Below are 115,343 nucleotides of genomic sequence, written 5' to 3'. Positions count from 1 at the left end.
ATCGACGGAATCAAAATAGATATGGATTTCCTTAAATCCTTGAAGAAAGAGTACCCCGATCTGATCATCATCGCCGATGGCACCCAATTCTGCGGTACGACGGATTTTAATTTCGGAGATTCCGGCATAGATGTACTTGGTGCCAGTAGCTACAAATGGTTGCTTGGCGGCTTTGGGAACGGATTTTTTCTATTTCAGGATGAGGTAAAGAAAAGGTTTTCGTTGAAGACCGCGGGATTTAATTCCGCTGGTGGTAACTTGAACAGGCCGGACGATATCCCCTTTGCCAGACATTTGGAACCGGGGCATTTGGATACGCTGAACTTCGGAAGCCTAAAATTTGCTTTGGAATACCTCCAGGCTTTGGGAAAGTCGAAAATAGAAGTCCATCTAGAACGGCTATCGAAAAAGGCAAAAAAGGAGTTTGGAGGACTAGGATTGTTGGACGGGACTACGATTGCCCGCAAATCGCACAGCACTATTTTTAATGTTGCGGGAAAAGATAAGCTATATCAAAGGTTGAGCGATAATGGAGTGATCTGCTCAAAGCGCGGAGGGGGAATTCGACTCAGTTTTCATTTGTACAATACGGAAAAAGATATCGATACGATTGTAAAAATCTTAAAGACAGGGGGATAGATTTTCGTTAAAACTAAATTTGTTTGCTAGTTTCCTGAGAGAAAACCAATTGCAGCAAAATAAAATACGAAATTGATAAAAATATCTTAATGGTTGGCAATGAGCACTTTAATATATTACTTTTGCGCCAAAATAGAATGTGTCACTAACTAATAATTCAAATATAATTTAAAAATGGCAATTTCAAAACAGTATCTCAAAACTAAACCGGTTTGTAAGGTTACTTTTACCGTACCAGCCGAAGACGCTAAAAAAGTAGCCGTCGTAGGCGACTTCAACAATTGGAAAGCTACCGAGGCCAGTGCCTTGAAAAAATTGAAAAACGGAAGTTTCAAGGGTACCCTTGCACTTCCAAAGGAGAACTCTTACGAGTTTAAGTACATCATCGATGGTGATTATGTCAATGAGCCAGAGGCCGATCGTTACCAGTGGAACGATTATGCCGGTGCCGAAAACGCGGTATTGGAGGTCTAATCGACCATGATAAAAAGATGAAAGCCGGAGCGTTCTGAACGTTTCGGCTTTTTTTTATTTGCCGGACCCTACTATAAAATCCCTCTATTTTCTTCTGAACACATAATCCTTGTAGTCGTCGTTCGCATCGCCGAAAGCGGTCACCACCTCTAGTCCCGATTTATCGGCCAGCCATGTAATCGTATCCGCATCGTATTTTTGGGATATTTCGGTATGGATAGTTTCCCATGCCCTGAAATGGACCGTTAATGATATTTTTTTTATGTCCACTGTCTGTGGCTGCGTCGCGACCAAAAAACTGCTTGCAGTACCGGTCTCGGGATTGTAGGTTTCCCAATGACGGAACTTCTTGAGATTAAAGTTGCCTTCCAGTTCACGGTTAATTCGGACCAATATGTTCTTATTGAAAGCGGCCGTTATTCCATTCGGGTCATTGTAGGCATCTAGAATGACTGCAGGATTTTTTTTCATATCGAAACCAACGAAGAGCAGGTCGTCTTTATTCATAAGATGCTGGACACTTTTGAGAAACTCCACCGCTTGCGGATGCAACAGATTGCCGATGTTCGAACCCAAAAAGAGAATGACTTTTTTGGTTCCGTTTTCCGTGTTGATTTCTTCCAAGGTTTCGAAATAGGTCCCTTGTCGGATCTCTACATCCAGGTTCGGCAATTCTGTCCGGAGGGATTTTTCGAGTCCGTTAAGTGCATTTTGGCTGATATCGATGGGCTGATACTTGAACCTGAAGTTATGCTCGGATAAATATTTTAGCAGGATTTTGGTTTTTTTACCGTCCCCCGCTCCCAGCTCGATCAATTTGAAGGCTTGGTCGCCCCGAGCGAATACTTCCGCAATCTCAGCGGTATGTTCCGACAGTATTTCAAACTCTTTGCCGGTGAGATAGTACTCGGGCATGTTCATGATCTGTTGGAACAGCTTATCCCCTTTTTCGTCGTAGAAATATTTCGACGACAAGTGCTTCGGATAATCCGCCAAGCCTTCATAGACCTCTTTTTCGAACTGGGTTTTAAGTGCTCGCGCTATGGTTTCTTGCATATTTTGGAAGTGGATTGAGATTTGTGAAACTGCCATCCGTTTCGCTTGCCTCTAGTTTTTCGGTAGTGCCGGATTAAATCGGGACCTAAAGCAAAGTTTTAGAGGATTATTTGGTCAATCGTAGGCTGGTGAACTGCCATCGCAGGCCGGTCTGGAAGAAATTGCGATAGGTCGGTCGGGTATGATTTTCCGCGGTGGCCACCGAACCGCCACGAAGTACTTTCTGGTTGACCATAAACTTGCCGTTGTATTCGCCCAGGGCACCATCTGCCTTGGTATAGTTGGGGTAGGGGAGGTAGGCGCTTTCGGTCCATTCCCACCGTTTTCCCCAAGAAAAGAATTCCTGCGACGCTTCCCATTCGAATTCGGTGGGCAATCGGCATCCTTTCCATTGGGCGAAGGCAAAAGCTTCATAATAGGATATATGGGTAACCGGAGCGTTCCCGTTGATTTTTTGGAGGCCGTTTAGCGTATAATGGTGCCATTCCCCATCGATTTGGTGCCAATAAAGCGGGGCGGAGATGTCGTTTTGGTTCACCCAGTCCCATCCCTCCGCATGCCAGAGATCGAATTTTTGGTATCCCCCTGCATCCATAAAGGCCAGATAATCCGAATTCGTGACCAATTTGTTCGCTATTTCATAGGGTTGTAGGTACACTTTATGTCTACCCAGCTCATTATCATAGCAAAAATCGTCGGAGGCATGTCCGATTTCATAAATGCCTTCCTCCATGGCAATCCAGTCCTGCTGATGGGTTTCGGTACGATGTTCCTGAAAATCATCCGAATATACCGGAAGCAGGGGATTGTTTCCCAAAATATACTTGATGTCCGTCAACAGAAGCTCCTGATGCTGTTTTTCATGGTGGATACCGATTTCGAGGATGTCATAAAGCCCTGGATCTGGATTTTGGGAAAACAGGTTTTCGATACCGTGGGTCACATGGTCGCGATACGCATATACTTTCTCTACGGACGGGCGGGATAAGTTGCCCCGATCGGAGCGGACCACCCGTTTGCCCACCGTTTCGTAATAGCTATTGAAAACGAAGGAAAAATCGGCGTCGAAAATTTTATAGTCCCTCCCGTGCGGTTTAAGTATGAACTCCTCAAAAAACCAAGAGGAGTGTCCCAAGTGCCATTTCGGGGGCGAGACATCGACGATGGGCTGCACGACGTAGTCCTCGATTTCGAGAGGTTCACAAATTTGTTCAGTACGTTTTCGTGTTGTCAGGAAGAAATCCAACAGGGAATCGGTAAGAATCATAGCATGCTGTTTACCCATAAAGATAAGTAATCTTGCAAACGTCACATGCGCTGTATTCGGTTTTAGAATGATGCAATTGCCATTTTACGGATTAAACCGCTACAACTCCTTTAATACGAGGGTGCGGGTTGTAGGCCGACAGGGTAAAATCTTCAAGGGTAAAATTGAAAATATCCTTTACTTCGGGGTTGATGTGCATCTTCGGGAGAGGCCTTGGTTCCCGACTTAATTGTAGCTTAACCTGCTCCATATGGTTGTTGTAGATATGGGCATCACCGAAAGTATGGATAAATTCTCCCGCCTCGTAGCCGCAGATTTGCGCCATCATCATAGTAAACAGGGCATAGGATGCGATGTTGAAGGGTACGCCCAAAAAGATATCCGCGCTTCGCTGATAGAGCTGGCAGGAAAGCTTGCCATCGGCGACATAGAACTGAAAAAAAGCATGGCAGGGGGGCAGGGCGGCCTTTCCGTTGGCTACGTTTTCGGAAAAGGACTTCGAGGTGTCCGGCAGCACGCTGGGGTTCCAGGCGGAGACCAACATCCGCCGGCTGTTCGGATTATTTTTTAAGGATTCGACCGTTTCCTTGATCTGGTCGATCTCATCGCCGTTCCAATTGCGCCATTGGTGTCCGTACACGGGACCTAAATCCCCGTTTTCATCGGCCCACTCGTTCCAGATACGAACGCCGTTTTCCCGCAGGTAGCCAATGTTGGTATCCCCTTTCAAAAACCACAGCAGCTCATGTACGATGGACTTCAAATGCAATTTCTTCGTCGTCACCATTGGAAAACCTTCGCTCAGGTCGAACCGCATCTGATAACCAAATACGCTAAGCGTTCCCGTACCGGTACGATCGCCTTTTTGGTTCCCGTTTTCTAGAACGTGTTGTAATAGGGTGTGGTATTGTTTCATCGTAAGATCCTTCGTTTTATTCCTTTTTCTTTTGCCAAACTAATCCCCGCGTTTTTGGAGACGGTACCAGAAAACAAATATAAACCAATTCTATTCGATACTTAACGTCTTATGGTCAAAGCCGCGTTGAACTGGTGCTATTCGTTTACAGTCGGTTCAAACATGTAAATGGTGGTATGCATTCTTGCGGTCTTCCATTGTCCCTACTAGGTATAATCTTTGATTTGGCCAATGGACTTATTATGTCCATTCTCTCGTGCAATATTCTTAGTATCTCAATGGGTTCGTTTGCCGATTTTCTGTAGAAAACTATATGACGATTTGTTTTTAACCCGAATAGATGAGATGCTACTCCTTCGTAATTTTTTCCCAATTCCGGGTTATCGTCAATGTCTTGGCAACAGTCGATAAGCATATTATAATATTTGTCCGCCTATTTTTCAGACCAATCTTCAAGCGTATAGCTCCAAATGCGGGTCAGGTCTTCAACGGCTTCATCCATCAGTTGGTATTCAGCCATTTCTTTTTCTGTTGGCTTTCAGTTCCTGGAGATGCTTTTCCGGGTCCAAGTCGTGGGCGATTCCGCTATCGATCCCTTTTTGGGTTTCATGTCTCAGTGCCATCACTTTGCTTTCTTCGTTTTCTAAAAGTCGAAGTCCGGCTCTAATAACTTCACTTACGTTTTTATATCTGCCGGCGGAAACCTGGGACTTTACAAACTAGTCGAAATAAGTTCCAAGGGATATGGAGGTATTTTTCATAATCTAAATTTTCTGAAATGTACCAATTTTTGGTATATTTTTTAAGGTACATCTATTTGTTTGCTATGGCAATTAGGCAGGTGATAAGCAATTAGCTTTCCCTTTGAGCTCTTAACCAAAGCTTTTGCATTCTGAATTTATTTTCTCTGAATGCCAAAAAAATATTGGTGGACTACGAAAACAACTCCAAGCCAATGAATTCGGTACTTACAACCCTATCTGCTATAGCCTGTGTTGAATTGGTTTTTATGTTTTGGTCTATGCGTAGAATTGTCTACGATTTTATATTTGTAGCCTACATAAATGTCGTTTAAAACTTTATCAACGAAGCGGTGAAAGCTACCCCAATATCATCCCCGCAATTGTAGCGGAAAGCAATGACGCAATGGAACCGCCGAGGACGGCTTTGAGTCCGAATTCGGAGAGGGTTTTGCGCTGGCCGGGGGCGAGGGAGCCGATGCCGCCGATCTGGATTCCGATGGAGGCGAAGTTGGCGAAGCCGCAGAGCATATAGGTGGCCATGATGACGGATTTGTTGTAGGCTAAATTGGCCCCCGTGGCGATATCCTTGAGCTCGGCCAGTTGTATGTAGCCCACGAATTCGCTGGCGACCAGCTTGATTCCCAATAGCTGACCCATGAGCATGATGTCTTCATTGGCCACTCCGATCAACCACATCAGCGGGGCGAACACCGTCCCGAGAATGGCCTCCAAGGAGAATTTTTCGTAGGAGGTGTTGGCGGCGATCCATTCGTTAAGGGCGGTGAGGTCTCCGGCATAGCCCAAGATGCCATTGGCCATGGCGATCAGGGCTACAAAGACCAATAGCATGGCCCCCACGTTTACCGCCAGCTTCAGGCCTTCGGTGGTGCCGTTGGCGATGGCATCCAACGCGTTCGACCCGATTTTTGCATGGGAAACCTCGACATCGGTGTTCACGGGTTCGGTCTGGGGATAGAGCATCTTGGAAATTACAATGGCTCCCGGGGCCGCCATCACCGAGGCCGCTAAAAGGTGTTTGGCAAAGACGAGCTGCAGTACCTTGTCCTCACCACCTAAAAATCCGATATAGGCGGCCAGTACGGCCCCGGCAACCGTAGCCATCCCCCCGATCATGACCAGCATGATTTCGGAGCGGGTCATTTTTTCAAGGTAGGCCTTGATCAACAGGGGGGCTTCGGTTTGGCCCAGAAAGATGTTTCCGGCTACCGAAAGGCTCTCCGGGCCGGAAATTCCCAAGGTTTTAGACAGTAACCAGGCCATGGCCCTAACCACCTTCTGAATGATTCCCAAATAAAACAACAATGAGGTCAGCGCGGAAAAGAAGATGATGGTCGGCAGTACCTGAAAGGCGAAAATATAACCGAAGGTATTGGTATCGACCACAAGGCCTTCGAATAGAAACTTGCTCCCCGCACGGGTATACCCTAAAATACTGATGAACACTTCGCCCACCGCTTCAAATCCTTTTTGGATAAAGGTAACTTTCAAAACACCTACCGCGATGACCAATTGAAGCGCTAGACCGATGCCCACGGTTTTCCAGTTGATGGCCTTACGGTTTGAGCTGAATAAAAAGGAAATTATCAAGAGGACCAACATCCCCAATAATCCTCTAAAAACACTACTTATGGAAATACCTTGGTTGGGTACAATCTGCGGGTTGTCGGCCGGGAGCATGTCGTTGATACTGACATTGTCAACGGCATCCAGGCCTAATGAATCTTGCGCTACGGCCGGGAAAACAAAAAGGAGGGCCAGCAACAGGATCCATCGGGTCGGTTTCATGCAAGGTTGGCTAAATGGGTTTGGTCTGGCTAGTTCGTTTAGTTGCGTTTGGAAATCTCATCCCGAAGTTTGGCGGCCTTTTCGTAGTCTTCGTTGGCGACGGCCTTGTCCAGTGCCTTATTGAGTTCGTCTATGGAAAGCTCGGTATATCCGTCGGAGGCACCGGATTCGATTTCGACGGTCTCGCCTTCCTGTAGAATTTCATCGACGACGATGCTCTCGTCGCTACTTTCCTTTTTGCTGTCCTTCGACGAAAACTTAAGGAAGATACCGGCCTTGTCCAAAATGGTCTTGTAGGTGAAAATGGGCGCGTTGAAGCGCAGGGCAAGGGCAATGGCATCGCTGGTACGGGCGTCTATAATCTCTTCGATCTTATCGCGCTCGCAAATGATACTGGAATAGAACACCCCATCGACCAATTTGTGGATGATCACCTGCTTGATCACAATCTCGAACCGGTCAGCAAAATTTTTGAAAAGGTCATGGGTCAAGGGCCGTGGGGGCTTGATTTCCTTTTCGAGGGCAATGGCAATAGATTGCGCCTCGAAAGCCCCGATAACAATAGGAAGCTTGCGGTCACCCCGCTCCTCATTGAGAATGAGGGCATAGGCGCCATTTTGCGTTTGACTATAGGAGATTCCCTTTATTTTTAACCTTACTAAACTCATAGACTATATAAAAGTACAAAAAGACTACCTAACAATCGGACTTTCCTGATTTTTAAGTAGCCTTGTAGGGCGCGCAAATTAGCAAATATTACTCGTTTTCCGCTTTAAACTCCTTTAATTTTTCGGTGAGTTTCGGCACTACCTCGAAGGCATCGCCGACGATTCCGTAATCCGCCGCTTTGAAAAATGGAGCCTCGGGATCGTTGTTGATGACCACTTTGGTCTTTGAAGCGCTTACTCCCGCCAGATGCTGAATGGCCCCTGAAATACCAATGGCCAGATAGAGGTTCGCGGCAACAGGTTTTCCGGTCTGCCCTACGTGCTCGGCGTGCGGTCGCCACCCCATATCGGATACAGGTTTGGAACAAGCCGTGGCGGCCCCTAGTACATCGGCCAGTTCTTCGATCATTTCCCAGTTTTCGGGTCCCTTTAATCCACGGCCACCGGAAACCACGATTTCGGCATCCGCAATACTGACTTTTCCGGCCACCTTATCGACCTCGACGGACTCCACCGAAAAGTCGTCCTCTTTCAATTCGGGACTAAAATCCGCTACGCTGGCATCGGTCTGGTCTTCCTTTAGTCCGAAGGCATTGGTCGAAACGCCGACGATTTTGATATCGGTTTTTATTGCGGTGTGGGCGAACCCCTTGTTACTGAACGCGGTGCGTTTGACCTTGAAGGGCTCTGTGCTGTCCGGCGCCTCCACGACGTTCGGCACATATCCGGCCTTGAGTTTGGCCGCCAAGATGGGGGCCAAAAACTTACTGTTGGCACTGGAGCTGACCACCACCACCTTGGCGCCTTCTTTTTCCGCAGCTTCTGCAATCGCCTTAGCGTAGGCTTCAGCGTTAAAGGTTTTCAGGGTGTCATTGGACACGTTCAACACCTTCGATACCCCGTACGTGCCCAAACTTTCGTTTTCGGAGGCATTAAAGGAAATCGCGGTCACCGAGGCTGCCATTTGATCGGCCACTGCTTTGGCGTAGGAAGCCACCTCAAGGGCGTTCTTTTTGAATTTTCCGTTTTCGGATTCTGTGTAAACTAATATGGACATGCTTTGTTTTTTATTTTAAGTATTTTACCTGATTTCGCGTGATATCTTTTCGATCAGCCCGAATAAATTCCAAGTACCAAATTCCAAATATTACGTTTCATTAGGGAGGTTTGTTTTAAAAGGTTTGCCGAACTCGACCGATTGATCTATCTCGTGTATTTACGTTCTCAATTGCGGACGATTTTGGAATTTGGAATCTGTTATTTTAGAATTTGCGATTGCAAATCGCTAAATTACTTTTGCCTCATTGTGCAGCAAATCGACCAGCTCATCGACCGATTCGACCATTTTGACTTGCCCTTTCGGCGCCGGTTTGTCGAAACTGACATCTTCGGTCGCTTGGGTCGCATCTACCGGATCGACCACGTTAAGAGCCTTTTTTCGAGCCATCATAATGCCCCTCATATTGGGAATCTTTAGGTCACTCTCCTCGACGAGTCCCTTTTGTCCCCCGATAACCAAGGGTAGGTCGGCCTTAACGGTTTCTTTTCCCCCATCGATCTCGCGGATGGCGGTGGCCTTATCTCCTTCGATTTCAAGGCCGATGCAGGTATTCACAAAATTCATTCCGAGCATGGAGGCCAGAATACCGGGCACCATGCCGCCGTTGTAGTCGATGGATTCCCGCCCTCCGATGACCAGATCATATTCACCTTTTTTCACGATTTCAGCCAATTGTCCGGCCACAAAATATCCGTCTGTGGGCACTGCGTTTACGCGAATGCCCTCATCGGCGCCAATGGCCAACGCCTTGCGCATGGTCGGTTCGACGCCGGCCTCGCCAACGGTGGCGATATGTACGGCCGCCCCCTGTTTTTCCTTGAACCACATGGCTCGGGTGAGTCCGAATTCATCATTGGGGTTGATTACAAATTGTACCCCGCTGGTGTCGAATTTCGTATCGCCATCGGTAAAATTGATCTTTGAGGTCGTATCGGGTACGCTACTTATGCAAACTAATATCTTCATCTTTGGATATTCTTTTAATATTGTCTCGACGAAGATAGCTATAAATTCCCAAAAGAGCTATGCGTGCATAACAAATTTTATCCCTTATTTTGATAGGATGCTTCAAGGTGTTGCCATATAATTTCCTATTTTTGCTAGCTTTAAAAGGTTCAGGAAAAGATTAAGTATATGAAAACGTTACAATTTAGGGAAGCCATAGTTGAAGCGATGTCCGAGGAGATGCGCAGCGATGAATCCGTCTATCTGATGGGCGAGGAGGTAGCCGAATACAACGGCGCTTACAAGGCATCAAAGGGGATGTTGGACGAGTTTGGACCCAAACGGGTCGTCGATACGCCGATTTCCGAGCTCGGATTTGCAGGCGTGGGCGTCGGTTCGACCATGACCGGCTGCCGGCCGATCATTGAGTTCATGACCTTCAACTTTGCCCTGGTCGGTATCGATCAGATTATCAACAACGCGGCCAAGATCCGCCAGATGTCCGGAGGCCAGTTTCCCTGTCCCATAGTCTTCCGGGGCCCTACCGGATCGGCGGGACAATTGGGAGCGACGCATTCCCAGGCCTTCGAGAGCTGGTACGCCAACTGTCCCGGGCTCAAGGTGGTAGTGCCCTCCAATCCTGCGGATGCTAAAGGACTCTTGAAATCCGCCATTCGCGACGACGACCCGGTCATTTTTATGGAGTCAGAGCAGATGTACGGCGACAAGGGCGAGGTGCCGGAAGAGGAATACACTATCCCGATCGGGGAGGCCGATATAAAAAGGGAAGGTTCCGACGTTACTATTGTATCCTTCGGAAAAATTATCAAGGAGGCCTATAAAGCCGCCGATGAACTTCAAAAGGAGGACATTAGCTGTGAGATCATTGATTTGCGAACGGTCTATCCCTTAGATTATGAGGCAGTCATCAAATCCGTTAAGAAAACCAACCGGTTGGTCATCCTGGAGGAGGCTTGGCCGTTCGGAAACGTGGCTACGGAGATTACTTTCCATATTCAGGCACATGCCTTTGATTATCTGGATGCGCCCATCCAAAAAATTAATACCGCCGATGCACCCGCACCGTATTCCCCGGTATTGTTGGCAGCCTGGTTGCCCAATCATGAGGATGTCGTCAAAGCCGTTAAGAAAACGTTATACAAACTTTAGGTCTGCTGCGGTAAAAGTATATTTGCTCCGTCGTTATTTTTTGCGGCGGAGCATTTTTTATGATGTCCTATTGATCTTAGTGAAGATGGAATGCAAGGGGAGCTACCCGAACGCAAAGCTGACAATCTAACGGACTGCCCAGACTTTACACTTTCTCATTCGGTTTGCAGAAAGAACCTTTTTAGACATCCAGGGGTTAATGGTACGTTATTTGCTTTATCCCAGCGCATATCCCAAAAATACTGAATGAAAAAAACAGCTGTATTGCTTTTGTTTTTCTTGACGGGGCTCGTCCATGCCCAGACCAAGGTAGGCGGTCTTGTCATCGACGAATCCGGGGAAACGGTACCCTTCGCGAACGTACTCTTCAAAGATTCGCAGGAAGGTACGATTACGAATGATGACGGGCGATTTTATATGGAATCCGACAATACCTATTCCACCCTGGTCGTATCCTTTATTGGGTACGAAACCCAAGAAATTCCCTTGGAACAAAAGGTGAACTACGATATGGAAATCACCTTGGCCGAAGCGAGCGAGCAGTTAAATGAGGTCGTCTTGATTGCGGGCGAGCAACCGAAGAAAAACAACCCGGCCATCGACATCCTAAGAAAAATTTGGAAGAATAAGCGTGAGAACGGACTCCGTATGTTCGATCAGTATAAATACGATAAGTACGAAAAAGTGGAATTCGACCTGAATACCATCGACAGTTCGGTCATTAATAGCCGGGTTTTCAAGGGTTTGGAATTTATGTTCGAAGACCTTGATACCTCCCGCATTACCGGAAAGACCTATCTGCCGATTTTCCTGAACGAGAAATTCTCGAAGGTGTTCGGCGATAACGTGATGGGGGTCGAAAAAGAAGACGTACTGGGCAGTAAGAATTCCGGTTTCGAGAACAATCAGGCGATTACTGCCTTTATTCAAGATATGTATGCCGAATACGATGTCTACAACAACTACATCAAGTTTTTTGACAAAAGTTTTACGAGTCCCCTTTCCCGGACCGGCATCGACGTGTACAATTATGCCTTGCGCGATACGGCCTTTATCGACAACAAGTGGTGCTACAATATCGTGTACTACCCCAGACGTAAGAACGAGCTTACTTTTAAGGGCGATTTCTGGGTGAACGATACCACTTATGCCATTAAGAAAATCAACCTGCAGGTGACCAAAAGTGCCAACCTGAACTGGGTGAAAGACGTCTATATCGAACAGGATTTCGATGTGCTCAACGACAGCGTTTTTCTGTTGACAAGGGATTATATGCTGACGGATTTCAGCTATAGTAAAAAGGAAAAGTCCCGTGGGATATATGGAAAACGGACTACCGTTTACGACCGTCATGAGTTCGATCGGGAGCGGGGCAGGGATTTCTATAGAACGAAGAGCAATCCGTTCGACCCGATCGTTTTGAACCGTGACAGTACCTTTTGGGACAACAACCGCCTAGAATCGCTGAACAAGGACGAAAAAGGGGTGTATTCCCTCTTGGATACCTTGAAGACCGTGCCCAAATTCAAATCGTACTACAACCTGGTCAGTATTTTGGGTTCGGGCTATGTGGAAGTCGATAAATGGAATATTGATATCGGTGACGTTTACAGTGTCTTCGGCTATAACGATGCCGAGGGAATCCGCCTGCGGGGCGGGGCGCGTACTTATTTCGGACAGAACGATCTTTGGCGGCTTGAGGGCTATATGGCCTATGGCTTTAAGGATAAAAAGGGAAAATACGGTATCTCGGGAAAATGGCTGGTGGATAAAAAGACCCGGTTGATCATTTCTGGCGGCAATCGCCGTGATATCGAGCAATTAGGACTCAACCTGACCGCTACCAACGATGTGCTGGGGCGGAGTATCGCCTCTTCCTCCGTGTTCACTGTGGGGTCGAACGATCGTTTGACGAACATCAACCTGAGTACGTTCAACGTGGAGATGGAACCGCTGACCAATTTCCGGATACGGATCGGCAATTCGTTCCGTACACTTAGTTCGGCCCTGCCCGAGGCCTTCAGTCTTGAATACATCGATCCCGATGCCCCGGGCGGCATATCTTCCGAAATACATCAGTTCGATGTCCATACCACCCTGATCTATACGCCCGGCAAGCGCACCATCGGCTTCGGGGTCGAACGCAGCGATATTAACGACGACTACAGCACGCTGTTATTAAATTATACCCGTGGACTAGAGGGTTTTCTGGAAAGTGATTTCAATTATAGCAAACTGCAGTTTTCCTACAGCCAGCCTTGGCAGCTGGGCGGGTTCGGACGCTTGCTGAGTACGGTGGAAGTGGGCAAGACCTTCGGGGAGGTGCCGCTGGGCCTGCTCAACGTCATCCCGGGGAACCAGACCCTTTTTTCAATCTATAATACCTTCCCGAACCTCGATTTCTACGAGTTTGTGACCGATACCTACGCCTCCGTACATTTGGAGCATAATTTCAACGGGCGGCTATTTTCACGGATTCCCCTGCTACGGAAACTCGACTTACGGGAAATTATCGGCCTTAGAGGGGTCTGGGGCGAATTGTCCGATGAAAATATCGCTATGAGTGCCCCCACGAATATCCCGTTACAGGCTCCCAATGATAAGGTCTATTACGAGTATTCCGTCGGAATCGGCAATATTTTCAAGATATTCCGGATCGATTTTAACTTCAGGGGCAATTATTTGGAGGCTCCCGAAGCGCGGCCTTTTAGCGTGACCGGGTCATTCGGACTCCATTTCTAAAATAAGGATCGGGGAACCGGTGTGCACATCGGATTAGCCGTCCACCGCAATTGAAAATCGCCATTTCCCATGATGACACCGTGACTTTTATGCGATTGATAATGCTCAAAATGGCCTATCACTAGGCTGAAGTTCGAAGTATCATTATTCCTTCGGCGACTTTTCTTACCACCCACACAGATTTTACCACCATTTGTACAAGCAGAATTGATTAAGTCTTTTGCCGATAGTACATTAGACCCGTTGATTTAGATTTCTTTTTTCCTTACCCCCCCCAAGTTTGTTCCCCTAAAAGTCAATCCCGTTCCCCCTTCGAGCCTGAATATTTATTCACATCTAAAATTATATGAAATGACTGCAAAAAAGAAGAAGGTGGAATCACCTAAAGTACCCAAGGAGATATTTGCCCAGGTATCCCCAAAATCCATTGGAGGCCGATCCCTTTTTGAAGTGGGCAATTTCGCGACATCGGATAACATCCAAAATTATTTGTCGGAAAAAGAAGTAATCTTAAAAGCCGTGGAAGCTCTTAAAAGTGCCGGTTTTAACGTATTGCAGATTACCAATACCACGATCAACATATCGGGATCTGAATCGGACTACAAAAAGGCCTTCGGCCAAGAGATAATCGCGGCGGAACGGGAGTCTATCAAATCAGGTTCCGAAAAGGAAATGGTTACCTATTTGGATACGAGCCAAACCGATACGACCGGATTGATCATTCCCAAATCGGGTAAAATGGCCGATTACATCGAGGGGGTTGCCATTGAGACCCCGTATTATCCCTTCGCCCCCAATTACTTGCCACCGACCAAGGAGTATTGGCATCTGAACGTTCCCGGTGACGTTTCGGTCGGATGCAATGCGGATAAGGCCCACCGGGCGGCCGTTACGGGCAAGGGGGTTCATGTTGCCATGGTGGACACCGGATTTTACAAACACCCATTTTTTGCCCAACGGGGGTATCGCGTGAAACCGGTCACCCTGGCCCCAGGCACGCTGAATCCCCTGACCGATGACAGTGGACACGGAACGGGCGAATCGGCCAATATTTTTGCAACGGCGCCAGATTGTACATTGACGCCCGTAAAATGGAATTTCGTAAACTCGACCGCGGCCTTCAACCACGCCGTAAGCCTTGACCCCGATATTATTACATGTAGTTGGGGGTCGCACAGGCCCAATTCCATAAGTGCCGCGGAACAGACCTTGGCTGCGGCCATCGCGCTCGCCGTTTCAAGAGGCATTATTGTCGTGTTCGCAGCAGGTAACGGTCACTGGGGCTTTCCCGGGCAGCATCCCGACGTTATTTCGGCCGGCGGGGTGTACCTGGACCCGAACATGAACTTGAGGGCATCGAACTATTCCAGCGGTTTCGATTCCAACGTTTATCCGGGACGAAGGGTCCCCGACGTATGCGGTCTAGTAGGTCAGACCCCGGGGGCGAAATATATTATGCTGCCCGTACAGGAAGGATGCGATATCGATACGGACGGAGCGGGCGGATCCCACCCGAGCAAGGACGAAACCGGGGCCAACGACGGATGGGCCGCATTTAGCGGCACCTCGGCAGCCGCCCCTCAATTGGCCGGGGTGGCCGCCCTGATCAAACAGGCCTGTAGCCGACTGAGTCCCTCGCAAGTGCGTGATATGATGAAAACCACGGCAATCGATGTTACCACCGGAACCAGTAGTACCGGGACCTCATCGACCACCGGCCCCGATAACTCTACGGGACATGGACTGGTCGACGCCTATCGGGCGGTTTTGAAGGCGAAATTGCGCTGCAGATTCACCGTGCCGCCGATTGTTCCTCCTGTCGTAGTGGTTCCACCAGTGGTTCCGCCGGTCGTTCCACCCGTTGTCCCGCCCGTTTTGCCACCGGTAGCACCTCCTGTCGTGCCGGTTATACCACCTATAGGTCCGGTAATCACTTCGGAGGATGTCAGCGAAGGAATGCGGGAGAATAGTGGTACCTTTAGTACCGAGAACACCAAAATTCTGATGACCGAGGAAGAAATGGACGAAGCCATGAGAATGGTCGATGACGATCAGATAGATTTGGATGAATTAATGTAACCCAGCAAAAATCAAGCAAATGAACCGATCATTAGGTATCAAGATAACCATGATCTCGTTCATTTGCTTTATTTTTTTCAGATGCAATACGATGAAAAGTACCGAAGAAAAGAAACCAGACGTAACGGCAGAAGTCACGTTTCTGTCCGCAACGGGTCGAGATCCCTTGAACAAATTAATCACAAGTGAAAACGTCAAGGTGTATTTGCCCGATGAACGCAGTGTCGACCAGGTAGGGTCTTTCTTTAAAGCACGGGACTTTTCGTTCCGGTATGATCGAGGTATCTCCGCTACGATTTCGGGGGAGCGGGAAACCTTCCAAAAACTCTTTGGGGTAGAACTAGAATTCAATAAGGGTTCCTATAAGGTCAAAGGTCAGGACAACGGGCTGAACCTGCCCCTTGAAAAATTGCCCGATGAAATCAAGGAGCGCTTAAGTAATATTTCACTTCCCGAACGGATGGAATTATTCTGATCAATGAATACGTCAGCTGACATAACACCCTATTTCCTTTTCGATCGGTTGTTCGAAAATGCTTTGTTCGACAGTTTTGCCCAAGAGGCTTTGCAACTGTACAGGAAGTCAAAAAAGCATATTGTTGCCGATGGAGAAATAACGGAACGTGGCGGTACGCCCAAAAGAAAATTCAGGGCGGTCGGTGGCGGACCGGTACAGAACGCCATTTATGCCTCGCAAAAACTTCTTTCACATCTTTGCGACCGTACCGAAATGCACATCGTGCCTAGCGGTGAGCGGGGCACATACACTTTTTATGCCGAAGAAAACGACTACCTCGATATCCATAGGGATGTAGATTACTGCGACCTCACCCTGATCACCTGTTTGCATTCGACCCTTCCGAAAAACCATGCCCATGGGCTTTTAAACCTGTATTGTGAAAGATCCAACGAAAGCCTTGCTTCTATATATAAGGATAGGTTCTGGGGATACCAGTCCGTATTCCTAAGACCGGGTCAATCCATATTGCTACAGGGCGGCATCGTACCCCATGGCGTAAATCCGATGCAAGCGAACCACCATAGGATTATATCTGCCCTCTGCTTCAAAAGAATTTCTTAGATCGGTTACATATGCCGAATCTCGTTTTCCCAATTCATTTTCGTACCTTCGCACTCTTAAAAAGTTCTAAAATGGCTGTTAAAGCGAACATTACCTTCGACGTATTGATTGAAATCCCAAAGGGAAGCAGAAATAAATACGAATACGATTTTACCCTAAATAAAATCCGTTTTGATCGGATGTTATTCTCCTCGATGATGTATCCCGGGGACTACGGTTTTATTCCCGAAACCCTGGCCTTGGACTCAGATCCCCTCGATGTGCTGGTATTAGGGGCCGAACCTACCTATCCGATGGTGGTGATGGAGGTCAGGCCGATAGGGGTCTTTCACATGACCGATGAAAAAGGCCCAGATGAAAAAATAATATGTGTACCCGTCTCCGATCCAATTTGGAACAGCAACAGCGATATAAGCGACCTGAATCCGCACCGTCTCAAGGAAATCGAACATTTTTTCAAGGTCTATAAAGACCTCGAAAAGAAAAAGGTCGATACCGGCGGCTGGAGTGATGTCAACAAAGCTGTCGAAATCTATCACCAATGTGTAAAAAGATATCAAGAAAGCGATCACAGACACCGGCGTACCTTTATGATTTAGGGACCGCGGACATCAATTATATTGCCCTGTAACAAATGCCATCCTTATTAATCGGGATGGCTTTTTTTATTCTGTCCAATTTCATTACTTTAGCCGCCGTTAAAAAATACCTAACTGAATCATGGAAATACTAGTCAATTATCTCTGGGTCTTCGGAATCGTGGCCCTTTTGTTCGTTTTTATCAAAAATGCATGGGTCTCGAAGCAAGAGGTCGGCGATGCTAAAATGGCGCGAATCGCGAAGAACATTGCCGATGGGGCGATGTCGTTCCTAAAAGCGGAATATAAGATCCTTTCGATTTTTGTGCTGGCCGTTGCCGTACTTCTATATTTTAAGGGTACGGGAGAAACGGGCTCCCACGGCACTGTTGCCGTATCGTTTATCGTCGGTGCCATTTGCTCGGCCTTGGCCGGATTTATCGGAATGCGGGTCGCTACCAAGGCCAATGTTAGAACCACCCAGGCCGCCCGAACCTCTTTGGGCCGGGCTCTCGAAGTTGCCTTTGCCGGCGGTTCCGTCATGGGCCTTGGTGTGGTGGGACTTGGGGTTTTGGGGCTCAGCGGACTCTTTATGGTCTATCAGAATATCTGGCCCGGGGCCGAGAATTTGCAGTTGGTACTCAATGTGCTTTCCGGATTTTCCCTAGGGGCATCTTCCATCGCCCTTTTCGCCCGTGTGGGCGGCGGTATCTATACCAAGGCGGCCGATGTGGGCGCTGATTTGGTGGGAAAGGTCGAAGCGGGCATTCCCGAAGACCACCCGCTGAACCCTGCGACAATTGCCGATAACGTCGGCGACAACGTAGGAGATGTCGCCGGGATGGGTGCCGACCTCTTTGAATCGTATGTAGGCTCTATTATTGGAACCATGGTTTTGGGCGCCTTTATCATCACTCCCGATTTCGGGGGATTGGGTGCCGTCTATTTGCCTTTGGTGCTGGCCGCGGTGGGGATCATCATGTCCATCATCGGAACCTTCTTTGTAAGGGTCAAGGAAGGAGGCAACCCGCAAGCCGCCCTGAATACGGGGGAGTTCCTATCTGCGGGACTGATGGTGGTAGCTTCCTATTTCATCATTAACGCTATGATACCCGAATCCGTCGAGGGACTTCCGAGCGGGGCCATGGGTATCTTTTGGGCCACCATTGCCGGTCTGGTAGCCGGTCTGGGCGTTGGTAAGATCACTGAATATTATACAGGTACCGGTACCAAGCCGGTTATGGGAATCGTAAGGCAATCGGAAACCGGTGCCGCCACTAATATTATTTCTGGACTTGGCGTAGGGATGATGTCCACCGCCGTACCGATCATCCTGATTGCGGCCGCTATTTTGATCTCGCATTATTTTGCAGGATTGTATGGTATTGCCATAGCCGCCGTAGGGATGCTGGCGAATACCGGCATTCAGTTGGCCGTCGATGCCTACGGTCCGGTTTCCGATAATGCCGGGGGTATTGCCGAAATGGCCGAATTGCCCAGTGAGGTCCGTGAACGTACCGATACCTTGGATGCCGTGGGGAATACCACTGCCGCTATCGGAAAGGGATTTGCCATCGCTTCCGCGGCCTTGACCGCCTTGGCCTTGTTCTCTGCCTTTATGAAAGTCGCCAACGTGACCTCTATCGATGTATCCCGGCCCGATATTATGGCGGGACTGCTGGTAGGGGGCATGCTGCCTTTCGTGTTCTCGGCCCTGTCGATGAACGCCGTAGGTCGGGCCGCCCTGGCCATGATCGAAGAAGTGCGTCGTCAGTTTCGTGATATTCCCGAATTAAAGGCCGCCTTGGGTGTGATGCGGAAATACGATTCCGATATGACAAAGGCCACGCCGGCGGACCGTGCGATTTTTGACGCCGCCGATGGGGTTGCCGAATACGATAAATGTGTGGCCATCTCTACGCAGGCATCCCTCAAGGAAATGGTACTGCCTGGTTTGCTTGCCATTGCCGTGCCCGTTGCGGTCGGCTATATAGGCGGCGCCGAAATGTTGGGCGGTCTTCTGGCGGGCGTGACCACCGCTGGAGTCTTGATGGCCATTTTTCAGTCCAATGCCGGGGGTGCGTGGGACAATGCAAAAAAAATGATCGAAGCAGACGGCCGCAAAGGTACCGATGCCCATAAAGCGGCAGTTGTAGGCGATACGGTCGGAGACCCTTTTAAGGATACTTCCGGTCCTTCGTTGAACATTCTGTTGAAATTGATGTCCGTCGTAGCACTGGTCATCGCCCCGAGTATCGCCATGGGTGAAACGGGACTGGCAGTGACTGATGACGCAAAGGAAATACAAGTGGAAATGGCTACTGATGTGGACGATTACACCGAAGCGACCATCGCCTACACCTCAGTGGTCAACGGGGAAAGAATCACGAAGGAAAAGACTTTTACGGGTTCCCAGGCCGAAGTTCAAAGCCAGTTGCAAGCTTTTGAGAACAACACAATGGATTCAAAAGCTTCCGAGGCGGAGATAACCATCGAGAGTATCGATATCCGAAAGTGAGCATAATTGTTCTTGATTGAACATTTAAGAAGAGGAGGTCTTTCCGGGTGAAAGGCCTCCTTTTTTTTATGGTACAGGACTTCGTTCTGCAAGATATAGTTCTACCGCTATCCTGACAAAAAGCTGGTATGACTCAATTTGACAAAAAGACAAAATTAGAATGCAAAATGTAAAATTTGCAGGTTAGAGAGAAAGTCTAAACGAGTTCAAAGTAAATTCATCTTTCTTCCTTGCTCTTTCCGTCATTTATCCACCAACCTTTTCCCTATATTTGACCTGATGGCCTGGTTCGGAAAAAAAGACAAACTTCAGATTATCACGTTTCAAAGTTATGGCACCAATACGCATTTTTATGCCAGGGGCAGGGCTTTGGAGGATGAGGAAATCGACCTTTCGAAAAAGGGATTTTTCAATCTGTTGTGGAATTCCTTTAAGCGATTCGAGACCGATGAAATCCGGAATACCGGGATAAGCATACGGTTTCGGGATGGCACCTCCCTTTCCGGAACTACCGATAATCGAGGCTATTACCGTATAGATACTACGGTGCAGAATTTAAGGAAGCAGGCCAACGAAGAAAGTTGGGTGGGTTATGAAATTTCATATACAGATACAGCTTTAAAAAGGGAAATACTGCATCAGAACCGTTTCCCGGGAGAGATTTTGATTCCCTCGGCCCAGGCGGACTTCGGCGTCATCAGCGATATCGACGATACCATACTCCATACGGGAGTGGTCTCGTCGTTAAAGTGGAAAGTGGTATTCAATACCTTGTTCAAAAAGCCGGGACAGCGCCTACCCCTAAAAGGTGCCGCTGAGTTCTACGGACAACTGCATCGCGGAAAATCCGGCGCGGCCGCCAATCCCATTTTTTACGTCAGCCACAGCCCTTGGAACCTGTATCGCTATTTGGAACTCTTCCTGGCCAAGAACAATTTTCCGAAAGGACCCATTTTATTGCGGAACTTCCCGCGGTGGGGCGGCTTCGGAAAGGAGGAGGAAAAGCCGCAAAAGCAGAAGGAGATTTTCAACATCCTAAAAACCTATCCCGATCTCAAATTTATTCTGATAGGCGATAGCGGCGAGCACGATGCCGATATCTACAAGGAAATTGCGGAACGATATCCCGTAAACATTTTGGCCATCTATCTGAGAAGTGTGGCCCATAAACGAAAAATGGAGCGGGTTCGGGGGCTGTTCGATGAATATAAGCTTACTCCTGTGCTGTTTGTGGAAAGCAGTGCGCAGGCCGTGGAGCATGCCAGGGAAAACGGTTTTATTTGAGTTGCTAAGGCCCCAAAGGTTTTCTATCGGGGGATTCTTTCTTTTTTTATATTTTTCTGAAAAGAAGCACTTTCGAACCAACGGGAAAAACCTTTAGGGTCTTAATCCCCCCCGCCCCGTTCAGAAAAGTCCATGAATCTCCGCATCGATCTTATTGATCACCGTCCCTAAATCCTCCGGGTCGTCTACGAAATTGACATTATCGACGTTGATGACCAATAAATTTCCCTTTTCGTACCCATGAACCCAAGCCTCGTAGCGTTCGTTGAGACGGCTGAGGTAATCGATGGATATACTGTTTTCATATTCCCTACCGCGTTTATGGATCTGGTCCACCAGATTGGGAATCGAACTGCGCAGATAGATTAAAAGATCTGGCGGCTGTACCAAGCTTTCCATCAATTCGAAAAGGCTTTCGTAGTTCGTAAAATCCCGATTGGTCATCAGCCCCATGGCGTGCAGGTTGGGGGCGAAGATATAGGCATCCTCATAAATAGTGCGGTCCTGTATCGTGTCCTTGCCGCTCTTCCTGATCTTTAGAATCTGTCGAAACCGCTGGTTGAGAAAGTAAATTTGCAGGTTGAAGCTCCAGCGCTCCATTTGGTTGTAGAAATCGTCGAGGTAGGGGTTGTCCACAACATCCTCGAAATTGGCCTCCCATTGGTAATGTTTGGCCAACAATCGGGTCAAGGTAGTTTTACCGGCACCAATATTTCCTGCAACCGCAATATGCATAAGGGATCGGATTAAAGGTTCGTTATTAAAGGAGCTTACAATATACGAAGTATCTCGGGGAAGAGGAAAATTATAACGGAAAAGCAACGCGGTAAAAATTTTTATTTCTTTCCCGTTTGTGTACTTTTGTCGATAGAAACTGAGGAAGGATTTGACTGATTGCAACCTCTAGAAAAAATGCTAAAGCAGTTGATCGGAACAAGCTTCCCGTCATCTTCTTTGGTTCCGACATTCAAATCCGCTTCCTCTTTGTAAAATAGCATACTATGTCGTACCTATTTACCTCCGAATCCGTGAGTGAGGGTCATCCCGATAAAATCGCCGACCAGATCAGTGATGCGTTGTTGGACCATTTTTTGGCCTTCGACCCAGAAAGTAAGGTGGCCTGCGAGACCTTGGTTACTACAGGGCAGGTCGTGCTTGCCGGCGAAGTCAAGAGCGACACCTATCTGGATGTGCAGAACATTGCACGCGAAACCATCAACAACATCGGATACACCAAGGGGGAGTACCAGTTCAGCGGCGATTCGTGCGGGGTCATATCACTGATCCACGAACAGTCCCAAGATATCAGCCAAGGCGTAGATCGTGGCGACAAGGAAAAGCAGGGCGCCGGTGATCAGGGTATGATGTTCGGTTATGCCACCAAGGAAACGGAGAATTACATGCCGTTGGCCCTTGACATATCCCATAGATTATTGCAGGTTTTGGCCGATCTGCGTCGCGAAAATGATGAAATCAACTACTTACGGCCCGATGCCAAGGCGCAGGTAACCTTGGAATATTCCGATGAAAATGTGCCACAACGGATAGACACTATTGTGGTCTCTACCCAGCACGACGAATTCGACACGGATGATGGTAAGATGTTGGCCAAGATAAAGGAAGATATCGTGGGGATATTGATTCCCCGGGTGAAGGCGCAGCTGCCCAAAAACATTCAGGGCCTGTTCGATGATCGGATTACCTATCATATCAACCCGACCGGAAAATTTGTCATTGGGGGCCCCCATGGCGATGCGGGACTCACGGGCCGAAAAGTTGTCGTCGATACCTACGGGGGCAAAGGCGCCCACGGAGGTGGGGCCTTCAGCGGAAAGGATCCGAGTAAGGTCGACCGCAGTGCCGCCTATGCCGCCAGGCACGCCGCCAAAAATCTGGTCGCCGCAGGAGTGGCCGAAGAGCTGCTCGTACAGGTCAGTTACGCTATCGGGGTGGTGGAGCCTACCTCAGTTTCCGTGGAGACTTACGGCACCTCGAAAGTCGAACTAAGCGACGGGGAAATCGCCAAAAAGGTCGCGGAATTGTTCGATATGCGTCCCTTTGCCATCGAAGAACGCCTCAAACTACGAAATCCGATCTACCTAGAAACCGCGGCCTACGGCCACATGGGGAAAGAACCTAAAACGGTCAAAAAGATTTACGAATCTCCCTACAGCGGCCGTGTCGAAAAAGAGGTGGAATTGTTCACTTGGGAAAAGTTGGATAGGGTAGCGGAGGTTAAAAAATCATTTAAGTTATGATTTAATCCAACAATTTTATTGGATTTTGATATGGAAAGCGATTTTAATGGCTTTGCATTAGGAAAATCCCATCGTCCGTTGTTATCTACTCCTGCCAACTGAAGACCCGGATTTTTGTATCTTTCTTTTTTCCTTTGCCGTCGTTAAAATTATCCACCGTAGCTTAGGCTATGCTTTGCCAACGCTTCGGCTCGCCCACAGCTTTCGCTGTGTCGTGCCTAGGCAAAGAAAAAAATAAAATTCCCAAAACTTTCGGTTTTTCAAGTAGCATGAGTATATTTGTTTTTAGAGTTTTCGAACGTTCAAACACGTATTGATCAGTTATCAAGAAAGGTGGAGGGATTGGACCCTATGAAACCTTAGCAACCCTCTTGCCTACCGATTGCTTTCGGAAGGGTATAGAGAAGGTGCTACGTTCTACTTAGTGATGTTTGAAGATTTTCGGATTCGGCAACTAGGCAGATAACACAAACGAATTACCTTCCGTAATTTACTTTCTTCATAACTTATTGATATTATCGAGTCAGCTTGGGACAAACCCTCGGGAGCCCGCTTTAGACCCGATTGAAATGGCAGTCCGCTAACCACCCGGTGGATATTGGAAACGGCTATTGCCTTTGAGCGGTCTAAAACAAACACTATCAATAAGTACGCTAACAATAAAAACCAAAAATCATGAGCGATTCTAAATTTGCTACCAACGCCCTACATGCCGGACATGACGTAAAGGCCCATGGGGGAACCCGTGCCGTGCCGCTGTACCAAAACACCTCGTACGTGTTTGAGGATTCGGACCATGCAGCCAACCTTTTCAATCTTTCGCAACCGGGCTTTATCTATACCCGGTTGAACAACCCGACCAACGATGTGCTCGAACAGCGTATGGCAGCCCTTGAAGGGGGTATAGCTTCGGTGGCTACGGCTTCGGGCATGGCCGCGCTATCGACAACCTTCTTGACCCTGTTAAAGTCCGGCGACCATATCGTTACCAGTAACAGCCTGTACGGGGGTACCTACAACCTGTTCGGGGTAACCCTGCCGAGACTGGGTATTACAACCACTTTTGTCGACCCTTCCGATCCGGCGAATTTTGAAAAAGCGCTGCAGGACAATACCCGGGCGGTCTTTGTGGAATCCCTCGGCAATCCGAAATTGGATGTGTTGGACCTCAAGGCGATTTCAGAGGTGGCTAAAAAGGCCAAGGTGCCGTTTATCGTGGATAACACCGTCGCAACGCCCGCCCTGATCAATCCCATCGAACACGGGGCGAACATCGTCATTCACGCTTTGACAAAGTACATCAACGGTAACGGAACCGCCCTGGGTGGAGCCATCGTCGATGCCGGTACCTTCGATTATAGCAACGGCAATTTTCCCGAATTCACGGAGCCCTCCCCGGGCTATCACGGGTTAGTCTATCACGAGGCCTTGGGTCCGGCAGCATTCATCGCAAAGGCCCGGATCGAAGGATTACGGGATTTAGGGGCTGCCCCGAGCCCTTTCAATATCTGGCAAATTATTCAAGGTCTGGAAACGCTCGAGGTGCGGATGAAACATATCAGCGAAAACGCCCTGGCCTTGGCCGAATGGCTACAAGGTCGCGACGTGGTGACCTGGGTGAACTATCCAGGGTTGAAGTCCAGTAGATACTATGATCTGGGGCAAAAGTATTTGCCTAAGGGACAGAGTGGCCTCATTACCTTTGGGGTCAAGGGCGGCTTTGAATCCGCGAAAAAAATAGCGGACCATACGAAGCTCTTTTCGCTGCTGGCCAATATTGGGGATACCAAGTCATTGATAATCCATCCCGCAAGCACCACCCATCAGCAATTGGACGACGAAGCCCAGGAATCTACCGGGGTGACCAAAGATTTGATCCGTCTCTCGGTCGGGCTTGAAGATATCGACGACCTAAAAGCCGACCTTGAAAATGCGTTTGCAACAATTGACGCGTAGCGCCATCTTCCAGGGCATCGCCCATTGAAAAGAGGAGTTGAACTTAAGATGTAAAATTAGATGCTCCATCATTTAAAACTTAAGAACTATACCACCCTGAGCGGTGTCAACCAAGATATCGAACTTTCGTACGAGCTGTTCGGGCGCGAGCTGCATTCCGCGCCCATCGTACTCGTGAACCATGCCCTCACCGGAAACTCCAATGTTACCGGCGACGGCGGTTGGTGGTCCGCACTGATCGGGGAGGGCAAACGTATCGATACCAATAGATATACGATACTTTCGTTCAATGTGCCGGGCAACGGCCACAATGGGTTCGTTATCGAAAATTATAAGGATTTTGTGGCCGGTGATATCGCCCGCATCTTTTTATGGGGCTTACAGCAGCTAAAGATAGACAGGCTATTTGCCATTATCGGCGGGTCCCTAGGTGGGGGCATCGCTTGGGAAATGGCCGCTATCAATCCTAAAATCACGAAACACTTGGTCCCCGTGGCATCCGATTGGAAATCTACCGACTGGTTGATTGCCAATTGCCAGATACAGGAGCAGTTCTTGATCAATTCAAAGCAGCCGGTCCATGACGCACGCATGCACGCCATGTTATGCTACCGAACACCCGAGTCGTTTAAAGACCGCTTCAAACGGAGTACCAACGAAGAGCTGCAGGTCTTTAACGTCGAGAGCTGGTTGATGCACCACGGCGATAAACTGCAGGATCGCTTTCAGTTGTCGGCCTACAAGTTGATGAACCAATTGCTGAAGACCATCGACGTAACCCGTGACGGACAGGAGAATTTCAGAAACTTACAACGAAGCGACACCAACATTCATATCATCGGGGTCGATTCCGATCTTTTTTTTACGGCCCAGGAGAATAAGGACACCTATAAGCGGCTTGCCCAGGCGAACAGTAACGTGACCTACGGGGAAGTCAACTCCCTGCACGGCCATGATGCCTTTTTGATCGAATTCGAGCAGATGGAACAGTTGCTAAAACCCATTTTCGATAGCAACGGAAAGGTAGGCCGGGTCAAGATCCTGAAGTTCGGCGGAAGGTCGCTGTCCAACGGCGAAGGTATTGAACGGGTTTTGGAAATTTTAACGACCAGGGGAAAGGCCGGGGAGCCTATTGCGGTGGTCCTGTCCGCCAGAGGGAAAGCGACCGACCAACTGGAAGCGATGTTGGATACGGCCGCAAAACGAGAGCAGTATAAGCTTGAGCTGGAAGCTTTTGCGGAGTATCAGAAATTCAACTTTAAAAATATCGATTTATCCTCCGAGTTCGAAGCGCTGACCAAACTCTTGGAGGGAGTGGCCCTTCTGGGCGACTACAGTGCCAAGATTAAAGATCAGGCACTTTCTTTCGGGGAGCTGATTTCCGCTAAAGTGGTTGCCCATGCGTTGCGGGACAGGGGACTCAATGCGCAAGTTATGGATGCCCGGGAGTTGGTAAAGACCGACTCCAATTTCGGGGATGCCTCGGTGATGGAGATAGCCTCCAAAGAAAGCATACTCAAAAGATTCGAGCAGCTTGAGCCCGATGCGATACCCATAATCACTGGGTTTATTGCTTCGGACGAAAATGGCGACACGACCACTTTGGGCAGAAACGGCAGCAATTATTCCGCGGCTTTGTTCGCTAACTTTCTCAATGCCGAAGAGCTACAGAACTTTACCCACGTCGATGGCATCTTTACCGCCAATCCCGATCTTGTGGCCGATGCAAGACGTATCGACAACCTATCCTATGGGGAAGCCAACGAGCTGGCCAATTTCGGGGCGACGATCTTACACGCGAAGACCATCATTCCGCTTATCGAGAAGAATATCCCGCTGCGTATTTTAAACACCTTCAACAATGATAACGAAGGCACTTTGATCAGTGCGAAGACTGAAAAAGAAGGCATTAAATCGCTCTCCGTTATCGAAAACGTATCCTTGATCAATCTTGAGGGGCGGGGACTACTGGGAAAAGTAGGTATCGATGCACGGATTTTTAAAACGCTCGAACGGAACAACATAAGTGTCAGTATCATCTCACAAGGGTCTTCGGAGCGGGGAATCGGCCTGGTGGTGGATTCCGATAAGGCCTTAAGGGCCAAAAAAGCTTTGGACGCCGAATTCGAGGGCGATTATGTCAATAGGGACATCAACACGATTACCGTACTTGAGGAAGTATCGGTCATTTCGGTAGTCGGGCAGGACCTTAGTACCTTCCATCTTCCGTATAATGCCCTGATCAAGAATCAGATCGTGCCGCTGTTGTTCAACAATACGGTCTCCGGAAAGAACGTCAGTTTGGTGGTGAAAAAAGCGGACCTCCACAAAGCGATGAACGTGATGCACGGCCAAATCTTTGGGATAAGCAACAAGTTGAACCTGGCCTTGTTCGGACACGGCAACGTAGGCGGCACGCTGATCGACCAAATTTTAAAATCCGCTAAGTCCATCGAAGAACGTAAGGGCATCGATGTCAAAATTTTCGCCATCGCCAATTCCCGCAAGGTACTTTTGGATAAAAATGGGATATCCAACGACTGGAAGAACTCCCTCGACGAAAAAGGGATACCTTACGCGCTCGAGGACGTCATTTTGTACGCCAAGGAAAACCACCTCGAAAATCTGATTGCGGTTGATAATACCGCCAGCGAGGATTTTGTGGCACATTATGTGGACTTCGTCAGAAACGGGTTCGACTTGGTATCTTCCAATAAAATCGCGAATACCCTTGATTTCGATTACTACCGATCTCTACGTGATGAACTGGACAAAAACCAAAAACAATACCTATACGAAACGAACGTAGGTGCCGGCTTGCCATTAATAGATACCATCAAGTTACTACACCTTTCTGGCGAGAACATCACCCAGATCAAAGGGGTTTTTTCAGGTTCGTTAAGCTATATTTTCAATACCTTTTCGGAATCCGACCAAGTCTTTTCGGATATTCTAAAGGATGCGATGAACAGCGGCTATACCGAACCCGACCCTAGGGAAGATCTGTCCGGCAACGACGTAGGCCGCAAGCTGTTGATTCTGGCGCGGGAACTGGGGTTGCGCAATGAATTCTCCGATATCGATATCCAGAACCTGATTCCCGAGAAATTAAGAAAAGGGAAGGTCGAAGACTTTTTAGATCAGCTCGATATTTTGGACGAAAAATTCGATACCCTTAAAAAAGAGCAGCAGCCCGATCACGTATTACGCTACGTAGGCGACCTGCACGGCGACCTACAAAAGGAAAAGGGAATTTTGGACGTAGAGCTGATTTCCGTGCCCAAACAGAGTGCTCTTGGCCAGGTAAAAGGTTCCGATTCCATTATCGAAATCTATACGGAATCCTACGGGGAGCATCCGCTGGTCATCCAAGGTGCCGGGGCCGGGGCGGCGGTAACGGCAAGAGGGGTTTTTGGTGATATTTTGCGGATTGCGGAGAAAGGGTGAGGAGGAGAAAAGAGACGGGGTTCGGATGACGGATGTCTGGTGACGGATAATGGTTGACGGGCGGCGGGTGACTGGTGAACGATGACGATTGATGGTTGGTCTGTGACTGATAGAAATGTAAACCTTAGATAATTAGACAGCATATTTTGGGCAACGAGAAAAATAAATTTGAGACCAACGCGATCCGTACCCAACTGAACCGTACGGAAAACCTGGAACATTCCGTCCCGCTCTACCTGACATCGAGCTTTGTATTCGAGGATGCAGAGGATATGCGGGCCTCTTTTGCGGAAGAAAAGCAAAGGAACGTGTATTCGCGTTATTCCAATCCCAATTCCTCAGAATTCATTGAAAAAGTCTGCCAAATGGAGGGAGCAGAGGCGGGCTACGCTTTTGCATCGGGCATGTCGGCGGTGTTTTCCACCTTTGCGGCACTGTTGGATAGCGGGGACCATATCGTTTCGGCCCGTAGCGTTTTCGGATCTACCCATTCGCTATTCACGAACTTTTTGCCAAAATGGAATATCGAACATTCCTATTTCAAGGTAGACGAGGTTGAAAAGATATCGCAGCTCATCCGACCGAACACCAAAATTCTCTATGCCGAAACACCTACCAACCCCGGAGTCGATGTACTGGATATGGAAGCTTTGGCCGACATCGCCAAAAAACATAATTTGACATTTATTGTTGACAATTGCTTTGCGTCCCCCTACTTACAACAACCGATAAAATCCGGAGCAGATCTGGTCATCCATTCCGGTACCAAATTGATGGACGGCCAGGGTAGGGTGCTGGCCGGTATTACGGTAGGCAGCAGTGAACTGATAGATAAGATATATCGGTTCTCAAGAATTACCGGCCCGTCGCTTTCCCCTTTTAACGCTTGGGTACTTTCCAAAAGCCTGGAAACCTTGTCGGTTCGTGTGGACAGACATTGCGAAAACGCATTAAAATTGGCGGAATATCTTGAAGGACACGCTAAGGTAAATTGGGTAAAGTACCCTTTCCTAAAATCCCATCCCCAATACGAAATCGCCAAAAAACAAATGAAAGCCGGTGGCTGTGTTGTCGCTTTCGAGGTCAAAGGCGGACTGGCAGCCGGACAAAAGTTCTTCGATTCCATTCAGATGTTGTCCCTTTCTGCCAACCTAGGCGATACCCGTAGTATCGTCACCCACCCCGCATCGACCACCCACAGCAAGCTAACGACCGAAGAACGATCGGAAACCGGAATCACCGACGGTATGGTCCGCGTTTCGGTCGGGCTCGAACATGTGGATGACATTATCCGAGATATCGAACAGGCATTGGGGTAGTCTCTTTTTCCCTATCTTCGCGTAATGCTCTCCAAAAAGACGAAATACGGCCTTAAAGCTTTGACTTATTTGGCTACCCAAAAGGATAAAAATCCAGTTCAAATTGCCGAAATCGCAGAGAATGAGAATATCTCACAAAAATTTCTGGAAAGTATTCTGCTGACTCTCCGGAAAACCGGATTTCTGGGATCAAAGAAAGGAAAGGGTGGAGGATACTATCTTATAAAGGACCCAGAGGAGATATTGATGACCGACGTCATGCGCATCCTTGAAGGTCCGATTGCCATGGTGCCGTGCGTAAGCCTGAATTTTTACGAAAAGTGCGATGACTGTCCCGATGAAGCTTCCTGTTCCGTCAACAAATTGATGCTCAAAGTGAGGGACGCCAATCTGGAAGTTTATCGGAACAATACCTTGGCGGATTTGATTATTTAAAAGCTTTATTCAACCCGTCACTCATCTTCCCGCGTCAAGGTTGCGCCCGAAGTCAAAGTCCCCCGTCTCAATTGAACATTCCTTAATTAATCCCCCATTATTTTATCAATCTACTAAATCTATAGGTTAATTGTAATTTTTGGGAATAAAGCTTTGCCCATACCAATAATTTACTCCTATTTTTGTTTACTCTATTAAGTTGATGGGGTAATTAGATTTAATCGACCAATGATTTTAGACCATTTGATTTTAAATAAAGAGGCTTCCCAAAAGAAATATTCCGCAGCACGGAAATCCGAACGGCCTTTGCGCAGTATTGCCAAGGCGACGAGCTGGAGGGTAATTGGCACGATGGACACCTTGTTGATATCGTACATCCTTACGGGAGAGGTGGCCATAGCGGCGTCGATTGCTTCGATTGACTTTGCCACGAAAATGGTTTTATATTTTTTTCATGAGCGTATTTGGAATAAAATAAGTTGGGGGAAACAAGCAGGATAAACTAATAGTTTCGACATGGGATTTTCACAAGAATCGATCAAACGATTGAACGCACAGTTCAAGGGCATTCCGCCAGAGGAGATTATATCATGGGCGGTGGAATACGCCGATAGGCCAGTGGTGACCACTAATTTCCGGCCCTATGAGGTAACCATACTAAATGCTGTTTCCGAAGTGCGGGAGGATATACCCGTAATTTGGTGCGATACGGGGTACAATACACCCAACACCTATAAACATGCCGAAGACTTGATCCAGCGCTTGAACCTGAACATCGATTTGTACGTGCCTAAACAGACGACGGCGCATCGGGACAGCGTGATGGGGATTCCCCAGATCGACGATCCCAGGCATGCCGAATTTACCGAACAGGTAAAGCTGGAGCCTTTTCGAAGGGCGATGGCGGCACACAGGCCGGATGTTTGGTTCACCAATCTGAGAAAGGGCCAGACCGCACTGCGCGATTCCCTCGATATTTTGAGCCTTGGCAAAAATGGCGTGTTAAAGGTGAGTCCCTTTTATCATTGGAGCGATACCCAGCTGGACGCCTATTTGAAACAACATAATTTGCCTAACGAGCACCATTATTTCGATCCGACCAAAGTGTTGGAGAACCGGGAATGCGGACTCCATTCTTGACTCTAACGAAAGGAACAAGGAAAAAAGAACAAGGAAAAAAGAACAAGGACGAAAGGGGCAAGGACGGAAGGAGCAAGGACGAAAGGAGCAAGGACGGAAGGAGACAGGACTGAGCGAACGAAGTCTAAAAGACAGTGAATGACAAAGATTATGAATAGGCTAACAAACCGAGGTAAAAGTCTTTATTCCTTATCCCTTTTGTCTTTCCTCAAACTGTTGGTTTTCAAAATTTAAAAATAAATAACCCTCAAATAATAACCGCATCCCTATGAAACAGGATACATCTCACATCAACGCCTTGGAAAACGAGGCCATTTACATCTTCCGCGAGGTGGCGGCGCAATTCGAAAGGCCGGTGCTATTGTTTTCCGGCGGAAAAGATTCCATAACCTTGGTGCGGTTGGCGCAGAAGGCTTTTTGGCCGGCAAAGATTCCCTTTCCCTTGATGCATATCGATACAGGTCATAATTTTCCCGAGACTATTGAGTTTCGCGATAGGCTGGTAGAGGAATTGGGATTGGAACTTATCGTGAGGAACGTTCAGGATTCCATCGATCAGGGTAAGGTCAAGGAAGAATCCGGACGGTATTCGAGCAGGAATTCCCTGCAGACCACCACCTTGCTCGATGCCATCGAAGAATTCAAATTTGACGCCTGTATCGGCGGGGCCAGACGTGACGAGGAAAAGGCGCGCGCCAAGGAGCGGATATTTTCCGTCCGTGACGATTTTGGCCAGTGGGACGAGCGCAACCAGCGTCCCGAACTCTTCGATATGCTGAACGGACAGATTGAATTGGGGCAGAACGTTCGGGTTTTCCCAATTTCAAACTGGACTGAGCTTGACGTATGGTCCTACATCCAAAACGAGGAAATCGAAATTCCCTCCATCTATTTTGCCCATAAGCGAAAGGTTTTTATGCGGGACGGCCTGATATGGTCGCATTCGGATTATGTATTTCAAGAGGAAGATGAGGAAGTCTTGGAGCGAATGGTGCGCTTCCGTACCGTGGGCGATATGAGCTGTACCGCCGCCGTGTTTTCGGAAGCCTCGGATATCGAATCCGTTGTCGCCGAAATTAGGGACTCCACCATTTCCGAACGCGGTGCCCGAATCGACGACAAACGCTCTGAAGCCGCCATGGAAAAAAGGAAGCAGCAGGGGTATTTTTGAGTTGGAAAATACTAAATACTCAATACTAAGTACTCAATACTAATAACCAAATGGAAGTATTAAAAATAGCAACCGCAGGTAGTGTGGACGACGGCAAGAGTACCTTGATCGGAAGGCTGCTCTACGATACCAAATCCCTTACCGACGACAAATTGGAGGCCATTGAACAAAGAAGCAGGAAAAACGGATACGATTATCTGGATTTCTCCCTGGCTACGGACGGACTGGTAGCCGAGCGCGAACAGGGCATTACCATAGACGTAGCACATATCTATTTTTCCACCAAGAAAAAGAGCTATATCATCGCCGATACGCCCGGTCATGTGGAATATACCCGAAACATGGTCACCGGAGCCTCGACTTCACAGGCCGCCATTATTCTGATCGATGCCCGAAAAGGTGTCATAGAGCAGACCAACCGTCATTTCTTTATCAATAACCTGCTCCGCGTAAAAGAAGTTATCGTGGCCATCAATAAAATGGACCTGATCGATTTTTCGGAGGAAAAATATACGCAGATCAAAGCAGATTTCGAGAAACTGATGGCCAAACGGGATTATGAGGACCAAAAGATCACTTTTATTCCCGTTAGTGCATTAAAGGGCGACAACGTGGTCCACCGTTCCACCAATATGTCTTGGTACAAGGGAACAACCTTGCTTGAACATTTAGAGGCATTGGACCTTGCAGCGGTATCCAATGTAGGTACGCCGAGGTTTCCGGTGCAGTATGTGATCCGCCCGAAAACGGACGAACATCATGATTTCAGGGGGTTTGCCGGAAAAGTGTACGGTGGCGAGCTGAGCGTAGGGGATGAGGTCGTAGCCCTTCCCTCGCAAACCCGATCGAGAATCAAGGCTATCTATTTCCACGATAAACAGTACGAAACCGCTTCCCGGCGCTCATCGGTAACGATTACCTTAGAAGACGAGATCAACCTGAGCCGAGGCGATATGTTGGTCAAGACCGGTAATCTGCCCAGCATCGACAAACAATTTACCGCGACGGTATCGTGGATGGATTCCCAAAACCTTGTACCTGGAAAAAAATATGTGGTACAGCACGGGGTAAACAAAGTATTGGCCAAGGTCAGTACAATCAATCATAAGATACATCCCGATTATTCGGGTATCGATAAAAAAACCGATAGCCTCGGTATGAACGATATCGCGGAGGTCACCTTTAAACTGAACAAACCGATTTTTTATGACCCTTTCAAGAAACACCGAACCAACGGCTCGTTCATTTTGATCGATACCCAGTCGAACGGCACGGTGGGGGCCGGGTTTATATCGGAGGATTAGTTCTTAGTACTGAGTATTAAGTATTGAGTACGTTGATGGGGTGCTGTATACGGAGTACGGGATTATAGATTCTTTGTTTCCTTTCCTTTTAGGTGTATGAGGCGGGCCGCCTGATGATGAAAAGTTTTTCGGCTAGGTTTATTGGATATTGTTTGGTGGCTTTCGGGTACTAAGTTCCAGAGGTAGGATGTGGCTTTTTAGTTGCTAAGCGTTTGATTAATGGATGATACATAAACAATTGGGAGTAGCATCCAAATTATCCTATTAACTCTATAGATTAAATAACAAATACTATTTACGAGATGATGCGAATTAGTCAAATTTTTTAAACCGGATGTGTTGTGCTGCTCTGTTCGAAAACCATGTACAGGGTCATACTGCTACCAGCGCATCCCTATAATCCATATCGATACATGAACAATTATGACATCCGAAAATAGCAGTAAATATACAGTGGTACAGTGATAAGGAGGGAGTTAATGTTCAAAGAGTACCGAGTACTAGCTACTCAATACTAACTACTAAATACTTAAAGAATGCAAAGCTTTAGAACAGAACTTGAAAACCCCGTAGTCGAAAAGGATATCTTGGATCTCGGAAATAAAATCCACCTTTTTAAAGAGGGGAAGATCACCGACGATAGCTTTAGGAGCGTCCGATTGGCTCGTGGCATCTACGGCCAGCGCCAACCAGGGGTGCAGATGATCCGCATTAAACGGCCGTACGGGAAAGTGAGTTCGGCCCAATTGCGCCGGATCTGCGACGTTTCCGATGAGTACTCTACGGGCAGGCTGCATATTACCACCCGACAGGATATCCAGATCCATTATGTGGATGTCGAGCGCACCCCAGAACTATGGTCCGAGCTGGAAAAGGATGAGGTAACCATACGGGAAGCCTGCGGCAACACCGTTCGTAACGTTACCGCTAGCGAAACTGCGGGCATTGATGTTGACGAGCCCTTTGATGTATCGCCCTACGCCCAAGGGCTGTTCGAGTACTTTCTTCGTAATGCCCCCAATCAGGAAATGGGCCGAAAGTTTAAGGTATCCTTTTCCGCAAGTGATGCCGATACGGGACTGTCCTACTTGCACGATCTCGGTTTTATCGCTAAGGAGCGCAACGGGATACGCGGATTCAAAGTGCTGCTAGGTGGTGGATTGGGCGCCCAGCCCCGGCACGCCGATCTGTTGTTCGAATTTTTACCTTCCGATAAGATCATCCCCCTGATGGAAGGGGTCGTTCGCGTTTTCGACCGCTACGGCGAACGTAACAACAGGAACAAGGCCCGTATGAAATTCTTACTTAAGGATATCGGTCTTGACGGATTTAAGGAATTGTTGGAGGAGGAGCAAAATGCTGTCCCCCACCAATCCTATCCCATAAATGCGGAAGCTTATCCCAAAATACAAGTGGCGGACACCGATATCCCAAAAACGGAAATCAAGGACAGGGAAGTCTTTGAAAAATGGAAGTCCACCAATCTCGTACCCCAAAAACAGGAGGGTTATGTGGCCATCGGTATTAAGGTGCTGCTAGGGGATTTTTACACGCCGGAGGCACGCCAGCTGGCCGATCTGGTTGAGCATTATGCCGCCGGGGAACTACGGTTTACGCTACGACAGGATATTCTGATTCCCTATGTGAAAAATGAACTGCTTCCCTTTTTCTATACCGAACTGGAAAAATTGGGCTTTGTCGAAATCGGATACAATACGGCCGTGGACATCACCGCCTGCCCCGGTACCGATACCTGCAACCTTGGTATCGCGAGCAGCACGGGCATTGCGGAGGAATTGGAGCGAGTGATCAAGGCGGAGTATCCGCATTATATCGACAATCCCGATGTGACCATCAAGATCAGTGGCTGTATGAACGCCTGTGGCCAGCACAACATGGCCAATATCGGTTTTCAGGGAATGAGCATTCGAACCAAGGATAAACTGGTCGCACCCGCACTACAGGTATTGCTCGGGGGCGGCAATTTCGGAAACGGCAACGGCCGTTATGCCGATAAAGTCATCAAGGTGCCGAGCAAACGCGGACCGCAGGCCTTGCGGGCCATCCTCGACGATTTTGATGCGAACGGGAGCGGACAATCGTTCGTGGCGTATTACGAGGATAGGGGACAGCGGTACTTTTACGATTTTCTAAAGCCGTTGGCGGCGACCGACAACTTGGAAGCTTCCGATTTTATTGATTGGGGGAACACGGAGAAATATAAAAAGGCCATAGGCGTGGGCGAATGCGCCGGGGTTATTATCGATTTGGTGGCCACCCTGCTTTTCGACAGCGAGGAGAAAATCCAGAACGCCGAATTGGCTCTGGAGGACAAAAAGTGGGCTGCAGCGATTTATCATGCCTATTCCTCCATGGTCAATACCGCCAAGGCCCTGTTGACGATGGAGAAAACGAAAACCAACACCCATATCAGTATCATAAAGGATTTTGACGAAAAGTTCGTCTCCTCAGGGAGGATTTCCGTTGCCGGCGGATTTGAAAACCTGGCCCTGCAGATCAAGAAAAAGGAACCCACCGAAGCCTTTGCACAGAGTTATTTGAGGGATGCCAAGGGGTTCTTAAAATCCATTGAAGCATTCAGGAACCAAGAATTGGCCGAGGCCTAAACAACGAAACACGATGGAAATTCTCAAAAAATCCAATACCCATACTCCGCGCCGACGTGCCCCCGGACTTTTGACCCTTATCGGAGCGGGTCCCGGTGACCTGGAGCTGATTACCCTAAAGGCCGTAAAGGCGTTGCAGGATGCGGACGTGGTATTATACGACGCTTTAGTAGATCCCGACCTCTTGCAATATGCCCCCAACGCGGAGCATATTTTCGTCGGAAAGCGCAGAGGTTGTTATTCGTACCAACAAGAGCAGATCAACGAACTGATCGTAGCCCGGGCGAAATCCCATGGTCACGTAGTACGGCTCAAGGGGGGAGACCCTTTTGTTTTCGGACGAGGGGCCGAAGAGATGGAATACGCTGCCGAACATGGACTCGATACGGTGATGGTGCCGGGAATATCATCCTGCCTATCCGTACCGGCTATGCAGCAAGTTCCAGTGACCAAGAGGGGAGCCGCCGAAAGTTTCTGGGTCATCACCGGCACCACCAAAGAACACAAATTATCGAACGATGTGAAATTGGCCGCCAAAAGCTCCGCTACGGTGGTCATTTTAATGGGGATGTCCAAATTATCCCAAATCGTGGCCCTGTTCAAAAAAGAGGGTAAATCGGAAACGCCCGTCGCCATCATCCAAAACGGCACCCGAGAGAATGAAAAAGTCGGAACGGGCACCATAGCATCCATAGAAAGGGAAGTCGAGATGCAGCAACTGGCCAATCCCGCGATTATTATTATCGGGGAGGTAGTACGGCATCGGGAACGCATCCAAAGCATTAAAAGGGAGTACAAAGTAGTAAGTACGGAGTATTAGGACATACTCCTGAAGCATTATTCATTGCGATAACTTAAATACTCAAAATGCTTGTCCGCCTTTTTACCAATATCGTTAAATATGAAATAAAATGAGTTATCCTAAGACGTAAGCCCTTTGACCTTTTTGTAGAACGGGCCGCTTTTCAAAGAATTTTAGTCCTTCATCCTAAGTCTTACACTCAGGTTAGGGTCTTTTAAAGAATTAGAATTATACTTAATACTCAATACTATACAAAAAATGGTAAAGACAGATTTGATTATCATCGGCGCAGGTCCCACGGGACTTTTTACCGTATTCGAAGCGGGATTGTTGAAACTGAAGTGCCATCTAATAGATGCCCTGCCCCAACCGGGCGGACAATGTTCGGAAATCTATCCCAAAAAACCCATTTACGATATTCCGGCCTTTCCGGAGATATTGGCGGGCGACTTGGTCGATAACCTGATGGAGCAGATCAAACCCTTTGAACCCGGTTTTACCTTAGGGGAACGCGCCGAGACCCTAGCTCAACAGGATGATGGCTCGTACATCGTAACTACCAACAAAGGTACAGAACACCACGCCCCGATAGTGGTTATTGCAGGGGGCCTAGGTAGCTTTGAACCGCGAAAACCACCTATCGAAAATATCAGGGAGTTTGAGGACAGGGGCGTGGCCTATATGATCAAAGACCCGGAAGTCTATCGCGATAAGAAGGTGGTTATCGCCGGGGGTGGGGACTCCGCTTTGGACTGGGCCATCTACTTGGCCGATGTAGCGTCGGAAGTGTCCCTCGTGCACCGTCGAAAAGAGTTCCGTGGCGCCTTGGATTCCGTCGAGAAGGCATCCGAGCTGGCCAAGTTGGGCAAAATCAAGCTTTTCACCGAAGCGGAGGTCAAAAAACTCTACGGCGACGAACATTTGGAAGCCGTGGTCGTCAAGCACAACGCTTCCGACAAAGGGGAAGTATATGTCGAGACCGATAATTTCATTCCCCTGTTCGGCCTATCCCCTAAATTGGGACCGATCGGCGATTGGGGGCTCGAAATCGAACGCAACGCCATCAAGGTCAACAACGCGAAAGACTATCAGACCAATCTGCCCGGGGTGTTTGCCATCGGGGATGTCAATACCTATGAAGGCAAGCTGAAATTGATTCTATCCGGTTTCCACGAGGCCGCGATCATGTGCCAGTTCGCCTATAAAATCATAAATCCCGATAAACGTTATGTCATGAAATATACCACGGTGGGCGGGGTCACCGGATTCGACGGCTCCAAAAAAGAGGCCAAGAAAGAGGTCGTGCAGCGGATAGCGTGATTTTGAGGAAGGATCAGTCCAAACGTATTCACAAAGTGGCGTGATGCGGTTTATAGTGGATGCGTTTTACTCGGTAGCCGATTGATCGTTCAACCCAAAAATCACGCGCTTTCCTTGCTTTTCACCCACCTGTACCTTTACTTTGCGATTAGTTCATTCATAAACTGTGATGTTATCAAGAAAGGCGGAGGGACTAGACCCTGTGAAGCCTTAGCAACCCTTTGGATTATCCCGCATCTTTCGGGACCTGAGAAGGTGCTACGTTCTACCTTGTACTGTTCCGAAATTTCGGGTATTTCAGTATTTTGGCAGATAACGCAAAAAGACAATCCGTCTAAACTTCTTTCTTACTTGATAACGATCACTTGAAACAAACCGGTGCAAACGAACGGGTTTAATAATACTATTGCCCTATGATCAAAGACCTGCTTAAAGAAAGGATTTTAATCCTCGACGGTGCCATGGGCACTATGCTACAACGCTACAAATTCACAGAAAAGGATTTCCGGGGCGAGCGGTTCAAAGATTGGGAATATCCGTTACAGGGCAATAACGACCTGTTATCGTTGACCCAACCCGAAGCTATCGCAGAGATACATGGTAAATATTTCGCCGCCGGGGCCGATATCGTGGAGACCAATACCTTTTCCAGTACCACGATCGCCATGGCCGATTATCATATGCAAGATTTGGTGTACGAGCTCAATTATGAGTCCGCCCGCATTGCCAAAAAAGTGGCCGATGAATTCACGGCCAAGGAGCCGGAAAAGCCACGGTTCGTAGCAGGCAGTATCGGCCCGACCAACAAAACGGCCAGCATGTCCCCCGATGTAAACGACCCAGGATTTCGTGCGATTTCCTTCGACGAACTGCGTTTGGCCTACAAGCAACAGGTCGAGGCTTTGCTCGACGGTGGGGCCGATCTGCTCTTAGTGGAGACCATCTTCGATACCTTGAACGCCAAGGCGGCACTTTTCGCCATAGAGGAAGTTAAGGAAGAGCGCAATATCGACCCCCCGATCATGGTCAGCGGTACGATTACCGATGCCTCGGGGAGAACCTTGTCCGGCCAGACGGCGGAGGCTTTTTTGATTAGCATCTCCCATATTCCTCTTCTATCTGTCGGCTTCAATTGCGCCTTGGGGGCAGACCAACTGGTACCGTATTTGGAGGTGCTGGCCCATAGATCGGACCATTTTGTTTCGGCCTATCCCAATGCCGGTTTGCCCAATGCGTTCGGGGAATACGATCAGACACCCAAGCAAATGACGGAGCAGATCGAAGAATATCTAGAAAAGGATCTGATAAATATCATCGGGGGATGCTGCGGCACGACCCCTGAACATATTACGGCTATTGCCGACCTGGCTAAAAAATATAATCCAAGACCTTCGCTGGTCGTAAGTCAATAAATGAAGGAAACTAGATCAAAATATTTGAAATTAAGCGGACTAGAACCCCTGATCGTCACCCCCGAAAGCAATTTTGTAAACGTTGGGGAGCGTACCAACGTGGCGGGTTCGAAAAAATTCCTACGGCTGATCAAACAAGAAAAGTTCGAAGAGGCCCTTGAAGTGGCCCGCGAACAGGTAGAGGGCGGGGCGCAGATTATCGATATCAACATGGACGATGGCCTGATCGATGGTAGGGAAGCTATGGTCAAGTTTCTCAACTTGGTCATCGCCGAACCCGATATTGCCCGGGTGCCGATCATGATCGATAGCTCTAGATGGGAAATTATCGAAGCGGGACTACAGGTGGTCCAGGGCAAGTGCGTGGTGAATTCCATCAGTTTAAAAGAAGGGGAGGAGGAGTTCATCCACCACGCCAAACTTATTAAAAGATACGGCGCCGCCGTTATCGTCATGGCCTTCGATGAGGTAGGCCAGGCGGATAACTACGAACGCCGGATAGAAATTTCAAAACGGTCTTATGACATATTGGTGGACCAAGTCGGATTTCCACCGGAGGACATCATTTTCGACCTAAACGTATTTCCCGTCGCGACGGGAATGGACGAACATAGGCGTAATGCGCTCGATTTTATCGAAGCGACCGAATGGGTGCGGGAAAATCTGCCCCATTGCCATGTCAGCGGAGGCGTAAGTAATGTTTCCTTTAGTTTTCGGGGTAACAATCCCGTGCGCGAGGCCATGCATTCTGTGTTTTTGTACCACGCGATCAAGGCGGGCATGAACATGGGAATCGTGAATCCGACGATGTTGGAAATCTACGATGATATCCCCAAGGATTTGTTGGCGCATGTAGAGGATGTCATTTTAAACCAAAGGGACGACGCTACCGAAAGGTTGTTGGACTTTGCCGAATCCGTTGTAGGAAAGGCCAAGGAAAGCAAAGTGGACCTCTCGTGGCGTGAAGACCAATTGCAAGATCGGATTACCCGGGCCCTGGTCAAGGGGATCGACCAATATATCATCGAAGATGTCGAGGAAGCCCGGCAAGTGGCCGACAAGCCCATAGAGGTCATCGAAGGGAACCTGATGACCGGGATGAACGTCGTGGGCGACCTTTTCGGTAGCGGAAAGATGTTCTTGCCCCAAGTGGTAAAATCCGCACGGGTCATGAAAAAAGCGGTCGCCTATTTACTTCCCTATATCGAAGAAGAGAAGCTGCTCAATCCCGTGGAAGGCGATGAGGGCGGAAACGGTAAGATTTTAATGGCTACGGTCAAGGGGGATGTCCACGATATCGGGAAAAATATCGTCGGGGTCGTACTTGCCTGTAACAATTACGAGATTATCGACCTGGGCGTTATGGTGCCCCCGGAAAAAATATTGGAAGAAGCCATCAAGCACCAGGTAGATGCTATCGGGCTAAGCGGACTTATAACTCCATCGTTGGATGAAATGGTGCACCTGGCCAAGGAAATGCAGCGTAAAAATTTCACGGTACCGTTGTTGATCGGGGGCGCGACCACCAGTAAGGCCCATACCGCGGTGAAGATCGATACGCAGTATAGCCAGTCCGTCGTACACGTCAACGATGCCTCGCGGGCGGTAACCGTGGTGGGCGACCTGTTGCAAAAGGAGACCTCAAAGGCCTACAAAAAATCCATCAAGGAAGATTACGAGGTATTTCGGGAAAAATTTAAGAACCGCTCCAAGCACAAGGAGTACAAAACCCTGGAGGCGGCCCGTAAAAACCGCTTTAAAATCGATTGGGAAACATCGGAAATCGTAAAGCCCAAACAGCTCGGCATTCAGGTTATCGAGGACATCGATATGAAAAAGTTGCTGGAGTATATCGACTGGACGCCTTTTTTTCGGAGTTGGCAACTGCACGGCAAATATCCCGATATTTTAGAGGATAAGGTGGTAGGGGAACAGGCCACCGAACTCTTTGCCGATGCACAGGCCATGCTAAAGGATGTGGTGGAAAACAAAAAGCTAAAAGGGAAGGGCATCTTCGGATTGTTTCCGGCCAATACCCTGGAAAACCACGACGATATCGAAGTAATAACCGCCGGTTCGATACTACCTGGTGATGTAACAGGCAGCCGCCAAAAGGATGCGCAAGCAGCTGGGAACGGTTCGGGAGAATCAGATCAGCCAGAAAATGTCAGTTCGAGCCTTTCGGCTATGCTTAAGACAGGCGCAGTAGAGAAGAGTTCGAGCCTTTCGACTACGCTCAAGACAGGCGCAGTCGAGAACGATTCCGCTCACGGTGAAGGTGGCGGCAGGTTCGTCTTCCGGACCCTCCGCCAGCAGCTACAACGCCGCGAAGGCGTGCCCGACTATGCCCTGGCGGATTTTATAGCCCCCAAGGAAACGGGTAAGCAAGATTATATCGGTTGTTTTTGTGTGACCACCGGTTTTGGCACGGACGAGCTATCCGAAAAGTACCGGGAAGACCTCGACGACTACAATTCCATCTTGATAAAAGCCTTGTCGGACCGGTTGGCCGAAGCTTTCGCCGAGTATTTACATCGGGAAGTCCGACTAAAGCACTGGGGCTACGCGGCCGACGAGAAATTGGACAATGAGGCGCTGATCGTTGAGAAATATAAAGGCATCCGTCCCGCACCGGGGTATCCTGCTTGTCCCGATCACTTGGAAAAGCGGACGATATGGAAGATGATGCAGGTCGAGGAACGTGTCGGGGTCAAGCTGACCGACAGTCTCGCCATGTGGCCCGGTTCCTCGGTAAGCGGCTATTATTTCGCCAACCCCGAATCCAAATACTTCGGGGTCGGAAAAATAAAGGAAGACCAAGTAGCGGATTTCGCCGAACGCAAAGGGATGCCGTTGGAAGAGGCTACGAAATGGCTGGCACCCAATATTGCAGATGACTAGTACAGATGGTAGCATTGTTCCCGAAGCAAAAATTAGAAAACATTGAGTACGCCGCGTCAGGGATTGCAGCGGCATCTTTTTTAGTGTCACCTTGAGCGGTTCTACCGAGCGCAGTCGAGGTACAGTCCAAAGACGACCCTAAAAAAATACAGCGGAAAGCCCGCCCGGACGCCCAAATAAAAACAATAGTAACGAATTTTGAAAACCCTTTGAGGGCAGACAAACATGAAAGTAAGCGACCATATAAAAGAAGCCAAGGGAGAAACCTTGTTCTCCTTCGAAATCATCCCGCCCCTAAAAGGCCACAGGATTCAGGAGCTCTACGACAACATCGATCCGTTGATGGAGTTCAAGCCGCCGTTTATCGACGTGACGACCTCCCGGGAGGAATATGTTTACATTGATCGTGATGGACTTCTCGACAAAAAATTGACCCGGATGCGGCCCGGAACCGTGGGCATCTGCGCCTCCATCAAGCACAAGTACGATGTCGATACCGTGCCCCACCTGCTCTGCGGCGGCTTTTCAAAGGAGGAAACCGAATACGTACTGGTAGACTGTCATTATTTGGGCATCGACAATGTAATGGCCTTGCGGGGCGATGCGATGAAGGACGAAAAATATTTCAAACCGACCAAAGGCGGTCATGATTATGCCGTGGGCCTGGTAGAGCAGCTCGACGCCCTGAACCGCGGGAACTACTTGCACGACACGGTCGAGACCGATCACTGTGCGGATTTCTGTATCGGGGTGGCGGGCTATCCCGAAAAGCATCTGGAAGCCCCATCCTTGAAATCGGATTTAAAACGTTTGAAGCAAAAAGTCGATGCCGGGGCGCATTACGTGGTGACCCAGATGTTCTTCGATAACCAAAAATATTTCGATTTCGTCGATGCCGCCCGGGAAATAGGGATCGAGGTTCCGATCATCCCCGGTATTAAGCCCATCGCCGTAAAACGCCATCTGCAATTGCTGCCCCAGGTATTCCGTATCGACCTGCCTCAGGATTTGATCGATGCCGTCGACGATTGTAAAGACAACAAGGCCGTCCGCCAAGTAGGGGTGGAGTGGTGTATCGAGCAATCCAGGGAACTAAAGGCCGCGGGAGTTCCCGTGCTGCATTACTACTCCATGGGAAAATCGGACAATATCAAGGCCATTGCGGGCAAGGTGTTTTGAATCTCGCACTTCATACCTATATTTGCCTCCCATGAACCCAAGGGTATTTCTCCTTTTTTTATTCGCCGTGGGATGTTGCTTCTCCCAATCGGACGAACCGAAACACAACTACGCCTTTGATGTAAGTGCCTTTTACGGATCCATTATCCTGCACAATCCGGATATCTCGCATTTGATCACCGAGCATCCGGCGGGCCTTGTTTTGGGGTATAACAGAAAGACCTATGGCCGTGAAAATTGGCAACAGGGATACAACTATCCCGATCTGGGGGCATCTTTCGTGTATCAGGATATGGTCAATCCCACCTTGGGCAAGAATTACGGACTTTACGCCCATTTTAATTTCTATTTTTTTCAACGGAACCTTCAAGTCCGTATCGGGCAGGGGGCAGCCTATACGACCAATCCCTATGATCGGAACCGCAATTTCAGAAACAATGCCTACGGATCTCATATTTTAAGCTCCACGATGCTCATGTTCAATTACCACAAGGAAAACATCTATAAAAATTTGGGACTTAAAGCGGGGCTGTCAATTATTCACTATTCCAACGCCAATTTTAAGGCACCGAATACATCGACAAACACCCTGGCCTTTAATCTGGGGCTGGTCTATACCTTGCAACAGGCCGAAAACCAATACATTAGAAGAGAAAAAATCAAGGTGACCGAACCCATAAAATATAACCTGATATTCCGGGGAGGGGTCAATGCCAGCGACAATATAGGCCACGGGGAATATCCCTTCTACATTATATCGGGATATGCCGACAAGCGGTTAAGCCAGAAAAGTGCCGTTCATATGGGGGCGGATGTATTTTTCAGTAATTTTCTTAAGGAACTTATAGAATTTCAGTCCGTTTCCTTTCCCGAGAACGACATTGCCGCGGATACCGATTATAAACGCGTGGGCATTTTCGTAGGCCATGAAATGTTTATTAATAAACTGTCGGTTATTGCGCAGCTGGGCTATTACGTGTATTATCCCTACGATTTTGAGGGGCGGGTGTACAATCGGGTCGGTTTAAAGCGCTATTTTGGGAAAAAGGTTTTTGGGGCCGTTACCTTAAAATCCCACGGCGCCAAAGCAGAGGCGGTCGAATTCGGGATCGGGATACGGTTATAAAATGTCAGGTGGAAGCTTTATGATAGAAAAATTAATGCACCCTAAACAGGAAATCAAAACGTAAACGATTTGGGATTTGCAATTTGGAATTTGGGATGTGGTACCGGAGATCTGGGATCTATCCGCAACACAAGGAATGCCCTGACACGTGTAATGCTGTTATGGACTGCCTTGTTCTTACTAGGATGCAATACGGAAAGCGCCCCCGACTGCCTTCAAAATGCCGGGAACATGGTCCGTGAAGAGGTCGTGGTTCCCGATTTTACAAAAATTACGGTCTTTGAAAATGTGAGTTTGGTAATAAAACAGGGCGACGTGCAAAAAGTCGAGATAGCCACCGGGGAATACCTGAGAGACGAGGTCTCGGTAAAGGTGGAAGGCGACCGTTTGCTGCTCAGGGATACGAACGATTGTAATTATTTTCGCGAATACGGACTGACCACGGTGTATATCACCTCGCCCAATATTTCTGAAATCCGAAGCAGTACGGGCTGGCGGATCAAGAGCGATGGGGTCCTGGCCTACGATAGCCTGAGCCTCTTGTCCGAAAGTTTCAATGTTCCCGAGGCTGCGACCACCGACGGGGAGTTCGATCTGGAGGTGGACAACCAAAACCTCAGTGTAGTCGTCAACGGCATTGCCTATTTTCGATTGAAAGGTACTACCGATACGCTGCGATTGACAATTGCCGCAGGCGATTCCCGAATCGAAGCCGCTGATGTAACGGCGCAAAACGTGATATTGAACCATCGCGGCTCGAACGATATGTTGGTAAATCCCCAAGCCTCAATACAAGGAGCGATTCGTGCTACCGGAGACGTCATCAGTTCGAACCGGCCCGATAGCATCTCGGTAGAGGAACTTTATAGAGGGCGATTGCTATTTCGATAGTCGTATGCGCGGTATTGATCTAAGGTCGAACCGGCCGCATCCTAATGATAGCCCGAGATTCGATGTTTCACAAGTCCGGAGAATTTATCATATAATCCTCTATTTCGTAGTAACACTAAGGGATTGCCGACCAAGAATTTATAATCGGTGGCGGTCTAGCACACATTTTCCCTTGCAATGAAGCCCGTACAAAAATACTTGAAAGATCTTTTTGCCAAGCAACGAATCCTTGGCCATGACCAGGTATTGAATGGATTGACCAAAGTGGATGCCTTGTTGGCCGAATTGATATACGAGGGAAAAGTGCCCGGACTTTCGGTCAGCGTTCTGAAGGATGGAATAACCATATTTCAGAAGGGATATGGCTATTCCGACTTGGAAGTGCGACTTCCCGTTGACCCCAATAAGACGCTATTCCGGATTGCCAGTGTATCCAAGCCCATCGCCGCCACCGCCTTGGCCCATATGGTTGCCGAAGGACTGATTGATCTCGATGCTTCCTTTTACGAGTATGTCCCCTATTATCCCAAGAAAAAATGGGATTTTACCATACGTCAGCTTGCAAGCCATACGGCCGGTATCCGGGGATACCGAGGGGTCGAATACGGATTGAACCAGCCCTACACCATCAAGGAGGGGATCGATATTTTTAAGAATGATCCGCTGATCTTCGAACCCGGTAAGGGCTATCTCTATAACAGTTACGATTGGGTCTTGGTTTCGTTGGCCATGCAGGAGGCCAGTGGAATACCATTCGAGGAATACGTACGGCAAAGAGTCTTGGAACACCTGGCCATGGAAAACACATTTCCCGAATCCCCGTCGGGGAACCATTTTGACAAAAATGGGGAAGACGGTCGAGAAACCGATGGTACGGGGGATGTCAATTACCGTGAGGATACAACACATACGGGAAATTCAAATAAGACCGAGGATTTAAAAGCTTCCGATGCGCTTAGGACAAGCAAGGATGGGCCGAAGAAGGCCTGGCCTTCGAATAAAATATTCCCTCACGTCTCAAAATTTTATACCAAAAACCGCCGTGGAGGTTTCCGGGAGGCCATTCCCGTAAATAACTTTTACAAACTGGCCGGTGGAGGCTATCTCTCCACCTCCGCGGATATCGCAAAATTTGGACAGGCCCATCTAGAGGAGGCCATCCTGAACGAATCGGTTCGCGCCCAATTTTTGAACTCCCAAGTAGTAAACGGGAAGCCGACCTATTACGGCCTTGGCTGGCAGATAAGCGAAGATGCCAAGGGAAGGCCATACTACGGGCACGTAGGAAACGGGGTGGGGGGCTACTCCAATTTCTTCGTATATCCCGAAGCGGGGATGGTATTCGCAATATTGCTTAATTGCACGGACCCCAAGGTGCAAGAAGAATTGAATGTAGCAATCGCTACTTTGGTGAATTTGCATAAGGTCATTGATGTATAGAATGTAGGAGCAAAACTGATTTATTCGCAATTATAAAGCACTTCCGATATGTACGGCGAGAAACTAAAATCCGTTTGGAGTAAAATACGCTCCGAAAGCGTCCATAGTGTCCAACCTTTTTCGTAATTTGTTGAACGAAACTAAAATTTTATACTATGAAATTGTTCAAGCAAATTTTTGCTCTCGTGACTATCGTACTGATTTCTTCAAACCTTTCCGCCCAGGAAATAACCGCCTTCCCCGGTACATGGGGGGAGAGTTTCTATCAGGATAAAGAAAAACTGACCTGGAAGGAAGTCGATAAAATAATGATGGATAGCCAGGTGGCGCAGAACGAATGGCGGAAGTCCAAAAAACTCGCTTTAGGGGGACTTATATCCGGCGTGGCAAATTTAGGATCTGTGGTCTGGTTGGTAAGCAATCTCGACCAAAGCAAGCCCTTGACCGGGCCCATTATCGCAACGGTCGGTACGGGAGCCATAGGAATGATATTCTTTAAAGCGGCTTCAGAAAATAAACGTAAGGCCATTTTAAACTACAACGATAGTTTGTCAGGAGGTACTTCATTCCGATTGGTGCCTGTCAACAATCAAAATGGCACGGGACTGGCGTTGAAGTTTTAAGTCATTGCCAATTAATCAGTTGAAAGTAAAAAAATGACGTATCCCGATTTTGGGATGTGTCATTATTTCTTTTAGTGATAAAAAATTTCAAATAGAATGGTAATAATTAGTGCTTTTTTTCGTTCTCAAAACAAGTCAAATTATAGCTGAATTTTTATCTCGAAAATTCCAAATCAATCTTGTTATGAACATCTTGAAAGCAATTGTTTTTGTTGTTATATTCACTACTTTCACCAAATTATCAAATGCTCAGGAAATTACAATGTTTCCAAGTTTTTGGGGCCAAAAGTATTATCAGGACGATAAGGAGATAACCAAAAAGGAGTTGGAAACCTTAATGAAGAGTGATGCTCAACTAGAAAAATTTTGGAAGAGATCAAAATTACAAAACACCTTGGCAACGGTAGCCTTGGTTTCCGAATTTGGATTTGCATTTTGGACCGGTGCCGAGATGGGGCAGGACAATGACGCTACTATCCCGTTAATCGGTACCTTGGGCTCAGCCACAATTGCTGCGATTTTCTTCGTTTCGGCCAATAATTCAAAAAGAAAAGCCATTTTAGGGTACAATCAAAAACTTAATAGTCGAACTTCTTTATCTCTAGAGCCTATTGGCAATCATAACGGCTTAGGATTAGCCTTGAAATTTTAGATGTGTCTTTAGCATCACGAAGTCAACTCCCCGAACAACCCCTCTAAATTCTTATTCTTCCGGCTGAGCTGTAAGGTTTTGAGCTTGTTGTCGTGGGCAAAGTCGAAAACGGCCGGCCGCATGTCTGTTGAGGTATCGAAAGTGATTTCATAACGGAATCCCCCTGTATTTCGTACCAGTGCCACATGGGGCAATTGGTTCAAAAACGCTTCCTCGACCCGGTAATCGAATTCCACCTCGATAATTTGTTCCTCTTCATCCCGCAGGTCTGACAGTTTTTTATCCGCTACTAGTGTACCTTTGCTGATGATCAGCACCCGATCGCAAACGGCCTCTACCTCTTTCATGATGTGGGTAGAAAGTAGAATGGTCTTTTCCTTTCCGATCTGTCGGATGAGTTTTCTGATTTCAAGCAGTTGCTTGGGATCCAGGCCGGTTGTAGGTTCGTCGAGGATCAAGACCTGGGGGTCGTGCAAAAGCGCCGCGGCCAGGCCCACTCGCTGACGATAGCCTTTGGATAGCTGGCCTATTTTTTTGTGGACTTCCGGGGTGAGTCCCGTTTGTTCGACGACCTTGGCAATCCGATTTTTGTCCGTTTTATAGACCTCCGCATTGAAAGCTAGATACTCTTTAACGTACATATCCAAATACAAGGGGTTGTGTTCGGGCAGGTAACCGATACTTTTTTGTACGCTTTTTTTCTCGGTGACCACATTGAACCCATTGACCTTCGCCTCCCCCTCGTCCGCCCGATGATAGGTCGTCAGAATTTTCATCATGGTGGACTTCCCGGCGCCATTGGGACCTAAAAATCCCGTAATCTCCCCTTTTTGGAGCTCAAAAGAGACGTTTTGAAGCACCTTCTGGTGTCCGAAAGATTTGGAGATGTTCTTGACGGTTATCGACATTTGGAGTTTAAATACTTTACTTAATATTCTTGCAAAGAGTGCTCAGTCATCAATTAAAAACTCCCTCAAAAGTAAACGAAGTTTTTTAATCTGGTCTCCGTTCAGCAAATCAATCTTTTCGAATAATCTCGATTTATCGATGCAGCGCATTTGGTCGAGCGCGATCTGACCTCTTTTATTTTTTAATACGATATCCATTCGCATGGGAAACTTCCGTATCGCCGAGGTAATCGGCGCGTTTAAAATCGTATTCAGGTTATTATTGGCTTCGTTGGGGGATATGACCAAGCAAGGCCTTGTTTTTTTTATTTATGAATAATTAAAGTTGGAACAATGTTATAACATTTCAGAATTTATTTTACATCCACTTATAAAAAAAATCCCTTCAAATCCCATTTTTAAAATATAATTATTACTTTAGCGCAAGTTTAAGTGTACCATGTCGAAGCAATATTTCTATAGCGGTTCCTTTTTTTACTTCTTTTTTAAAAGAGAAGCGGGACTGTTGTGATATATTTGAACATATAGACAAACAAGGTCCCGCATAATGCGGGACTTTTTTTTGAAAGACATTCTAAGAATTTATGTGGTAGAGAGGTCTGGGACCTGGAAGTCGCAACGATTGAAAAGCAAGGCCAGGATTTAAATCATGGAAGCAAAAAGCTTCTGTGATTGTTTCTGTGAAACAAACGGAAACATGTAGTTTGACTAAAGGACGTAAAGAAAAAGGAAAAAGGATGGCGGAAGGCAAAAGAGTGACGAAAGGTACGAGTAGAGCGCAGTTCGAAAGAATAATATCATGCAACGCCTGCTTTCAGGGTTAGAGCACCAAAAAAATATACAGCCATTATGCAAAAATGGAGGACTATCTCCCGACAGGGGCGGGAAAAACAACTATGAAACAAAAAATTGCGATACAGGGTATTAAAGGCTCCAACCACCACCAAGTGGTGCGGGAGTATTTCGGCGACGATACCGACTTGGTAGAGAGTAGGTCTTTCGACGATCTAGTCGATCGACTATTGGACAAAACCGCAGCTATGGGCGTAATGGCTATCGAGAATTCCATTGCAGGCTCCATCATTCCCAACTATGCCCTGGTCTATCACAACGATCTTCACATTATCGGGGAACATTATTTGAACATCAACCACAACCTGATGGTACTGAAGGGCCAAAATATCGGAGATATCGAAGAGGTTCGTTCGCATCCTATGGCCTTGTTGCAATGCAAGGAGTTTTTCCGTGATTACCCCCATATAAAAATGGTCGAGGACGTCGATACCGCCGAAACTGCAAAATGCATACAAGAGGAGACGTGGTTCCATATTGCGGCCATTGCACCGGAAGTCGCTGCCAGTCTCTACGATTTGGACATCGTAGCACCGCAAATTCAGACCATTAAAAATAATGAGACACGTTTTATCATTGTAAGTACAAAAAACAAGCTGATTCCCAAAGATGAGATAAATAAAGCTTCTGTACGTTTTGTCACCGACCATAAGCGCGGCAGTCTGGCCACAGTGCTCAATGTAATGAGCGACTGCAACATGAACATGACCAAGATACAATCGCTGCCGATTATAGAGACCCCTTGGAAATATGCTTTTTTCGTCGATGTGACCTTTGATACTTATAAAGATTTTGACAAGGCAAAATCACTTTTGGGCATCATGGCAGAAGATTTCAAGGTTTTGGGGGAATATAAAAATGTAAGGATATGACAATTTCAGAAATAACAACTGCAGATCGCCTGCAAACGGTCGAGGAATATTATTTCTCAAAGAAATTGCGCGAGGTGCGCGGGCTGGCCGCAGAAGGTCGTCCGATCATCAATATGGGCATCGGCAGTCCCGATCTGGCCCCTTCAAAACCGATCATAGAGAGCATGCAGAACGCTGTACTGGAAGCAGGGGCGCACCAGTATCAAAGTTATCAAGGTCTTCCCCAGCTGCGGGAAGCTATTTCTACCTTCTACGCGACGAGGTTCGGGGTCGAGGTGGATCCGGCGAAAGAAATCCTACCGCTGATGGGTTCCAAGGAGGGTATCATGCATATCAGCCTGGCCTTTTTAAATCCGGGGGACGAGGTGCTGATTCCCAATCCGGGCTATCCAACCTATACCTCTGTCACCAAATTGGTGGATGCGGTACCCAAATATTATGACCTGTCCGAAGAAAATGGATGGTTTCCCGATCTGGATGTTCTACAACAAGAAGACCTATCCAAGGTAAAAATCATGTGGGTCGGTTATCCGCATATGCCGACCGGGGCTACGGCCGACACCCAACAGCTCGCACGTTTGGTCGCCTTTGCGCGAAAAAACGCTATTCTGCTGGTCAACGATAATCCCTATAGTTTTGTGCTGAACGAGGCGCCGACCAGCCTTTTGTCCGTTGAGGGCGCAAAGGAGGTCGCCTTGGAACTGAATTCCCTCAGTAAGACCTTTAATATGGCCGGATGGCGCGTCGGGATGGTATTGGGCAGCGCGGAACATCTAGAGGCCGTGCTAAAGGTAAAGAGCAATATGGATTCGGGAATGTTCTATGGCATCCAAAAAGGGGCGATTACCGCCCTGCAAAGCCTGCAAGAATGGTTCGACGGGTTGAATACTATATATAGGGAAAGAAGAAACCTGATTTTTGAACTGGTCGACAAGTTGCAGTGTACGTATGATCGAGAAGCCGTCGGGATGTTCGTTTGGGCCAAATTGCCCGAAGGAAGTAAACCTGCGGAGACGTTTATAGATGAAATTTTATACGAGAAGGATATTTTTATTGCCCCGGGAACAATTTTCGGGAGCAACGGCGAGGGGTACATTCGGCTTTCCCTTTGTGTAACGGAGGAAAATATCCGGGAAGCGATCGGGAGGTTTTAGATCTCGGGTGAAATTAGGAAGGGCTAAAGGAGGAAGGACGGAATGAGCAATGACGGTTGAACAAAAAAGGCCCCTAAAAATAATTGACAAAATTTAAAACGTTCCTAAAATCAAAATAAACAGGAATTAAATAGAGTGAGGAGTTTTCCGAACTAAGTGTCGTAAAATGGGATACGTACAAAGTGAAAAGAAACAAAAGTTTTTAATCTGAATTCCTTTTATCATTAAACAAGAAAAATGAACATTTTTATCATCGGTATCGGTTTGATCGGGGGCTCCTTCGCCAAGGACCTCAAACGCCTTCGGCCGGAGTCTAAGATCTATGGCATAGATATCGATCCATCCCACGAAGAGGAGGCCTTGTCCCTCGGCCTGATCGATGCAAGATCGAGCTATGACGAATTGGACATTGCCGATATGGTCATCGTTACCGTGCCCGTGGATGCTATGGTACAGGAGCTTCCTAAAGTCCTCGATGCCGTGAACGACGATTGTGTCGTGCTTGATGGCGGCTCGACCAAAAGCTTGGTCTGTAAAACGCTTGCCGACCATCCGAAGCGAAGAAACTATCTATCGGCGCATCCGATTGCGGGAACGGAATTTTCAGGACCGTCCGCGGCCATAGAAAATTTGTATGCGGGCAAGACCAATATCATCTGTGAGATCGAGCGAACGGCCTTCAAATTACAGGGAAAGGCGTTGGAAATCTTTCAGGAAATGGGCATGCGCATCCGCTATATGAATCCCGAAGCGCACGACAAGCACATCGCCTATGTGTCGCATCTGTCACATATCAGCTCGTTTATGTTGGGGAAGACCGTTATCGACAAAGAAAAGAACGAACGCGATATCTTTGACATGGCGGGCAGTGGTTTCGAAAGTACCGTACGCCTGGCCAAAAGCTCCCCCGCCATGTGGACCCCCATTTTCAAGCACAATAGGGATAATGTTTTGGATACGCTGAACGAGTACATCCAAAACCTGCAGGAGTTCAAACAACTGCTTGAAGATGAAGATTACGAAGGCATTTTTCATGAAATGAACGACACTAACCGGATCAAGGAAATTTTAAAAGGGATACCTTTGAACAGTATGGGGAAATGACGAAGGGAGGAATGACAGAATGAAGAAGGACGAAAGGAATAAGGACTAAAAGAATAAGGACTAAAAGAATAAGCAAGCACTAGAATAACAGGGACTAAAAGAGGAAGGAGCAAAGACTAGATGTTAACATCATTCTTCTTTATGCTTTCCGTCTTCTTGTCCAAAGATTAAATTAATCAAACTATGGAGAACAACAAACAAATGAGGTCGTGGTTAGACGACATGAACCTAGACCACCCGCTGGTAATCGCGGGACCGTGCAGTGCGGAGACCGAAGAACAAGTTATGGGCATAGCCCAAAGTCTAAAAGACACCGATGTCAACTACTACCGTGCAGGCATTTGGAAGCCGCGTACCCGTCCCGGGAATTTTGAAGGGGTTGGTTCGCTCGGCCTGAAGTGGTTGCAAAGGGTCAAAGAGGAAACGGGGATGAAGACCGCGACCGAGGTGGCCAACCGTGCCCATGTCGAGCTGGCATTGGAGCACGACATCGACCTCTTATGGATCGGGGCAAGGTCAACGGTGAGTCCCTTTATCGTTCAGGAAATCGCCGACGCCCTGGAAGGAACGGACAAGGTGGTGCTGATCAAAAATCCCGTAAACCCTGATCTTTCCTTATGGTTAGGGGCCGTTGAGCGCCTACATACGGCAAACATTGCAAAACTGGGCGTCATCCATAGGGGTTTTTCCACCTATGAAAAGACCAAATACCGGAACATTCCCGAATGGCAACTGGCCATCGACCTACAGACCCGCTTCCCCGATCTGCCGATCATCAACGATCCGTCGCACATCACCGGAAAGCGCGATATGGTTTTCGACGTGTCGCAGACCGCTTTGGATCTGAATTTCGACGGGCTGATGATCGAAACCCATCACGATCCCGATAACGCCTGGAGCGATGCCGCCCAGCAGGTGACCCCCAGTCGTTTGGTGCAGATTATGGAAGATTTGCGTATCCGTAAGGAAACCTCGCCCGCAGCGGAATACAATACCAAATTAAGCAATCTGCGGGCCCAGATCGATGTGCTCGACCATCAGATTATCGAAACCATGGGGAAACGAATGAAGATTTCCGACGGTATCGGAGCCTTGAAAAAAGAACGGAACGTCGCTGTTTTACAAACGACCCGGTGGAACGAGATCTTGGGGGCCATGATTTTGGAAGGGGAGTCCAAAGGACTTAGTGAAGAATTTATTCTGAAACTCTTTAAGGCCATCCACCAGGAATCGATCAATCATCAGGAAAAAATAATACATGCATAGTCCCAAAAAATACGGGCGAGCTGTCTCCGTTGGTACCAACAAGTTGACGGTATGAAGGGAACCGTTTACAGGTCAACGGGGAGTTGGTACAGCGTTAAGACGGAGAACGGTGACTTTGTCGATTGCCGGATCAAGGGAAAGTTTCGAATTCAGGGTATACAAAGTACCAACCCCATTGCCGTAGGCGATGTCGTCGAATTCGAAATCGAAGAATTGGGGGACGAGCGCTTTGGTACGATTTCGGCCATAGCGGACCGGAAAAACTACATTGTTCGAAAATCGGTCAAGCTCTCAAAACGGACCCACATCATTGCCGCCAATCTCGATCAGGTTTTTTTACTGGTAACGCTAAACAATCCTACGACCTATCCCTTGTTTATCGATCGTTTTCTGGCCACGGCGGAGGCGTATGACGTGGCTGCAGTACTGTTGTTCAATAAAACGGATACCTATGATAGCGAAGAACTGGCCGAAATCAAATTTTTGGCCGCCCTTTATCGCCAAATCGGATATACGTGTATCGGTATCTCCGCCTTAACCGGTAAGAATGTCGAAAAGGTACGGCAGATGATGCGGGACAAGACCAGCATGTTCGCGGGACATTCCGGGGCGGGGAAATCTACTTTGGTCAACACCCTCGAGCCCAGTTTGGACCTTAAGACCGCCGAAATTTCCGAGCAGCACCTGCAAGGGCAGCATACCACCACCTTCCCTGAAATGTTCGACCTGAGTTTCGGGGGGCGGATTATCGATACCCCGGGTATCAAAGGCTTTGGGGTAGTGGATATGGACAAGGATGAGATCGGTGATTATTTTCGCGAGTTCTTCGCGTTGAAAGAGAATTGCAAATTCAACAATTGCCTGCATCTGAACGAACCTGAATGTGCCGTTAAAGAGGCGCTTGAGGAAGGAGAGGTGGCGTGGAGCCGATACCGAAGCTACGTGCAAATGATTACGGGAGAGGAAGACAATTATAGGATAGACATTCACGGAAAAAATAGTTGATAAATCTTTCTGTCGTAGGTTTTGGCAATAGGGCCACAGTTAATCGGTAGGCGGTTTCATATAGTGATCGATTTTAATGAAAGCAGTAATCCAAAGGGTATCCGAGGCAAGTGTAACCGTGGAGGGAAAAATCATTTCCGAAATTGGGAGCGGGCTATTGGTGTTATTGGGAATTGAAGATGCGGATACCCAGGAGGATATCGAATGGCTGTCCCGAAAAATTGTCCACCTCAGGATTTTTAACGATTCCGAGGGCGTGATGAACGATTCGGTAATCGACATTGGGGGCGATGCCATCGTTGTAAGTCAGTTCACCCTGCACGCCTCTGTCAAAAAGGGGAATCGGCCCTCCTACATCAAGGCGGCAAAGCCCGAGGTGGCGGTTCCGCTCTACAAGGATTTTATTGCCCGGATAGAAAATGATCTACGAAAGCAAGTAGGTACGGGAGTATTCGGGGCCGATATGAAAGTGCAGCTGCTTAACGATGGTCCAGTGACCATACTTATCGATACCAAGAACAGGGAGTAATGAGCGTCAGGAAGACGGAAAAATGGAAACTGAAAGCAACGAGCACTATCAAGACAAGCTAATCAGCGCCCCATAAACACGGGAGAGCATCATAAAGCACGGTAAATGAGTATTACAAAGGCACAGCAAGACGTAGATGATTGGATCAAGGCGCACGGGGTGCGCTACTTCAACGAGTTGACCAATATGGCACAACTGACCGAGGAGGTCGGGGAAGTGGCACGTATTATTGCCCGTAGATACGGCGAACAGAGCGAAAAGGACTCCGATAGGGACAAGGACTTGGGCGAGGAACTGGCCGACGTGCTCTTTGTTGTCCTATGTCTCGCCAACCAAACGGACATCGATCTGCAAGAAGCCTTTGACAAAAAACTGGCCCTTAAAGCCAAACGGGACCATGACCGGCATCAGGGCAATGAAAAGTTGAAGTAGTTACGATGCCCGCAGTTGTCTTGTATTTTCACGGCCTCTATTGCTTTGTATTTCCATCGACACATATCCCTGCACACCCTAAAACCTTTTTTTTGTCTTTATTCCTTGCTCTTTTTGTCCTTTTTCCGTGGCACACTTGCTGTGAGACCATCGGCTTTTAAGATTATAAAAACCATCTACGGTAAAACCTTTAAAACCATAGCATCTTGAAACTACACCTTTCGACACCGCCTAATCGTTTGATCAAAGCCGATATTGAAATCACGGGCTCCAAAAGCGAATCCAATCGGTCGCTGTTGCTCCGCGCACTATATCCAAATATTAGCATTAAAAACCTATCCAATTCCGATGACGCCAAGGTTATGGAAATGGGATTGCAAACCAGGAAGGGTACAGTCGATATTCACCATGCCGGTACCGCCATGCGTTTTTTGACCGGTTATTTCGCATCCCAAGCCGGCACCGACGTTACCCTGACAGGTTCCCAGCGGATGACCGAGCGGCCCGTGAAGGTTTTGGTCGAGGCTCTACGGAGGCTGGGTTCGGATATTGAGTACGAGAAAAACGAAGGTTATCCCCCGATACGGATCAAGGGAAAAAAATTGAACGAAAGACGAGTCAGCCTTCCCGCGGATATCAGCAGCCAGTACATTTCCTCGCTGCTCTTGATAGCCCCCAGTCTTGAAAACGGGTTGGAGCTGGAACTGGTGGGAAAAATCACCTCGGTACCCTACATCAAAATGACATTGGGCCTTTTATCCGAGATAGGGGCGGTCAATTCCTTTAAAGGCAATGTCATAAAGGTGGAACCTAAAACAATGGTGCGACCTACCGTTCTGACGGTGGAATCCGATTGGAGCTCCGCATCCTATTTCTATAGTATTTTGGCCCTTTGTGAAATAGGCAGTGAAATCAAACTATCCGCGTACAAGAAGAACAGTTTGCAGGGCGATAGCGTACTTGCCGATATTTATGAGGATTTTGGAGTTCAAACTTCCTTTTCCGACACCCACATCCTCCTTAAAAAAATAGGGAACCACCAACAGAAGGAACTGCAGTATGACCTGGCCAATGCCCCCGATATTGCCCAGACCATTGCCGCAACCTGCTTCGGGCTGGGGGTCGGGTGCCATTTAACCGGACTCCATACCCTCAAGATCAAGGAAACCGATAGGCTCGAGGCCCTACATACGGAACTCGGCAAAATGGGAGCCAATATTTCGGTAACGGATAAAACACTGACCCTCATGCCGTCGTCCACATTAAAAAAAGATGTGGCTATTGACACCTATAACGACCATAGAATGGCGATGGCCTTTGCACCTTTGGCCTTAAAGACATCCCTGTACATCAATGATGCCGAAGTAGTGTCAAAATCCTATCCCGATTTTTGGAAAGACCTTCAATTTCTGCAATTGGCCGTAAGAGAAGCAGAATGATATTTTTAAGATATCATCCATCCTTTCGTCCTTCCATCCTTCAATCTTTTAAATCTTCCATTTACCGCCTTTTTTCCTTCCGTACGATCTACCCGTCATGCGTCTTCGGTCTTCCGTCAAGTAAGTCCCTCATAAAAATCAAATTCGGCCCATCAAAGTATCCCACATCTCCCTTTTCTACCTAGTTGTAATATAATCTCCCTTTTACTTGACAACCCCTATCCGCAGGTCGTATATTTGCAGCCGCAAAAACAGTACGGGCTATCCGTATCTAAGTACAACAAATTTTAACTATGGCTCTTAAACCGAATAAATACCAGAAAATGAAATTATCGCACTTCAATTTTGAATTGCCCGATAATTTACTGGCCGAATATCCTGCGGAAAACCGGGACGAATCGAAATTGATGGTAGTGCACCGAGACACGGGAAAGATCGAGCACAAAATGTTCAAGGACATGATCGATTATTTCGATGAGGGCGATGTGATGGTTTTGAACAACACCAAGGTTTTTCCGGCGCGTCTGTACGGGAACAAGGAAAAGACCGGAGCGAGAATCGAGGTTTTTTTACTACGGGAACTCAATGAGGAGCAACGACTGTGGGACGTTCTGGTCGATCCCGCCCGTAAGATTCGTATCGGGAACAAGCTCTATTTCGGTGATGACGAGGATTTAGTGGCAGAGGTCATCGATAATACCACTTCAAGGGGCAGAACTTTGCGTTTTCTCTACGATGGATCGTACATTGACTTTAGAAGGAAGCTCCGTGAGCTGGGCCAGACCCCGCTTCCCAAGTACATAAAAAGGGATGTCGAGCCCGAAGACGAAGGCCGGTACCAGACCATCTATGCAAAACATGAAGGAGCGGTGGCCGCACCTACCGCCGGACTGCACTTTTCAAAGCATCTATTGAAACGTTTGGAAATCAAGGGTGTTGATTTTGCCGAAGTCACCCTGCACGTGGGGCTGGGTACGTTCAATCCTGTTGAGGTCGAGGACCTTTCCAAGCATAAAATGGATAGCGAAGAGCTGATAATCGATGAAAAGGCGACCGAGATCGTCAATAGGGCCAAGGCCAAAAAGAAGAAAATATGTGCGGTGGGCACTACCGCTATGCGAGGATTGGAGAGTGCCGTTTCATCCGATCAGACCCTGAATACCTTTGATGGGTGGACCAACAAATTTATTTTTCCTCCCTACGACTTCAGTATCGCCGATGCGATGGTGACCAACTTTCACCTGCCCAAATCGACGCTACTGATGATGGTATCGGCCTTTATGGGCCACGACTTTATGAAGAAGGCCTATAAGGAAGCCATTTTGGAGCAGTACAAGTTCTACTCCTACGGAGATGCCATGCTGATTATTTAAGATTTGGCATCGTGCATCCTTAAGGGGATAAGCTTCAGCTTCCATCATCCTAATTGTTACCAAAATCCCGTTTTAACCCCTTGAAAGGTAGGCGGGATTTTTTGATTCGTTATCTTTGAAAATATGGTTCAGCATACCAAAAAAAAAGACATTCGGGCCCTGACCAAAGAACAGCTCCGTGATTTCTTCGTATCGCAAGGGGATAAGGCTTTTCGTGGGAACCAGGTCTATGAATGGCTCTGGCAAAAATCGGCGCATTCGTTCGGGGGCATGACCAATATCTCCAAGAAGACCCGTGACATGCTCGAGGCCAACTTCGTAATCAACCACATCAAGGTCGATCAGATGCAGCGCAGTAGCGATGGAACTATAAAGAACGCCGTACGCCTGCACGATGATCTTGTGGTGGAGTCCGTTCTCATCCCTACCAAAACAAGAACGACCGCCTGTGTGTCGAGTCAGGTCGGCTGTAGCCTGGACTGTCGTTTCTGTGCCACCGCCCGGTTAAAACGGATGCGGAATCTGAATCCCGATGAAATTTACGACCAAGTGGTCGCCATTGACAATGAGAGCCGGTTGTATTTTGACCGTCCCCTGAGCAATATCGTTTTTATGGGGATGGGCGAACCGTTGATGAACTACAATAACGTGTTGAAGGCCATCGATATGATTACCTCCCCGGAAGGGCTGGGCATGTCGCCGCGGCGTATCACGGTTTCCACAAGTGGGGTGCCCAAATTTATTAAAAAAATGGCCGATGATGGGGTGCGGTTCAAGCTGGCGGTCTCCCTGCATTCCGCCATCGACGAAATCCGTACGTCTATCATGCCCTTTAACGCTACCTTTACGCTGGCCGATCTTCGGGAGGCCCTGCAATATTGGTACGCCAAGACCAAAAGTAGGATCACTTACGAATATGTAGTCTGGGAGGGCATCAACGATACCCAAAACGATGTCGATGCCTTGGTGGAATTCTGTAGGTTCGCGCCCTCGAAGGTGAACCTTATCGAATACAATCCTATTGACGATGGGGAATTCCAACAGGCGTCGGGTAGCGCCCTGGATATGTATGTCGATACCCTGGAGCGCAACGGTATCGTCGTAACCGTACGCCGTTCAAGGGGGAAGGATATCGATGCGGCTTGCGGACAATTGGCGAATAAGAAGTAGATAGATACTGCCTACTGCGACTGCCAACTATTTTTCCCTATTTTTAGAAATCCAAACCAGATACACCGAATCGCTTGAAGATCGTATCACAGATAAAACAGCCCGTTGAGCGGGAAATGGAGCTTTTCGAAACGAAGTTCCGGGAGTCCATGTCTTCGCAAGTGGCCCTGCTGAACCGGATTACCTATTACATCGTAAACCGCAAGGGCAAGCAGATGCGTCCCATGTTCGTGTTTTTGACCGCCAAGTTGTTGAACGACGGAGCCGTTAACGAGCGTACCTATCGGGGGGCATCGGTCATCGAACTGATACACACCGCCACCTTGGTGCACGATGATGTGGTCGATGAAAGCAATAAACGTCGCGGTTTCTTTTCCATCAACGCGCTTTGGAAGAATAAAATTGCGGTCTTGGTGGGGGATTATCTTTTGTCAAAAGGATTGTTATTATCCATCGACAATGAAGATTTCGATCTCTTGCGGATTATTTCCGTGGCCGTACGTGAAATGAGCGAGGGCGAACTACTGCAAATCGAAAAGACGCGACGGTTGGACATTACCGAGGAAGTGTATTACGATATCATCCGCCAAAAAACGGCCACTTTGATCGCTGCGTGTTGCAGCCTCGGTGCCTGTTCGGTAAAACCGGATGCTCCCGATGTCGAGACGTTTCGCAAGTTCGGAGAGCTCTGCGGGATGGCCTTTCAGATCAAGGACGACCTCTTCGATTACGGTGCAAAAAAAATCGGAAAGCCTACGGGCATCGATATCAAGGAACAGAAAATGACCCTTCCCTTGATCCATGTGCTGAACCATTGTTCCGCATCCGAGAAAAGGTGGCTGATCAATTCCGTCAAAAACCACAACAAAGATAAGAAGCGGGTAAAACAGGTCATTGCCTTTGTAAAGGATAATGGCGGTCTGGAGTACGCGGTCAATAGGATGTTGGAGTTCAAGGAAGAGGCGCTGGATTTACTGTCCACCTATCCGCCATCGGAATATAAAAGTGCCTTGGAACTGATGGTCAATTATGTGGTGGATCGTAAGAAATAGGATACGGGATTGCCACTCGTAGTGGTCCCATCATCGCTTTGAACTCTGCGATTTACAAAGTGGCATTCTTGACCTTCCAAGCTTCCCCTAGCATCACATAGCAGGTATCTAATCCCTTTATCCGGTGCGGGGAAGATTGGTCCAAACCACAATTTGCCTCTTGTCGATATCACGATTTTAAATTATTTCGCACTTCGGGCAACCTTATCGTCATTGCCTGCGTCTTAGTAAATAGAAGGCAACTCAACAACTTTGAAAATTATACCTTTTTACAAGAACGAAAAGCAGCTGATCAAAAGATCGGCCTCCGGTAACCGGGAAGCGCAGCGGCGGTTGTATGATATGTATGCTCCAAAAATGCTTGGGGTTTGCAGAGGGTATATCAAGGATTTACAGTTTGCCGAAGACGTCATGGTAACGGGATTTGTGAAGGTGTTCAAACATTTGGGAACGTTTCGGCACGAAGGTAGTTTCGAAGGATGGGTACGGCGGATCATGGTTCGGGAAAGCATCTCGTTTTTACGCAAGAACCAGTTTATAGTGTATGATGAGATTGTCTTAAAAGAGGCGTATCCACAGACGGCGGCGGACAGCTCCGGATGGGATTTGGATGCTCTTCAGTCCCTCATCGATGCCTTGCCCGATGGGTACCGCACCGTGTTCGTGCTTCACGCGATCGAGGGGTACAAACATCAGGAGATCGCCGAAATGTTGGATATCTCCGAAAACACCTCGAAATCGCAGCTGTCCAAGGCGAAAAGGCTATTGCGGGAGCAGCTAAAACAAAATAATATCATAGGATATGGAACCGAATAAGTTTGAACAACAGCTGAAAGAACGCTTGCGAAGTCGCGAAATAAAACCCTCCGAAGAAGCCTGGGGCAGGATATCCGACCAATTGGAAGTATCGCAAACCCGAACTTCACCTCGGTTTTGGAAGTATGGCATCGCGGCCGGACTTATTGGAATTCTGTTTCTATCCGTATTGTTCTTTACTAATGAAGAGCCATTATCCGTTCCGAACACTGAGATAACCGAAATAAAAAAGGATGCCGCACCCGCAAGGTCCGAAACGGAGTCGAACCAAGGAGAAGAAGCTGATTCGGACGGAGCTACGGAAGACAATGCCATCATAGCGACCGAGGTTCGGCAGGAAAAAATCATCACAAATAGTACGAAGCCCCATATGGATAGACCTGCAGAAAGGTCCATAGTAGATTTGAACGGACCAGAAGATCGACATGAGAAGGTGGTCCTGCCCTCAAATACATCCGAAGCACTTATTTCGAACAAGGTAAACGAAGTGGTCGACCAGATCGAATTGCTGGAAAACAAAAAGAACGGTGTGACCGAGGCTGAAATCGATTCCCTGTTAAGGGCAGCGCAAAGGCAGCTATTGAAAGAGCGCCTATTCAACAATGGAAATTCCGTCGATGCCAGGGCGCTCCTGGCCGATGTAGAAGACGAACTGGACCAGTCGTTCCGAGATCAGATTTTTGATGCCTTGAAAGAGGGGTACCTAAAGGTCAGAACCGGCGTTGCCGACCGCAATAAGTAAACCATATTTAAATCTCAGCGTGTTCCCTGCCCAATCGGCATCGGGCAGGGAGGGGTTTGTCCATCAATCAATCAATATCAATCGTTCATTAGGACCGCACCAAATACCTGCGGACCCATAAAAAGGAAAAGTCATGAGAACTGTTATCAAATGCCTATGTATAATATCCATTTTATTGCTGTCACAGTACCTAGCAGGACAAGACGATGAAACCCTAAAGTACAAGGTAGAACAATTGGAACGAAAAAAGGAGGCCGTGACCGAGGTCGAGCGTGAGGCCTTAAAGAACGAGGTAGAAATCATCAATAAGCGTCAGGATAAGGGAGAGATTTCCAAAGAAAAAGCAGCGCAACTGAAAACGGCCGCCGCTGAAAAACGGGCCAAAAATATTGATAATAAAGTAGCTATATTGGAGAATACGATCGCCCTGTTGAAACGCCAGGGGGCGGTGGACCTAAATACTGACACTAGTTTTATTGATATCGGATTTGGTGCCGATGATGGGGACGGGGATGTGCTTTTCGGAGTGAAATACAATTCGGGAAAGCAGAAAAAGGTGCAGTATGATCGACGTACCTACGGGGGGCCGATTGTAGCATTCGGACTCAACAATGCCGTTATCGACGGACAATCACTCGATGATTCGCCCTATAAGATCGGGGGCAGCCGCTTTTTTGAAATAGGATGGGCCTGGAATAGGAGAATACTCAAAAACTCCAATGCCTTGCGTTTACATTATGGCGCCTCGTTGCAGTTCAATGGGCTAAAACCCGAAAGCAACCGATACTTCGTGCTCAATGACGGGCAGCCCGAACTGGAGGAATTTGAATTTGAATTGAAGAAATCAAAGTTGCGGATGGATAATTTGGTCTTTCCGGTACACCTTGAATTCGGTCCTTCGGAATTCAAGCAAAACGATGATAGTATCCGCTACTCGATCCGTAATCAGTTCCGCTTCGGTATTGGAGGCTATGGCGGCTTTAATCTGGGCACTCGACAGAAACTGAAATATGAAATGGACGGGGACAAAGTGAAGGAAAAACTGAAACGGGATTACAATACGGGCAACCTGATTTACGGGCTTAGCGCCTACGCTGGTTTCGATAGTGTGCTATTGTATCTAAAATACGACCTGAATCCCATCTTCAATGACGCTAAGGTCGAACAGCACAATGTATCTTTAGGGTTGAGGTTCGACCTTCAATAATGCCTCTTGTTTTGTCGGCTTTGCATCATAAGGGCACATTATCCATCGCTACGACAGATTAACGAAAAATCTACAAGAGGTATCCTGTCGTAATAAACGACACTTTGTCCACGGGTTCCCAGAAAACCCCGCAAAGAGTTCCTTCTTTTGGGGTCAGGGCTGATGGGCCTCAAGGGCCTTCTGCATCGGCTCCGTAAACTCCTGTTCATAATAGACCCGTTTACAATGCGAACATTCCGCAACCGTGTTCGAGGATATCCGGAACAGCTTGATCCAGAAAAGATGGAACCAGTTGCTCGTTCTCGACACGGACAACGTACCCGTTTGTTCGCAATAGGGGCACGTGATGCCGTGAAGTTGACTGATTTCCGTTTTACCGGGACGGGTGCCGAAGAAAAGGATCATTACACTATAGTTTGAAAAAAGGTTTACAATCGTTGCTATTGGGCCCTGGGCTGAAATATCTGCATCTGGGTATTTATTCAGAAGTTGTTTTTCAAAATACTAACCTTGTAGAAAGGTACTATTTTGATGGAAATCTCGAAAACATTATTCAGAATACCAATCGCTTCCCTCTGTTAAACTAATCCCAAACCGAATCATTGGCTTTAAAAACTTTTGGGTTAGACTTTCTCAATACGCGTTTTCTTCCCCTTTAAATGCATTTCCGATGGTTTGATACACAATCCTCAAGTCCAGTGCCAAGCTCCATTTTTCGATATAAAAGATATCCAATCTAACCCTATTCAATATGTCGGCCTTTTTGGTGATTTCCCCTCGATACCCCCTTATTTGGGCAAGCCCTGTAATACCGGGCTTTACAAAATGTCGCACCAAATATTTGTCCACTGTAGTTTGATAATCCCATGTATGTAACTCCATATGGGGTCTGGGGCCAACCACGCTCATATCGCCCATAAAGACATTATAAAATTGTGGAAGTTCGTCTATACTGGTCCTTCTTAATAATTTACCAATGCGCGTGGTGCGGCTATCGTTTTTTGAAGCCATTCTTTTGTGAGAGTCTCCGTTGGCGTGCATCGATCGAAATTTGTAGCACCAAAAAACATTTCGCTTTAAGCCGTGACGTTTTTGCTTGAAGAAGAGGTTACCGGGAGACTCCAATTTAATCAATATGAATAATAGGGGGGTAAGCCAGGAAAGAATAAAGATTAGTACCAACGAAGAGAAAATGATATCAAAAGTTCGCTTAGCTATACGTGAGTACTCGGTATCCAGAGGTACTTTTCGAAGGCGTAGTACCGGAATACTGTCATATAGCTCAATGGACATGGTCCGGGAAATAATTTCCTTATTATCGGGAATAATATTTATCTTTATAAGATTGTTGTCTGCGAAGTTGACCAGATTCTTCAGCTCCTTATGGTTGAATTTTGAGGCGAAGCAGTAAATCTCATCCACTTTATGGTCAAGAGTAAATCGAAAACAATCTATGATTTTCCCTAGGTGGCTAGAGCTTTTTGATAGATTGTCGTCAAAGTAGCCCAGGTACCTATATCCCAGTTCAGGTTCGTCGAATACTCTTTGTATTTTTGTCAAATTTGGATCATCACCCATTACGATAACATTTACTGAATTGCCGCCAACCGTACGATAATTGCGTCTTGCCCAATAAAAAAGTATGCGGTATAAAATTAAAAAGGCACAAATCAATAAATAGACGAAAAGCTGGTATTCGAAGGATTTATAAATTTTACCGATTACCCCGAATAGCGCGAAATAGGCCAAGCCGTAGGTCAAATAAAGTCGAAGCGTTTGATTTAGATTGGTAGTAAATCGCTCTTTTCGGCTGGTTGGATAATAGCCCATGCCATAGGTAATAAGAAGCCAGGTAACATTGTAATATAAAATATGATAAACGCTATTGTAGGTGTCGGGGGTAAGCAAAGACAAAGTGACGTTAATAATACCTAAGTGTATTACTACGGAAATGGGAATTATTAGGTCGGAATTTTTAAATCTTGTCATCCTTACAATTACAACAATGTCGGTCTGTTGACCACTATTGTTTATTGGCTTGTTCCGATAGCAACAATTAGGTGATTTATAGCACACCAATCTGGTAAGTGGTTAGTTCTGCGAAAAACATCAACTAATAAAGTAAGACTTAACCTATAAAAATTATGGGTTTAGTTAAATGCTGTAGGATTTGAGGATTATCGTGGGCATATATAATTAACACTCGGGCCAAATATATGTATTCGAGTGCTAAGCATACAACATTTTTATTGAAATTTTATTTGGTAATCGCCAGTCTTACAACCGGATACGTACTATAAACCTACTTGCTCTGTCGGAAAACACCACAAGTGCGCTACGAATCAATTAAACCAGAAAAATATACCTATTTTGTACCTGATTTATTTTACTTTGCGTAACAAAAGGCAAAGACCTTATTAAAATAAAATCTGTGATATAAATTATTTGAGTTTATTTTTTGACTTGAGAATTTATCATTGTTATGATCTTTGGTATTCAAAACAGCCGCTTTTTATGATAACGAAGTACTCCAAACTATTCGACACATTCTACAGTTGGTTGTTTACTTTTTCTGGATTTAAACTCGTGGTAGTTCTCACTGCGCCGTTCTTTCTCACTTCGTGCGTCAACATAAAAAAAGCGACTTATTTTAACGAGGTAGGCGAAGCGGAGTTCGAGGGGCAAGTTGAGAGTCTGGAGCCAGTTTTACAGAAAAATGATATTTTGAGTATTTCGGTGAGCAGCTTAAACCCTGATGCTGCTGAAATTTTTAATGTTTCTAACCTTATCGCTACTCAAAGTTCGTCATCGGAAGGGAAGACCACCCAGGCCTCTGGCTATCTCATCGACCAAGAAGGGTTTATACGTTTCCCTATTTTAGGCAGGCTCAAGGCGGCTGGATTGACCAAAAAGGAGCTTCGGGAGAAGATTACCCAAGAATTGACCAGCCAAAAGCTTTTATTGGAGCCCATCGTCGATGTTCGTTATCTAAATTATAAGGTATCTGTATTGGGAGAGGTGCGAAACCCATCCGTTCTGACCATCCCTAATGAAAAGGTTACCCTTCTCGAAGCACTCGGTCTGGCAGGCGATCTTACTATTTACGCGAAACGCGATAATGTGCTGTTGATTCGTGAAAAAGAAGGGGTGAAACACACACACCGCATCGATCTCACCACTGACGAGCTTTTAACTTCGCCTTATTACTACTTGCAATCCAACGATATTGTTTACGTTCAGCCCAACAAATCAAAGGTGGCCAGCACTTCGAGAGCGGTGCAATGGCTACCGGTGATTATTAGTGCGCTTTCGTTCGGTATCATTGCGATTGATCGTTTATAAAATATTGTAGAAACCACCATGTCCTACACCAAAAAATCAACAAAAAATGAAGACCTATTCACTAGTTTGGTCGACTTGTTTTTCCCGTTCTGGCCGCTTCTAGCTATTTTGCTGTTAGCAAGCTTTGCCCTGGCCTGGGGATACAAAAAATATCGGACGCCCACATATGGGATTTCAGCCACATTGATTATCAAAGACGAAAACAAAGGAGTTGACGATTCTAAAATGGTAGAATCGATGAACCCCTTCGATTCTAAAAAGATTGTGGAAAATGAGATCAAAGTACTCCAATCTCCAGATTTGATGAAAAAGGTAGTGGATACATTGAATCTGTACGCCCCTGTATATGAGAAGACTACATTCTTTGGCCTAAGCATTAAGTCCGTATCGGCCTATTCTTCGTCACCCATTCTAGTACAGATTGAAAGACCGGAAAAAATAGTTGTTCCCGAAGACGGACCTGCCAAACATTATTTTAACTACGATAGCTCAAAAAAAACCCTTACCGTCGATGGAAAGGCCTACCCCATCGATCGATGGGTTCACAGTCCTTTTGGAGAAGTACGCTTTATTGAGAATAGCCACAAAGTACGGCCGGCCGATAGTGATCTGTATTTTGAGTTGGTCAATCCACGCAGCGTAACGGAAGCAATGCTACAATCGTTCGAAGTAATACCCCCGGAAAAACTTTCAACCGTAGTCAACCTTTTTTACGAAGATGCCGTGCCTAGCAGGGGGGAGGATGTTTTAAATGGGTTGATTAAAGCTTATAACCAAAAGGATATTCAAGAACGAAATAGGCTGGCGGCAAACACCATGAAATTTATTGAAGACCGTATTAAAAATGTGGAGGGTGAACTCAATGTCTTAGAGGGCGAGATAGAGAAGTACCGCTCCGACAGGGGCGCTGTTGACCTCAGCGAACAGGGTCGGCTGTACTTGCAGGATGCGGGAGAGACCGATCAGAAAATTGCCGATATCAACCTCCAGCTATCTATTCTCGAAAAAGTGGAGAATTACATACAATCCAAAGATACCGAGGGTAGCCTTGTACCTTCCACCTTGGGCATTGACGATTCCGTGTTAACGCAACTGCTGCAGAAACTCTATGATGCCGAAATCAGATATGAGAGGCTAAAGAGTACGACTGGGGCCAATAACCCTTTATTGTCATCGCTGCGGGACGAAATCAATAAAATACGCCCCAGTATTCTAGAAAACGTACAGAGCCAGAAGACCAACTTACAGGCAAGTCTTTCTAATCTAAGCTCAACTTCCGGTAGGTATAGCTCCGCTTTGAAAACCATCCCGGAACAAGAACGGAAACTGCTGGAGATTAGCCGACGCAAGGCCGTAAAAAACGACCTTTTCGCCTTTTTGCTACAAAAAAGGGAAGAGATGGCACTTTCTTATGTACCAGGCAACAGCGATAATAATGTGGTTACTAAGGCCCAAGCTTCCTTGAAGCCTATAAGTCCCAAAGGCTTTGAGATTTATGGTATCGCGTTTTTCCTCGCAGTAGGCGTTTGGGTGGGGTATGTGGTCATCAAGGAGATGATGAACAATAAAATCCTTTTCCGCTCGGAGATCGAAGAGAATACGGATCTGCCCGTAATCGGAGAACTTTCCTATGTGGAAAATGATAGACAGCTTTCTTTCAAAAAGCCCGAAGATCAAGTCTTGATTGAGCAGCTCCGCCAATTGGATGCCAATTTGGGACTGTACCACAGGACATTTAAGAAAAAGAAAATTCTGGTCACCTCAACCCTTACCGGTGAGGGTAAGAGTTTCGTGAGTCAAAACCTCGCTTACAGCCTTGCCCGCAGCGGTAAAAATGTGGTTTTGGTCGATATGGATTTTAGAAAACCGAATACATCCGAAACCTATGGCCTCTTAAAAAACGATGGTATTGTGCAGTTTTTAGGGGAAACGGCACAATTTGAAGACATTGTCACACCGACCGAATTGGACGAAAACCTGTTTGTGACCCCCGCTGGTACTCAGGGCGGTGACCATACCGAATTGCTGCTGAATGGAAGGTTAGAACTTCTTTTCGGGGAGCTGTCGGAGCGCTTTGATTATATCATAATGGACTCCGCCCCCATCAGCCTTGTTTCGGAGGGCAACCTGTTCGCTCAGTTTAGTGATATTACCCTATTTGTCGTACGCCACGCCATCACGCCCAAAAGGGTTGTGCAGCGCTTAGGTCAAAAGCAGACCGATAAATCATTAGAACACGCGGCCATTGTTTTCAATGGCTTAAAAAAGAGGGGGTTTGTCAAAGAGACCAGTGGGTATGGGTATGGATATGGATATAAATTTGATTCAAGTTATTATACGGCACATAAATAGTCTCTTGAATTACTTAGGTCACTTTGAATAAAGAAGTAGAGAAATAATCTGTTGGACAAAAAGAAATGTTAGGCGACAACTTGATCATTATTTTACCTGTTTTAACATTTGTTATTTTTATAGTAGCCTTTTTTAGACGATGTTCTGTGGAACAGTATCTGTTATTTATATTATACTTCTTACCATTAATGGCGTTGAAAGTTGTAAAAGAGGATTGGGGAGGATTTAAAATTTTTGATGTAATAACTTTTTTCAGTCTTGTATTTCTTTTCAGACGGTTTGTTACGATTAGTAATCTAAAGCGTTTCAATTTTTATTTTACCCTTTTTCTTGCTCTAATAAGCATAATTTTTGTGGGAATGTTGGTCTCTGACTATCCTGAAAATGCTTTACTAAAATTAATAAAAATCCTACCTATCTTTATATTCGGTCGTTTTCTAATTACTGAATGCTTAATTAATTCTACATTTCATTTAAAAGTGATCAATGCAATAAAATTTAGTTTTATTGTTTCGTTAATTTTCTTGTCCATACAAATAGTTGTCGGACTAAATTTTACATGGTACCCTAATCTTAACCCTAATATTGCTTTTTCAGCAGAAGATTTTATTCGATATCCCGGCATTTTTCATGATCCGCAATTACATGGCCAATATCTGGCAATGGGAAGCATTATATTTCTTACCTCTCTCAAAGAGATGAAAAGAAAAGCTATAATAATACAATATTTTGTTTTTGTGTCAGGGATATTTGCTCTTACTTTAACTGCTAGCCGCGCGGCATTGGCAGGATTGTTCGTTGGTTTATTTGTAATCTTTATTTTGGTTGGTAGAAGATACCTCGCATATATAATTGCTCTTTTTATCTTCGGATACTTTTCCTACAACATAATTTTGGAAAATTCACCTGTTTTACAGAGAACAGAAGATTTGGATTCAGACTTCGAATACCGTCAATCCATTTGGATAGATGCTTTCGAAATAGCAAAAGCCCACCCGTTTTTGGGCATTGGTTGGGGTAATTATCAAAATTATATTATGCGGCATAAGCCAGATCAATATCATATAATTGAAGATGAAATTCTTTATTTCGATCAACCCGAAAATGGTTATTTGAAAGTTTTGGTGGAGGTTGGTTTTGTGGGATTCGCTCTTTTTTTAACTTTCATAATCCTGCCACTGTCCAGGGGTTTTTACTTTTTTGTTAGAAATCCTTCTGAAAACAGGTTAGCCTTCTTAATTGGTTCTTTGGTGTGTTGGGTTGTTGCATTTACCTCGGTGTATTCCCTTTTTGACGACAGGATTCTAATTGTTGTTGTAACCATTATATGCTTGCTTATTTCATATTCTGAGAAACAAAATCGGAAGAATGAAGATATATAGGGTCTTGAAGACAAAAATATCCCAGTCGCAAATTATACAAAATAGTGCGTGGGGAATTGGCGCCAATATCCTTCAAACCATTTTTGTTGGCTTGTTTTTTGTTATTCTGGCGCGCCAATATAATAGTGCCGATTTTGCATTTTTTTTGATTGCTTCCACAGTCTATCAAATACTAGTTGCATTCTCATCCATGGGATTAGGACAATGGTTTATAAGAGAATTCGATGTGGAAATAGATAAGGCAGGCTTCACAGGGAAGTTCATAAAAATTCAAACTGGTTTAGGTTTGATTTTTTATCTGATAAATATTGTCCTAGCACTTATTCTATATCCTGATGCTCATATTAGATGGTTATGTATCATACTCGGCTCAAACATTATCTTTGATAATATCATTTACTGTATTAAGAACCTTAACATAGCCGAATTTAAGCAAAAAAAGACCTTTAGTGTTTTGGTTTTGGACGCATTTTTTCGCTTGATGTTGGGATGCCTGTTGTTAATCTACCCCTTTTCTATAACAACTCTTTGTATCCTTTTAATATCTGTCCGGTTTTTAACCCTTAATTTATTTATTAAAGTAGGTTCATCCAATACTCTAAATTTAAAATATGTATTTCATTCTACTATAGCTTGGGAGGATGTTAAGAGGCAAATTTTATTAAACTGGCAATTTGTAGTTATTGGCAGTGTAGCAATCATATATTGGCGCATTTCAAATATTATTATAGCCAAAACACTCACCCTGCAGGATGTAGCAGATTATGAAATTTCATTCAAAATACTTTCAATTGGAATGATTTTGCCTACAATTGTGGCAGCCACTGTCTACACTCAATTTGTTAAATATTACAACTCTGGCGATAAAGATGCACAAAAGCTGTTCTATAAAAAATTATTTTTCGTTTATAGCATTTATTCGGTGATGTCTTATTCATTTATTTATTCTTTTGCCGATATACTTCTTCCTTATGTTTTTGGAGAACAATATGTAGGTGCCATACTAAGCTTGAAAGAGATGTTCCTGACCATGCTTATTTTTCCTACTGTTTTACTTCAAGCCAACCTTATAGTAGCAATGAAACATGAAAAAGTCGATATGCTATTAAACATTTTTAGTTTTTTGATTTATTTGGCCGGCTGTTTCATAGGCTTATCATATTTTAAATCCCTTACAGTTATTAATTATTCCATATTTGTCTCTTTTATAATCTTCCATATATCCCAGAATATATTTCTTGCTAAAAGAGGGATAACCAATTTCAAAAATAGCCTCATTGTTTATATTCTGTTGTTGGTTTTTGCTTTAGGTTATAATTATATAGCAGACCACTATAATCCAATTTTCGTATTTATGCTTTTTACTTTGATGTTATCATTAAGTTTGGTTTTTACTTTTTTATATATCAAGAAAGGAAATGGCTTTGATAAGTCTAAATGGATTAATAAAAATTATAATTGAAGAGTAGAGCTGTTTATTATAGGCGCAGATATAGCAAACGGCTGCTAAAGTCGCAGAAATACATCAATGCAGATAAAGCCGTGGCTAAAAAAATATTTAGCTTGACCCAAGCATTATGCTATTTATTTATAATAAGCATTATGGCTGGGAGGAGCTGGCCAATTCATACCGGAGCGTATAAATATAAAAATTATAAATAGTTTGAAAAACATAATAGTTACGGGGGGTTGCGGGTTTTTAGGCTCAAATGTTGTCAAGAAATTAAATGCTAAAGGGCAAAATAATATCATAATAATTGATAATTATGATGAGCGTAAATTCAAAAACTTGACATCCCTCAACTTCGTAGATTATATTTCTTATAAGCAAGGTATTACCTCTCTTAAGACTGTATTGGAGCATTATGAAATCTCTGCTATTCTACATATTGGAGCTAACGCGGATGTCTTGGAAAAGGATGCCGACATTATGATGACGGCCAATTATGAACATAGTAAGATGTATCTGGATATAGCTCAGGATCGGGATATCCCCTTGATTTATGCTTCAAGTTCCGCGGTATATGGTAATGCCCCCAAAACAGAGAAAGATCAGAATTCCGAAAACCCCCATAATATTTATGCCTGGTCCAAGTGGCTTTTTGACAAACATGTAAGCGCCAATCTATCCTCTTTTGAAAATAAGGTGATAGGGTTGAGGCTTTTCAATATTTTTGGATTGGGAGAGTTCCATAAAGATGAAAATGCCAGTTTGCCTTTGCGGTTTTTCACCTTTGTTCGGCAAAATGGTTTTATTGACGTCTTTAACCGCGATATTGCACGGGATTATGTTTGGGTAGAAGATGTTGCCGAAGTGATTCTAACTATATTGGAAGATAAAAGTATCGTAAATGGTATTTATGACTTGGGGGGTGATAACCCTGTATCACACTTGGAAGTTGCAGATATTGTTGCCAGTGCTTTTGTGGCAAAAGGAATAAAGCCTAATAAGGAGACCCTGATAAAAAAAATACCGTTGCCCAAAGAACTGGAGCATAGTTTTCAATTTTTTACAAAGGCCGAAAAATTGTTACCGCTAATAGCAAAGCAAACCCATGGAAATAAGGAAAAAATTAATTTATATATTAACGAACTTTTAAAAATGCATTATGACCTTAATTAGATCTAAAGCCCCATTGCGTCTGGGTCTTGCGGGTGGGGGAACAGACGTGAGCCCCTATAGTGACACTTACGGAGGCTGTGTACTCAGCGCTACAATTGATTTATTTTCGTATTGTACCCTACAGCGAACCGAAACTGGAATGATTAAAATGGTGGCCCTGGACCTGAAAAAGGAAATAGAATTCGAAGTTTCAGCAGAACTTGAAATCAATGGGGAACTTGATCTCCATAAAGGGGTCTATAACCGGATTATAAAGGACTTTAATATTGCCCCATTTGCCTTTACCATAAAAACCTATAGTGATGCACCTGCTGGCTCTGGGCTGGGATCTTCTTCTACGATGGTCGTGTGTATCCTGCAAGCCTTTATAGAATTACTCAACCTACCTTTGGGTGAGTATGACGTTGCACAACTTGCCTATTCCATAGAGCGAGAAGATCTTGTATTGAGCGGCGGCAAGCAGGATCAATATGCAGCAACATTTGGGGGATTTAATTTTATAGAGTTTAATGCAGATAACCGTGTAATTGTTAACCCACTTCGTATCAAGAAAGCACACATTGAGGAATTGGAAACATCTATGCTATTATATTACACTGGTGTTTCCCGGTCATCTTCCAAAATTATCGAAGATCAGAAATCCAGCTTAAAAAGTTCAAATGTAAACCGCTTGAGGGCCATGCACCAGATTAAAAACGATGCCTACCTTATCAAGGAATTTTTATTAAAAGGTGAAATAGCAAATCTAACTATGATTATGCAGGATGCGTGGGAGGCCAAAAAAAAGACCTCATCTTTAATAAGCAATGATCATATAGACGCAATTTATAATAAAGCTCTGGGTGCTGGTGCTGTAAGTGGAAAAATTTCTGGTGCAGGAGGAGGCGGTTTTATGATGCTTTTTGTAGATCCCATGCGTCGGCTGGAGGTTAAGGAAGCCCTGGCCGAATTTGGGGGCGAGTTTGTGAATTTCCATTTTTTTAATGACAGTGTTTCCAGTTGGAAGATTGAAAAAGACGTGAGGAGCGCACATATTCTAGGATTATGAAAATTTATTTTTTATCATCATCTGCGTTTAGTGATAATCAAATGAGCATTCTCAAGTATCTTGGTAAATATCATGAGATTACTTACGCTGTTATTATACCTTACAAAAATTCTAACTATACCAAAAAGGAATTAGCAGAGTATTGTAAAGAGAATAATATTCATTTTATCCCATTTGAACTAAACCACCGTTTTAGGGACCCCAGGTTGCTTATAACCTATTTTTCGATAGTTAGGCATATACGTAACTCAAATACAGATTTGATTTATTTTGCTAATTTTGGTCAACTTTACCTCAATACCTTAATAGGGTTATTAAATCCTTCCAGAACGATAATTGCATTGCATGATGTAAAAACTCATAGCAATTCATCTTTTGGTCGTCTAACTGACTTAAGCAATAGCATATTAATCGAGAAATTCTGGAATTTTCAAACTTTTTCAAAAATTCAAAAAAAACTGTTGCATAAAAGAATTCCGCATAAAACTGTTTATACTATCTCCCTGCCCCTAATCGATTTTGGTGCACTTCCAGATAAAAAGGAATCCAATAATGAAGTAAATTTCCTTTTTTTCGGAAATATTATAGCCTACAAAGGATTGGATATATTGCTTAAAGCCTTTAAGAACATTGAAGATAACCATAAGAATGCGCGGCTTGTAATTGCTGGTCGCTGTGATGATTGGGAGGAAACTTATGTGCCTATTATAAATGGTTCAGATCAAGTCATATCAAACATCCGGTTTATCGCTAATGAAGAGATCCCCTTCTTTTTTGAAATGGCAGATTATGTGGTTCTTCCCTATAGGGATACCACGCAAAGTGGTCCATTGATGATTTCATACAACTATAATAAACCGGTATTAGTGAGCAATGCAGAGGGTTTTATTGAGTTCACCGAAGAAGGCGTTACGGGATATAGTTATGACCTTTCGTCGCAGGCAGATTTGGAGCAGGTTCTGAAAAATTGTATGGAAATGTCAGCACGGGAATATAAAAAACTTAGGGGAAGACTGGCAAATTACACGCAAGCTAATTATTCCACTATTGCTCTTGTAAACAAATACAATACAATGTTTGCCGAAGTTTTGGCAGCAAAATCACATTAATTTTTAAAAAGATAGATAGTGGAAAGTTTTATCTTATCCAAGATATCAGAAAGCATAGCGGTTAAAAGTCGACTTGCAAAAGACAGGGACTTGCTTGAAATTATAAAAAAGGCCGCATGGCAGATAATCCATGTATTTCAAAGTGGAGGTAAAGTCCTATTTTGTGGAAACGGTGGAAGTGCAGCAGATGCACAGCATCTGGCAGCTGAATTTTCCGGAAGGTTTTATTTTGACCGTGATCCGTTGTTTGCTGAAGCATTGCATGTAAACTCCTCTTACATTACAGCGGTTGCAAATGATTATTCGTATGATGAGGTTTATGCAAGATTGGTTAAGGCAAAAGGAGCTAAAGGGGATATACTAATAGGTATTTCAACTTCTGGTAACTCAAAAAATATTATTCGGGCTTTTCAAGAGTGTAAAAAATCAGAGGTTAGCACTATCGCCTTGACGGGTAGCACTGGGGGACAGATGAAGGCGGAAACCGATTTATTGATCAATGTACCATCAACTGATACTCCCAGGATTCAGGAAACGCACATTCTAATCGGCCACATTATCTGCGAGATCGTAGAACGCGAACTTTTTAAAGAAAAAGAGTATGACAGATGAAGCAATAGTCCTTGCAGGAGGTCTGGGCACACGTCTGCGAGCGGTTGTCAAAGATGTGCCCAAGCCGATGGCAGAAGTTAACGGCCAGCCTTTTCTGGATTACATCCTTGATTATCTGATAAAGAATAAGATTACAAAAGTAGTCCTGGCGGTAGGTTATAAACATGAGATTATACAAAACTATTTGTCACAGAACAAAAAATTTTCTGACTTACAAATTTCTTATAGTATTGAGAATCAACCCCTGGGAACTGGTGGCGCCATAAGTCAAGCCATTACCAAAGTTGATGGTTCTTATACCTTTATCGTAAATGGAGATACCTTTTTTAATATCCCCTTAAACCAATTGGAAATCTTTGCCCACAAAAAAAATGCTGAAATTGCCATAGCATTGAAAGAATTACCTTTTTCTAACAGATATGGGCGAGTAGCATGCTCCTCAAATGATCGCATTTTGTCTTTTTCAGAAAATAAGCATGATCAAGAAGAAAGCTGTCTTATTAATGGCGGCACGTATTTTATTAATAAAAACCTTTTTGAACCGTTTGAATTACCACAAAAATTTTCTCTGGAAAATGATTTTTTCAAACCGTATTTAAAAATTACTCAAGCGTATGGGAAGTGTTTTGAAGATTTTTTTATAGATATAGGCATTCCAGAAGACTACAATTTGGCTCAAAAAATATTTAAAAATGGCAGCAATAAATAAAAAATACGATACGCTTTTTTTAGATCGTGATGGGGTGCTGAACAAAAAGATTGATGACGGCTATGTATTAAAAGAAGAAGATATTGAGATTTTACTTGGAATTTCAGAATTTTTAAAATTTATCCGATCGCAATTTTCACAGATTCTGGTGGTAACGAATCAGCGCTGTATAGGCCTGGGGCTAATAGATTATAATGAAGTCATAAAGCTAAATCAGAGCATTGACAAAAAAACCGGATCTTTTATTGATTATTTTTACGTATGCCCACACTTGAACGAGGACAATTGTGTGTGTAGAAAGCCCAAAACAGGCCTTTTTTTTTATGCCTTAGAAGACTATCCTATCGATTTTCAGAATTCTTGGATGATAGGGGATTCAGTTACAGATATCATTCCGGCAAAGGAACTGGGCCTCCGGACAATTTTAATTTCATCTGGAAGTAACCCTATTGCTGATATTCATATCGAATCTACGAAAGATCTATTGGGTCTTCCAGAATGGGAATAATTTGTTAGGAAAAAAAAGGTAATGGGATCCCAAAAAAGGAAATTATTAATAATTGGTCCATATCCTCCGCCTTTTGGCGGTGTAAGTGTTCATATCAAAAGATTAATAACACTTCTTAGCGCTAACTTTGAAATTATCAAAATTGATGAGTCCCCTCACCTAAAACCCACACTTTTTAATTTAAGGTCCTTTAATTTTTTAACCTATTTTAAATTGGTGTCAAAATCTAATATCATCCATATTCACAGTGGGCATTATTTGTTACGTTTATTACATTTCTGCACGGCAAAGATTTTGAACAAGAAAATGATAATTACTGTGCACGCATACGAAGAAAAAGGTAAAACTTTTATTGAAAAATATATCGACCTATTTATATTTAAGCAAACTGGTCTTGTGATATTGGTGAGTGAGGAGATTTCTCAAAAGTTTAATTTGAAGAACTTTTTAATAAAAAACGCATTTCTTCCTCCCAACCTACAAGAGGAGGAGCCACTACAATTAACAATAAACAATTGGCTACAGGATAAAAAAGATAAAGGTTATTTTATATGTTGTTCAAATGCTTCAAGACTAGATATATGTAATAATGAGGATTTATACGGATTGGACATATGCATAGAAGCGGCTAAATTATGCAAGGAAAAAAATATAAAAATTGCCTTTGTATTTATAGTAAGTGATACCACGGGAAGATTAAGTGTCAAATTATATGAAGATCTGATTCAAAAATATAACTTGGGCAACCTTTTTTTTCTACATAAATTTTCTATTTCATTTATAAGCTTAGTAAAACAAGCGGATATAATTCTTCGTGCTACCAATACTGATGGTGATGCACTAACGGTTAGGGAGGGGCTATTTTTGGGAAAGATAGTAATTGCTTCAGATGTTGTGAAGAGGCCAGCTGGTACTTATATTTTTAAGAATAGAGATTTAAATTCTCTTATGAAAGTTATAAATGAAGTGGATAGTGATTTAAAAAATAATTCTGGAATTTTGACCACAGCCACGGATTTGCCTCAGTTTAATGCAAGCAACTATAAAGATTTTTATTTGAATTATGTTTATAATTAAAATCATTGGGATGGACCTTAATTAAAGATTCCTTCTTGAATATTTCTCAAAACCAAAGGTTTAAAAATTATGACCCAATCTTTGCAATTATTTGAAAAACATTTATCCTCGGTGAACCTGGAAACTCCTGATCCATATGATATATGGAATACCCAACTGGGACAAAATATAAAAAAGGTTTTCTATAAAAACAAAATATTAGGCGTATTGCCTTCTGCAGGTCTAACTATATTCGATTTTTACATATATAACAATATAAGATATGGCTATGATAAAAGACCATATCCCATTGCCCATGCCTATAAAGCTTTAATTGGGACGGAATTATTCAGAAAAACACAGATAACTCAATATTTATCGTTTGCCCGCGATTCAATAAGTTGGCTTGCAAATAATTATAGTCATGGCTTTAGTGGTTACTGTTGGGGTCTTAATATGCCGTGGGTTTCTAAAATTGCAGTTTATGATGAAAATATTCCCCATGTTACACATACCCCTTATGTATTAGAGGCTTTTATAGATTTTCAAAAGTTAACATCAGATAATAAATATGATAATATTATTGTTAGTGTTTTTAATTTTTTGGATGGCGATTTGCACAAGATGATAGATAAGAATTCAGTACTGGCATTATCTTATTCGCCAAGACCAGAGAAGCGAATTGTCATCAACGCAAATTCTTATGCCATGCTGAGTTATGCTTTATTAATAGATAAGAGTCCTTTAGGGCGTAAGTATAGCGAAGATAAAGTAAAACGTCTTTATCAATTTCTAGTAAATCACCAAAATTCTGATGGAAGTTGGTATTATTATTCCGATAAGACTCCTGGTAACTTTATAGATTGTTTTCACACTTGCTTTGTTTTAAAAAATATTTTTAAGGTTAATGAAATAGTGCCATTATCCAATAGTGAGAAAATTATTTCTCATGGTTACCAATTTTTAAAAAATCATTTATGGGATTCAAAAAGAAATTTATTTAAACGTTTTAGTGTAACGGATAGGTTATCTCCGGTTAAATATGACTTATATGACAATGCAGAAATGCTGAATCTTGCTATCCTTTTAAAGGATGACATGTTAATAGAAAAATTATTAGCATCTATAAAATTAAACTTTGTAGCAGGTGATGATATTTACTCCCATATTGTCTACCCAAATTTAAAAGTTAATAAAAACACCTTAAGATGGGCTACTTTACCCTATCTATATGCACTTTCAAAAAAAATAAAATATTATTAAATAACGAAGCAATAAATAGTGCTAAGAGTTTTTGAAGGAAATTATATGCTTGATTAATAAGGCAAGTTCCATAAATTGGAGATATATTCCCCATTACTAGTGATGCGTTAACTTTTTAATTTTTTGTTTTATCGCAACGTTTATAGGACATTCAAGACGTTCTTTGATTTTTTGATTTGAAATGAGTTTTAGCTTAGCAGTCTAAAGCAGACTGTAATGAATTCTGGAAAATATATTTTCGCCCAAGTCCTACAATATGTGAACAGGTATGAGTTCGGGAAATGTGTCAGGCGATACAATGGCGATTACAGAACCCGTGATTTCAATTGTTGGAACCAGTTCGCCCAATTGTTCTTTGGTCAATTGACCGCCCTTAATTCTCTCAGGGATATCTCTACTTGCCTTAAAGCGCACAAGAACAAGTTATACCATTTGGGAACGGGCGGTCACGTCAATCAGTCTTCCCTATCACGTGCAAATGAGAACAGGGACTGGAGGATATTCGCGGACTTCGGCCAATACTTGATCGGTTAGGTACGCCCTTTTTAGGCGGGCACCTCCATACCCAATATCAAGTTGGACAATGAAGTGTTCGCGTGGGACTCGACTACGAATTCCCTTAGTTTGGTGCTTTTCCAATGGGCGCCGGGGAAATAGTCCAGAGGAGCCATAAAAATCCATACACTGCTCGACCTGCGCGACAACATACCTTCCTTTGTGCTGATTACGGACGGGAAATATCACAATAGCAATGTGCTGGATGTACTGGTGCCGGTATTCGGTGCAATCTACCTTACGGACAAGGCCTATAATGACTTCGAGGCACTTTCCGACATAAATCTTGCCGGCGCTTTCTTCGTGTCAAGGGCAAAGTCCAATATGGGTTATACCGTCATTTACCAGAATTACAACATAAACACGAAAACAGGCCTGAGAAGCGACAAGACCATCTTGCTCAATGGGCACAGGTCTAAAAAGTTATATCCCGAACCACTTAGATTGGTTGAATACCAAGACATAAAAAAAGAGATCACTCTTTATTTCTTGACCAACAACCATGAAGTCTCGGCCCTTGAAATACCAAGGCTTTACAGAAACAGGTGACAAATAGAGGTGTTCTTCAAGTGGAAAACAGAACCTGACCATAAAAAGGCTATGGGGACATTCCGAAAATGTAGTCGACATACACGTATGAACCGCAATCTGCACACACTTGATAATAGCGAACATCAAACACTCCCTGCGCAGTAGTTTGTCAATTTACGAGATACTGCAAATACTAAGCTTATCAGCCATGGACAAAATATTCATAAAAGAACTGCTTGCAGAAAAAAACTCAAATCAAAATTTCAAAGAACAAATGAATTTACTTGACTATTAAATATTAACGCATCAGTACTAATTCCCAATCATTAAACAAAACTAGTTATATCTATATGTGTGGAATCCTGGGCAGTGTCAATTTTGATAATACTTCAGAATATCTAAATTTAATTCAACATCGTGGCCCTGATGCATCGGGTATTCAATCTTTTGATATAGGAGAGCATTCAGTTTCGCTTTTACACCGTCGCCTTTCCATTGTAGATTTAAGCGAGGCTGGTAGTCAGCCTATGTCTGCTTGTGATAATAATGCCTCTATCATTTTTAATGGAGAGATCTATAATCATTTGGAGCTTAAAAAAAAATTACCCCATATATCCTTTAGAGGTCATTCCGATACTGAAACCATAGTTAATTATTTGAGACACTTCTCAATTGTTGAAAGTCTTTCTTGCCTGAACGGAATTTTTGCTCTTGCTTATTTGGACGTGCAAAAAAAGAAACTTTTTCTGGCCAGGGACCGTTTTGGCGTTAAACCATTATATTACTATTTTGACGGAAACCGATTAATGTTTTCTTCTGAGATAAGACCTATCAAATCTTACATAAAATCTGCAATAAACAGAGGTGTTGCATTTATCACACTAAGAATGCGATACAGCCCATCCCCATTAACTGTGTTTGATGAGATCAAAAAGGTAGAACCAGGGCAACTTATCTCCTTTGATCTGTGCGAAAGTGTTGTCAAGGTTAGTAAGGAATATTTTGTGAAAGGGGAGCGGTTAGGTACAAGAAAAGATGAGTTTAAAAAGCTTGTCAATATCTATGGAGATCTTTTTGAAAGTGCAGTGGAAAGACAGCTCATGGCAGATGTTGATATAGGGATATTACTAAGTGGTGGTGTAGATTCAGCTTTGGTTGCTGCAATTGCCCAAAAAAGGAGTGCTAAAAAATTAAAGGCTTTTACTATTGGTTTTGAGGGAGACCATAAAGAAATTGACGAAATAAGTTATGCCCGTGAGACTGCCGAAATACTTGGACTCGATCATTATGACCAAAAAATAAACTTTCCTAATTTTTTAACATCAATTAAACAAATTGCACAAATCGTAGAAGAACCCATAGCGACAACCTCCATTATCCCTATGTATTTTCTTTCCCAATTAGCTGTTTCTCACGTCAAAGTGGTTTTGAGTGGGCAAGGTGCAGATGAGCCTCTGGGCGGTTATAACAAATATAGGGCACTACCTTATCTCGAGAAAATTCGTTTTTTTAGAAAAATAAGCTCACCTTTAGATAAAATTGATTTTGTTTATAAAAATAAGGAACATCTTAGAAGATTTCTTAAAGCTATTCAACCTGAAGATTTGGTTTCATCCTGGATGGAATATTGCGCAATCTCATCCCAAAATTATGTTGCAAACATAGTAAATCCAAAAACTAGGAAACAAGGATTAAATGAAATGCAACAATACCAGACTCTAATAAGTGAAATCTGGAAAAGTAGAACTCCCAACAATAGTGAATTAAAAGACCTGTTTTTATATTATGATTTACGTACTTCACTTGCAGATGACCTTTTGATGTATACAGATAAAATCACCATGAATTTTGGCCTTGAATGTAGGGTTCCTATTCTGGACAATAGTCTAATCGCATTTATTGAATCTTTAGATAGTAAATATAAATACAATTCAAGGAAAGGAAAGATTATCCATAAAGCGTTTGCACAGGAATATTTGCCGGGTTCCATTATCAATAGAAAAAAAATAGGTTTTAAATCTCCTACTGAAATTTGGTTTAGAGAAAATAGGAATGAACTGGAAAATATATTTATGCATAATTCTGCTTTTTTGACTATGTTCAATCAAAACAAAGTTAGGGAAATACTGAATAGACATAAGGAGGGCGAAAATTTAGAAAAGCAAATATTTCATCTATTAAGTCTAAATTATTTGTTTAATAATTGATAATGAGGCTTGCTATGAAAACAGTCTGTTTAATGTTTAATAAAAATATGCCTTTATTTACATGGTTTATTTTATGAAATGAAAATTTTCAATAAAAAAATTGCCAAGGTTGATATTTATTTGATATGTTGAGGTTATTAGTTGTATCTATTAAACGTTGAATATCATTAAAAAATTTCCTTAGACTTTTGAAAAAAATCTACAAAACTACAGATCAAATTCATATTCTCAATACCAAAATCCATAATCTAAGCTTTCAGGAGACTCTTGACAAAATAGAAATGGCGATTCGAGATAATGAACAAATCCATCATGTGGTTGTAAATGCGGGCAAAATAGTAGCCATGCGTACAGATTTAGAATTACAAAAAAGTGTTAATAGCAGTGATTTAATTAATGCAGATGGGCAGTCTGTGGTGTGGGCTTCTAGATTCTTGGGAAAACCGCTAAAAGAAAGAGTAGCGGGAATCGATTTAATGGAACATCTTATAAAATTATCTCATATAAAGAAATATAAAATATTCTTTTTAGGAGCAAAAGAAGAGGTGGTAAAATCTGTAGTGGACAGATATTCAGAGGAATATTCTCCAGATATTATTGCCGGGTATCGCAATGGGTATTTTACTTTAATGGAAGAAAGTAAAATTGCAGAACGCATCTCTAACAGTGGAGCAAACATACTATTAGTAGCAATAAGCTCGCCCACAAAAGAACTTTTTTTGTACAGAAATAAGGGAATACTTCATAGAGTTAATTTCATTATGGGAGTAGGGGGAAGCTTTGATGTCGTTTCTGGCAGAGTAAAAAGAGCTCCTGTTTGGATGCAAAATGCTGGATTAGAATGGTTCTATCGTTTTTTACAAGAACCTAAAAGAATGTGGAAACGATATCTTGTTGGAAATACAAAGTTTATATTAATGGTTCTAAATGAACGTTTGAGATTCAAAGAGGGTGTAAATTAAACTCTGTCTGAATGATTTTTTATATTATCATTCCAACAGAGATTAAAAATGCCTGACGGAGATAGTTTTTTACTTCTCTTTATTTTATACATCAAACAACGCCATTTTCACTTGTATAGTTTCATAGGTAGGTTTGAAAGCTACCCCAGAATCCGGAGTACTCTAAAATAGGAAAATTGAGTAACTTTAAATTTTGGGACAATGAAGAAAAGGTGTTTCAATTGTGTTTAAATAAGTGGTATATAGTAGTTTTAGCGGTGTATAATCAAGTGCTGAAGTAAATTAAATAAATAATTTTTCATCTTCAATTTTAAACTGATCTATGCGGATGACGATTGTTGCCGGAGCCCGGCCAAACTTCATGAAGATTGCCCCAATCATTAAAGCAATTCATGTATTCAACGAAAAAAATAAAAAAATTAAGTATCGACTGGTGCATACAGGTCAGCACTATGACGATAAGATGAGCGGTGATTTCTTTAAGCAATTAGGTATCCCCGAGCCTAATGTAAACCTGGGTGCTGGTGGAGGGACCCAAGCCCATCAAACAGCTGCAATTATGATAGGTTTTGAAAAAGAGATTGATTTCCATCGTCCTGACGTTGTTTTAGTTGTAGGAGATGTTACCTCTACGATGGCTTGCACTATTACCGCCAAAAAAGAATGTATTGATGTAGTACACGTCGAGGCTGGTATCCGTTCGGGAGACATGAGAATGCCGGAAGAAATTAATAGAATGGTAACTGATTCTATTTGTGACTATTTTTTTACTACTACAGAATTAGCGAATGCTAATTTAATTAAAAACGGAATTTCTGAAGAGAGAATTCATTTAGTGGGAAATACAATGATTGATACCTTGTATCAGAATATTGAAAATTTGATTCAACCTCCCATATGGCAGAAGAATAATCTAAAACAAAACGAATTTTTTTTAGTTACCCTGCATCGTCCCGCGAACGTGGATAATTCCCGGAATTTAAAAAATTTACTAGATGTAATATTACGAAGTTCAGCCCCATATCCCGTTTTGTTCCCTGTGCATCCCAGGACAAAAAAAGTTCTTGAAGAAATAACTTATGAAGATATGAATTTAGTGCAAATGGATCCTTTAGGTTATTTGGAATTTATTTATCTGGTTAACAATGCACGATGCGTGATAACGGATTCAGGAGGTATTACAGAAGAAACCACAGCCTTGGGAATACCATGTATTACTCTGCGTGATTCTACCGAACGACCTGAAACCATAACTATTGGAACAAACGAACTTGTAGGAATTGACCCTAACAATATACCTCCCTATATTAAGAAACTAAACAGTGGTAAATGGAAAAAAGGAAATATTCCAAAAATGTGGGATGGTAAAACTGCCACTAGGATAATAAATAACTTGGTTGATATCTATGGCTAAGAGAGTGTAAACTGAACTCTGTCTGAAATAAATTTAATCATTAATTTTATTCAGACAGAATCATGAGAAAAGGAGAACAAACGGAATTCGAGAAAAAGGTACTTGACCAGTTCATGTCGGGCAAGAACCTTTTCGGCAAGGGCGGCGCGTTCGCCCCCATGCTGAAGAACGTCATCGAGAAAGCGCTCGAAGCGGAGATGGAAGGCCATCTCGGCGAGGCCCAGCGTAACGTTGGGAACAAACGCAACGGCAAGGGCAAAAAGACCATCAAGAGCGGCTACGGCACCTTCGATATCGAAATATACTTCCCCCCGCTTTTAGGACAGTAAGTTAAGTTTAATTTTTAACCTTAAATTTACTGTACCATGAGTAGAAGGAAACACACATCGAAGTTCAAGTTCAAGGTCGTTCTGGAGGCACTATCGGAACGTCAAACGATCCAGGAACTGGGCAGGAAGCACAAGCTCCACCCCGCCCAGATCACCAACTGGAAGACGCAGTTCCTCAAGAACGGCGAGGAGGTCTTCTCCAAGAAGGCCAAGAGCGCCAAGACCGAGGCCGAGGAGAAGGAGGAACGGTTGCTCAAGACCATCGGGCAGCTCAAGGTCGAGAACGATTTTTTAAAGACGGCCTCGTCATGAGTAAGTCCAAAAAAGAACGGAAGGCATTGGTCAAAAGGGATTCCAGGCTGAGCGTGGTGCGCCAGTGCGAACTATTGGATATCCACCGCAGCGGGGTCTATTACGAGCCGAAGGGCGAGACCGCCCTGAACCTTGAACTGATGCGGATCATCGACGAAAAGAACCTATTGCACCCTTGGCTGGGCGTACCCAGGATAACCACATGGCTGCGAAAGGACATGGGATACAAGGTCAACAAAAAGCGCATCGAGAGGCTGTTCCGCCTGATGGGCCTATCGGCCACGGGGCCGAACCCGAACACCTCGAAGCGCGGCAAGGGGGAGCTGCACAGGATATACAAATATCTTTTGAAGAACCTCGATATCGAGCGTTGCGGGCAGGTGTGGGCGACGGACATCACCTATATCCCCGTACGGGGCGGCTACCTTTACCTGTGCGCGATAATCGACCTGTACAGCCGCTACGTGGTCGGCTGGTCGCTCTCGAACACGATGACATCGGAATGGTGCCGCAAGACACTGGACACGGCCATCGGGGAACACGGCGCGCCGGAGATACTCAACACCGACCAGGGGAGCCAGTTCACCTCGATCGGGTTCACGGACTACGTGACAAAGGAAAAAGAGATCCGCCTGAGTATGGACGGGAAGGGCAGGTGCCTGGACAACATATTCGTCGAACGGCTCTGGCGCAGCGTCAAATACGAGCACGTCTACCTGTTCCCGGCCGACGACGGGCTGGAATGTTACAGGGGGCTCGAGGAATATTTCGAATATTACAACAACGAGCGGAGGCACCAAAGCCTGGGGGACGAGGCCCCGTCAACAGTTTATGAACAAAGAAAGAGCAAAGCGGCATGATGGCACGAAAGGGCAAAACAGGGTTATCAACAAAAAGGGCGAGTTATGAGTCTCCCCCCGGACCCCCCTCTTTCAACACCATCATCAAACTTATTTTTAAAGAATTATTGTCCTAAGGATGGGGGTAAGTATATAACGCCCCAGGACAGGCAGAGCAGTTTCGAGCCGGAACTGGTAAAAAAGCGACAGACCATCCTGGCGGACAACCTGTCCGATAAGATCATCGGGCTTTATGGCCTGGGCATGAGCTATCGCGACATCTCCTCGCATATAAAGGAAATGTACGACACCGATATCTCGCACACCGTGCTGAGCCAGATAACCGACAGGATCATACCCGACGTCAAGGCATGGCAGAACCGCCCCTTGGAACCGCTCTATTGTATAGTATGGCTCGATGCCATGCACTACAAGGTGAAGGTGGACGGGAAGATAGCCCACAAGGCACTTTATAACATCTTGGGCATCAACAAGGAAGGCCGAAAGGAAATATTGGGCATGTACATCTCCGAGAGCGAAGGGGCCAACTTTTGGCTGCAGGTGCTTACCGACCTGAACAACCGCGGCCTGAAGGATATCCTGATCGCCTGTACGGACAACCTCCGGGGATTTACCGATGCGATATTGGGCGTATTCCCCAAAGCGCAGGTACAGCTCTGCATCGTGCACCAGATAAGGAACTCGCTCAAATATATCGCCTCCAAGGACCAAAAGGAATTTATGCGCGACCTGAAACTTGTGTACCGGGCGTCGAGCAAAGAGGTCGCGGAAGACGAACTCCTGAACCTCGAAGTGAAATGGGGAAGCAAATATCCCGTGGTCATCGAGAGCTGGCAACGCAACTGGGAACAGCTATCGCAGTATTTCCAGTATACCGAACCTATAAGGAAGATCATCTATACCACAAATGCGGTGGAAGGCTTCCACCGACAGGTCCGAAAGGTGACCAAGACCAAGGGCGCGTTCACGAACGACATGGCCCTTATGAAACTGATATACCTGGCCACAAAGAACATTGAAAAGAAGTGGACCAGCCCATTGCATAATTGGAGCCTGACCGTTCAACAACTTTATATTAAATTTGGGGACCGAATACAGTTCGACCTGAGAACAGGGCCCAAAGAGAACGCCGCTGCCGCGGGGGCGCACTCCAAAACCCGTCGGATAAAAGATCCGACATGTTTTGAAATGGATGAAAAGTGAACCGGACAGAGTTTAAATTACACACCCATGGCTAATATTTTTTCACTACTTTTTTAAACATGAATTAGTACCTAGTTGCCCGGCCTAACCTCATTATAACTACTATTTTTATTGCCAACTCTAACTTCATCATAATAAATTACCCTTTGAGTTACAGCGGAGCCCCATTCCCATCTGTAAACACCAAGTTTAAAATATGGATATTTTACATCATTAAAGCAATTAGGCATATTCTGCCTATCAATAACTTTGACTCCATCCATCCAAACTTCCAAAATCCCTGTATTGGTATGAGAAAACTTGATATGAACAACCCAGTCTATCCATTTATTCTTAGGGATTACTCCTAAATCCATTTCAAAATAACCTTGTGTGATATTATTGGTTTGTATAGACCTTGAATCCCATCTTGTTGTCCATTTAAGATGATTATTCCCAGTAGAAATTGCATTAGAAGGACTTCGAGCAGCTGTTTCTCCATCATCGGGTATGTCATGCCATTGACCAACAACTTCTTCTGTGGTATCTGTTATGTAGGTTTCAGGAAAATATTGTGAAAAACCATACCAACCCTCATTCAATGTTGAATTTGTAGGTTGAGCAAATTCAGCTCTGTGGCCACCCCACAATAGGGGGTCACTTTCATTTATTTCAAATCGACCACTTGCAATTCCTGCATCTTTAATATTATTATCAAAAGAAAAAGAATGATTACCTATTAATTCAGGATTAAAATCGCTGAGATCGAAATCAAGGTCAAGATTACTATTTTCGAATAATTCCTTTAGAAATATATTAGTTTCGTCTCGCTGATATGTTGGTTTAGGAGTGGGTATAGACCGTTTCAATCGCAGTGTATAATGATAGTTTTGGGAATATACACTTGTTGAAAAAAGTAATAGAAAAAAGAAATATTTCATTATAATACAATATATGAATTGTTATCTAATTTCCTTATTAACCCACCGGTATAAGCTGAATTGTTTCCAATACTGATGATACCGCCAGAGTTACCGTTTATAATTACTCCTGTTGCTCCATTTACTGTTAACGTGGTACCGTGAACCTCTAAATTAATAATATCACCAACCTTCATTCCTGTAAATTCGGTATTAATAGTTAGTGTTGCTGAAGTTGTGCAGGCGAGAGTATTACCAACATCATTAGATAATACATTCCTGGAAGAAGAAAATGAAACTATACTTGCCTTTGGAGAATAGTTATCTTTTACGTAAAGTAATATTTCAGCTTTAATGGCATTTACCTCATCCTGAGTATAAACTTTAGGTGCGCCATTTAAACTGGTGTATTCTCCATCAAAATCATTTGAGGCATCGGTATCCCAGTTATTAAAAGAAATAGTGTTTCCTCCCGAAATGGAAAGTTCATTAGCATCCAGACTCAAATTTTGTGATGTACTTCCTCCCCCTCCTTCTATGCCGGAAACGAGATTATCAACTTCAGTCTTAGTATAAAGTTCAGTTTTCGTATAAATATCAGGTGTTCCTGTAAGGTTTGAATATGCACCGTCGAAATCATCCGAAGCATCGGTATCCCAGTTGTCAAAATAAATGGAATTTCCACCTGAAATAGAAAGTTCCTCTCCTTCCAAATTCAATGATTGCATTATGCCATCCCCATCATCAAGATTTAACACAAGGCTGTCCACCTGGTTTTTGGTGTATATATTAGGCACTCCGGCTAAATCGTTAAATTTTCCGCTAAATAAGGCAGGAGCATTTTTTAGGTCAGAATAATTTCCGCTGAAAAGTGAAGGTTGGTTCTGCAAGTCATTATAATTTCCTGAGAAATCATCGGAAACATCGGTATCCCAGTTATCAAAGAAGATGGTGTTTCCTCCCGAAATGGAAAGTTCAGTAGCATCCAGACTCAAATTTTGTGATGTACTTCCTGCCCTTCCTTCTATGCCGGAAACGAGATTATCGATTTCATTCTTAGTATAAAGTTCAGTTTTCGTATAAACATCAGGGGTTCCTATAAGTTTTGAATATACACCGTCAAAATCATCGGTAGCATTAGTGTCCCAATTGTCAAAGGAAATGACGTTTCCTCCCGAAATGGAGAGATTTTTGCCTTCTAAATTCAAAGACTGCACTATACCATCACCACCAGCAATATTTACAAAGAGGCTGTCAACTTGGCTCTTGGTGTACAAATTGGGTACTTCAGATAAGTCTTTAAAGCTTCCAGAAAAATCATCGGCAGCATTGGTGTCCCAATTATTAAAAGAAATGGAGTTCCCACCGGAAATGGATAGCTTTTCATCCTCCAAATTCAAAGACTGTACGATACCATCACCGCCATCAAGATTTATTACGAGGCTATCCACTTGGTTTTTAGTATATAAATCGGGCACTTCGGATAAATCGTTAAAACTTCCGGAGAAATCGTCAGTTATATCTTTATCCCATTTATCGAATGCTAGTTCGTTGCCATCTCCGGTAAAACTATCGGCCGATTTTGCATGGAGCGCGTAAGGAACGCTTAGCATCTCGCTAACACCAGTTACAGAGAAATCCTGTGTGTTTTTAACGTCTAATTGGGTTTCAATAAAATAGGGCCCTTGAGACCAGTCAATGCCTGAAAACTCACCAACCTCTTTGTTTCCTTCACCAATTTGAAGACTTACTAAACCATTTACGTTGGTCCTGGCCTGGTGGTTTTCTTGATAGGCTATATACCCATCAGGCGAACCCTGCCTCAAGATAATATTAAGGTTAACCTTAGAATTGGTTAGGAGTTTATTGTTATTGTCACGGATAACTGCCTGATAGCTCACTTTTTCAGGGGTCTGCGCAAATGTGTTACATGTAAGTAAGACTAATAGAGTAAAAGGAATTATCCATTTCATTTTTTATCGTTTTATGATCTTAAGTTTATTAATGGGGGTGTTTTTGTAAAATATTCCAAGCATATAAACCGCAGGTTGCAGATTGCTGGAATTTACTCTAGTTTTTAGTTTATCGATTTTGTCTTTTGCAATAAGTTTACCTTGAAGATTGTAAAACTCATATCTCAAACCTTCATCATAATTGTCCACATTGATAATAAAATAATCTGTGGCTGGATTTGGGTAAGATTTAATAGTTATTACACTGGGCATGCTATTAGTGATTTCCGCTCTTTTGTTTTTTGAAACCGGTATTTGCACACCTTGAAAAACAGTGTTTTCAGAGGTGTTTATGGATGTGTAGTACGATTGGCCTATCGAGTAGGAAATATATCCCCCCTTGCCAGAACCATCTCCGCCTGAAGTATTTATAACATTGCTTAAGGAGGTGTTAACGAGTGTTACACTTTGGGCACTTAAGGGTAGGGGACTAAGCACCAAAAATAGAGGAATTATCAAGTACTTCATTATGGGGGATAAGTAGATATGGATTTACAAGAAACATAGCACTCGAGTTAAAAAATTACATTGTTGGGCATTTTACAAAATTAAGGATCAGTTTAAACGTGTTATTGACAACGGGGATCAACTTCGATTATTTTAACCATTTGCCCCTATTCGATGTAATGCAATCGTTCAAGTGCGCATAGTCTACATACTATTGTCAATTTTCCCTTTCCGACCCGTGCCCCATGGTCACTTCGTTGGGCAAGGCTTAGAATATCAAAAATGCCATTCATCCGGCGATGATATTCAGGAAACCCGAGGTAGATCATAAGGGCAAAGAAGATGGTATCAGTGCAATGGCCTGTTAAACTAATCCCAAACCGAATCATTGGCTTTAAAAATGCACGTCTTCTCACTATTTTAGGGTAAAACCCAAAACAATGAAAAAAATACTCTATATACTGCTATGTACGGGGCTGGCCTTCGGATGTAAGAACGAAAGAAAAGTGTCCGAAGATACCAAGGAAGATTTGGCGGACAATGATGTTACCATCGTCCAAACCGCCATAGGTCCCCTAGAATTGGTTTCGCCTTTTTCCTCGGAATCGGTGACTAAAAATAGCGAAGTAATCGGATGGCCCGATGATAAGACCCCAACGGCGCCCGAGGGCTTTTCCGTTTCCCGATTTGCGGACGGGCTCGAACATCCAAGGTGGACGTATGTTGCACCTAATAATGATATTTTTGTGGCGGAGTCGGACACTAAAAACAGCGCCGACCGCATTACCTTGCTCCGGGATACGGATAACGACGGCGAAGTTGACGAGCGGCATATTTTCAAGGAGGGCCTGAACCAAAACTTCGGGATGTTGGTGTTGAACGGGTATTTTTACGTTGCCAATACCGACGGACTCTACCGATTTCCTTATAAAGAGGGACAGAACAAACTCGAAGGCGAGGGCGAAAAAATTGTCGAGCTTTCGGCCAGCGGGTACAATAACCATTGGACCCGGAACATCATTAGCAACGAAGACGGCTCCAAAATTTATATTTCGGTCGGATCGGCCAGTAATGTCGGCGAGCAGGGCATGGAAAAGGAGGAACGCCGTGCCAATATCCTGGAGGTGAATCCCGATGGCAGCGGGGAAATCGTGTATGCGGATGGACTTAGGAATCCCGTTGGGATGGACTGGAATCCGGTTACCGGTGCACTGTGGACGGCTGTCAACGAACGGGACAAGCTGGGTAACGAGCTGGTGCCCGATTACATTATTAGCGTTGAAAAAGACGGCTGGTACGGGTGGCCCTATAGTTATTATGGCAATATCAATGACCCTAGATGGGAAGACGATCCGCACCAAGACCTGGTCGATAAGGCCATTGTACCCGATGTGCCCATGGGGAACCATACCGCCTCATTGGGGTTGGTCTTCTATACGGCAGATCAGTTTCCTGAAAAATTTAAGAACGGTGCTTTTGTAGGGCAGCACGGTTCATGGAACCGCGCGAACTTTGCGGGTTATAAAGTCATGTTCGTTCCTTTTGAAAATGGTGATCCCCAACAACCCGAGGATTTCCTGACCGGTTTTATTGCTGATGAAGATGCGAGTGAGGTCTATGGCAGACCCGTCGGAGTGACTATTGCGCCTGACGGCTCCCTGCTGGTCAATGACGACGATGGCGGCGTAATTTGGAGGGTCTCTGCGCAATAATACACGGAACTTTATTCATATAATAATATAATAGAGCCTTATATTTAGGCTCTATTTCAGTTTCGACCCATTAGCTGTGATTGCAAAAACTACCATCGACCAAGTATATGAGACCGCCCGTTTGGAGGAGGTCATCGGCGATTTCGTGCAGCTAAAAAAATCGGGTGCCAACTTTAAGGGATTGAGTCCCTTTACCGATGAGCGCACCCCTAGCTTTATGGTATCCCCTGTCAAACAGATCTGGAAGGATTTCAGCAGCGGTAAAGGTGGCAATGTAATCGCCTTTTTGATGGAGCACGAACATTTCACCTATCCGGAGGCCATTAAATACCTTGCCAAAAAATACAATATCGAGGTCGAGGAAACCGAGCGCACCGACGAACAGAAACAGGAAGCCAACGAACGCGAAAGTATGTACTTGGTGTCGGAATTCGCCCGCAACCATTTTTCGGAAATGCTTTGGGATACCGAACTGGGGAAGGCCATCGGTCTGAGCTACTTCAAGGAGCGCGGTTTTACCGAAGATACCATTAAAAAATTCGGACTCGGCTACTGCTTAGATCAGTGGGACGGTTTTACGAAGGCTGCGCTAGACAAGGGCTACCAGCTAAAGTACCTTGAAAAAACCGGGTTGACCATAGTGAAGCAAGACGTCCAAAATCCTAATAACGATAGAACGTTCGATCGGTTCAAGGGGCGGGTGATGTTCCCCATCCATTCCATGAGCGGTCGGGTCTTAGGCTTTGGGGGACGCATCCTCAAAAACGATAAGAAAGCCGCTAAATACCTGAATTCCCCCGAAAGCGATATCTATCATAAAAGTAAGGTGCTGTATGGTATCTTTTTCGCGAAACAGGCCATTGCCAAAGAAGACAATTGCTATCTGGTCGAGGGGTATACCGATGTTATCCAGTTGTATCAGCGGGGTATTGAGAATGTTGTATCTTCCAGCGGCACGGCCCTGACCCCTGAACAGATCCGCTTGATCAACCGGCTTACCAATAACATTACCGTGCTCTTTGATGGTGATGCCGCGGGGCTTCGCGCCTCCGTCCGGGGTATCGACCTGATTCTCGAACAGGGCATGAACGTAAAGGTATGTACCTTCCCGGAAGGGGAAGATCCCGATAGTTTCGCCAAGAACAACGAACTTGAAGAAGTTCAACAGTACCTTACCGAAAACGCCAAGGACTTTATTCGGTTCAAAGCAAACGTGCTGGCCAACGAAGCCGCCGACGACCCTATCAAACGAGCGGAAACCGTACGGGATATAGTCCACAGCATCGCCAAAATTCCCGATGCGATAAAACGTGAAATCTATATCCAAGAATGTGCGCAGATCATGAAAGTGTCCGAGGGCGTTCTGTTCAGTACGTTGGCGCAAATCAGTAAAAAAGACCAGGCAGAGACAGCCAAAAGAGCAAGACAAGAACAGCAGAAGGCCTTCGATGTGGTCAAAAACGAGACTGCCGTCGAAAAGGTCGACGTGCAATATGAACTCGAAAGGAAAATTATAGAATTGCTCTTGCTTTACGGTAATGAGCAGGAGCAGTTTGAAGACTTGATCTTAAAGGAAAGTGAAGCCGGCGAACTCATTTTGGAACCGATGTCCCTTGAGGCCAAAGTGTATGAAAAGATATATCTAGATCTTCAAGAAGATGAAATCGAACTCGCCAACGAGCACTTTAGGGATATCTATTACAAATTGATCGAAACGCTCAATGAGAGCGATGAATTTTCCATCAATACCTTTTTGTCCGACCTTGATCAAGAAATGGTAACGGAAATTTCCTCGATCTTAATGGAGGAAGAAAAGTACGTACTACACAATTGGGAGCGAAAGGATATCTACCCCAAAGAGAAGGAAGCTGGGGTGGCACAATTGGTCAGTGAAACAATTTTGACCCTACGCTGTTTTTTGATCAAGAAAAGAATGTCGGCCTTGCAAAACGACACCCAAGAAAGTAATGACGACCACCATGAAACTCTTGAGGAAATTATGAACTACCTGAACCTGAACAAACTTCTGAACAAAAAACTGAATAGGGTCTTGTCGTAGAAGGTATTGACAGGGAATGCACTTAGTCTGTCGAGGAGCTCTGTTTTTGTAAATAAGTATCGGGCAGGGACATTCAGAAGTTAAATAACCTATTGATTATCAGCGTAATAATCCGTATCTTAGAGTAAACAAAACCCCGAGAATGAGTCGTTAGCTCGAAAAACGGGGTTTTTATCTAAGATGTTATGTCCAAGATACGAAGAATCCGCGATTTCCAGCACACTTTTTCATTTTCCTCCCAACAGGAACAGTTGGGAGTTTTCTTTGACCGTTTTTTGGAATCCGATCTGGGCAAGATCTACCGGGCGGTGCCCTGGGACGACATGGTGGCGGCCCTCGGTGTGAAGGAGGCGAAAAAAGGCCCGAAGGCGATCTTCTCCCCCCGGGGCAAGGTCGCCCTGATGTTCCTCAAGCACTATGCGGATTGCTCCGACAGAAAACTTGTCGAAGGGCTCAACGGCAACCTGGACTGGCAGTTCTTCTGCGGCATCTATATCGGTGCCGATCGTCTGGAAAACTTCAAGATCGTGAGCGAGATACGGTCGGAACTGGGGGGAAAGCTCGACATCGACGCCCTGCAGAAGGCCCTCTACGGACACTGGTCCCCGCACATGGGGGACAAGGGCTCCGTCACGATGGACGCCACCTGCTACGAGAGCAACATGCGGTACCCTACAAATGTAAAACTGCTCTGGGAATGTACCGACTGGCTGCACCGGCTGCTCAAAAAGGTATGCGGGGAAAAAAAGGTCGCCATGCCGCGCAGCAAGTACCTGAAATGGAAAAAGCGGTACGTGTCCTACAGCAAGATGAAGAGGAAGACCAAGAAGAAGCGGGATGCGCTGACCAGGGCCCTGCTCCTGCTGACCGAAAAGTTCTCGGCGGAACTGGACCGTATGGAAGGGGAGCACGGCCTGGCGTTCACCGTGGACCAGTACGTGCGCAGGGCCGCGGCCAGGAAGGTACGGGAACAACAGTACGCCCTGTTCCACCACGGCGTGCGGCCCGAGGGCCGCATCGTCAGCCTTGACAGGCCCTATGTCAGGCCGATCGTCAGGGGCAAGGAGAAAAAGCCGGTGGAGTTCGGTGCCAAGGTGCACAAGTTCCAGGTGGGCGGCATCGGCTTTATCGAGCACCTATCCTTCGACGCCTTCCACGAGGGGATACGCTTCCGCAAGACCGTCCTGGACGCGCAGGGCCTGACTGGACTTGCAACAAAAAAACGGACATTTAGTTAAGCTACATTTTTAAGTTGCATTGATTTCTCAAATTCATTGATTGTCATATTACCAAGAGCGGAGTGTCTCCTGTTCCTGTTGTACCATGTTTCGATCCATTCGAATATCGATAGCGCAGCTTCCTTTTTCTCCCGGTAGCCGTTTCTATAGATGAGTTCGACCTTTATGGTCTTAAAGAAGCTCTCGGCCACGGCATTGTCCCAACAATTTCCTTTTCTGCTCATGCTCCTTTCAACACATTTGTAGCTGTCCAGTAAATTGACAAAATCATGGCAGGCATATTGTATGCCCCTGTCCGAATGAAAGATCAGTTTCTTTGAGGGCGGACGGTTGACAACTGCCATTTTCCATGCTGCCACCGTGGTTTTCTCCGCGCACAGATCGTCGCTTTGCGACCAGCCCAGTACTTTACGGTCAAAAAGGTCCAGGACAACGGTCAGGTAAAGCCACCCCTTGGCCGTTTTTACATAGGTGATGTCCGATACCCATGCCCGGCCGCTTTCCCCGGCGGAGAAGTCCCTGTCCAGTTTGTTTTCCACCACCGGATACCTGTGTTTGGAATCGGTCGTTACCACAAACTTTTTGGCGTGGACCGCCCGTATCCCGTTTTTCCTCATCAACCTGGCCACCCGTGGCCTGGACACATCGAACCCACGGGCCCTGAGCTCATCGGTCATACGGGGGCTCCCGTAACTGGCCTTGCTCCGTTCGTGCACACGCATTATTTCGCAAAGCAACATCCGGTTCTCGTTGTCGCGCTTCGAGGGCATATGGTTCTGCCATGCATAAAATCCGCTTCTGCTTACCTTGAAGACTTTGCACATCTTCCCGACAGGGAATTCCTTTTTGTGGTCCTTTATGAACCGGTAGATTTCCTGTCGCTCGCGGAGAAGATGCCAATGGCCTTTTTTAGGATGTCGCGTTCAAGTTCCGCGTCCCTCAGGCGTTTCTCCAACCGGCCTATCTCTTTTTGTTCATCGGTCATTTTCGCGTTGCCACGGCCCGGAAAACTGTTGGGGCCGAGTTCGCCCATCTCCTTTCTCCATCTGCCCAGTACAGATCTGGGGATGTCAAGTTCACGGCAGATCTCAACGATGCTACCGCGTGCATAGGTCAGTTCCACGGCCTTTTGCTTGAACTCATCAGTGTAATGTCTTGCTTTTCTTCTCATTATAGGGTAAAGTTAAAACGTTAGTGACGTCCCTCAACTTTATGTCCAATCAAATGTAGCAATTCCAGACCCGTACCAAGGTCAAGATCGTAGGGGCCGATGCCATCTACGCGACCAACAAAAATCGGAAGTTCGCCACCGGGAACGGTATCCGTACCGACTTCAAGCGCAAGGGAAGGGCCGGCAAACACGAGGGGCACCGTAAGAAACTGGCGGCGGCCATCACCAAGGAAAGGGCCGCCCGCCTGGAGGGCAGCTTCGGCAACGACAAGGAACACTACGGCCTCAAAAGAATAAGGGCCCGCACCAAGGCTACGGAGATCCTCTGGATATTTTTCGGCATCCACACCGCCAACGCCCTTGAGATCGGCAGGCGCATGGCCTCGGCCCGCCTGGCAAAAGCAGCCTGAGCCTCCAGCAGCCAGGAGGCCCGAGGGAGACCTATGTCCCGACGGGACCGGAAGGGCCCGAAATCCGTCCTCCCGAACCGAAAAGACCTCAAAGGCGACACCGGAAATCGAAAATGCCGCCCGACCTCTACGGTCGAACGGCACCGACTTTAAATTTTACCGAAAAAAGGGCTTACTCCTGAATATCCCTCGGGCATATACAATGGATCCGGTCAAGTGGGACCGTGACCGTCAAGGCTGGGTGCAGAGACTGCTCAGTATCGATGCGGTAAAAAGAAAAACCTCGAGAGCGAAAGGCTTCGAGGTTTAAAAACGTAAATAATACAATGTGCGTAGTTTAATACAGCTCCAAGGCTTTTGCCTGTTGCAAGAGGTCGACCATATTATCAACGTTCAATTTTTTCATGAGGCGCGCTTTATACGTGCTGACCGTCTTTTCGTTGAGGTTCAGCCCGATGGCAACATCCTTGTTGCGTTTGCCGCTGGCCAATAATTTGAGTACCTCCACCTCACGGGTAGAAAGCTTTCTAAAGAATCTTCTTGGTTTTTGTGTGCCTTCGTCGAAGGCCAAGCGCTGTGCAAGCTCATTCGTGATGAACATGCTGCCCTCGCTTACCTTTTTCAATGCTGAAATGATGTAATCGATGTCAGATGCTTTGGATAGATATCCGGATGCCCCGGCCCTGATCGTACTTAGGGCATAGACGTCTTCAGATTGTCCGCTGTACATTAAAACTTTTACCTCAGGATAATCCTTTTTGATTTTTCGCAATGTGGCAATGCCGTTGATTTCTGGGATGTCCATTTCTAACATCACTACGTCCGGCGTGACTTTTTCCAGTTTCTCAAAAAGTTCAGAGGTCGTTGAAGCATCTTCGATGACCTCGAATCCTTTCGCATCTTTCAATACTTTCGTAACGCCCATGCGAATGATCGGATGGTTGTCGGCAATTAACACTTTAATCATCTTTCTAGTTTTTATCCAGATAAAAAAACACTTCTAGCACGTATAAAAATACTGACATGCAATGTAAGGCTTTAAAATCTAATTCGTTATCCAAATTTGGCTTTTTTTTCCTAATCAGACGCATTTTCTGACGTTTTTTCGTTTAGATAGCAAATTTATGCGATTAATCGCTAATTTAAGTCCTCAGGAATTTCACAAATCGGAATGGGACTCATCTTATGCTGGTTGCGCGAATTCAGTTTTTTATAGATGTCGAAGACTTCTTTTTTCCGTTCTGAAAAGGAATCTCGACTCTTTTCTTGTTCATCCATCCGCATGGCCCACTCCAGTTCCGGATAGGTCGCCCCGATCTGGGCCTCATCGGTTCTGTCGTCTCCCCAAAGGCCGTCTGTGGGCGCTGCCTCTATAATGTCGTCGTTAATTTCAAGAAACTTGGCAATTTCATAAACCTCGGATTTCATCAGATCTGCGATCGGACTCACATCCACCCCGCCATCGCCGTATTTGGTAAAAAACCCTACTCCGAAGTCCTCCACCTTGTTCCCGGTTCCGGCGACTAGAAGGGAGTACAGTCCCGCAAAATAATACAATGTGGTCATACGTAGCCGTGCCCGGGTATTCGCCAAGGCCATAAAACGGTCCTCTTCCTTCTCTACTGGAGGCAAAGCATCGACAAGGCTATCGAAGACCGGGGTGAGGTCCACCTTCATTCGTTTGACATTGGCGAATTTTTTCTGAAGCCAAGCTATATGCTCCGTCGCGCGGGTTACCTGTCGTTCGTCTTGATGTATCGGCATTTCCAATACAAGCAGATCGAGGCCGGTTTTGGCACAGAGCGTTGAGGTGACGGCGGAATCGACACCCCCTGAAATGCCTATGGTAAATCCTTTTATATGTGCCTTTTCGGCATATTCCCTAAGCCAAGTTGTAATATATGCCGCTACCTTTTCTGTTTGCATGGGCTTTTCCTTCTGTATAGATCGATTAACTTTGTACGCTAAAAATAACGCCTTGACCGTAAATAATAAAATGTATAGGGAATTACTTTACACTTCTGGAAAGGTTTGCATTCAATTATTGATTTTGGTTGTTTTCTTAGGATGTAAGGATAACGATAAGGTCGAAGACGACATCGCAAAATTGGATGTAAATCTGGAAATTGCCCGTTTTGACCGTGAGTTCGCAGAGGCTGAACCCTTGGATATCCCCGTCCTTAAAAAGGCGTATCCCTATTTATTTCCGGCGCAATATACCGATAGCGTTTGGGTCGCCAAACTACAGGATAGCCTTCAGATCGAGCTCCTGTCGGAAGTCGATAATGAATTCAGCGATTTCTCGGAAGAAAAGGACGACCTTATCCTCCTCTTTAAACATATCAAGTATTATTTTCCCAACTACCAACTGCCCAAGGTGGTTACGGTGACCTCAGATGTGAGTTACGATAGCCGGATTATTATGACGGATAGCCTGCTGTTAATAGGTCTCGACAATTATTTGGGACCCGATCACAAGTTCTATCAGAGCTTTCCGAACTATATTGCAGCGGGACTTGACAAGCAGTATCTGGTCAGCGATGTGGCCAACGCCTTTGCAAAGCAGGTAGTTCCAAAGCCGAAAGACCGTACTTTTTTAGGGCAAATGATATACTACGGGAAAGAATTGGCAACAAAGGATAAACTGGCACCTTTTATCTCCGATGGTCAAAAAATCAATTATTCCGAGGCACAATTGGCTTGGGCCAAAGCCAATGAAGAACAGATTTGGCGCAATTTTATCGAGAACGAATATTTATACAGTACCGACAACAAATTGGTGCGACGTTTTTTGGACCAAGCCCCGTTTTCTAAATTCGGACTGGAACTCGACAACGAATCCCCCGGGCGCATCGGCCGTTTCCTAGGTTGGCAAATCGTTAGGGCCTTTATGGAGAAAAACGAGGTGACCTTGCAACAGATGCTATCGCTCCCGGCAGAAGAAATTTTTAAAAAATCGAACTATAAACCTGAAAAATAAGATGGCAAAATTACACACCTCCGAAATCACCCTTAAAGTAGGATTGGACGAGAACCGGGTTCCCGAAGAGCTGACCTGGTCGGCACAAGATGGCGGCATCGACAACGAAGAGGCCAAGGCCATGTTGCTCTCGGTCTGGGACAGCAAGAACCAAGAATCCCTAAAAATCGATTTGTGGACTAAGGATATGCCGGTCGACGAGATGAAGATTTTCTTCCACCAGACCTTGGTTTCTTTATCCGATACTTTTATGAAGGCGACCCAAGACGAAAAAATGACCGCCACCATGAAGGATTTCTGCGCCTATTTTGCGGAGAAGTTGGAGTTGAAGAAATAGGCTAGGTACGCTTGTTGACGAAAGCCCCCTGCTATCGGGTTGCAGTTTGTGGACTCAGTAATCCATATCTATGCTCGTCCCAAAATTCACCGTTCTTAAAAACCGCCTTTTTGGCGATGCCCTCTTTTTGAAAGCCATTTTTTTCCAGCACTCTCATGGAGGCCACATTGTACTCAAAGACCCCAGCAAAGATTCGGATAAGTATCAATTTATCAAAAGCATATATGGTAATCAATTCGATTGCCTTTGTGACAATGCCTTTACCCCAAAAGGGTTCGCCGATCCAATAGCCAATTTCGGCGGATTTCCGATATATGTCATTTTGAAGAATCAGTCCGATCAGGCCACAGAGTTCACCTTGGCAGTCAATGGCAAAGACATCTTCCGTATCGCTCTTGGCCTGCCGTTGGATGAATTCTTCAGCATTTTTTTCGGTATAGGGGTGGCCAAAAGCATCCCGTACATTGTCCCAGATTTTTTTATTGTTGGCGAGTAGGGCGATTTGGGTTTTGTCGGAGGGTTTGAGTGTCCTTAGAATTATCTCAACCATAACGTTTTTATTTGTTCTATCGAAGATAACATGAAATTTCACATGTTAAAAACTATAGGACAATCCTACGTTCCATGAAAACCCGGGATCGGGCGAAATAGAGGTGACCAAAGATTGGTTCATTTGTGTGGATAAAAACAACGGAATTTTTTTATGGCCAATTCCCGCAACCCCGGAAACAAAAAAGCTATCCTCATCACCATCCAAATTCAAATAAAATACCTGTGGATAGAGGCTGTAATACAATTTGCCCGATAGCCGCAATTTGGTAATGTTAGCGACCACCGAAATAAAGTGCATTTGTTTTACCGAGCCTTTATCTAAGCCACGACCTACGAAAACGGCAGATCCTAAGCTGAACTTTTCCGTAAATTTATAAGTAGGTGCAAACTCAAGGACGAGATACCGCTGTCCTTTAGTAATTGTTTTTGAAATGCCGTTCTCTATAACTTCTGGATAACTATGCGAAATACTCCAGTTGGCGGCTACCTTTATACCAAAATTCCTCTTACCGAAAATTCGATACCGAAAACAACTACTGAAAAACCAAGGAGTACCGTTTGTGGAGTAGGCAATCTCGGGGTCAAAACTAAATCTGTTCTTTCGCAATGAAAAGAATCCCATGATTGCCGGCTGTCCCAGTGAAAATGCAGGGACGGGAGAGATACCATTGGTGTTCAGGCCAATGGTGCCTGAAAACCTGAACCCGTTTGAATTTACATCTCTGGATTCCTGACCCAATATCGACAGGTGGAAAAACAGAATACAGAGGAATGAAAACCAATTTAATGCTGTTGGCATAATATTATTTCGATAAATACATTTTGGCTTTAGACTCTGCTTGAGTTTTAATCGGCCGGCACGATATTCTGATTAATATGAAAGAAATTATCGGGATCATATTTCTTCTTGATTTTTGTCAGCCGTTCATAATTGTCCTTATAACTAGCCTTTATACGTTCCTGGCCTTCTTCCATCATAAAGTTGACATAGGCTCCACCGGCGGCATGGGGTTTCATGCCTTCGTAATAGTCTTTACACCATTTGGTAATCTTATCGGCATCGGCAGGTTCTGGGGAGACTCCCACGATTACCTGCGCCCAACGCGCTCCCCGATTGGCCCATGCGGTATCTTCCTGGGCAATTTCATGGACTTTTCCATCGATGGGATAAAGGTGCATTGTCGAACGAACGGAAGGGGTATTCGATCCATGTTTTATGTTTTCTTGAATGCATTCATCGGTAAGTTCGTTTATGTAATGCGCCTTCCAGTACCATTGCATTCCTGAGGGATAGAGTCCGTCAAAAAGACCATTTAATGTGGGCATTGGCATTTCGCCAACAAAGTCAAGTATCGGAGGGCCGAATTCCCTAATGGGCTTGAATACTTCTTCCGCTTTTTCCAAGGGTCCGGTATAGCACCAAACCACACCACAAACCCTTTGCATGTGCAGATGTTCGGGAAACGGGTCGCCAGGAGGTACAATCAAATAGGCGAAGAAGCCATAAAGATCGTCAGAGGCATCTTTAATAATGGTATCGTAAAATTTCATGGCCTCTTCCGCTTTTTCAATGGGCCAGAACATGGGACCGGCATATACATTTTTAACCGGGATAAGATTAAAAGTGAAGGAGACCACCACTCCAAAATTACCACCCCCGCCCCGTAAGGCCCAAAATAGATCGGAATGGTCAGAAGCATTTGTGGTGACGACTTCCCCCGATGCCAGCACCACATCCGCTTCCAAAAGATTATCTATTGTCAATCCACCTTTTCGGCTCAAATAGCCCATTCCACCGCCCAAGGTCAGCCCCGCAATTCCTGTCGTTCCAATGATACCGCTGGGTAGGGCAAGACCGTGCTCATAGGTAGCCTTATCTACTTCGGCCAAGGTACGGCCCGGTTGTATTTTGGCAGTTTTGGAATCGGGATCAATTTTGATTTCTTTCATTTCCGAAAGGTCGATGACCAAGCCATCGTCCACCAAGGCCAAACCTGCGCCATTGTGGCCGCCACTGCGGATGGAGACTTCCAAATCGTTCTCCCTGCCAAAGTTAACGGCCTGAACGACGTCTTCTATATCCTTACATTTAAAGATGACGCCCGGATGTTTATCGATCATGGCATTGTAAATGCTTCGTGCCTCGTCGTAATTTTTATCTTGTGGTACAATGATTTCCCCGTTCGCGCTATTTTTTAATTCCTTAATTTTTTCTTCCATAATCGTGCATTTAAGATGTTTTGAGTTTAAAAAATATTTCAAGACCTAACTAAAGGGATTTTTGCATCTGTACTATTTGATGATTATTAGCAGGGCATATAGTCCTAATTTAAATTCAGCCTAGGTGTGCCAAATGGGGAAGAAATGGCAACGGTATAATTTTGCTTTGTATGGACAGGTGGGGGAAGTGTCGAGGCCATGTCCGTTGGCCGGATATAAATCATGCATTTCCTTATAAAATTACGGTATTAAGCTATATGGAAATGTAAGTTTTGGTTCAAAGGTTCGAACAATTGAACCACGGCTGAACCTATTGGGCCAAATGATGTAACAATTGGGTCATCTTGAAAAATGGCTATGAACTATGGTCGTAAAGATTGGCAAAAGATGTCGGCAGTACATTATATCTTTTTCTGAAAACCCTCGTAAAATAGGTGGGACTGTTAAAACCGAGATCGTAGGCGATTTCGGCTACTGTTTTGTGATTGTTTTTCAGGGCCTTGAGCGATCTTCGAAGCCGCAGTTCCCGTATCAATGTGTTCGGCGACATGCCCGTCAACGCCTTTATTTTTCTATAGGTCTGTGCCTTGCTCAGGTCTAATCGGTTGCAAAGTTGTTCGCTCTTAAAATTTGGGTTCTTCAATTCGCCACTAAATATTCGGGATAATTTTTCACAAAACGAAAAATCGTTGCTCCCTACAATTTTGATATCGTTATGGTTTACTTTCGGCGTATTCGATTCCTTAGCGGAAAGTGCCTTGGTCGTAGCGTCCAAATACATGACATTGCTCAACCCGATCTGACACAATATTTTCACTTTTCCCTTGGTATCCTCGAATAAATCGGTCCCGCCTTCGTCCACTGGATTTCCGCTTACCAGGGCCAGTCTAAATTCAAAATTATTGGGAATGGATTTTAAAAGTTTTGCCAAGGCCAGTGCACATAAGATTGCATCGGAAGCCAATAGGTAAGAAGCCATGATCTCATCTGATGGCTGCAGTACCACCACTCCGTTAAACTGTTCTATCAAGCGCCGTATTTCAAAGGTATAATGACCGTACATTCCACATAGATCAGATGTTGCAATCAGCATTATGGTACGAAAACCAGAGTCCAGTTCGCCATTCAGCGTATAGGCAAGGTCATTGCTTTTGGTACTGCCCCGGGCCATAAACAGATTGTATTCGTCATCGGAAACCTCTATGATATTACATGCGGTCATACCATGGGCTACCTCGTGGGTTTTATGACAGGCTTCTTTATTGGGGCCTTCCATCAAACAAAAAACCATTTTATCTTGTTCGTTTACCCAATATTTTCGTTGTATTACGCCGAACCTTTCCTGAACGCCCAGATCTTCCATATGGGCCTTGATTACATCCTCGACCGTGAAATCGTCTGAATCAACCGTGTGTATGTCCATGTAAAGTGGCATGATGGGCGTTTTAAGTTTTTACGTTATCAATTTAGAATAACTCAACGGAAGAAGGCCGAACCGCTGCTGAAAGCACTTTATAAAATAAGACGGACTATTGAAGCCCGAATCAAATGTGGTTTGAGATACATTTCGACCCTCTTTTCTTAGAAGCACTAGGGATTTTAGCAATCGATATTCCCTTAATAGAGCGTTGGGCGATTTGCCTGTACTACCTTTGCATTTTCGGTATAATTGTGATTTGCTTATTGACAATTTGTGACAGAAGTCGGTGATGTCAAATTCTGGATTCTGCCAATTACTATCCAGAATATCGACAATTCGTTTCAGTAATTTCTCCTCGGTGGCATTGAGCCTTTTGATTTCCGTACGAAAATTTCTGTTCTTTCGAAGCTCAGGTTGGTTCAATTCGCTTACAATGGAAGACATTACAATAGGATTTTCTCCGCCAATAAGGCAAAGAAAACTCGCCAGTTGTAAGGTTTGTCCAAATAGCACCTCGCTTTGATCTACTGGCAAACCGGCATGCAGGCCCATTCGCAACTCGATAAGCTCCGCGGCCACGTGCAAGGCTTTCTGAATGGCAATGGCACATTCGACTCCCATGGAAACTGAGGCAAAGGACACTACGAATGCTGCTCCTGTAACTTCAACCTCACTACCCTCGTACTTTTGAACCTGTTCCCTAACTGTATCGTAATACAGCGAAAAAAGTTGCTTGGCACGTTCATCGCCCAAATGGTAGTGCAACAGTCCGACATCTTTTGTCCTGATTACCAGAATAACCCGGAAAGCGGGGTCGTTGAAAATTTTAAGACCTGGAGGTTTAGTGTCAAAATAAGGTTCGGGATCTGCATTTCTTCCCAAAAATGCCTCTACTACCTTACCATTTACCGGAATAATCTCATGGGGCACCAGTCCATGGGCATGATTGTGCATTTCCCTGACCGCTTCCTCGTTCGGGGCATCGATTAAGCAGAAGACCCTTCCCCGGTCCTCATCGATCCAGTACGTCATATTTCTACAACCAAATTCATTTTGAATACCGAGATCTTTTTTATGCGCTTCCGCAGCATGCTTGGCCTCCACCCCCGGAACGATATGTGAATCCATATAGATTGGCATAGCTCAAAATTTTAAGATAAGACTTTTGGTTCAACGGAGCGGGGAATACGATAAATATAAGCTTTCTATTGTTGCTAAATAGAACTTTTGATTCAAATAGTCGCACAAATTGTTCGTGGTCAATCTTTTGTGCCGTATCCAATAAGCCCAAAACGGTTTGCCATTGTAATTTCTTAGAAACGTTGACGGGTGACCCACCAAGGGTTTAAACGGCTATCTCATGCTCGGGACAATCGACCCGCAAATCGGGTTTATACAGTTCCTTTTTAAGTAACTTGCAGTAATCACTTTCCTTGCCGGGCTGATAGAACCGGCATGAAAAGCACATCCGCTGTACGGTAATGATGCCTGCCCTGTTCAACTTTTCGATAAGTTCCAACAAACTTTGATAGAGGATTTCTTTTTGGGTTTCGGAGAACGTATGGATGGGTTTTTCCAATGCTCCGGCAAACGAACTGGATTTGGTGGAGATTTCACCGCCTTTTTCGGTTAGGTAAATGGAATAACTTCGGGTATCGGTCGGGTCGGTTTCCTTATAGATCAATTTTTTTTTTGACAACAGCCGAACGGTTTCGCTAATGGTAGCCTTGGTAAGATTGAATTCCTTAGCCAAATAATTGACCTTGCATTTTTCGGATTCATGGAATTTTATAAAGAGCAGGATCTGCAATTGGATAGGCGTAAGGGCGTTTTCCTTGCCCTCTTGCCAAAGCAGCACACGGAACGCTTGGGAAATACGTTCGAGGGCGACTACGATTTTGCCCTCGATTTGTTGATTCTGATATTCTGGATTGAAAGCGTGCATCATTGTAATGACAAAAAATAATCTTCTATTCGGAAGCAATATGGCTACAAAAGTACCTCCAATCAACAATTCTGCCTAGCTGTTAGCGGATTTTCCTATGAAATTGGTTTGGAAGGCCCATAAAATTAGTCCTACTAGCTTTACAGGCCCACTCTTTATCCTTTTACCTCTTTCAGGGTGGCCCCATGATTGATGTGTAATACGTTGCCGTTGTCAAGCACTAGGGCGGGTACGGATTTTACCCCTTCGTTTTCCGCGTTGGAAATTTTTTCAGTCCGTTCCCCTAAATGAACTATCTCTACCTGGACTTTAGAGGTGTCTATTAAATTCAATAGTTCCTGTTCCGCATTTACGCAGACCGGGCAGCCTGCGTGATAAAAAGTTGCTTTTTTCATCGCTTCGATTGTTACGTTATGGCATTATTGCCAGGATAAATATAGTTAGTTTAGCTAACTATATAAAATTTTTATGGGATTTTAACATTTTTGACACTGGGAATCGGTACTTGTTCGTGGGAAATGAATTTCAAGACCCGGAAGCGCATTGAAATGCGATGATCGAACGTACCTCCGATATTTCCGGGCGGTCCGTGATCAATACTCCCGACATTTTGGGGGCTTACTTTTAAGGGGACGATGGGGCTTCTTTTTGAGCCATCTGGGCAATCACTTACCTTTTCAGCTCAAGGAAGCCGCATCAGTTCGATATTCCGGAATTCCACGGGATGGCTTTCGGCCTGCAGCGCGATGTAGCCATCACTGAGCATTCTTGGAACGCCTTTGTCCAACAATTGTTTGGAGAAAGGATCGGAATCGTCCAGCTGCGGCTTTTCGTATTCGAAGACCACCTCGCCATTGACGCGATGAATGACCTTCTCGTTGCCCAGTACTTCAAGTTCGAGGGCTACCCATTGATTGCCGTGATAGGTTTTTGAAGAGGATGGGGTACAATGTTCGGTAATCAGTTTTCCGTCCATTTCGATATGGGTGCCCGCAGTACAGACGTTGGCGGTCGGTCGCTCGTCTTTACCGTTGCCCCCGAGCAATTGTGCCTCGACCGCGACCAGCAATTTTTGGTCTTTGGGAATCTCTTCCGGGGCCCGGGAATGGAACTTGACCCCGCTGTTGCGGTAGGCCCAATCGGGCGCGCCGGGAACCTGATCGCCAATAAAACGATATTCCAGTCTCAACTTGTAACGGGACAGTTTTTCATGGTAAAAGATATGTCCGAATTTATCATCGAAAGTGTCGTATTCGTCATAGGAGACGATCAGTTTGCCATCTTTCGCCTGAAAGGTATTTTTGTAGTTCTGGTCGAGCTCATGTCCGGTAACCTTGATCTGCCAACCGCTCAGGTCCTCACCATTGAATATGGATTCCCATTGTTCTTGGGTGCCCGGCGCGGGAGGGGAATGCTTCCACGAAAGTAAAACTAACGGAAGAAGCATCACCAGTGATATTAGATACCTATATCGGTTGACAATCTTGAGTTTAGGTGCAGGATAGCGTCGTGTTCTCATGGTTTGATGGTTTAAGCCCTATTTTACGGTCTTTTTTTTGGTCAAAATCTGAATCGCAAAAAACTGTTCGTAGATTCCCCTGCGATAATCCAAGGGCCCTTGCTTAAATTGGCTTTACAGATTTTTTCTGGAATATCAGCCGTTTTCGAAAATCGGAGGAGAAGATTCATTTATTATATGCAAAAAATGCTTCGTTGACCCCCTCGATATAGTCCAAAATCTCCTCGCGTCCAAGATTTTTCGCGGATGAGGTGATGAAATATTGGGGAGCTTCTTCCCAGACTCCTGCCAATAGCTGTGAGATATATGCTTCTACTTGGCGTTCCACCGCCTTGGGCCGTAATTTATCGGCCTTGGTAAAAATGATGCAAAATGGGATGGCGTTTTCACCCAGCCATTCCATGAATTCCATATCGATTTTCTGGGGTTCATGGCGGATGTCGACCAGAACGAACGCGCACACCAGTTGCTTGCGTTTCTCAAAGTATTCCGTAATATATTTTTGAAACGTCTTTTTGCTTTTCTTCGACACCTTGGCATAGCCGTATCCCGGGAGATCGACCAAAAACCAATTGTCGTTTATCTTGAAGTGGTTGATCAATTGGGTCTTTCCGGGCCGGCCGGAAGTCTTGGCCAGCTTGTTCCGCTCGGTAAGCATATTGATCAGGGAAGACTTGCCCACATTCGACCGGCCGATAAAAGCATATTCCGGTAGCGGTTCTTTCGGACATTTGTCCACATCGGTGTTGCTGATGACAAAGTTGGCGGTTTTAATGATCATGGGACAAGGTTTGACAGCTAAAACCCTCGCTTCTCGAGCCAAGTGTTCAAAATCGTGTTGAATTCCTGCGGATGCTCCATCATGGGGGCATGTCCGCATTTATCGATCCAGAAAAGCTCGGAATCGGGCAGCAGTTCATGAAAAAGATCAGCTACATCGGGGGGCGTCACGTTGTCGTTTTTGCCCCAGATAATACAGGTAGGGGTGTGCATCGACGGAAGGTCGTCGGCCATGTTATGTCGAATGGCACTTTTGGCGATGGCCAAGGTCTTCAGAATTTTGTTTCGATCGTTGACCGTGGCGAATACCTCATCGACAATTTCCTTAGTGGCGACGGCGGGGTCATAAAAAACGTTTTCCGCCTTTTTCTGTATAAAGTCGTAATCACCGCGCCTTGGGTATCCGTCGCCCATGGCGCTCTCGTACAAACCGGAGCTTCCCGTGATGACCAATGCCTTCACCTTTTCGGGGTACAACTTGGTGTGCAGCAATCCGATATGACCGCCTAGCGAATTGCCCAGCAGAATGACATCCTTTAGGCCTTTGGCCTCTATAAAACCTTCTACGAACTTGGCGAACTGTTTTACATTCGTTTTTAGCATGGGCATGGAGTAGATCGGCAATTCCGGCAGCAAAATCTTGTACCCCTTTTTAGGAAAAAAATCCGTGACCCCGTGAAAATTGCTAAGCCCTCCCATGAGACCGTGCAGGATGATAATAGGAGTTCCTTCCCCTTTTTCGATGTATCGGTATTTCCCTTCCTCGATGATTTTTTTTTCCATTAAAAATGCTTCTGGTGGTTACTCTGAGAGACTGCTTTGATTGCTTTAGCTCTGTTCGCCGTTGGTGCGAGCTTGTCAAATATAGGCATTTCAATCTTACACAGGTACAGTTATCCTGAGTGAAATCTTCGCAAATCGCTAAAGAAGACAAAGCGGAGTCCCGCTAAATGCCACTAAAAATTGGTCCCATAAGCCACAACTTATCAACAAAGTGGTAATTTGTGGTAAAATGTGGTAATAAAAATTGTATTTTTGAGTTATTGTACTGTAAATCCTTGATATGGATGGCTTTCGCGCCTGTAAATGGGATTTAAAAATTTAGACCTACGTGATAAATTTTATCGGAACATATGATTGTAAGGCCGATGCCAAAGGTAGGGTAATGCTGCCAGTCGCCCTAAAAAATCAGATGTCCCCGATTCTGAACAAAGGTTTTGTAATCAAAAGATCGGTGTTCCAGCCGTGTTTGGAGCTGTACCCGATGGAGGAGTGGAACAAGTTGATGGAGAAGATGAAAAGGAAAAACCGGTTCAAGCGCAAGAACGCGAACTTCATCCGAAGCTTTTCGGCGGGGGTGAAGACGGTCGAGATCGACGCGAACGGGAGGCTGCTGATACCGAAGAACCTGGTAGAGATTGCCAATATCAAAAAAGAGGTGGTCTTGACTTCGGCGATCAACATTGTGGAAATTTGGGATAAGGATAGCTATGAAAAAGTGCTAGAGGATACGGCAGAGGATTTTGCCGCCCTGGCGGAAGAGGTAATGGGAGACGATGGAGACGATGGCGATGTATCATAACCCGGTCTTATTGGAGGAGTCCATAGACGGACTGAACATTAGAAAGGATGGCGTCTATGTGGATGTCACTTTTGGAGGTGGCGGACATTCCCGGGAGATATTGAAAAGACTGGGCGATGAAGGTCGGTTGTTCGCCTTCGATCAAGATGAGGACGCCCTCGAAAACACGCTGGACGATGAACGTTTCACCTTGATCAACGAGAATTTCAGGTTCGTCAGGCAGTTTTTGAAGTTCTATGGCATACGGAAGGCAGACGGTGTTTTGGCCGATTTCGGGGTCTCGTCGCATCAGTTCGATACCGCTGAACGCGGCTTTTCGACCCGTTTCGAGTCCGCCCTCGATATGCGGATGAGCAAACGTAGTACGTTATCGGCCTATGAGGTGGTCAATACCTACGATTTTGACGCCTTGCGAACCATGTTTTTTCAGTACGGGGATTTGCGTAACGCGAATGCAATCGCCAAAATAATACTGAGTAAAAGGGAGCAGGGCCCAATAGAGACAACCGAAAGTCTAAAAGAGGTGTTGCGCCCACTTTTGCCCCAGGGAAGAGAGCATAAAATATTGGCACAGGTGTATCAGGCCATCCGTATCGAGGTGAACCAAGAGATTGCGGTCATTAAGGAATTCCTTTTGCAGATGCCGGAGCTGTTGGAGAAAGGGGGAAGGCTGAGCCTCATCAGCTACCACTCCCTTGAAGATCGGTTGGTCAAACGCTATATCCGGGCCGGCCGGTTCGAGGGGGAGGCGGAAAAGGATTTTTACGGAAACATCGACGTCCCCTTTAAAAAAGTGGGAAAGCTCATTACCCCGTCGAGAGAAGAGATAGCCCGAAACAACAGGGCCCGAAGTGCGAAATTGAGAATTGCGGAACGGATTTGAAAAAGAGCAAGGACGGTAGGAAGAAGGAAGAAGGACGAAAAGAGGAAGGATGAATGATGGAATGAAAGATAGGATGGGAAAAGGAAAAGAGCAGAGAAGAAAGAACAAAGACGGAAGGAGCGAGGACGGAGGCAAGAAAGAATAGAGAACGGAGAGGTGGGAGAGAGCATAGAGCAGAGGGCAAAGAGGAAGGAAGAGAGATGAGAAATGAAGGAATCTGTTCAAATCCTGTTCAAGGAAGTCAAAAAACAAAAGTAAAATTACAAAGCGCGTTCTAGTGAAAACCGGCATACTGAACATACTAAAAGGAACATTTTTGATCAGTGGCGACGCACCGAAAAACTGGATGTTCATCATTTTCACCTCTTTTTTGGCGACCGTGATGATCGGCAGCTCGCACAGTGCGGACAAAAAAGTGCACCAGATCGCCGCCTTGAACGAAGAGGTAAAGGAACTCCGCAGCGAATTTGTAGATGTACGCAGTGATATGCAGCAGTTGAAGTTGGAATCGACCGTAATGCAAATTGTAGAGGAAAACGGATTGTATCCCTCTGAGGTGCCCCCTAAAAAGATAAAAGTCAAATCCCAAACCAATGGAGATTCCCAAATCTACCTAAAACCCCAAATCAAGAAATAATGCCTACAAATGACAAAAAAATAATGACCCGCCTGTATGTCGTCACGACATGCATGTTCTTGTTCGCCTTTGCCGTGTTGTTCAAATTGGTGAACATACAGATGGTACAGGGCGATAAGTACAAGGCCCTGGCCATGAAACGTACCGAAAAGATGTTTACGATCGCTCCGAACCGCGGTAACCTCTATTCCGATGATGGCAGTCTGCTGGCGACCTCGGTGTCCCGCTATACCATCCGTTTCGATGCGGTAACGGTCAGTGAAGCGGATTTTAAGAAGCATCTCGTACCATTGTCCGATGCCCTTTCCGATATGTTGGGCCGTTCATCCTCCCACTTTCAACAAGTGCTGCGAAAGGCCAAGGCCAACAAGAACCGTTACGCCCTGGTCGCCCGGAACCTGGATTACTCCGAGTATATGGCGACCAAGAATTTTCCGCTCTTTAATAAAGGTCCCTATAAAGGCGGACTGATCATCGAGCAAAAGACGGTACGCGAACATCCCCTCGGTAAAATCGCGGAACGCAGCGTCGGCTACGAGAATGTGGATGAGAATGGCTACTATTCCGGGGTAGGCCTTGAAAGGGCTTTTGGTCCTTATCTAAGGGGTGTCGAAGGAAAACGCCTCAAGCAAAAAATCGCAAAGGGACAGTGGAAACCGATAGGATGGGAAAATATCGTCGAACCCAAGGATGGCTATGACCTAGTATCGACCATCGATATCAATATACAGGATATCGCCCACCACGCCCTTTTGGGCCAGCTCGAAAAGTACAAGGCCGATCACGGATGCGTCATCGTTATGGAAACGGAGACCGGCGAGGTAAAGGCCATTTCCAACCTGGGCCGGACCAAAGCGGGAAAATATTACGAGCGCCTTAATTATGCCATCGGCGAATCGCACGAGCCGGGCTCTACCTTTAAACTGATGTCCCTCGTGGCCGCTTTGGAGGACAAGGTAGTCGATACCAGCACTGTCATCGATACCGAAAAGGGACGCTGGAAGCTCTACGATCGAACGGTCCGGGATTCCAAATGGGGCGGGTACGGGAAGATTTCCCTGGCCCGGGCCTTTGAGGTGTCCTCCAATACCGCTTTTGCCAAGATGGTGCACAATAACTATAAGGATGATCCTGCAAAATACGTCAACCGGTTGATGAAAATGAACCTGCATCGGCAACTCGATCTCCCCATCAAAGGGGAGGGCGAACCGGT

The 115,343-nt window shown here is 45.3% G+C and carries 103 protein-coding genes, 3 pseudogenes and 2 riboswitches (2 of these 108 only partly in view); of the genes and pseudogenes, 74 read left to right on the top strand and 32 right to left on the bottom strand.

The window, feature by feature from the left end; genetic code table 11:
- Both RQM65_RS05665 and RQM65_RS05660 read left to right on the top strand, forming a co-directional pair.
- Positions 1-639 carry the 3' portion of an aminotransferase class V-fold PLP-dependent enzyme gene (locus RQM65_RS05665; RefSeq protein ID WP_314013304.1) on the top strand. The gene continues 450 nt to the left of window position 1, outside the view, so only the last 639 of its 1,089 coding nucleotides appear in the window; its start codon lies beyond the left edge, outside the window; it ends in the stop codon at positions 637-639.
- 174 nt (positions 640-813) lie between these two features.
- Positions 814-1,113, top strand: coding sequence for an isoamylase early set domain-containing protein (locus tag RQM65_RS05660; protein WP_314013302.1), 300 nt, complete (start codon positions 814-816; stop codon positions 1,111-1,113).
- Between the two features lie 84 nt (positions 1,114-1,197).
- On the opposite strand, the gene egtD is transcribed toward RQM65_RS05660, so the two are convergent.
- From egtD to RQM65_RS05615, 9 genes and pseudogenes are all read right to left on the bottom strand, one after another.
- Positions 1,198-2,169: an L-histidine N(alpha)-methyltransferase gene (egtD, locus tag RQM65_RS05655; protein WP_314013300.1), complete on the bottom strand. Its 972-nt coding sequence runs from the start codon at positions 2,167-2,169 to the stop codon at positions 1,198-1,200.
- Between the two features lie 106 nt (positions 2,170-2,275).
- Positions 2,276-3,436 (bottom strand): ergothioneine biosynthesis protein EgtB, encoded by a 1,161-nt coding sequence (egtB, locus tag RQM65_RS05650; protein WP_314013298.1) that lies wholly within the window; start codon positions 3,434-3,436, stop codon positions 2,276-2,278.
- A 91-nt stretch (positions 3,437-3,527) separates the two neighbouring features.
- On the bottom strand, positions 3,528-4,352 hold the full coding sequence (locus RQM65_RS05645) for a thymidylate synthase (protein WP_314013296.1): 825 nt from the start codon (positions 4,350-4,352) through the stop codon (positions 3,528-3,530).
- A gap of 145 nt (positions 4,353-4,497) precedes the next feature.
- Positions 4,498-4,773: pseudogene (locus tag RQM65_RS05640) on the bottom strand (type II toxin-antitoxin system RelE/ParE family toxin); the annotation flags it as partial.
- A 91-nt stretch (positions 4,774-4,864) separates the two neighbouring features.
- A pseudogene (locus RQM65_RS05635) lies at positions 4,865-5,116 on the bottom strand (type II toxin-antitoxin system ParD family antitoxin).
- A gap of 336 nt (positions 5,117-5,452) precedes the next feature.
- Positions 5,453-6,793 carry a NupC/NupG family nucleoside CNT transporter gene (locus RQM65_RS05630; RefSeq protein ID WP_432279859.1) on the bottom strand — a complete coding sequence of 447 codons (1,341 nt, stop codon included), beginning with the start codon at positions 6,791-6,793 and terminating at the stop codon, positions 5,453-5,455.
- A gap of 146 nt (positions 6,794-6,939) precedes the next feature.
- Positions 6,940-7,569, bottom strand: a complete 630-nt coding sequence (locus RQM65_RS05625) for a bifunctional nuclease family protein (protein WP_314013292.1) — start codon at positions 7,567-7,569, stop codon at positions 6,940-6,942.
- 88 nt (positions 7,570-7,657) lie between these two features.
- The gene (locus RQM65_RS05620; RefSeq protein ID WP_314013291.1) at positions 7,658-8,626 is read right to left on the bottom strand and encodes an electron transfer flavoprotein subunit alpha/FixB family protein; all 969 of its coding nucleotides are present in this window, start codon (positions 8,624-8,626) and stop codon (positions 7,658-7,660) included.
- Between the two features lie 228 nt (positions 8,627-8,854).
- Complete coding sequence (locus RQM65_RS05615; protein WP_314013289.1) at positions 8,855-9,595, bottom strand: electron transfer flavoprotein subunit beta/FixA family protein; 741 nt, start codon at positions 9,593-9,595, stop codon at positions 8,855-8,857.
- Between the two features lie 168 nt (positions 9,596-9,763).
- Between RQM65_RS05615 and RQM65_RS05610 the strand changes: the two genes are divergently transcribed.
- From RQM65_RS05610 to RQM65_RS05575, 8 genes are all read left to right on the top strand, one after another.
- On the top strand, positions 9,764-10,744 hold the full coding sequence (locus RQM65_RS05610; RefSeq protein ID WP_314013288.1) for a pyruvate dehydrogenase complex E1 component subunit beta: 981 nt from the start codon (positions 9,764-9,766) through the stop codon (positions 10,742-10,744).
- 246 nt (positions 10,745-10,990) lie between these two features.
- Positions 10,991-13,486: a DUF5686 family protein gene (locus RQM65_RS05605; protein WP_314013286.1), complete on the top strand. Its 2,496-nt coding sequence runs from the start codon at positions 10,991-10,993 to the stop codon at positions 13,484-13,486.
- A gap of 351 nt (positions 13,487-13,837) precedes the next feature.
- Positions 13,838-15,565: a S8 family serine peptidase gene (locus RQM65_RS05600; RefSeq protein ID WP_314013284.1), complete on the top strand. Its 1,728-nt coding sequence runs from the start codon at positions 13,838-13,840 to the stop codon at positions 15,563-15,565.
- Between the two features lie 19 nt (positions 15,566-15,584).
- Positions 15,585-16,040: a hypothetical protein gene (locus tag RQM65_RS05595; protein WP_314013282.1), complete on the top strand. Its 456-nt coding sequence runs from the start codon at positions 15,585-15,587 to the stop codon at positions 16,038-16,040.
- Positions 16,041-16,043: 3 nt separating this feature from the next.
- Complete coding sequence (locus RQM65_RS05590; RefSeq protein ID WP_314013280.1) at positions 16,044-16,646, top strand: hypothetical protein; 603 nt, start codon at positions 16,044-16,046, stop codon at positions 16,644-16,646.
- Between the two features lie 71 nt (positions 16,647-16,717).
- Complete coding sequence (locus RQM65_RS05585; protein WP_314013279.1) at positions 16,718-17,245, top strand: inorganic diphosphatase; 528 nt, start codon at positions 16,718-16,720, stop codon at positions 17,243-17,245.
- A 121-nt stretch (positions 17,246-17,366) separates the two neighbouring features.
- Complete coding sequence (locus RQM65_RS05580; protein WP_314013277.1) at positions 17,367-19,742, top strand: sodium-translocating pyrophosphatase; 2,376 nt, start codon at positions 17,367-17,369, stop codon at positions 19,740-19,742.
- A 279-nt stretch (positions 19,743-20,021) separates the two neighbouring features.
- On the top strand, positions 20,022-21,026 hold the full coding sequence (locus tag RQM65_RS05575) for an App1 family protein phosphatidate phosphatase (RefSeq protein WP_314013275.1): 1,005 nt from the start codon (positions 20,022-20,024) through the stop codon (positions 21,024-21,026).
- A gap of 120 nt (positions 21,027-21,146) precedes the next feature.
- Here the strand turns inward: RQM65_RS05575 and RQM65_RS05570 are convergent, their stop codons facing one another.
- The gene (locus RQM65_RS05570; protein WP_314013274.1) at positions 21,147-21,761 is read right to left on the bottom strand and encodes a deoxynucleoside kinase; all 615 of its coding nucleotides are present in this window, start codon (positions 21,759-21,761) and stop codon (positions 21,147-21,149) included.
- Between the two features lie 266 nt (positions 21,762-22,027).
- On the opposite strand from RQM65_RS05570, the gene metK reads away from it, so the two are divergent.
- From metK to RQM65_RS05545, 5 genes are all read left to right on the top strand, one after another.
- Entirely contained in the window at positions 22,028-23,284 is a 1,257-nt protein-coding gene (metK, locus tag RQM65_RS05565) for a methionine adenosyltransferase (protein WP_314013273.1), read from the top strand.
- Positions 23,285-23,602: 318 nt separating this feature from the next.
- Positions 23,603-23,753: riboswitch (SAM riboswitch) on the top strand.
- Positions 23,754-23,959: 206 nt separating this feature from the next.
- Positions 23,960-25,240 (top strand): O-acetylhomoserine aminocarboxypropyltransferase/cysteine synthase family protein, encoded by a 1,281-nt coding sequence (locus tag RQM65_RS05560; protein WP_314013271.1) that lies wholly within the window; start codon positions 23,960-23,962, stop codon positions 25,238-25,240.
- Positions 25,241-25,300: 60 nt separating this feature from the next.
- Positions 25,301-28,687 carry a bifunctional aspartate kinase/homoserine dehydrogenase I gene (thrA, locus tag RQM65_RS05555; RefSeq protein ID WP_314013270.1) on the top strand — a complete coding sequence of 1,129 codons (3,387 nt, stop codon included), beginning with the start codon at positions 25,301-25,303 and terminating at the stop codon, positions 28,685-28,687.
- Between the two features lie 146 nt (positions 28,688-28,833).
- Positions 28,834-30,006, top strand: a complete 1,173-nt coding sequence (locus tag RQM65_RS05550; RefSeq protein WP_314013269.1) for a trans-sulfuration enzyme family protein — start codon at positions 28,834-28,836, stop codon at positions 30,004-30,006.
- A gap of 24 nt (positions 30,007-30,030) precedes the next feature.
- A complete protein-coding gene (locus RQM65_RS05545) occupies positions 30,031-30,441 on the top strand; it encodes an RrF2 family transcriptional regulator (RefSeq protein WP_314013267.1) in 411 nt (136 codons plus the stop codon).
- Positions 30,442-30,635: 194 nt separating this feature from the next.
- On the opposite strand, the gene RQM65_RS05540 is transcribed toward RQM65_RS05545, so the two are convergent.
- A complete protein-coding gene (locus tag RQM65_RS05540; protein ID WP_314016856.1) occupies positions 30,636-30,872 on the bottom strand; it encodes a hypothetical protein in 237 nt (78 codons plus the stop codon).
- On the opposite strand from RQM65_RS05540, the gene RQM65_RS05535 reads away from it, so the two are divergent.
- From RQM65_RS05535 to RQM65_RS05465, 15 genes are all read left to right on the top strand, one after another.
- Positions 30,808-30,942 (top strand): DUF2061 domain-containing protein, encoded by a 135-nt coding sequence (locus RQM65_RS05535; RefSeq protein ID WP_314016792.1) that lies wholly within the window; start codon positions 30,808-30,810, stop codon positions 30,940-30,942. The genes RQM65_RS05540 and RQM65_RS05535 overlap by 65 nt on opposite strands.
- A 15-nt stretch (positions 30,943-30,957) precedes the next feature.
- Complete coding sequence (locus tag RQM65_RS05530; protein ID WP_314013265.1) at positions 30,958-31,581, top strand: phosphoadenosine phosphosulfate reductase domain-containing protein; 624 nt, start codon at positions 30,958-30,960, stop codon at positions 31,579-31,581.
- A 268-nt stretch (positions 31,582-31,849) separates the two neighbouring features.
- Complete coding sequence (gene cysD, locus RQM65_RS05525; protein ID WP_314013264.1) at positions 31,850-32,752, top strand: sulfate adenylyltransferase subunit CysD; 903 nt, start codon at positions 31,850-31,852, stop codon at positions 32,750-32,752.
- A gap of 50 nt (positions 32,753-32,802) precedes the next feature.
- The gene (locus RQM65_RS05520) at positions 32,803-34,056 is read left to right on the top strand and encodes a sulfate adenylyltransferase subunit 1 (RefSeq protein WP_314013262.1); all 1,254 of its coding nucleotides are present in this window, start codon (positions 32,803-32,805) and stop codon (positions 34,054-34,056) included.
- 536 nt (positions 34,057-34,592) lie between these two features.
- Entirely contained in the window at positions 34,593-36,683 is a 2,091-nt protein-coding gene (locus tag RQM65_RS05515) for a HEPN domain-containing protein (protein WP_314013260.1), read from the top strand.
- Positions 36,684-36,696: 13 nt separating this feature from the next.
- Positions 36,697-37,503 carry a uroporphyrinogen-III C-methyltransferase gene (gene cobA / locus RQM65_RS05510; protein WP_314013258.1) on the top strand — a complete coding sequence of 269 codons (807 nt, stop codon included), beginning with the start codon at positions 36,697-36,699 and terminating at the stop codon, positions 37,501-37,503.
- 240 nt (positions 37,504-37,743) lie between these two features.
- Complete coding sequence (locus tag RQM65_RS05505) at positions 37,744-38,805, top strand: NAD(P)/FAD-dependent oxidoreductase (protein WP_314013257.1); 1,062 nt, start codon at positions 37,744-37,746, stop codon at positions 38,803-38,805.
- A 169-nt stretch (positions 38,806-38,974) separates the two neighbouring features.
- Positions 38,975-39,124, top strand: a riboswitch (SAM riboswitch).
- Positions 39,125-39,218: 94 nt separating this feature from the next.
- Positions 39,219-40,217, top strand: a complete 999-nt coding sequence (locus RQM65_RS05500; protein WP_314013255.1) for a homocysteine S-methyltransferase family protein — start codon at positions 39,219-39,221, stop codon at positions 40,215-40,217.
- The gene (locus RQM65_RS05495; RefSeq protein WP_314013253.1) at positions 40,218-43,118 is read left to right on the top strand and encodes a vitamin B12 dependent-methionine synthase activation domain-containing protein; all 2,901 of its coding nucleotides are present in this window, start codon (positions 40,218-40,220) and stop codon (positions 43,116-43,118) included.
- A 225-nt stretch (positions 43,119-43,343) separates the two neighbouring features.
- A complete protein-coding gene (gene metF / locus RQM65_RS05490) occupies positions 43,344-44,297 on the top strand; it encodes a methylenetetrahydrofolate reductase [NAD(P)H] (RefSeq protein WP_314013252.1) in 954 nt (317 codons plus the stop codon).
- Between the two features lie 31 nt (positions 44,298-44,328).
- Positions 44,329-45,423, top strand: a complete 1,095-nt coding sequence (locus RQM65_RS05485; protein WP_314013251.1) for an acyloxyacyl hydrolase — start codon at positions 44,329-44,331, stop codon at positions 45,421-45,423.
- Positions 45,424-45,492: 69 nt separating this feature from the next.
- On the top strand, positions 45,493-46,314 hold the full coding sequence (locus RQM65_RS05480; protein ID WP_314013249.1) for a head GIN domain-containing protein: 822 nt from the start codon (positions 45,493-45,495) through the stop codon (positions 46,312-46,314).
- Positions 46,315-46,512: 198 nt separating this feature from the next.
- Entirely contained in the window at positions 46,513-47,754 is a 1,242-nt protein-coding gene (locus RQM65_RS05475; RefSeq protein WP_314013247.1) for a serine hydrolase domain-containing protein, read from the top strand.
- Positions 47,755-47,909: 155 nt separating this feature from the next.
- Positions 47,910-48,377 carry a hypothetical protein gene (locus tag RQM65_RS05470; RefSeq protein ID WP_314013245.1) on the top strand — a complete coding sequence of 156 codons (468 nt, stop codon included), beginning with the start codon at positions 47,910-47,912 and terminating at the stop codon, positions 48,375-48,377.
- Between the two features lie 184 nt (positions 48,378-48,561).
- Positions 48,562-49,029: a hypothetical protein gene (locus RQM65_RS05465; RefSeq protein ID WP_314013244.1), complete on the top strand. Its 468-nt coding sequence runs from the start codon at positions 48,562-48,564 to the stop codon at positions 49,027-49,029.
- Positions 49,030-49,043: 14 nt separating this feature from the next.
- On the opposite strand, the gene gldA is transcribed toward RQM65_RS05465, so the two are convergent.
- Both gldA and RQM65_RS05455 read right to left on the bottom strand, forming a co-directional pair.
- Positions 49,044-49,937 carry a gliding motility-associated ABC transporter ATP-binding subunit GldA gene (gldA, locus tag RQM65_RS05460; protein WP_314013242.1) on the bottom strand — a complete coding sequence of 298 codons (894 nt, stop codon included), beginning with the start codon at positions 49,935-49,937 and terminating at the stop codon, positions 49,044-49,046.
- A gap of 42 nt (positions 49,938-49,979) precedes the next feature.
- Positions 49,980-50,246, bottom strand: coding sequence for a type II toxin-antitoxin system PemK/MazF family toxin (locus RQM65_RS05455; protein ID WP_314016790.1), 267 nt, complete (start codon positions 50,244-50,246; stop codon positions 49,980-49,982).
- A gap of 587 nt (positions 50,247-50,833) precedes the next feature.
- Here RQM65_RS05455 and RQM65_RS05450 point away from each other — a divergent pair.
- The 14 genes from RQM65_RS05450 to RQM65_RS05385 all read left to right on the top strand — a co-directional run bounded on the left by RQM65_RS05450 (position 50,834) and on the right by RQM65_RS05385 (position 64,950).
- Positions 50,834-51,661, top strand: coding sequence for a prephenate dehydratase (locus RQM65_RS05450; protein ID WP_314013241.1), 828 nt, complete (start codon positions 50,834-50,836; stop codon positions 51,659-51,661).
- Entirely contained in the window at positions 51,658-52,815 is a 1,158-nt protein-coding gene (locus RQM65_RS05445; RefSeq protein ID WP_314013240.1) for a pyridoxal phosphate-dependent aminotransferase, read from the top strand. The genes RQM65_RS05450 and RQM65_RS05445 overlap by 4 nt, the downstream gene beginning before the upstream one ends.
- Before the next feature lie 237 nt (positions 52,816-53,052).
- Positions 53,053-53,919: a prephenate dehydrogenase gene (locus RQM65_RS05440; protein ID WP_314013238.1), complete on the top strand. Its 867-nt coding sequence runs from the start codon at positions 53,053-53,055 to the stop codon at positions 53,917-53,919.
- A gap of 183 nt (positions 53,920-54,102) precedes the next feature.
- Complete coding sequence (locus tag RQM65_RS05435; protein WP_314013237.1) at positions 54,103-55,185, top strand: chorismate mutase; 1,083 nt, start codon at positions 54,103-54,105, stop codon at positions 55,183-55,185.
- Between the two features lie 51 nt (positions 55,186-55,236).
- The gene (gene rsgA, locus RQM65_RS05430; RefSeq protein WP_314013236.1) at positions 55,237-56,190 is read left to right on the top strand and encodes a ribosome small subunit-dependent GTPase A; all 954 of its coding nucleotides are present in this window, start codon (positions 55,237-55,239) and stop codon (positions 56,188-56,190) included.
- Positions 56,191-56,266: 76 nt separating this feature from the next.
- Entirely contained in the window at positions 56,267-56,719 is a 453-nt protein-coding gene (gene dtd / locus RQM65_RS05425) for a D-aminoacyl-tRNA deacylase (RefSeq protein ID WP_314013235.1), read from the top strand.
- A gap of 105 nt (positions 56,720-56,824) precedes the next feature.
- Positions 56,825-57,151 carry a nucleotide pyrophosphohydrolase gene (locus RQM65_RS05420; protein WP_314013234.1) on the top strand — a complete coding sequence of 109 codons (327 nt, stop codon included), beginning with the start codon at positions 56,825-56,827 and terminating at the stop codon, positions 57,149-57,151.
- A gap of 206 nt (positions 57,152-57,357) precedes the next feature.
- Positions 57,358-58,590: a 3-phosphoshikimate 1-carboxyvinyltransferase gene (locus RQM65_RS05415; RefSeq protein ID WP_314013233.1), complete on the top strand. Its 1,233-nt coding sequence runs from the start codon at positions 57,358-57,360 to the stop codon at positions 58,588-58,590.
- A gap of 323 nt (positions 58,591-58,913) precedes the next feature.
- Complete coding sequence (queA, locus tag RQM65_RS05410; protein WP_314013231.1) at positions 58,914-59,963, top strand: tRNA preQ1(34) S-adenosylmethionine ribosyltransferase-isomerase QueA; 1,050 nt, start codon at positions 58,914-58,916, stop codon at positions 59,961-59,963.
- A 123-nt stretch (positions 59,964-60,086) separates the two neighbouring features.
- Complete coding sequence (rlmN, locus tag RQM65_RS05405) at positions 60,087-61,133, top strand: dual-specificity RNA methyltransferase RlmN (protein ID WP_314013230.1); 1,047 nt, start codon at positions 60,087-60,089, stop codon at positions 61,131-61,133.
- A 74-nt stretch (positions 61,134-61,207) separates the two neighbouring features.
- Positions 61,208-62,185, top strand: a complete 978-nt coding sequence (locus tag RQM65_RS05400) for a polyprenyl synthetase family protein (protein ID WP_314013228.1) — start codon at positions 61,208-61,210, stop codon at positions 62,183-62,185.
- A 252-nt stretch (positions 62,186-62,437) separates the two neighbouring features.
- Positions 62,438-63,001 (top strand): RNA polymerase sigma factor, encoded by a 564-nt coding sequence (locus RQM65_RS05395; RefSeq protein ID WP_314013226.1) that lies wholly within the window; start codon positions 62,438-62,440, stop codon positions 62,999-63,001.
- The gene (locus RQM65_RS05390; protein ID WP_314013225.1) at positions 62,988-63,743 is read left to right on the top strand and encodes a hypothetical protein; all 756 of its coding nucleotides are present in this window, start codon (positions 62,988-62,990) and stop codon (positions 63,741-63,743) included. The genes RQM65_RS05395 and RQM65_RS05390 overlap by 14 nt, the downstream gene beginning before the upstream one ends.
- Positions 63,744-63,876: 133 nt before the next feature.
- Entirely contained in the window at positions 63,877-64,950 is a 1,074-nt protein-coding gene (locus RQM65_RS05385; protein WP_314013223.1) for a hypothetical protein, read from the top strand.
- 153 nt (positions 64,951-65,103) lie between these two features.
- Here RQM65_RS05385 and RQM65_RS05380 read toward each other — a convergent pair whose 3' ends face one another.
- Together RQM65_RS05380 and RQM65_RS05375 are read right to left on the bottom strand one after the other, a co-directional pair.
- Entirely contained in the window at positions 65,104-65,355 is a 252-nt protein-coding gene (locus RQM65_RS05380; protein WP_314013222.1) for a zinc-ribbon domain-containing protein, read from the bottom strand.
- Between the two features lie 228 nt (positions 65,356-65,583).
- Positions 65,584-66,939: an undecaprenyl-phosphate glucose phosphotransferase gene (locus RQM65_RS05375; RefSeq protein WP_314013221.1), complete on the bottom strand. Its 1,356-nt coding sequence runs from the start codon at positions 66,937-66,939 to the stop codon at positions 65,584-65,586.
- A gap of 525 nt (positions 66,940-67,464) precedes the next feature.
- Here RQM65_RS05375 and RQM65_RS05370 point away from each other — a divergent pair.
- The 21 genes and pseudogenes from RQM65_RS05370 to RQM65_RS05270 form a co-directional block, all read left to right on the top strand.
- Entirely contained in the window at positions 67,465-68,292 is an 828-nt protein-coding gene (locus RQM65_RS05370) for a polysaccharide biosynthesis/export family protein (protein WP_314013220.1), read from the top strand.
- A gap of 18 nt (positions 68,293-68,310) precedes the next feature.
- Positions 68,311-70,644, top strand: a complete 2,334-nt coding sequence (locus tag RQM65_RS05365) for a GumC family protein (RefSeq protein ID WP_314013219.1) — start codon at positions 68,311-68,313, stop codon at positions 70,642-70,644.
- A gap of 146 nt (positions 70,645-70,790) precedes the next feature.
- A complete protein-coding gene (locus RQM65_RS05360; RefSeq protein ID WP_314013218.1) occupies positions 70,791-72,026 on the top strand; it encodes an O-antigen ligase family protein in 1,236 nt (411 codons plus the stop codon).
- Positions 72,013-73,488: a lipopolysaccharide biosynthesis protein gene (locus tag RQM65_RS05355; protein WP_314013217.1), complete on the top strand. Its 1,476-nt coding sequence runs from the start codon at positions 72,013-72,015 to the stop codon at positions 73,486-73,488. Before RQM65_RS05360 ends, RQM65_RS05355 begins: the two co-directional genes overlap by 14 nt.
- 201 nt (positions 73,489-73,689) lie before the next feature.
- Positions 73,690-74,649 carry an NAD-dependent epimerase/dehydratase family protein gene (locus RQM65_RS05350; protein ID WP_314013216.1) on the top strand — a complete coding sequence of 320 codons (960 nt, stop codon included), beginning with the start codon at positions 73,690-73,692 and terminating at the stop codon, positions 74,647-74,649.
- Positions 74,636-75,697: a GHMP family kinase ATP-binding protein gene (locus tag RQM65_RS05345; protein ID WP_314013215.1), complete on the top strand. Its 1,062-nt coding sequence runs from the start codon at positions 74,636-74,638 to the stop codon at positions 75,695-75,697. Before RQM65_RS05350 ends, RQM65_RS05345 begins: the two co-directional genes overlap by 14 nt.
- Positions 75,694-76,806 carry a glycosyltransferase family 4 protein gene (locus RQM65_RS05340; protein WP_314013214.1) on the top strand — a complete coding sequence of 371 codons (1,113 nt, stop codon included), beginning with the start codon at positions 75,694-75,696 and terminating at the stop codon, positions 76,804-76,806. Before RQM65_RS05345 ends, RQM65_RS05340 begins: the two co-directional genes overlap by 4 nt.
- Before the next feature lie 18 nt (positions 76,807-76,824).
- Positions 76,825-77,418, top strand: coding sequence for a D-sedoheptulose-7-phosphate isomerase (locus RQM65_RS05335; RefSeq protein ID WP_314013213.1), 594 nt, complete (start codon positions 76,825-76,827; stop codon positions 77,416-77,418).
- Entirely contained in the window at positions 77,408-78,127 is a 720-nt protein-coding gene (locus tag RQM65_RS05330) for a nucleotidyltransferase family protein (RefSeq protein WP_314013212.1), read from the top strand. The genes RQM65_RS05335 and RQM65_RS05330 overlap by 11 nt, the downstream gene beginning before the upstream one ends.
- Positions 78,111-78,635, top strand: a complete 525-nt coding sequence (locus RQM65_RS05325) for a D-glycero-alpha-D-manno-heptose-1,7-bisphosphate 7-phosphatase (RefSeq protein WP_314013211.1) — start codon at positions 78,111-78,113, stop codon at positions 78,633-78,635. The genes RQM65_RS05330 and RQM65_RS05325 overlap by 17 nt, the downstream gene beginning before the upstream one ends.
- A gap of 21 nt (positions 78,636-78,656) precedes the next feature.
- Positions 78,657-79,712 carry a glycosyltransferase family protein gene (locus RQM65_RS05320; protein WP_314013210.1) on the top strand — a complete coding sequence of 352 codons (1,056 nt, stop codon included), beginning with the start codon at positions 78,657-78,659 and terminating at the stop codon, positions 79,710-79,712.
- Positions 79,713-79,823: 111 nt separating this feature from the next.
- Positions 79,824-80,954, top strand: coding sequence for a prenyltransferase/squalene oxidase repeat-containing protein (locus RQM65_RS05315; RefSeq protein WP_314013209.1), 1,131 nt, complete (start codon positions 79,824-79,826; stop codon positions 80,952-80,954).
- A gap of 216 nt (positions 80,955-81,170) precedes the next feature.
- Positions 81,171-81,488, top strand: coding sequence for a DUF4372 domain-containing protein (locus RQM65_RS05310; protein WP_314013208.1), 318 nt, complete (start codon positions 81,171-81,173; stop codon positions 81,486-81,488).
- A gap of 183 nt (positions 81,489-81,671) precedes the next feature.
- Positions 81,672-82,058, top strand: a complete 387-nt coding sequence (locus RQM65_RS05305) for a transposase (RefSeq protein ID WP_314013207.1) — start codon at positions 81,672-81,674, stop codon at positions 82,056-82,058.
- Positions 82,059-82,390: 332 nt separating this feature from the next.
- Positions 82,391-84,247, top strand: coding sequence for an asparagine synthase (glutamine-hydrolyzing) (gene asnB / locus RQM65_RS05300; RefSeq protein ID WP_314013206.1), 1,857 nt, complete (start codon positions 82,391-82,393; stop codon positions 84,245-84,247).
- Between the two features lie 188 nt (positions 84,248-84,435).
- Positions 84,436-85,209, top strand: coding sequence for a WecB/TagA/CpsF family glycosyltransferase (locus tag RQM65_RS05295; RefSeq protein WP_314013205.1), 774 nt, complete (start codon positions 84,436-84,438; stop codon positions 85,207-85,209).
- Positions 85,210-85,537: 328 nt separating this feature from the next.
- A complete protein-coding gene (gene wecB, locus RQM65_RS05290; RefSeq protein ID WP_314013204.1) occupies positions 85,538-86,623 on the top strand; it encodes a non-hydrolyzing UDP-N-acetylglucosamine 2-epimerase in 1,086 nt (361 codons plus the stop codon).
- Positions 86,624-86,685: 62 nt separating this feature from the next.
- Positions 86,686-86,952: a transposase gene (locus tag RQM65_RS05285; protein WP_314013203.1), complete on the top strand. Its 267-nt coding sequence runs from the start codon at positions 86,686-86,688 to the stop codon at positions 86,950-86,952.
- A gap of 36 nt (positions 86,953-86,988) precedes the next feature.
- A complete protein-coding gene (locus RQM65_RS05280; RefSeq protein ID WP_314013202.1) occupies positions 86,989-87,264 on the top strand; it encodes a transposase in 276 nt (91 codons plus the stop codon).
- Positions 87,261-88,124, top strand: a complete 864-nt coding sequence (locus RQM65_RS05275) for an IS3 family transposase (RefSeq protein ID WP_314013201.1) — start codon at positions 87,261-87,263, stop codon at positions 88,122-88,124. Before RQM65_RS05280 ends, RQM65_RS05275 begins: the two co-directional genes overlap by 4 nt.
- Positions 88,125-88,262: 138 nt before the next feature.
- Positions 88,263-89,219 (top strand): annotated as a pseudogene (locus RQM65_RS05270) (IS256 family transposase); the annotation flags it as partial.
- 179 nt (positions 89,220-89,398) lie between these two features.
- Here RQM65_RS05270 and RQM65_RS05265 read toward each other — a convergent pair.
- From RQM65_RS05265 to RQM65_RS05255, 3 genes are read right to left on the bottom strand one after another with little or no spacing between them, the layout of a single operon-like run.
- On the bottom strand, positions 89,399-90,247 hold the full coding sequence (locus RQM65_RS05265) for a polysaccharide lyase family 20 protein (protein ID WP_314013199.1): 849 nt from the start codon (positions 90,245-90,247) through the stop codon (positions 89,399-89,401).
- Positions 90,247-92,199 carry a hypothetical protein gene (locus RQM65_RS05260; protein WP_314013198.1) on the bottom strand — a complete coding sequence of 651 codons (1,953 nt, stop codon included), beginning with the start codon at positions 92,197-92,199 and terminating at the stop codon, positions 90,247-90,249. Before RQM65_RS05260 ends, RQM65_RS05265 begins: the two co-directional genes overlap by 1 nt.
- A gap of 3 nt (positions 92,200-92,202) precedes the next feature.
- Positions 92,203-92,706, bottom strand: a complete 504-nt coding sequence (locus tag RQM65_RS05255; protein ID WP_314013197.1) for a T9SS type A sorting domain-containing protein — start codon at positions 92,704-92,706, stop codon at positions 92,203-92,205.
- Positions 92,707-93,125: 419 nt separating this feature from the next.
- Here RQM65_RS05255 and RQM65_RS05250 point away from each other — a divergent pair, with 419 nt between their 5' ends.
- The 3 genes from RQM65_RS05250 to RQM65_RS05240 all read left to right on the top strand — a co-directional run bounded on the left by RQM65_RS05250 (position 93,126) and on the right by RQM65_RS05240 (position 97,694).
- A complete protein-coding gene (locus RQM65_RS05250; RefSeq protein WP_314013196.1) occupies positions 93,126-94,397 on the top strand; it encodes a PQQ-dependent sugar dehydrogenase in 1,272 nt (423 codons plus the stop codon).
- A 76-nt stretch (positions 94,398-94,473) separates the two neighbouring features.
- Complete coding sequence (dnaG, locus tag RQM65_RS05245; protein WP_314013195.1) at positions 94,474-96,456, top strand: DNA primase; 1,983 nt, start codon at positions 94,474-94,476, stop codon at positions 96,454-96,456.
- A gap of 185 nt (positions 96,457-96,641) precedes the next feature.
- Positions 96,642-97,694, top strand: a complete 1,053-nt coding sequence (locus RQM65_RS05240) for a transposase (protein WP_314013194.1) — start codon at positions 96,642-96,644, stop codon at positions 97,692-97,694.
- On the opposite strand, the gene RQM65_RS05235 is transcribed toward RQM65_RS05240, so the two are convergent.
- The 4 genes from RQM65_RS05235 to nadE all read right to left on the bottom strand — a co-directional run bounded on the left by RQM65_RS05235 (position 97,691) and on the right by nadE (position 101,201).
- Positions 97,691-98,865 (bottom strand): IS3 family transposase gene (locus RQM65_RS05235; RefSeq protein WP_314012607.1). Its coding sequence is split into 2 segments (ribosomal slippage): positions 97,691-98,607 and positions 98,607-98,865, totalling 1,176 coding nucleotides; the frame shifts between segments, so codons are not numbered across the junction. The two genes, RQM65_RS05240 and RQM65_RS05235, sit on opposite strands and share 4 nt — an antisense overlap.
- Positions 98,866-98,885: 20 nt before the next feature.
- The gene (locus RQM65_RS18905; RefSeq protein WP_432279837.1) at positions 98,886-99,419 is read right to left on the bottom strand and encodes a hypothetical protein; all 534 of its coding nucleotides are present in this window, start codon (positions 99,417-99,419) and stop codon (positions 98,886-98,888) included.
- 193 nt (positions 99,420-99,612) lie between these two features.
- Entirely contained in the window at positions 99,613-100,242 is a 630-nt protein-coding gene (locus tag RQM65_RS05225) for a response regulator (RefSeq protein ID WP_314013193.1), read from the bottom strand.
- Between the two features lie 170 nt (positions 100,243-100,412).
- Positions 100,413-101,201, bottom strand: a complete 789-nt coding sequence (gene nadE / locus RQM65_RS05220; protein ID WP_314013192.1) for an NAD(+) synthase — start codon at positions 101,199-101,201, stop codon at positions 100,413-100,415.
- A gap of 70 nt (positions 101,202-101,271) precedes the next feature.
- Here nadE and gldB point away from each other — a divergent pair, with 70 nt between their 5' ends.
- Together gldB and gldC are read left to right on the top strand one after the other, a co-directional pair.
- Positions 101,272-102,255, top strand: a complete 984-nt coding sequence (gldB, locus tag RQM65_RS05215) for a gliding motility lipoprotein GldB (protein ID WP_489753098.1) — start codon at positions 101,272-101,274, stop codon at positions 102,253-102,255.
- 1 nt (position 102,256) lies between these two features.
- A complete protein-coding gene (gldC, locus tag RQM65_RS05210; RefSeq protein ID WP_314013190.1) occupies positions 102,257-102,592 on the top strand; it encodes a gliding motility protein GldC in 336 nt (111 codons plus the stop codon).
- Positions 102,593-102,623: 31 nt separating this feature from the next.
- On the opposite strand, the gene RQM65_RS05205 is transcribed toward gldC, so the two are convergent.
- The 10 genes from RQM65_RS05205 to RQM65_RS05160 form a co-directional block, all read right to left on the bottom strand.
- Positions 102,624-103,142 carry a GNAT family N-acetyltransferase gene (locus RQM65_RS05205; RefSeq protein ID WP_314013189.1) on the bottom strand — a complete coding sequence of 173 codons (519 nt, stop codon included), beginning with the start codon at positions 103,140-103,142 and terminating at the stop codon, positions 102,624-102,626.
- A 45-nt stretch (positions 103,143-103,187) separates the two neighbouring features.
- Positions 103,188-103,943 (bottom strand): hypothetical protein, encoded by a 756-nt coding sequence (locus tag RQM65_RS05200; protein ID WP_314013188.1) that lies wholly within the window; start codon positions 103,941-103,943, stop codon positions 103,188-103,190.
- Positions 103,944-103,990: 47 nt separating this feature from the next.
- On the bottom strand, positions 103,991-105,364 hold the full coding sequence (locus RQM65_RS05195; RefSeq protein WP_314013187.1) for an FAD-binding oxidoreductase: 1,374 nt from the start codon (positions 105,362-105,364) through the stop codon (positions 103,991-103,993).
- A gap of 355 nt (positions 105,365-105,719) precedes the next feature.
- Positions 105,720-106,799 (bottom strand): nickel-binding protein, encoded by a 1,080-nt coding sequence (locus tag RQM65_RS05190; RefSeq protein ID WP_314013186.1) that lies wholly within the window; start codon positions 106,797-106,799, stop codon positions 105,720-105,722.
- An 18-nt stretch (positions 106,800-106,817) separates the two neighbouring features.
- Positions 106,818-107,924: a nickel-binding protein gene (locus tag RQM65_RS05185; protein WP_314013185.1), complete on the bottom strand. Its 1,107-nt coding sequence runs from the start codon at positions 107,922-107,924 to the stop codon at positions 106,818-106,820.
- 205 nt (positions 107,925-108,129) lie between these two features.
- Positions 108,130-108,732, bottom strand: coding sequence for a MarR family winged helix-turn-helix transcriptional regulator (locus RQM65_RS05180; protein ID WP_314013184.1), 603 nt, complete (start codon positions 108,730-108,732; stop codon positions 108,130-108,132).
- A 152-nt stretch (positions 108,733-108,884) separates the two neighbouring features.
- Complete coding sequence (locus RQM65_RS05175) at positions 108,885-109,124, bottom strand: thioredoxin family protein (RefSeq protein WP_314013183.1); 240 nt, start codon at positions 109,122-109,124, stop codon at positions 108,885-108,887.
- Between the two features lie 287 nt (positions 109,125-109,411).
- Entirely contained in the window at positions 109,412-110,248 is an 837-nt protein-coding gene (locus RQM65_RS05170) for a 3-keto-disaccharide hydrolase (RefSeq protein WP_314013182.1), read from the bottom strand.
- Positions 110,249-110,414: 166 nt separating this feature from the next.
- Entirely contained in the window at positions 110,415-111,029 is a 615-nt protein-coding gene (gene yihA, locus RQM65_RS05165) for a ribosome biogenesis GTP-binding protein YihA/YsxC (protein ID WP_314013181.1), read from the bottom strand.
- Between the two features lie 17 nt (positions 111,030-111,046).
- Entirely contained in the window at positions 111,047-111,811 is a 765-nt protein-coding gene (locus RQM65_RS05160) for an alpha/beta fold hydrolase (protein ID WP_314013180.1), read from the bottom strand.
- A gap of 328 nt (positions 111,812-112,139) precedes the next feature.
- Between RQM65_RS05160 and mraZ the strand changes: the two genes are divergently transcribed.
- The 4 genes from mraZ to RQM65_RS05140 all read left to right on the top strand — a co-directional run.
- Positions 112,140-112,610: a division/cell wall cluster transcriptional repressor MraZ gene (gene mraZ, locus RQM65_RS05155; RefSeq protein WP_314013179.1), complete on the top strand. Its 471-nt coding sequence runs from the start codon at positions 112,140-112,142 to the stop codon at positions 112,608-112,610.
- Complete coding sequence (gene rsmH, locus RQM65_RS05150; RefSeq protein WP_314013178.1) at positions 112,585-113,493, top strand: 16S rRNA (cytosine(1402)-N(4))-methyltransferase RsmH; 909 nt, start codon at positions 112,585-112,587, stop codon at positions 113,491-113,493. Before mraZ ends, rsmH begins: the two co-directional genes overlap by 26 nt.
- Positions 113,494-113,770: 277 nt before the next feature.
- A complete protein-coding gene (locus tag RQM65_RS05145; RefSeq protein WP_314013177.1) occupies positions 113,771-114,130 on the top strand; it encodes an FtsL-like putative cell division protein in 360 nt (119 codons plus the stop codon).
- Positions 114,130-115,343, top strand: the 5' portion of a protein-coding gene (locus RQM65_RS05140; RefSeq protein ID WP_314013176.1) for a penicillin-binding protein. It continues 793 nt past the right edge of the window; 1,214 of the gene's 2,007 nt are visible here — the first part of the coding sequence; the start codon lies at positions 114,130-114,132; its stop codon lies beyond the right edge, outside the window. Before RQM65_RS05145 ends, RQM65_RS05140 begins: the two co-directional genes overlap by 1 nt.

The sequence above is a fragment of the Pricia mediterranea genome, from assembly GCF_032248455.1.
Taxonomy (GTDB): Bacteria; Bacteroidota; Bacteroidia; order Flavobacteriales; family Flavobacteriaceae; genus Pricia; species Pricia mediterranea.
Note: the sequence above shows the minus strand (reverse complement) of the source record. Positions and strands in the feature narration are given on the sequence as shown.

Bases quoted from the DNA above. Each gene is read 5' to 3' on its own strand.
- RQM65_RS05660 (WP_314013302.1), top strand. From the start codon at position 814: ATGGCAATTTCAAAACAGTATCTCAAAACTAAACCGGTTTGTAAGGTT.
- egtD (WP_314013300.1), bottom strand. From the start codon at position 2,169: ATGCAAGAAACCATAGCGCGAGCACTTAAAACCCAGTTCGAAAAAGAG.
- egtB (WP_314013298.1), bottom strand. From the start codon at position 3,436: ATGATTCTTACCGATTCCCTGTTGGATTTCTTCCTGACAACACGAAAA.
- RQM65_RS05645 (WP_314013296.1), bottom strand. From the start codon at position 4,352: ATGAAACAATACCACACCCTATTACAACACGTTCTAGAAAACGGGAAC.
- RQM65_RS05630 (WP_432279859.1), bottom strand. From the start codon at position 6,793: ATGCTCCCGGCCGACAACCCGCAGATTGTACCCAACCAAGGTATTTCC.
- RQM65_RS05625 (WP_314013292.1), bottom strand. From the start codon at position 7,569: ATGAGTTTAGTAAGGTTAAAAATAAAGGGAATCTCCTATAGTCAAACG.
- RQM65_RS05620 (WP_314013291.1), bottom strand. From the start codon at position 8,626: ATGTCCATATTAGTTTACACAGAATCCGAAAACGGAAAATTCAAAAAG.
- RQM65_RS05615 (WP_314013289.1), bottom strand. From the start codon at position 9,595: ATGAAGATATTAGTTTGCATAAGTAGCGTACCCGATACGACCTCAAAG.
- RQM65_RS05610 (WP_314013288.1), top strand. From the start codon at position 9,764: ATGAAAACGTTACAATTTAGGGAAGCCATAGTTGAAGCGATGTCCGAG.
- RQM65_RS05605 (WP_314013286.1), top strand. From the start codon at position 10,991: ATGAAAAAAACAGCTGTATTGCTTTTGTTTTTCTTGACGGGGCTCGTC.
- RQM65_RS05600 (WP_314013284.1), top strand. From the start codon at position 13,838: ATGACTGCAAAAAAGAAGAAGGTGGAATCACCTAAAGTACCCAAGGAG.
- RQM65_RS05595 (WP_314013282.1), top strand. From the start codon at position 15,585: ATGAACCGATCATTAGGTATCAAGATAACCATGATCTCGTTCATTTGC.
- RQM65_RS05590 (WP_314013280.1), top strand. From the start codon at position 16,044: ATGAATACGTCAGCTGACATAACACCCTATTTCCTTTTCGATCGGTTG.
- RQM65_RS05585 (WP_314013279.1), top strand. From the start codon at position 16,718: ATGGCTGTTAAAGCGAACATTACCTTCGACGTATTGATTGAAATCCCA.
- RQM65_RS05580 (WP_314013277.1), top strand. From the start codon at position 17,367: ATGGAAATACTAGTCAATTATCTCTGGGTCTTCGGAATCGTGGCCCTT.
- RQM65_RS05575 (WP_314013275.1), top strand. From the start codon at position 20,022: ATGGCCTGGTTCGGAAAAAAAGACAAACTTCAGATTATCACGTTTCAA.
- RQM65_RS05570 (WP_314013274.1), bottom strand. From the start codon at position 21,761: ATGCATATTGCGGTTGCAGGAAATATTGGTGCCGGTAAAACTACCTTG.
- metK (WP_314013273.1), top strand. From the start codon at position 22,028: ATGTCGTACCTATTTACCTCCGAATCCGTGAGTGAGGGTCATCCCGAT.
- RQM65_RS05560 (WP_314013271.1), top strand. From the start codon at position 23,960: ATGAGCGATTCTAAATTTGCTACCAACGCCCTACATGCCGGACATGAC.
- thrA (WP_314013270.1), top strand. From the start codon at position 25,301: ATGCTCCATCATTTAAAACTTAAGAACTATACCACCCTGAGCGGTGTC.
- RQM65_RS05545 (WP_314013267.1), top strand. From the start codon at position 30,031: ATGCTCTCCAAAAAGACGAAATACGGCCTTAAAGCTTTGACTTATTTG.
- RQM65_RS05530 (WP_314013265.1), top strand. From the start codon at position 30,958: ATGGGATTTTCACAAGAATCGATCAAACGATTGAACGCACAGTTCAAG.
- cysD (WP_314013264.1), top strand. From the start codon at position 31,850: ATGAAACAGGATACATCTCACATCAACGCCTTGGAAAACGAGGCCATT.
- RQM65_RS05520 (WP_314013262.1), top strand. From the start codon at position 32,803: ATGGAAGTATTAAAAATAGCAACCGCAGGTAGTGTGGACGACGGCAAG.
- RQM65_RS05515 (WP_314013260.1), top strand. From the start codon at position 34,593: ATGCAAAGCTTTAGAACAGAACTTGAAAACCCCGTAGTCGAAAAGGAT.
- cobA (WP_314013258.1), top strand. From the start codon at position 36,697: ATGGAAATTCTCAAAAAATCCAATACCCATACTCCGCGCCGACGTGCC.
- RQM65_RS05505 (WP_314013257.1), top strand. From the start codon at position 37,744: ATGGTAAAGACAGATTTGATTATCATCGGCGCAGGTCCCACGGGACTT.
- RQM65_RS05500 (WP_314013255.1), top strand. From the start codon at position 39,219: ATGATCAAAGACCTGCTTAAAGAAAGGATTTTAATCCTCGACGGTGCC.
- RQM65_RS05495 (WP_314013253.1), top strand. From the start codon at position 40,218: ATGAAGGAAACTAGATCAAAATATTTGAAATTAAGCGGACTAGAACCC.
- metF (WP_314013252.1), top strand. From the start codon at position 43,344: ATGAAAGTAAGCGACCATATAAAAGAAGCCAAGGGAGAAACCTTGTTC.
- RQM65_RS05485 (WP_314013251.1), top strand. From the start codon at position 44,329: ATGAACCCAAGGGTATTTCTCCTTTTTTTATTCGCCGTGGGATGTTGC.
- RQM65_RS05470 (WP_314013245.1), top strand. From the start codon at position 47,910: ATGAAATTGTTCAAGCAAATTTTTGCTCTCGTGACTATCGTACTGATT.
- RQM65_RS05465 (WP_314013244.1), top strand. From the start codon at position 48,562: ATGAACATCTTGAAAGCAATTGTTTTTGTTGTTATATTCACTACTTTC.
- gldA (WP_314013242.1), bottom strand. From the start codon at position 49,937: ATGTCGATAACCGTCAAGAACATCTCCAAATCTTTCGGACACCAGAAG.
- RQM65_RS05450 (WP_314013241.1), top strand. From the start codon at position 50,834: ATGAAACAAAAAATTGCGATACAGGGTATTAAAGGCTCCAACCACCAC.
- RQM65_RS05445 (WP_314013240.1), top strand. From the start codon at position 51,658: ATGACAATTTCAGAAATAACAACTGCAGATCGCCTGCAAACGGTCGAG.
- RQM65_RS05440 (WP_314013238.1), top strand. From the start codon at position 53,053: ATGAACATTTTTATCATCGGTATCGGTTTGATCGGGGGCTCCTTCGCC.
- RQM65_RS05435 (WP_314013237.1), top strand. From the start codon at position 54,103: ATGGAGAACAACAAACAAATGAGGTCGTGGTTAGACGACATGAACCTA.
- rsgA (WP_314013236.1), top strand. From the start codon at position 55,237: ATGAAGGGAACCGTTTACAGGTCAACGGGGAGTTGGTACAGCGTTAAG.
- dtd (WP_314013235.1), top strand. From the start codon at position 56,267: ATGAAAGCAGTAATCCAAAGGGTATCCGAGGCAAGTGTAACCGTGGAG.
- RQM65_RS05420 (WP_314013234.1), top strand. From the start codon at position 56,825: ATGAGTATTACAAAGGCACAGCAAGACGTAGATGATTGGATCAAGGCG.
- queA (WP_314013231.1), top strand. From the start codon at position 58,914: ATGAAATTATCGCACTTCAATTTTGAATTGCCCGATAATTTACTGGCC.
- rlmN (WP_314013230.1), top strand. From the start codon at position 60,087: ATGGTTCAGCATACCAAAAAAAAAGACATTCGGGCCCTGACCAAAGAA.
- RQM65_RS05390 (WP_314013225.1), top strand. From the start codon at position 62,988: ATGGAACCGAATAAGTTTGAACAACAGCTGAAAGAACGCTTGCGAAGT.
- RQM65_RS05385 (WP_314013223.1), top strand. From the start codon at position 63,877: ATGAGAACTGTTATCAAATGCCTATGTATAATATCCATTTTATTGCTG.
- RQM65_RS05380 (WP_314013222.1), bottom strand. From the start codon at position 65,355: ATGATCCTTTTCTTCGGCACCCGTCCCGGTAAAACGGAAATCAGTCAA.
- RQM65_RS05375 (WP_314013221.1), bottom strand. From the start codon at position 66,939: ATGACAAGATTTAAAAATTCCGACCTAATAATTCCCATTTCCGTAGTA.
- RQM65_RS05370 (WP_314013220.1), top strand. From the start codon at position 67,465: ATGATAACGAAGTACTCCAAACTATTCGACACATTCTACAGTTGGTTG.
- RQM65_RS05365 (WP_314013219.1), top strand. From the start codon at position 68,311: ATGTCCTACACCAAAAAATCAACAAAAAATGAAGACCTATTCACTAGT.
- RQM65_RS05355 (WP_314013217.1), top strand. From the start codon at position 72,013: ATGAAGATATATAGGGTCTTGAAGACAAAAATATCCCAGTCGCAAATT.
- RQM65_RS05345 (WP_314013215.1), top strand. From the start codon at position 74,636: ATGACCTTAATTAGATCTAAAGCCCCATTGCGTCTGGGTCTTGCGGGT.
- RQM65_RS05340 (WP_314013214.1), top strand. From the start codon at position 75,694: ATGAAAATTTATTTTTTATCATCATCTGCGTTTAGTGATAATCAAATG.
- RQM65_RS05330 (WP_314013212.1), top strand. From the start codon at position 77,408: ATGACAGATGAAGCAATAGTCCTTGCAGGAGGTCTGGGCACACGTCTG.
- RQM65_RS05325 (WP_314013211.1), top strand. From the start codon at position 78,111: ATGGCAGCAATAAATAAAAAATACGATACGCTTTTTTTAGATCGTGAT.
- RQM65_RS05320 (WP_314013210.1), top strand. From the start codon at position 78,657: ATGGGATCCCAAAAAAGGAAATTATTAATAATTGGTCCATATCCTCCG.
- RQM65_RS05310 (WP_314013208.1), top strand. From the start codon at position 81,171: ATGAATTCTGGAAAATATATTTTCGCCCAAGTCCTACAATATGTGAAC.
- asnB (WP_314013206.1), top strand. From the start codon at position 82,391: ATGTGTGGAATCCTGGGCAGTGTCAATTTTGATAATACTTCAGAATAT.
- wecB (WP_314013204.1), top strand. From the start codon at position 85,538: ATGACGATTGTTGCCGGAGCCCGGCCAAACTTCATGAAGATTGCCCCA.
- RQM65_RS05285 (WP_314013203.1), top strand. From the start codon at position 86,686: ATGAGAAAAGGAGAACAAACGGAATTCGAGAAAAAGGTACTTGACCAG.
- RQM65_RS05280 (WP_314013202.1), top strand. From the start codon at position 86,989: ATGAGTAGAAGGAAACACACATCGAAGTTCAAGTTCAAGGTCGTTCTG.
- RQM65_RS05275 (WP_314013201.1), top strand. From the start codon at position 87,261: ATGAGTAAGTCCAAAAAAGAACGGAAGGCATTGGTCAAAAGGGATTCC.
- RQM65_RS05265 (WP_314013199.1), bottom strand. From the start codon at position 90,247: ATGAAATATTTCTTTTTTCTATTACTTTTTTCAACAAGTGTATATTCC.
- RQM65_RS05260 (WP_314013198.1), bottom strand. From the start codon at position 92,199: ATGAAATGGATAATTCCTTTTACTCTATTAGTCTTACTTACATGTAAC.
- RQM65_RS05255 (WP_314013197.1), bottom strand. From the start codon at position 92,706: ATGAAGTACTTGATAATTCCTCTATTTTTGGTGCTTAGTCCCCTACCC.
- RQM65_RS05250 (WP_314013196.1), top strand. From the start codon at position 93,126: ATGAAAAAAATACTCTATATACTGCTATGTACGGGGCTGGCCTTCGGA.
- RQM65_RS05240 (WP_314013194.1), top strand. From the start codon at position 96,642: ATGTCCAAGATACGAAGAATCCGCGATTTCCAGCACACTTTTTCATTT.
- RQM65_RS05225 (WP_314013193.1), bottom strand. From the start codon at position 100,242: ATGATTAAAGTGTTAATTGCCGACAACCATCCGATCATTCGCATGGGC.
- nadE (WP_314013192.1), bottom strand. From the start codon at position 101,201: ATGCAAACAGAAAAGGTAGCGGCATATATTACAACTTGGCTTAGGGAA.
- gldB (WP_489753098.1), top strand. From the start codon at position 101,272: ATGTATAGGGAATTACTTTACACTTCTGGAAAGGTTTGCATTCAATTA.
- gldC (WP_314013190.1), top strand. From the start codon at position 102,257: ATGGCAAAATTACACACCTCCGAAATCACCCTTAAAGTAGGATTGGAC.
- RQM65_RS05205 (WP_314013189.1), bottom strand. From the start codon at position 103,142: ATGGTTGAGATAATTCTAAGGACACTCAAACCCTCCGACAAAACCCAA.
- RQM65_RS05200 (WP_314013188.1), bottom strand. From the start codon at position 103,943: ATGCCAACAGCATTAAATTGGTTTTCATTCCTCTGTATTCTGTTTTTC.
- RQM65_RS05195 (WP_314013187.1), bottom strand. From the start codon at position 105,364: ATGGAAGAAAAAATTAAGGAATTAAAAAATAGCGCGAACGGGGAAATC.
- RQM65_RS05190 (WP_314013186.1), bottom strand. From the start codon at position 106,799: ATGCCACTTTACATGGACATACACACGGTTGATTCAGACGATTTCACG.
- RQM65_RS05185 (WP_314013185.1), bottom strand. From the start codon at position 107,924: ATGCCAATCTATATGGATTCACATATCGTTCCGGGGGTGGAGGCCAAG.
- RQM65_RS05180 (WP_314013184.1), bottom strand. From the start codon at position 108,732: ATGATGCACGCTTTCAATCCAGAATATCAGAATCAACAAATCGAGGGC.
- RQM65_RS05175 (WP_314013183.1), bottom strand. From the start codon at position 109,124: ATGAAAAAAGCAACTTTTTATCACGCAGGCTGCCCGGTCTGCGTAAAT.
- RQM65_RS05170 (WP_314013182.1), bottom strand. From the start codon at position 110,248: ATGAGAACACGACGCTATCCTGCACCTAAACTCAAGATTGTCAACCGA.
- yihA (WP_314013181.1), bottom strand. From the start codon at position 111,029: ATGATCATTAAAACCGCCAACTTTGTCATCAGCAACACCGATGTGGAC.
- RQM65_RS05160 (WP_314013180.1), bottom strand. From the start codon at position 111,811: ATGGAAAAAAAAATCATCGAGGAAGGGAAATACCGATACATCGAAAAA.
- rsmH (WP_314013178.1), top strand. From the start codon at position 112,585: ATGGAGACGATGGCGATGTATCATAACCCGGTCTTATTGGAGGAGTCC.